Consider the following 111,798-nt stretch of genomic DNA (forward strand, 5'->3'; position numbering starts at 1 on the left):
ATCGGCGTGGTCCAGTCCTTTCCCGAACTCGATCCGCCCGGTGCCCGTCTCACCTATTCAACCCGCTTGGATGCGGAACCGCAGAATGTGACTGACGAGATCGAATGCCAGTTCGAAAGGGGTGCAGAGCCGCTTCAGGTGACCCGCTTCTGCATGGACTCAACCTGTTATGCCGCCAGCAGCGAAGAGCCGGAAGACCGCCGTCGCTTCGAGGAGATCCGGGCCCTGATGCAGCGGCTGGACTGAGGGCACTGCATTTTTTCACACGCCTCGGAGTTTCCCCTTGCGCAGAAATAGCTGACTGGCTAAAGGGAACGTGCTGTCGAACAGGTCGATTGTGTCAGGCATTTTCTGCAGAACATCAGTTCTCTGGGAATTTCTGGGCAGACGGTCTGATCGATTTGCCGGTGACGGAATGTAGCGCAGCCCGGTAGCGCACTTGACTGGGGGTCAAGGGGTCGTGGGTTCGAATCCCGCCATTCCGACCATTTGAAATAGCCAGCCCCCAAAGGCTGGCTATTTTTTTGCTTGCACCACGGCAACGGGTTCAGCCGATTTGACGGCGCTCGGCGCTATTCCGCGGTGCGCAAAGAACTGAAGAAACGGATGAGAAGCATCCGATCGACTTCGTCTTCTACATTGTAGTCGAATATCATGGCCTGCCCTCCCTGGTTGAAGAGCCATTTTTCGAACCGATGATGAAAGCGTCAATCTGGCTTTTCGGCGTATCTCAGAACGGCGTCTTCTCCGACGGCGTGTCGAATCTGCTCGACGACGGGGCGGAGTCCAGAAATATTCACGCATGATCCGAGCAGCTTAGGTTGCTCTCTCCGGGTTTCATCGCTTTTCTTTTGGCCGGGTCCTACGCTTGCTGCAATGCAGCATTATATTGGGTCAAGGTTCGAAGGGAGCCGCGATCCCCCATGCGCTTCAAGTTTTCCATGTCTCCGCTCTCTGCGATCCTGCGCAGCCAGAAGCGTCTCCGCCGCAGAATCGAAAAGGCCATGCCGCAATTCCGTCTGCCCGAAGCACCGAAGGTGCCCAAGCCCCGGGCTCCGCGGTCCGTCCTGGTGCATGTTCCTGCCTTTGGCAGCAATCCGGGGAGGCTGCGCATGTTGGAATATGTGCCGCCAGTCCGGCGCGAACCACAGACACTTGTGGTGGTGCTGCATGGCTGCCTTCAGACAGCGGAGAACTACCATCGCGGTAGCGGCTGGAGCCGCATGGCAAGGGACAAGGGCTTCGTGCTTCTCTATCCGGAGCAGGTTCAGGCGAACAACCACAACCTCTGTTTCAACTGGTTCCGGCCAAGCATGGTTGCGCGGGATCGGGGCGAGCTGATGTCGATCCGCCAGATGATCGAGCACAGCGTCGAACGCCACGGCATCGCCCGTGACAGGATCTTCATCCAGGGACTGTCGGCCGGCGGCGCCATGGCCAATGCCCTGCTGGTCACCTATCCAGACCTCTTCGCCGCCGGACAGGTCGTCGGCGGTCTTCCCTACGGCGCGGCGCGTGATGCGATGTCGGCGATGTCGGTGATGAAGTCCGGCAGCCGTCGCAGTCGCGAGGAATGGGGAGATCTGGCAAGGGCAGTCGGTGGCGAAGGAAAAGGTACGCGGCCTGCCGTCTCGATCTGGCAGGGCAGGGCGGACCGTGTGGTCTCGCCGCTCAATGCAGAAGCGCTGCTGAGCCAATGGCTGCAACTTCATGGTCTGGACGAAAAGTCTGCGGCGCGCGAGACGGGCGTTGAGGGGGATGTACTGATCTGGCGGGATGGGAATGGCAAGACACTGATTGAGTACCGGCTTCTGGAGGGGCTGGATCACGGTCTGCCGGTGATCGTCCGCCACGCCAATCACAAGCGCCAGCCCTACATGATCGAGGGCGCCATCGGCGCCCCCCAGCAATTCTACGAGACCTTCATCCGGCAGCGCGTCCAGGCTGCCGGCCGACAATCGATCAGTTCTCCTCGATCGAAACGCCGTTCTGGCCAATCTTGAGCTCGACGCCACTGGGCTCCTGCTCTTCCTGGTAGACATAGATGCCGAGGCCGATGACGGCGACCACGAGTGCGCCGATGATGAGGTAGAGGCCATTGTTTCGGCTCATGAAAATTCTCCTGTCTGTTTGTATCGGACAGGGAAAGCAGAAAGCCGGCTTATTGTTCCATCGCCATATCGGAAAAACTCAATCGTCGTTGGCGGCGGTCAGTTCCTCGGGGCGCATTCCGTCATCGCCGGCTTGCGCAGCCAGGCGCAGACCTTCCCCTCCAGGACCGGCATCGCCCGGCTGCAGGAAGACCACGCCCATACGCTCGAGCGCAGTCTTCAGCGCCGCGTGATGCTGCGGGGTTGCGTCATATCCGTTCGAAGCCTCGATTTGCAGGATCAACAGAACGGGAACGCCGCTCTCCTGGCCGAGCCTGTCGATGGTGATGTCGAGCATCGCGCGCGCTGCGCGTATCTGAGCAGGTGTGATCATATGATAAGTATGGGGTGCTGCGGCTAAAATTCAATGCGCCGGACGCGCATGCCGTTGCGGTCAAGCGCGTTTTGCGCGCTGAAAACGCCATTCGGCGGCCCCACAGCCCCAGACGATACCGAGAACAAGATAGAAATGGCGCCAGTGATCCGTATCGATGACGGCGCCGACCAGCATATGTCCGATGAGAACGATCCAGGCGATCATCAGATAGGGTTGCCAGGGTCTATCGCGCAGCATGTAGCGAAAGCCCATGGACACGGTCCAGAGGATCATTGCGAGGTAGGAAAGAAAGCCGATCCAGCCATAGGCCATCAGCGATTTCAGGTAGATGTTGTGCTCGTCTTCGGGAAAGATCTTGCCGAACATCATCGGGCCGATCCCGAGTGGTCTTTCCATCGCCATCTCGAACCCGAGCTTGTGGCGGGCGAAGCGACCGAGATGGCCGCCGTCATAGTCCTGCACAAGCTGGGTGCGGGTCTCGAAAAGCCCGTGCACCTTCTCGAATTGCAAGGCCACGAGCAGCGCCATTACCATGGCGATGACGGCGGTGAGCGACAGGACGAGGATCTTCAGGCGGAAGGCATTGGTGCGCTCCTTGAGCAGCATCACGAAGACCAGGGCGACGGCGCAGAAAAGGAAGAGTCCCCAGGCGGCACGCGAGAAGGAGAGGAACACCGCAAAGGAGAGGATCAGGATGCCGAGGATCCGCAGCGGCGATTCCGTCAGCCGACCCTTCAGCAGCCCATGCAGCAGGTAGAGCATCGGCGCGACCAGGAAGGGCCCGAAGACGTTGGGGTCCTGAAAGGCGCCCATGGCGCGATCGTAGCGGGTAAAGACCTCCGAGCCGGGAAAGGCATGGAAATAGCCGAGAATACCGAGCATGCCGGTAATCATCGCCGCGGCGACCCAGGCCTGGAATATGAGCTTCAGCCTCTGCGGCCGATCCTCGATGACGGCGGCATAGAAGACGGCCGTCAGTGCCAGGAAGATCGATACGGCGACATAGAGCACCTGATCTGTGAGGATGGTCGGCAAGACGGTGAGCGCCAGCAATCCGCCGACATTGAAGATGAGCAGCAGCGCGAGGAGAGGGGCGACGGCACGGGAAATCTTGAGGCCGAACAGGAACCACAGGGCAACCTGGCCGACCATCAGCACTTCATAAGGCGCCGGCTCCGAGATCACGAAACCTGACAGGAAGACGCCGAAAGCCATGATCCAGGAGATCATCAGCTGGACGGCGGCGGCCTGCGGGTTGAACGGCCGGATCTGGGCGGCGATGGCGCTCAATAGGCGTTTTCCGTGTTCAGCAGCTTGATCGGCGTCAGGAACAGGATCTTGAGGTCGAACCAGAGCGACCAGTTCTCGATGTAGTAAAGGTCATAGGCCGTGCGGAACTTGATCTTGTCGTCGGTGTCGATCTCCCCGCGCCAGCCATTGATCTGCGCCCAGCCGGTAACCCCGGGCTTGACGCGGTGGCGGGCGAAATAGCCCTCGACGATTTCACCGAAGGACTTGTCGCGCGTCTGGCCGAGCACGGCATGGGGACGCGGGCCGACAAGCGAGAGATCACCGCGCAGCACGTTGAAGATCTGCGGCAGTTCGTCGATCGAGGTCTTGCGGATGAACCGGCCGACGCGCGTGACGCGCGGATCGTTCTTCGTCACCGCATTCTTGGCCGTCGGGTCGCTCATCTCCGTGTACATCGAGCGGAATTTCAGGACGTTGATCACCTCGTTGTTGAACCCGTGGCGCTTCTGCACGAAGAAGACCGGGCCCTTGGAGGTCGTCTTCACGGCAATGGCGGTTGCGATGAACACCGGCCAGAGTAGGATGAGGGCCAGCACGCTGAAGAAAATGTCGAAGGCGCGCTTGGCAACGGAATCCCAGTCCCGGATCGGCTTGTCGAGAATGTCGAGCAGGGGCACGGCGCCAACATGCGAATAGGCGCGCGGGCGGAAGCGCAGATTGTTGGAATGAGCCGCGAGGCGGATGTCGACCGGCAGGACCCAGAGCAACTTGAGCAATTGCATGATCCGCGCTTCGGCACTCAGCGGCAAAGAGATGATCAACATGTCGATATGGGCAAGCCGGGCGAACTCGACGAGTTCCGCCACAGTCCCGAGCTTCGGATAGCCCGCGACGACATCGGGAGAGCGCACGGAATTGCGGTCGTCGAAGATGCCACAGATGCGGATGTCGTTTTCCGGCTGCTGTTCGAGCGCTCTGGCGAGGTCCTTGGCGGGCTTGCCGCCACCGACGATCACGGCACGGCGCTCCATGACGCCATTGCGTCCCCAGCGGCGGATCGCAAGGCCGATCAGGTTGCGCTCCACGAGCAGGAACAGCGCGCCGGCTCCAAAGAGCACGGCGAGCATGGTTCGGTAGTTCGTGTCATGAGCGACGAAGAGGAGGTTGGTCAGTGCGACGAAGCCGACCGAAGCCGTCCAGCTTCCCAGAACGCGAGCCATGGACCGCATCGGCGATCGCAGGATCGAGACATGGTAGCAGTCGCTGGCCTGCATGAAGAGAAGCGCCAGCAGGGCGCCGACGATGCCGCTGATGCCGCTGTCGAGAAAATGCCCACCAGGGTTTTGGGCGAAGAAGAAATTGCTCGCGAGCGCGATGCCGAGCAGGCTGAAAAACTCCAGAAAGCGGAGCTGGCCGATCACGATGCTCGGCGAGTAATTGACCGCCGCATACTGGCCGGCGATCTGGCGGGCAAGTGCACTGATTTCGGCCTTGCGCTCGCCATCGACCTTCTGGGAGGCATCGGCGGTCGCCTGACCGCGACGCAAAGCGTCAAGATCGAATGCCTCGGGTTTGTCGATCTTGTTCATGGGCTTCTCTCGCACGTGTGTGCGGGGAGACTAGGCGGAAGGTCCTAAGAAACGCTTTAGGGGCCCCTCAGAAACAGGGTGGCACGTGCCGCTTTGGCGCAGACTGGATCAAATTCGTGCGAGTTGCGCCCGGTAGAGCGCCTCGAGCTCCTGTGCCATGACAACCGCGGAAAAGCGGGAATGGAAGACTTCTGCTGTCGGCATGGTGCGCTTCGACCAGTCCGGATCGGTGAGGGCCCGGGCCATGGTGGCGCCAAAGAGATCGGCGCGACCGGGCTCGATCAGGGCTTCGCTGTCGCTGCCGAGGATCTCTGGAATGCCGCCGACCCGTGAGGCGATGATCGTCTTCTCGGCGGCAAGGGCTTCGAGCACGATATAGGGCATCGCCTCGGCCCGCGATGGCACCACGACGATGTCGGAATAGGCAAAGGCCTGGGCGATCGGCATGGCGGGACGGAAGTCGATCCGCCGACCGAGGCCCTTCTCCTCCACCATCCGGCGATAGTTTTCGAGATCAGGCCCGTCACCGATGATCAGGCCGCTTAAGGGGCGTCCCACGAGGCGCTCGGCTTCGGCGAAGGCGTTGATGAAGACATCCGGACCTTTTAGGTCGCGCAGCATGCCGATATAGGCGAAATCCACGCCATCGGGTCTGACCGGAACAGGCGAAAAGTCGCGTTCGCTGATGCCGTTATAGACCCGGGTCGCCTGGCACCTGGGCTTGCCGATCTTGGCTTCGTATGTCTGTCTTTCGTAGTCGCAGACAAAGGAGATCGATTCCGTCATGCGCTCGAAAAGGCGCTCAATCGCAAAAACCCCCTGGCCGGACAGCGATTTGCTGGCAAAATGCAGGCTTCCGCCATGGGGGGAGTAGAGGCGGGCGACGCGATACCTTCGAACCCGCAGCAGTGAGCCGATCAATCTTGCGATCACGCCGCCCTTGGCGCCATGACCATGCAGGATATCCGGCTGCAATTCCTTGATGAGTTTATAAGCTTCAGCGAGCGCCGCCATGTCCTTTGTACCGACGGAGCGGCCAATGGGGAAACGTGTGACCCCCAGCGACAGGTAAGGCGTGATCTGATCGAACAGTCTGTCCTCATGCGCACCGCCGGTGGAGCTGTCGCACAGGATTCCGACCTGATGGCCGGCGGCACTGTGCAGCTCGGCCAGATCGCGCACATGGCGGAATATCCCGCCGATGGGCGACCGGAAACAATGCACGATGCGCAAAGGCTGGAATTCTGCCATTGATCAGAACAGCCGCTCGCGAACGTAGACGGTGTCCCCCGCGAGGATGGGATCCGTGATCGGCACGCGACCTGTGATGATCTGCCCGTTGATCTTGCGTGTCACGTCGACATCGCGCTGGTTGGCCCGGCTGTTGAATCCGCCGGAGACCGCGATGGCGTTGAGGATGGTCATGCCGGGGACATAGGCATACTGCCCCGGTTGTCCAACCTGACCCATGACGAAGATCGAACGGTAACGATCCACTTCGATGGAGACGTCGGGATCACGCAGGAAACCTTGTTTGAGCTTCTGCGCCAGCGCGCCTTCGAGTTGCGGAAGGGTCGCGCCACGCGCTGCAACCTGGCCCACGAGCGGGAAGGCGATATAGCCGGCCTGATCGACCGTATAGGTGTTGGAGAGGCTGGGTTGTTCAAAGACCGTGACGCGCAGCCGGTCGCCGCTGTCGAGGCGATAGGGCTGAACGGTTGCCTCGTGAAAGACCTTGGGCGCAGGTTTGTAGCTCGCGCATCCCGTCAGGACGACGGACAGGAAAGCGCTTGCGACGAGAACCATCGCCTGTTTGCCGACCATAGCCATGCGCTGTTGCGCTCCCAGTGAATTCGCATATTCGTTGGCCTGTTATCGAATGATTAGGGTTAATGCCGGGTAAACGGCCGGCGGCCAGGACTGTGAACATCACGACAAATCCGGGCGGATCCGGGTTAACCCTTGAGTTACCATGATCCTTTACTTTCGCGGACAAGAAGTTCCGGGAGTTTGTAATGCCCAGTTTGGACCGCGATCAACATGATGTCGATATCGACCTCGCCCAGCTCTTTCGCGCCGTATGGCAGCGGAAGGGGAGGATCCTTGCGGCCACGGCGCTCGTCGGCGTTCTCGCCTTTGTCGGCGCGAACGCGATTTCCCCGAGCTACAAGAGCGACGCCAAGCTGCTGATCGAGTCGCGCCAGCCGAATTTCTCCGCGTCGGGCACAGCGTCTTCCACGGCGGAACCCATGCCGGACGAATTGAACATCGCAAGCCAGGTTCAACTGCTGCAGTCCGTCGACCTGATCAAGCAGGTGGCACGTGATCTGAAGTTGAACGAGCGAACCGAATTCGATCCGGATTCCAGCCCTTCGGCCATGACCGATTTTCTGGTTCTCTTCGGCCTCACGAGCAATCCGCTGGAACTGCCGCCAGAGGAGCGGGTGATCAATGCCTTCAAGGAAGAGCTCAACGTCTACCAGGTCGACAAGTCGCGTGTGATCGGCATCGAGTTCACCTCGAAGGATCCGAAGCTCGCGGCCGCCGTGCCGAACGCGATGATGGACGTCTATCGGTTGTTGCAGAGCGGTGCCAAGCTCGACAACAATTCCGACGCCGTTCGCTGGCTGGAGACCGAGATTGCCAATCTGCGTGAGAAAGTCCGCGAGGCTGAGCAGAAGGTCGCCGAATATCGTTCGTCGGCCGGTCTGATGTCCCTTGGCTCCGACCAGAGCTCCTTCAACGGCAAGCAGCTCTCCGATATCTCGACCGAACTTGCCAGGGTTCGTGGTGAACGTGCGAGTGCGGAGGCGACGGCCCAGAACCTGCGCGCCAGCATCAAGGCGGGCAAGTCGACTGATACGCTGGACGCCATAGCACGCTCCGAATCGATCCAGCGCCTCAAGGCGGCGGAATCGCAGCTCCGCGCCCAGATTTCCGACCTCTCCACCCGCCTGCTCGAAGGTCACCCGCAGATGAAGGCGCTGCGCGCCCAGCTCTCCGGTATCCGCGAACAGGTTCAGGCCGAATCGCTGCGGGTGGCTGCCAGCCTCGACAACGAGGCAGCCGTCGCCCGCGAGCGCGAGACACAACTCCTCGCGCAATTGAACACGCTGAAGGCCGATACCGCGCGGTCCGGTGAAGACGAAGTCGGATTGAAGGCGCTGGAACGCGAGGCAACCGCCCAGCGCCAGCTGCTCGAAACCTATCTGGCCCGCTACCGGGAGGCCTCAACAAGGCTCGACAAGGATGCGAGCCCGGCTGATGCGCGGGTGATCTCCACCGCGATCGAGCCCCAGGAGCCGAGCTTCCCGAAGGTCCTGCCGATCACCATCGTCGCCACGCTCTCGACGCTGATCCTCTCGGCTGTGGTGGTCATGCTGGCCGAACTCTTCAGCGGCCGCGCCCTGCGTCCGACCGGAGCCACGGCGCCCGTCTTCGTGCGGCGCGATGAGGAAGAAGTTGAAGAACAGACGAGCGTCGAGATGCCTCGTCAGCGCCCGCAGGACGCCCCCCCGGCAAGCCTTATGCAAGCAAGACTTTTGAATGTCGCGCCGGATGCCGAACTCGTGGGCGAGATGGAACAGGCGATCGCTGCGGAACACGGGGCAGATGCGCTTCAGGATGCGTCCGGCGAGGAGGCAGATGAATTCTCGGTTGCGTCTGTCGCTGACTATCTGGTCGAGCAGCAAGCACGGATCGCCTTCGCTATATCGCCTTCAGGAGATGACGGCTCGATCGGAACCGTGGCGCTCGCCCGCGAGCTTGCCGATCGCGGCCACCGCACGGTCCTCGTCGACATGACCGGTTCGGCCTGCCCGAGCCGTTTGATGGCCAGCTGGAGAGACCTGCCGGGTGTCACCGATCTTCTGACGGGAGACGCGGCCTTTGCCGATTGCATCCATTCAGACCATTCATCGTCTGCCGATATCGTCCCGCAGGGCAATGCGGATATCCGCCAGGCCATGCGCGGCGCAGACCGGCTCTCCATGATCGTCGATGCACTGGCGGACGTCTATGACGTCGTCCTGGTGGAATGCGGCCCGGCAAATGCAGACGGTGTCGCGCGCCTGAGCCGGAACGGCCATCACGAGATCATCCTCTCGGCGCCCGAGCCGCAGGCGCAGGAACTGGCCGAAATCATGATTGCTTTCGAGGATGTCGGCTACACGGACCTGGTGCTCCTGTCGGTCAAGAACCCGCCGGTCCGCCGCGCGCGCGACGCGGCCTGATCGCCAGATCGAAGGCTGATCAGTCGTCGGTTTTCGCCGGCGGTTGTCCGCTCGTGCCCATCGCGCGCCATCTTTGGATGAGTGCGTAGAGATGCGGATTGCCCTTGATCAGGGTCTTCGTACGCGCCATGCCCCGATGGGTCATCGCCGCGAGCCGGCCAGCCGGCCTGAGCGGCAGCAGGATGTCATGGTGCTCCGTTTGGATATTGCACCAGCGCCGCTTGTAATCCTGATCTCCAATGCCGAAATCGAACACGGCCGCACCGCTCACCGCGCTGCGTTCAATTACCAGCCAGAAGAGCAATTCGCCCGGGCTTGCATCGGGCAGCAGGCTGTCGTCGATTGATCCGAACTGGCAGATCACATGGTCGCCCTTGCGGGACAGGCCGGTGATCGCCGCGATCCTGCCCTCGTATTCGCCCTTGAGCCGGATTGCGTGAAGTTCGAGCGGCACGTCGCTGCCGCCCCTGTCGCTTTCGAGCAGCATGCGGAAGAAAGCCTGTGTATCCGCCGGCTGGAAGACGTTCGGCAAGCCGACGGCAGCAAAGCGGGCGGCCTTTTGCTGGAAGAAGCACTCGAGCAGGCTCTGTTGTTCGCCGGGTTGCGTCGGTCGGATATGCTCGTATCCTCCGGCCGCATCCAGCTTTCGCATCTGGGCGCGGTATTTCTTGCGGCGGCTCTTGGCATTGAGCGGTGCGATGCTTTCTTCCATGGTTGCGGCAAGCGGCAGCTGAAAGGAAGCGTTCTGGTTCCGGACATGGGGAAGTGCGGCCAGCGGATGGCGTTCGCCGCGCCAGTCGAGCGGCACATGGGTCAGGCTGAGCAGGTCCGCATGATCGTGCAACGCCTCGATCAACAAGGCCTCCAGGTCATGCGGCGCGATGGCGGCGGCGGCCTGCCTGAAGGGGGCGCTGAACAGACCGCTGTTGAAATTCGTAAAGGGTGATCCGACCAACTGCGCTCTGCGCACAAGGAATTGTCGGTCTATCTCAAGTGGCAGCAGGAAGGCGATCTGACCGTCCAGGCGACCTTCGACGATGGCCAGCGGATGATCGTGCGTCTGAACCCAGGCCCGGCACCAGTCATACCCCTGGTGCAGCGAGTTCCAAGGATCGGCTTCGAGCTCTCGCCAGCTGGCCTCCACCGGTTCCATCTGGTGATGGATCGTAAGCGCAAGTTCGCCCACCGGGGTGTCGAGCACGGCTTTGCCGTTCAAGACGGCATGGCCGACATCGGGCAGTTCTTCGGCAAATGCCGTTGCATCATGGTGCATCTGGGCTCGCATGTCCCCACCCCGTCCGGTTTCAAAGATGAGCGGCAGCTTAGGCAGACACTGCGAACAAACGGTTATTGCACCGGCACTAAGCGCTATCGCGACGTGCGAGGGTTAAGGCGGGGTTAATCCGCGTCCTTCTTCTTGAACGGGCCGGCCATCCATTTGATGATGAGCATTGCGGGGATCACCCAGAGCAGGCCGGTCAGAAGGAAATAGAGGAGGTGCCCCCACCAGGGAGCCGTGGCGAGCGTCGCCGTGGCGATGGTCGTCGCGAGAAGGGCATAGATCGATACGATCAGGATGATCAGGATCGTGCCGATGAAGGATCTCAGTTTCGGGCGCCTTGTCATACCTCATTCCTATTCGACATCGCGCCTGTCTGCGACGCGACCGCTTGCCGCAAACCGGCGGGCTTGTTTTGCACGGCCGACTGATGCAAATCAACGGGTGAAAAGAGGATTGACGAATGAGCGCTGTTTTGACCGGACCCGAGCTGCAAGTGCGCAGGGAAATCGCCCGCGTGGAGTCTGACCGCAAGGCGATCCGCATCTGGCTCGGTGTTGTGATATTAGCGCTTTTCTGTCTCGTTCTGGTAGGGGGCGCAACGCGCCTTACCGATTCCGGCCTGTCGATCACGCAGTGGAAACCGATCCATGGCGTCATTCCGCCATTGACGGTTGCGGAATGGGAAGAAGAGCTGGAACTCTATCGCCAGATCCCCGAATACCAGCAGATCAACAAGGGCATGAGCCTCGACGAATTCAAGTTCATCTTCTGGTGGGAATGGGCGCACAGGCTGCTCGCCCGTTTGATCGGCCTGATCTTTGCCCTGCCGCTCGCCTATTTCTGGATCCGCGGCAAGGTCGAGCCGGGTATTCGCGCGCCCCTGGTGGGCCTGCTCGCGCTGGGCGGCCTGCAGGGCTTCATCGGCTGGTGGATGGTTTCCTCGGGCCTCAGCGAGCGCGTCGATGTCAGCCAGTATCGCCTGGCAGTCCATCTGATGATGGCTTGCTTCATCTTTGCGAGCTGTGTCTGGATTTTCCGTAGCCTCAGCGTGCACAGCAACGACGCGGTGCCAACCGGGAACAGCCGTCTTCTCGCGGGTGTCCTGCTCGTCATGACCTTCGTGCAGATCTATCTCGGCGCGCTCGTCGCTGGCCTCGACGCGGGTTACAGCTACAACACCTGGCCACTGATGGATGGCGCCTGGGTGCCGCAGGGCCTCTTCGTCCAGTCACCCGCCTGGATCAACATTTTCGAGAACCCGAAAAGTGTCCAGTATATCCACCGCATCGGCGCCTATCTGCTCTTTGCCGCAGCATTTGCGCACATGGTCCAGTGTCTGCGGGCCGCGCCGCAAACGACCCATGCCCGCCGCAGCGTGGTCTTCTTTGCCCTGATCAGTCTCCAGGCCGTGATTGGGATTGTCACGCTCGTGACGCAGGTTCCGCTGCATGCAGGTGTCACTCATCAGGGCATGGCGCTGGTCGTGCTCGCCTTTGCGGTTGCGCATCTGCGCGGCTTCTCTGGCGAGCGCCCGAAGCCGGTGCTTGTCGAAGTTCGCAATTAAGGTCCGTCAGCCGAAGCGATAGGCGGAATAGGGCTTTCCAAGGAATTTGCCCCGGAAGACCTGCCTCCCGCCATCCGAGCCCGCTGCACCGGACGCCACGAAGATCGGGACGAGGTGATCGTGGTCCGGCACGTGGCAGGCGAGCGCATCCGGGTTCTGATCCCAGGTGGCGAGAACCTTCGCACGCGCGCCAGCATCGGACGAGGCGACAGCCTCCGTCAGCCAGTTGTCGAAACGGACCGCCTGCTGCACATGGGCGGGATCGGCCTGCCGGAACATTCGCATGTTGTGATAGCTCATGCCGGACGCGATGATCAGCACTTCCTCGTCGCGCAGCGGCGCGAGCGCCTTACCGATCGCCACATGGCTTTCGACATCCAGCGTGTTCTTCAGCGAAATCATCGTGATCGGCACATCCGCATCCGGATAGACCAGCATGAGGGGAACGAAGACGCCGTGGTCGAAGCCGCGCTTGTCGTCCTCCGCGCTGTCGATGCCAGCTTTGGCCAGCAGCGCTCTTGCGCGTGCAGCAAGGTCTGGCGAGCCCGGGGCAGGGTAGGAGAGCTCGTAGGTGTGTGGGGGGAAGTTGTAGTAGTCGAAAAGCATGCCGGGCTTCACGGCTGTGCTCACCGTCGGCACCGGTTCCTTTTCCCAATGGCCGGAAACCACGAGCACGGCTTTCGGCCGCCGCCCGATCTCGGCATCCAGACCCTGCAGGAAGCCGCGCAGGTCATCCCAGGGTGCCTTGCCCTCGGCATCCCGCGGAAACTCCATGAACGGCCATGGGCCGCCGCCATGCGGGATGAAATAGACGGGCAAACGATTGGTCATGGCGCGGTCTCACTTTCGAAGCGAGACTAGCACCCACAATCATTCTCCATAACCGCACTGATGGACGACATTTCGTTCGACAATAGTGAACGCGCCGCCGGAGAGGTTGAGAAGATCAGACCTGACAGGTCGTCACGATCAGCCCCTTCAAGCCGACAGCATCAGATCCATGTTCTGCACGGCCGCACCGGAGGCGCCCTTGCCGAGATTGTCGAGCAGCGCGACGAGATTGACATGCGCCGCACCGGGAGTGCCGAAGACGAAGAGTTTCATCGTGTCCTGGCCGACCAGTTCTTCGGCATCCACGCGTGGCAGCTTGGCGCTGTCGGCAAGCGGAACGACGCTGACGATATCCTGACCGGCATAGTGGGCAACGAGTGCCGCGTGAATGCTTTCCACTGTCGTGCCAACGGCGAGGTCTTCGAGGAAGAGCGGCACCTGCACGATCATGCCCTGCGCGAAGCGGCCGACGGAAGGGGCAAAGAGTGGCGCCCGGTCAAGAAGGCCGTGCGCCTGCATCTCCGGCACATGCTTGTGCTTGAGCGTAAGTCCATAGAGGAAATTGTTGGCCGCGAGGTGCTCGGGATGACCAACATCTTCCATCTGCGCGATCATCTGCTTGCCGCCGCCGGTATAGCCCGAGACCGCGTTGACCGAAACCGGATAGCCGTCCGGCAGGATGCCCGCGGCGCGCAGCGGGCGAATGAGGCCGATGGCACCCGTCGGATAGCAGCCGGGATTGGAGACATGGCGCGCCGCCTGGATCTTCGCCTTCTGTGCCTTGTCCATTTCGGCAAAGCCATAAGCCCAGTCCGGATGCACGCGAAACGCCGTGGAGGCGTCGAGGAGGCGGACATTGTTGTTCGCGGCCGTCATCTCGTAAGCCTGCTTCGAGGCATCGTCGGGCAGGCAGAGAATGGCGATGTCTGCGCTGTTGAGCATGTCCTCGCGCATCTTCTCGTTCCGCCGCTCGGCTTCGGGGATGGACAAGAGTTCCAGATCGCGGCGGTCAGCCAGGCGCGTGCGGATCTGCAGACCCGTTGTGCCGTGTTCGCCATCGATGAAGATCTTCGCTGCCATTTGTCTAGTCCCGTCAGAGATTTAGGTGAGAATGCGGAATCTGGTTGTGAGTGTGTTGAATCAATGTGTCAGCGGCGTGTCGCAAGCTTCTCCGCGCGCAAGCCCAGCATATACATTGCAACCGTCGCACCGGCAATTGCGGTGATGTCGGCATGATCATATGCGGGCGCCACTTCGACGATATCGGAACCTCTGATGTCGAGGGCGCCGAGCTTGCGCAGGACCGACAGCATCTTGGCCGAGGATGGGCCGCCCGCGACCGGCGTGCCTGTGCCAGGAGCATAGGCCGGGTCCAGGCAGTCGATATCGAAGGTCATATAGACCGGCGTCGAGCCGACATGCGAAAGAATGGTGTCGGCAATGGCCTGTGCGCCCATGTCCTCGACCTCGTAACCCGGAATGATCCGGATGCCGAAATCCTCAGGCGCATCGGTGCGGATGCCGATCTGGATCGAGCGTGCAGGATCGATCACGCCCTCGCGCACGGCACGGCAGACGAAGGAGCCGTGATCGATCCGCTGGCCGTCGTCATCCCAGGTGTCCTGATGCGCATCGAAATGCACCAGCGCCAGTGGCCCATGTGTCGCCGCATGCGCCTTGAGCAGCGGCCAGGTCACGAAGTGGTCACCGCCGAGTCCGAGCAGATAGGCGCCGGATGCGATGACGCGGGCCGCTTCCTGTTCGATCAGGGCAGGGGTCTGCTGGTGATTGCCGTAATCGAGCAGCACGTCGCCGTAGTCGATGACGGCCATCTGCTCGAAGAGGTCGCGCGAGAACGGATATTGCGGGTCGTTGTCGAAGATCGCCGAGGCGCGCCGGATCGCTTGCGGTCCGAAACGGGCGCCGGGCCTGTTGGAGACGGCCGCGTCGAAGGGAATGCCAAGCACGACGGCATCGACGTCGGTGAGGTCCTTCGAATACTTCCGCCGCATGAAGGAGAGCACGCCCGCATAGGTCGGGTCCGTGGCAGCCCCGCGGATCGCCTTGGCGGTAAAGGCGTTGTCGATCGATTTGCTGGCCATGTGCGCTTCTCCCGGATTGAATTTGATCAAATTAAACAGTCGACTCGCTCGGTCAAGCCTCGGGCGGGCGCTCTGAAGCGTGAAGCCGTGTGGGGAGAACGAAAAAAGGCGGAGCCGAAGCCCCGCCTTGATTTCCGTTTCCGGTTGTCCAGCGATTAACGCTTGGAGAACTGGAACGAACGACGGGCCTTCGCCTTGCCGTACTTCTTACGCTCGACGACGCGGCTGTCGCGGGTCAGGAAGCCACCCTTCTTCAGGACCGGACGCAGGCCCGGTTCGAAGTAGGTGAGGGCCTTCGAGAGACCGTGACGAACTGCACCGGCCTGGCCGGAGAGGCCGCCGCCGTGAACGGTCGCGATGATGTCGAACTGGCCGTCACGGGCCACTGCGACGATCGGCTGCTGCAGGATCATCTGCAGGACCGGACGGGCGAAGTAGGCGCGGAATTCCTTGCCGTTGACGGTGATCTTGCCGGAGCCCGGCTTGACCCAGACGCGGGCAACGGCGTTCTTACGCTTGCCGGTGGCGTAGGAGCGACCCAGGGAGTCGACCTTGCGGACGTGAGCCGGAGCTGCGTCCTGTGCCGGGGCAAGGTCCTTCAGGGAAGAAAGATCGGCCATACTTAGGCGCTCCTTGTGTTCTTGCTGTTCAGCGAAGCGACGTCGAGAGCGACGGGCTGCTGAGCTTCATGCGGGTGGTTCGTGCCAGCGTAGACGCGCAGGTTCTTCATCTGGCGACGGCCGAGCGGGCCACGCGGAATCATGCGCTCGACGGCCTTCTCAAGAACGCGCTCCGGGAAGCGGCCTTCGATGATCTGGCGAGCCGTACGCTCCTTGATGCCGCCCGGATAGCCGGTGTGCCAGTAGTACTTCTTGTCGGCATACTTGTTGCCGGTGAGTACGACCTTTTCGGCATTGATGACGATGACGTTGTCGCCGTCATCAACATGGGGGGTGTAGGTGGCCTTGTGCTTGCCACGCAGGTGCATGGCGATGATGGTGGCGAGGCGGCCGACAACGAGCCCTTCGGCGTCGATGAGGATCCACTTCTTCTCCACCTCTGCAGGCTTCTGAACGAAGGTAGACATTGGGGTCTCTTTCAGTGTGATCCCGCGGTTCCGTCTGTCGAAACTGCAGGCGTTTCTTGTTGCTTGTTTCGCGCGTGTTGGGCGCAAAAAAGAAAGCGGTCCCGAAGGGCCGCAGTCTTGGGAGCGGTATAGAGATCCAGCAGAAAGACGTCAAGATAGATCAACTTGGCACCTGGTCTGAAAAATTGTGTGAAAACAAGTAGATGGAGATGGGGTATTATTTTACCCCAATCAGGGGCTCGCTCAGGCATTCGTCATGCACTCTCGGATGGACAGCGACGGGATGCAGAGAGGGGTGTTCCACTTTCTTTGCAGATGGAACAGGTGTGTCGGGAGGCGCCTTCGCAACCTATGATTTCGCTAATATGCACATGAACATAATGAAAACATAAACCGAACGTATCGGCAGGGCCCTGAATGGAGACAAGCATGTCGCTGGAACGCCGAATCTCGCTCATTACCCTTGGCGTCACGGACGTCGCCCGCAGCACGGACTTTTATGCGAGACTGGGCTGGACGAAATCGTCCGCTTCCAACGATGATATCACCTTCATCCAGTTGAAGGGCACGGTCCTCGGTCTCTTTTCCCGAGCGAGCCTTGCCGAAGATGCGCATGTGGAGAACACGGCTGCGGGTTTCCGGGGCGTCGCGCTCGCCTACAATGTATCGAGCGAAATCGGTGTCGATGCCGTCGTGAAATTTGTTGTCTCCTGTGGCGGCACCCTGGTCAAGGCACCCCGGAAGGTGACTTGGGGCGGGTATTCCGGCTATGTCGCGGACCCCGACGGTCATCTCTGGGAGATTGCGTTCAATCCCTTCTTTCCGCAGGACGAACACGGCCATGTCGTGCTGCCCGTCTGATGGATGGCATTTGAGTGATCCTCCGATGGGGTCGTTAACTCGCCAGCGCTACAGTCGGTTCGGGACATGAAAGGACGGGTGAACCAGAGGCCCTCGCGGGCCGGGAGGAACGCCATGAACCACGATTTCTATGCGAACAGCGACCTCGCCGATATCCTTGCGACGGCCAAGAACGTGGCCGTCCTTGGCGCTTCGACGGATGACAAGCGCCCCAGTCACTGGATCTCCGGCTTCTTGCTGGGCAAGGGATACCGCGTCTTTCCGGTCAATCCCCTGCACGCTGGCGAACTCATCCTGGGGCAACGCGTCTACGGCTCGCTGGCCGAGATCCCCGAACCCATACATCTCGTCGACGTCTTTCGCCGCCCTGAGCATCTTGCCGGCATCGTTGAGGATGTTTTGGCACTGAGCCCGCGACCGGCGGCGATCTGGTGCCAGCTCGGCATTCGTGACGACGCCGCGGCTGCAAGGGCAGAGGCGGGCGGCATCAGGGTCGTCATGAACCGGGCGCTGGTTTCCGAATATCCGCTGGTCTACGAGCGCATGCATCCGGGCTCGGCGCAGGGCCACGCGGCCTGAACGCCACGATAGCGTCAGAACCGGATGACGGGCTTGCCGAGGCCGAAACGACGCGACTCGGGATCGTAGTCCTGGCAATTCAGGACCGGGCAGCGGTCGGTGTCGCGCGTCGGCACATAGGCCCGTTCCGCATATTCGTGCGGATCGCACATGGCACTGCGGGTAACGTAGCGATCATAAAGGGTCATGCCCTTCACCCGTGTCGACGGATAGCGCAGGATCACCGCCCGTTCGTTGATCACGCGCTGGCGCACCTGATCACAGGTGAGGGTCGTCGAATTGTAGCGTGAGATTGCAAGCGCAGGCTCGGCCAGCGTCATGGTCGCGATCGTCATGATGGCAAGGTGAGACAGTCGCATCACGTTCCTCCTTCTCGGCGCTCGATCAACGTGTTGTGCGTCGTGGCGGTTCCATGCCTTGTTGCAGGTCATTGCCACCCCATCTAATCCTCTGAATACGGTGAAAGAGGAGATGCAGATGGCCGATCACGATCATTATAGCGCTGATTATCTGAGGGGCATCCTCGGCGAGGTGAAAACCATCGCGCTTCTCGGCGCATCGCCAAAGCCGGACCGTCCGAGCTTCGGCGTGATGCGGTTCCTGCTGTCGAAGGGCTACAAGGTCTATCCGGTCAATCCCGGTCAGGCCGGCAAGGAGATCCTTGGCCAGACCGTGTTCGCCACGATGGCCGATATTCCAGAGGCGATCGACATGGTCGACGTTTTCCGCGCACCGGAACATCTTGGTGAGGTGGTGACTGAAGCGCTCGCCCTGCCAAACCGTCCAAAGGTGATCTGGGGACAGCTCTCCGTGCGCGACGATAACGCGATCAAGCCGGCCGAAGAGGCCGGCATCCGCGTGGTCATGGATCGCTGCCCGGCGATCGAGATACCCAGGCTCGGGCTCTGAAGGTCTAGGCGCCGATCAGTAGGTCGGGATTGGCGCGGAGCGCGTTCAGCGTATCGGCATTTCCGCAATAGTCGATAAAGGTTTGCTCGGCCTGGCCCTGCTGCAGATGCTGACGGCAGGTGTCCTTGGACGAACATTGCGCACAGGTAACCTGCATGTCGAGGAACAGCCGGCGCATGTGGTATTCGACTTCGGCCGGATCGATGTTGAGCGCCCGCATCATCGCCGGCATTTCGTCGGCCGCATGCGGCCCGGCCTTCACGAGCGCCTGCAATTGGTGGGCGCTGATGCCGCAATCGTCAGCCAGTGCCTGAACTTCGGCATCGGACAGGCCTGCGAGCATTTCGCTCTGCGCGGGCTGTTCGAAGCCCCGGGCGAACCAGGAGACTATTTGCTGCACGGTGTGGCGGACGGGATCGGCGATCGTGGGTGTCATGGGGCTCTCCTTCGACTGGGAAGAGCATGCCAGCACTTCGCGCGGCGACATTGACCTCGATCAAGTATGAATTTCCTGATCACTGCCGCACTTTGGAATAATCCGGGCTGACATCGGGCGGCGACCGATTATGATCCGCCCCGAAGTCACACAGGGAGGACCAAACAATGTCGGAGAACAATCCGGGTTTCGCCACGCTAGCCATCCATGCCGGCGCCCAGCCGGATCCCACCACGGGCGCGCGCATCACGCCGATCTACCAGACCACGGCCTATGTCTTCAACGACAGCGATCATGCGGCAAATCTCTTTGCGCTCAAGGAGTTCGGCAATATCTACACCCGCATCATGAACCCCACCCAGGGCGTTCTGGAAGAGCGGATTGCCGCGCTGGAAGGCGGCACGGCAGCACTCGCGGTTGCCTCGGGTCATGCAGCCCAGCTCCTGATCTTCCATTCGCTGATGCAGCCCGGTGACAATTTCGTCGCGGCAAGGAAACTCTATGGCGGCTCGATCAACCAGTTCGGCCATGCCTTCAAGAATTTCGGATGGCAGGTGCGCTGGGCCGATCCGGCGGATCCGGAAAGCTTCGCAGCCCAGATCGATGACAAGACCAAGGCCGTCTTCATCGAAAGTCTCGCCAATCCCGGCGGCACCTTCGTCGACATCGAAGCCATCGCCGAGGTCGCCCATCGCCATGGCCTGCCGCTGATCGTCGACAATACCATGGCAAGCCCCTACCTGATCCGCCCGCTGGAGCATGGCGCCGACATCATCGTGCATTCGGTCACGAAGTTCCTCGGCGGCCATGGCAATTCCATGGGCGGTGTCATCGTCGATGGCGGCACGTTCGACTGGTCGGCCAAACCAGGCCAATATCCGATGCTGTCCGAGCCGCGCCCGGAATATAATGGCGTCGTTCTGCACCAGACCTTCGGCAACTTCGCCTTCGCCATCGCCTGCCGCGTCCTTGGCCTGCGTGACCTCGGGCCGGCGATTGCCCCGATGAACGCCTTTCTGCTTCTGACCGGCATCGAGACACTGCCGCTGCGCATGCAGCGCCACTGCGACAATGCGCTGAAGGCCGCGACCTGGCTGAAGAGCCATCCGAAGGTCGCCTGGGTCAACTATTCAGGCCTTCCCGACGATCCGAACAATGCCTTGCAGAAGCGCTATTCGCCGAAGGGCGCCGGCTCCGTCTTCACCTTCGGCATCAAGGGCGGGCTTGAAGCCGGCAAGGCGCTGGTCGGTGGCTTGAAGCTCTTCTCGCATCTCGCCAATATCGGCGACACCCGCTCGCTTGTCATCCATCCTGCCTCGACGACCCATGCGCAGCTTTCCGAATCCCAACAGATCGCCGCCGGTGCCGGACCTGACGTCGTGCGCCTGTCTATCGGTATCGAGGATGCCGAAGACATCATCGCCGATCTCGAACAGGCTCTTTTCAACGCCTGATCTGCCTCTCAGCGGCGGTGCGAAAAAAAACACCGCCGCTTGTCTATCTGGAGACCATGATGAGCTTGTTCCTGCCTTTTGACCCCTCGACCGTCACCCCGGAGGAGGGGGCTCCCGCCGCCGACCGCCTGATCTCGGGCGATCCGCACTTCACCACCTGGAACATCGAGGAAGCGGAGGGCGGCATCTATGCCGGCATCTGGCAGTCGACGCCGGGCAAATGGCGGATTTCCTATGACGAATGGGAATATTTCCACATTCTCGAAGGCCACTCGGTGGTGACCGAGGATGGCGGCGCAGCGGTCGACCTGAGAGCGGGCGACCGCCTGGTGCTCAGACCCGGCTTCAAGGGAACCTGGGAAGTCCTTGAAACGACTCGCAAGGACTATGTGATCCGCCTGTGAGGTAAGGTTGCTTCAGTTGGAGTTGAAGGCCTTCGCGAAATCCGGGGATGCGATGAACGCCAGAGTGCGCCGCAGTTCCTCCGATCTCTCCTTGCCAAAGGCCTTGTCGAAGCGGTCTTGTGCCTCACGCCAGGCTTTGAGCATCTCGTCGCGCTGGCGTAGCCCTTGCTCGGTCAGTTGAACGCGGCGGGCCCGTCCATCCTTTTCGTCCGGCACGAGGATCACGAAGCCGTCGCGGATCAGCGGCTTCAGCGTATGGCCGAGAGCAGACAGGTCCATGACCATCGACTCGGCCAGGGCCTTCTGTGTGGGATTGCCGAGCACCGCAATCTGGGACATCAGCGAGAATTGCGTGCCCTTCAGGCCGCTATCTCCTATGGCATCGTCATAGAGCTGGCCGAGTTGGCGCGTTGCGCGCCGGATCGCGCTATTGTTGCAGTGAAACCAGACATCCTTCTCGTTTTGCATCCCGCAATGTCCTTTCCTTGAGCGGCCCGATCGTCTGGGGCCTCCGATAGCTAAACGAAATTTCAACAAAATTCGCGCGGGCCTTGAAGTCTTCCCCTGCTTGCTGCATATATAGTGGCATATGCCAGTAAATTAAAGCCCGGAGATTGATCATGTCCTCGACCCTTGGAACTGCCCTTGTCACCGGCGCCTCGTCGGGCATCGGCGCAACCTATGCCCGAAAGCTTGCAGAACGTGGTCATGACCTGCTGCTTGTTGCCCGCGACGAAGAGCGCCTGGCGGCTTTGGCCGCCGAACTTAAGGACGCGCATGGTATTGCCGCCGACATTCTCAAGGCCGACTTGACGCTTCCCGCCGACGTCAAGCGTGTCGAGGAGAGGCTGCGGGCCGATCAGGCGATCTCGGTCCTGGTCAACAATGCCGGCATCGGTCCGAACGGCGTTCTGCTGGACGGCGACATCGACTATCTCGATCGCATGATCGCCATCAACGTCACCGCCGCCAATCGGCTGGCCGTCGCGGCAGCCCAGGCGTTTGCCCAGAGAGGGCGGGGCACGATCATCAATATCGCCTCTGTCGTGGCCCTCGCGCCGGAGATCTTTAACGGGACTTACAGCGCCTCGAAAGCCTTCATCCTGGCGCTGACCCAGTCGCTGGCGCATGAATTGCGCGAGACCCCGGTACGGATCCAGGCTGTCCTGCCAGGTTTGACCCGCACGGAAATCTTCGATCGCGTCGGCTCGAGCTTTGACCACATCGATCCGGAAAGTGTCATGGATGTAGAGGATCTCGTCAGGTCCGCACTCGTGGGCCTCGATCAGGGAGAACTGGTGACTGTCCCGTCTCTGGAAGACGCCTCCCTGCTGGCTCAGTTTGGTGCGGCTCGACAAAACCTTGGCCCGCATCTGTCGAAGCGGGTCCCGGCATCGCGCTACACGACCAAAGCCTGAACATCATTGCGAACCTGAGGACCGGTCGATCTGCGGGCGACCGGTCCTCACACTTCGATCAGCCTACAAGCTCTCTCGCCTTTACGGCCGCTTCGTGCATGGCGACCATCGCGGCATCCTCGGCCCAGACCTTCTGGATACTCGCGCGACCGTCGATACGCGCCATATAGGCCTGAAAGGCAGGGCGGGTTTCGACGAGGCCGAACATCGTCGTCCAGCGGAGCGCAATACCCCAGAGCAGATCGGCCGCAGTGAACCGCTCGCCGAGCAGATAGGGTCCCTGCTTCAGTGTCTCCTCCACCAGGTCGATGAGGGAATCGTAGCTGGCATAGGGTGTTTCATTCATCGAGGCCGGATCGCGCTTCATGTGGCGATCGACGACCGCCGGCTCGAAGCAGTTGCCATAGATGAACAGCCAGCGAACATAGGCTCCACGCTCCGGATCGTCGATGGCAGGGGCAAGGCCTGCCTCGGGGTATAGATCCGCCAGATAGAGGTAGATCGCGCCCTGCTCGGTGACCAGCGTATCGCCGACTCGCACCGCCGGCACCTTGCCAAGCGGGTTGATCGCGAGATAGGCCGGCTGGCGCTGCTCATCCGCCTTCATATTGAGAACATGCAGCTCGTAAGGCGCCTTCAACTCCTCCAGCAGCACACGCGCGCCGGTGGCGCGGGTCTGGGGCGAGTAGAAGAGGGTGATCGGCCGGTTGTTGGTCATCTTGTGTCTCCCTTTGAAATGCGTTTCGCCATGCGGCGATGAGGGGAGAATGCGCCACCATACCTGTCAGAACCTGTCAGGTTGGTTTAGCATATTCATCGAGACGAGGTTTTTTTCGATGCGCGCGAGCCGGCTGATCAATATTCTGACGACGCTTCAGGCAAAGGGGCTGGTAACGGCCGAGGCGCTGGCCGCGGAAAACGATGTGTCGGTGCGCACCATCTATCGCGACATCGACGCCCTTTCGCTGTCGGGCATCCCGGTTTACAGCGAGCGCGGTTCCGACGGTGGCTACAGGTTGCTGGATGGATACCGGGTCCGGCTCAATGGCCTCACCCCCGCCGAAGCGCAGGCCATGTTTCTCTCCGGCATCCCTGGAGCTGCAGCCGATCTCGGCCTTGGTTCCCTGATGGCTGGCGCGCAGAAGAAGCTCACTGCCGCATTGCCCGAGGATCTGCGCGAAAGTGCCCGGCGCATGCAGTCGAAATTTCATCTCGATGCGCCCGCCTGGTTGGCTGAGGGCGAGCAGCCCGCCCACCTCCAGGCGATTGCGGATGCGGTCTGGAACTCCAAACGCATCCGAATGCGCTATCGCTCCTGGAAGGCGGAAAAGAACCGGGTCGCCGAACCGCTCGGCATCGTGATGAAGGGCGGCGCCTGGTATCTCGTCGCCCGCGTCGATGGCGCGGCGCGCACCTATCGCATCTCCCGCGTCCTCGATCTCCTCGTCACAGACGAACGTTTCGACTGGCCGATAGAGTTCGACCTTGCGGCCTATTGGCGCGAAAGCACGCGTCGGCTCGAACGCGAGCTTTACCCCGATTGGGCCACCATCAGGCTCTCCCCCTGGGGCTTGAAGGAAATCGGGCACATGGCGCCGCCTTATGTCCGAACCAATCTGGAATTCATCGGAGAACCTGACGAGCGCGGCTGGCGCACTCTCCGGCTACCCGTGGCGCATGAACGCATGGCCGTGTCTGAAATGCTCAAGCTTGGAACGGAGGTTGAGGTGCTCGACCCGCCAGACTTGCGTCTCGCCATGCGTCAGGCCGTCGAAACCCTGACGGCCCGCTACACGGACGCGTCCGACCTCACCAGCGAAGGTCGAGCCGCTCCAGTCCGTGGAAATGATAGACGTCCTTGACCGCCGGCGTCTCCGCGATCTTCAGTCCCGGCAGCCGCTTGAAGAGCAGCGGCAACACGATATTGAGCTCGAGACGGGCGAGCGGCGCGCCGATGCAGAAATGGATGCCGGCTCCGAAGGAGAGATTGGCCCCTTCGTCGCGATCAGGTTTGAAGGTCAGCGGATCAGGAAATTTCTGCGGATCGAGATTGGCGGCAGCCAGGATCAGGCTCACTTTGTCCCCACGCTTGAAGGACACGCCGTCGATTTCGCAGGGCTCCAGGCACCAGCGCTGGAAGATGTGCACCGGCGCACCGATCCGGAGCGTCTCTTCCACGGTCCGTTCCGTCGACTTCTCGTCGGTGAACAGCACAGCCGGATCGATACCGCTTTCGAGGATAACCCGCACCGAATTGCCGATCTGGTGCACAGTGGCCTCGTGGCCGGCATTCAACAGCACGATGGTCGTCGAGATCAGCTCGTCCTCGGTGAGAAACTGCCCCTTGTGCTCGGTATGGATCATGTGGCTCAGGAGATCGTCGCGAGGCTCGTTCCGTCTCTCGGCGATGACTTCACGCACATAGTCCGCAAATTCCTTGGCGGAGCGATCTGCGGCTTCCTCGTCCGCACGGGTCCGCTTGAACATGTACATGCCGACATAGTCGTGGCTCCATTTGAGGAGCTGAGGTCCCATGGTCTCGGGAATGCCGATCATCCGCGCAATCATCGTCACTGGAATGATATCGGCAAAGCTCGAAAGAAGCTCTGTCTGGCCATCCTTCTCGAAGGCGTCGATCAAGCGGTTGGCCAGCGCCTCGATCTCGGGCGTCATCTTCTCCACGTGACGGGAGACGAAGGCACGGTTGACCAGTGTCCTCAGCCGCGTGTGCTCTGGCGGTTCGATTTCCAGGAGCGAGTGTTCCTCGGCCTTGTCGAAATGTCGGGTATGTGCGGCGGGCTCGGCCATGCCAAGCTCCTCGCGCGTCGCAATATGCAGGATTTGCCGGCCGAAGCGGCGATCGCGGAGAAGCGCGTTCACATGGTCATATCCGGTGAAGAACCACTGCTTCTGCTCCTCCCAGTAAAAGGTCGGACAGCTTGCATGGAGCGCCGCATATGTCCGGTTCGGATTGCCGTAGAAGCCGGGATCGCGGGCGTTGAGCGAGACCCGGCGCATGGCCGGATCGATGGAGAGGAACGAGGTCTGTGTCATGCCGTCCTGTTTATCCCTTGCATTGCCCAGCGCAAGGGGAGGCGATGCCACTCAGTCGTTCAGCTTGTGGGCAACGGCGGAGATGCGATTGAGGATGGCCACATGCCGATCAGCCTGGCGGTCGACCTCTTCCAGCGGGCTCTCTTCCCGGGAAGGCGGGACGGTGACGGTCCTGTTGCCGGCGCGAACCGAGGTCCGGTTTCGCCCCTGCGCCTTGGCCGTGTAGAGCGCAAGATCGGCCTCCGACAGGAGATGATCCAGATTGGCCGTATGGAGCGGGCTGACCGAGATGCCCACGCTCGTGGTGACCGAGATGGGTGCCTCACTGGTTGGAAAGCTGCGGTCTGCGAATGCCAGCCGTACGGTTTCGGCAAAGAGCGCCGCATCCCTCGGCTCAGAGATGGCCAGGATGGCGGCGAACTCCTCGCCGCCGGTGCGCGCGAAGACGGCGCGCTGCGGCAGAAGCGAGCGGCAGACCTTTGCAAATTCCTGCAGCACCCTGTCGCCGGTCGTGTGGCCGTAGCGATCATTGATCTGCTTGAAGTGATCGAGGTCGAAAACCAGAACCCCGAGCATGTCGAGGGGGGAGGTCTCCGCCAGCCTCTGATAGGCCTCGGAAAAGCCGCGCCGGTTGAGCGCCCCGGTGAGCGGATCTGTCCGGACCAGAGCCTGCAGCTGTTCCTCCGAGCGGTCCATCGTGATCTTGGCGAGAATGACGGCCGATGTGATGAAGCAGATCACAACGAACGTGCCCATCCACATCCCGAAGAAATCATCCGCGAAACTCGTCGGGCGTAGATGCAGGACAACGACGATGTGGCCGATGCCGGCAATGACCTGCATCCCCCAGAGAAGGGTGAGAAGCGTCCGGTCGCGACTCGTGCTGAAGCGCGCGCGCGATGCAATCACCGCCAGGATCGCAAAGCCGAGCGAGGCGCCTGCATTGTAGAGCGAGACCCGGAAGGCGAAGTCTTCCCGTATGGATGGAACGAAGTTGCCGACGATCCAGAGGAGCGGCGGCAGCAGGAAAAAAAGCGAGCCCGGCCGGCGATCGAGGGCGGCTAGCCCCTTTGCCCAGAAGCTGAAGCCGACCAACGAAAGGGTGTTGGCCACCTGGATCGAGATGAAATCGGGGATCTGCCCGCGCATCCCCACCATGCCGAGACCGTTGGCATGGAATAGGAAGCCGATGCCGAACCAGAGGAAATGCTTCTGATCGCGTGCATGCAGCCAGATGGCAATCAGCAGAATCGCAAGCGTGTTGGCCTGGATCACCCAGAGAAAAAACGCGGTCTTCACGTCAATCACGATCAAATTCCTGAAATGAATGCGGCAGATTATCGCCCAAGAATGGCTCAAGCAGGTTAAGCAGTCACTATGAATACCCCCAGCATCGTGTTGGTTCCCGGACGTGGGTGAAAGCCAGGCTTACCGAAATTTCACCATGTTAGCCGTTTCTTGTGTATCGATCCGAGGTGAGGGCTCCAAGCGCGCTGTCGACCGACGGGAAAGTCAGGTTCTGCAGCGCTCGACGCATTTTGACCATTAAGGATATCCGGTCCTCATGTCTTGAATGTCGGGGTGCGGACACTCTATGTAGGGATTGACAAAGATTACGTGATTCCCGCCACCGAACGTGCCGGGGAGAGGCTGAAAAGGACCGACATGAGAAATCCCGTTGATACCGCTCTCGCTCTGGTGCCGATGGTCGTCGAGCAGACCAATCGTGGCGAGCGCTCCTACGACATTTTTTCTCGACTGCTGAAGGAGCGGATCATCTTTCTGACGGGGCCGGTCGAAGACACCATGGCCTCGCTCGTCTGCGCCCAGCTTCTGTTCCTCGAGGCCGAGAACCCGAAGAAGGAAATCGCCATCTACATCAATTCGCCGGGCGGTGTCGTCACGTCGGGTATGGCGATCTACGACACGATGCAGTTCATTCGTCCGGCCGTTTCGACGCTTTGCATCGGCCAGGCCGCATCGATGGGGTCGCTGCTGCTGGCTGCCGGCGAAAAGGGTATGCGCTTCGCAACCCCGAACGCGCGCATCATGGTTCACCAGCCCTCCGGCGGTTTCCAGGGTCAGGCGTCCGACATTGAACGTCATGCTCGTGACATTATTAAGATGAAGCGTCGCCTGAACGAGGTCTATGTCAAGCACACGGGCCGAACCTATGACGAAGTTGAGAACACGCTTGATCGTGACCACTTCATGGAATCGAGCGAAGCCAAGGACTGGGGTCTGATCGACCGTATCCTGACCTCGCGCGTCGAAATGGAAGGCGCTGCACCGTCTGCTTGATCCGCGCTTCTGCCGCCGGCATCGGCTAGATGCCGGCAGACGTGATGGCAGGCGGGGTTTAAAGTCGGCGTAAAAGCGCTATTAGTAGGATTAAGGCTATGTTGAATCTTTGTGACATAGTCTGCCGAGACTGGGAGTTTTCGTTGCCGCCGCTCCGACATGGTCGGATCGGCTAGTAGCTCCGGATCGGAAGAGGTTCCCCCCAACGGCGGCGGTGGGAGCCGGACAGTGTGAGTGACCGCCCTGCCGTGACTGCGGTGGCGCGGCGTGCTGGAAGGATAAAGACATGAGCAAAGTCAGCGGAAGCAACGGCGGTGACTCCAAGAATACCCTTTATTGTTCCTTCTGCGGCAAGAGCCAGCACGAGGTCCGCAAGCTGATTGCCGGACCGACTGTGTTCATCTGCGATGAATGCGTCGAACTCTGCATGGATATCATCCGCGAAGAGAACAAGTCTTCGATGGTCAAGTCTCGCGACGGCGTTCCCACGCCGCAGGACATCATCAAGATTCTCGATGAATACGTGATCGGTCAGAAGCAGGCGAAGAAGATCCTGTCCGTGGCCGTTCACAACCACTACAAGCGCCTGTCGCACGCCTCCAAGGGCGGCGAAGTCGAGCTGGCGAAGTCGAACATCATGCTGGTCGGCCCGACCGGCTGCGGCAAGACTTATCTGGCCCAGACATTGGCGCGCATCATCGACGTTCCCTTCACTATGGCCGATGCCACGACCCTGACCGAAGCCGGTTATGTCGGTGAAGACGTCGAAAACATCATCCTCAAGCTCCTGCAGTCTGCGGATTACAATGTCGAGCGCGCTCAGCGCGGCATCGTCTACATCGACGAAGTCGACAAGATTTCCCGCAAGTCGGACAATCCCTCGATCACCCGCGACGTATCGGGCGAGGGCGTCCAGCAGGCGCTGCTGAAGATCATGGAAGGCACGGTCGCATCCGTTCCTCCGCAGGGTGGTCGCAAGCATCCGCAGCAGGAATTCCTGCAGGTGGATACGACCAACATCCTGTTCATCTGCGGCGGGGCCTTTGCCGGCCTCGACAAGATCATCTCTGCCCGCGGCGAAAAGACCTCGATCGGTTTTGGCGCAACGGTGAAGGCGGAAGACGATCGTCGTGTTGGCGAAGTGCTGCGTGAACTGGAGCCGGAAGATCTCGTCAAGTTCGGTCTCATCCCGGAATTCATCGGCCGTCTGCCCGTTCTGGCAACGCTCGAGGACCTGGACGAGGACGCGCTGATCCAGATCCTCTCCGAGCCGAAGAACGCGCTCGTCAAGCAGTACCAGCGCCTGTTCGAGATGGAGGATGTCGAACTGTCCTTCCACGAGGACGCGCTTCGCGAAATCGCCCGCAAGGCGATCACCCGCAAGACCGGCGCGCGTGGCCTTCGTTCGATCATGGAGAAGATCCTGCTCGATACGATGTTCGAACTGCCGGAGCTGGAAGGTGTCCGCGAGGTTGTCATCTCCGACGACGTCGTCAACGGCAGCTCCCGTCCGCTCTACATCTATGCCGACCGTCAGGAAGAGAAGGCCAACGCTTCCGCCTGATCGATCCGGATCAAGACAGACGAAGAGCCCGCCCTTGTGGCGGGCTTTTCCGTTTCAAGATGACCTTTTTTGCCGTTGCCTGTGGTTTTCGCGGCCCGCCTGCGCATATACGGCATTCCGCAGTTGTCAGGCGCGCTGGTTGGGCTAGAACAAGGGCGAGAGTGAACGCCTGTGTGCTTGATGCCATCGCCGCGTATCCCTGTCTCCGACCACCCATATGACTGTGAGGAGCCAACCGGGCGACGAAGTGACGCGAATGCCTCGCATCAGGTTTGATTTGTAGTGTGAAAGCCGACGAGGTTTGTCATTCTGGCGTCACAGATTCGGCGCCGGCCTTGGCGGCAGACTTGAATTGGCGGAGGCGCCACTCCACTTGTTGGAGGATCGAAAGTATGCCTGACGCCTCTTTTGGGTCGGCATGGAGTCCCGGTTTCCCCGGGACGTTTGAAAGGAAGTGAAATGACGAATACGTCAGCTGCAAACGAGGTGAACACCTATCCGGTGCTTCCTCTGCGCGACATCGTGGTGTTTCCTCACATGATCGTCCCGCTGTTCGTCGGCCGTGAAAAATCCATCCGCGCTCTGGAAGAGGTGATGGGTTCCGACAAGCAGATCATGCTGGCCACGCAAATCAATGCGAGTGATGACGATCCCACGCCCGACGCGATCTACGAAGTCGGCACCGTCGCCAATGTGCTCCAGCTCCTGAAGCTGCCCGACGGCACCGTGAAGGTGCTGATCGAGGGACGCGCACGTGCTAAGGTCGAGGCGTACACGGCCCGCGAGGACTATTACGAGGCCAAGGCCATCATTCTTGCCGAACCGGCAGAAGACGCCGTGGAAATCGAGGCGCTGTCCCGCTCGGTGGTTTCGGAATTCGAAAACTACGTCAAGCTGAACAAGAAGATCTCCCCCGAGGTCGTCGGTGCCGCGAGCCAGATCGAGGACTACTCGAAGCTGGCCGACACGGTCGCTTCGCATCTCTCCATCAAGATCACCGAAAAGCAGGAAATGCTGGAAACGGTGAGCGTGAAGACGCGCCTGGAAAAGGCGCTCGGCTTCATGGAAGGCGAGATCTCCGTCTTGCAGGTCGAGAAGCGCATCCGCTCGCGCGTCAAGCGCCAGATGGAAAAGACCCAGCGCGAATACTACCTCAACGAACAGATGAAGGCGATCCAGAAGGAACTCGGCGACGGCGAAGACGGCCGTGACGAGATGGCCGAACTGGAAGAGCGCATCGCCAAGACCAAGCTTTCCAAGGAAGCCAAGGAAAAGGCCGATGCGGAGCTGAAGAAGCTGCGCCACATGAGCCCGATGTCGGCGGAAGCCACCGTCGTGCGCAACTACCTCGACTGGCTGCTCGGTCTGCCCTGGAGCAAGAAGTCAAAGGTCAAGATCGACCTCAACGCGGCCGAGAAGACCCTCGACGAGGACCATTTCGGTCTCGACAAGGTCAAGGAACGCATCGTTGAATATCTCGCCGTTCAGGCGCGTGCGACGAAGCTTAAGGGCCCCATCCTCTGCCTCGTCGGTCCTCCGGGCGTCGGCAAGACCTCGCTCGCCAAGTCGATCGCCAAGGCGACCGGCCGCGAATACGTGCGCATGGCCCTCGGTGGCGTCCGTGACGAAGCCGAGATCCGTGGTCACCGCCGCACCTATATTGGTTCGATGCCCGGCAAGATCGTGCAGTCGATGAAGAAGGCCAAGAAGTCCAACCCGCTCTTCCTGCTCGATGAAATCGACAAGATGGGCATGGACTTCCGTGGCGACCCGTCGTCGGCCCTGCTCGAGGTGCTGGATCCGGAACAGAACTCGACATTCATGGACCACTATCTTGAAGTGGAATACGACCTGTCGAATGTCATGTTCGTCACGACTGCCAATACGCTGAATATCCCGGGTCCCCTCATGGACCGCATGGAGATCATCCGCATTGCCGGTTACACCGAGGATGAAAAGCTCGAAATCGCCAAGCGGCACCTGTTGCCCAAGGCGATCAAGGAACACGCCCTGCGCCCGGAAGAATTCTCCGTGGCGGATTCGGCGATCATGGCGATCATCCAGCAGTACACCCGCGAAGCCGGTGTCCGCTCCTTCGAACGCGAACTGATGAAGCTCGCCCGCAAGGCCGTGACCGAAATCATCAAGGGCAAGGTGACCTCGGTTGCCGTGACCGGTGCGAACATCAACGAATATCTGGGCGTTCCGCGCTTCCGCCACGGCGAAGCCGAGGGCGAAGACCAGGTCGGCGTTGTCACGGGTCTGGCCTGGACGGAAGTGGGTGGAGAATTGCTGACCATCGAAGGCGTCATGATGCCCGGCAAGGGCCGCATGACGGTCACCGGCAACCTGAAGGAAGTGATGAAGGAATCGATTTCGGCAGCGGCATCCTATGTCCGTTCGCGCGCCGTCGATTTTGGTGTCGAGCCGCCGCGCTTCGACAAGTCCGACATCCACGTTCACGTTCCGGAAGGGGCGACCCCGAAGGATGGTCCGTCCGCAGGTGTTGCCATGGCAACGGCGATCGTCTCGATCATGACCGGCATCCCGGTCAACAAGGATGTCGCCATGACGGGTGAAATCACCCTGCGCGGTCGTGTCCTGCCGATCGGTGGCCTGAAGGAAAAGCTGCTCGCAGCCCTTCGCGGTGGCATCAAGAAGGTTCTCATTCCGGAAGAGAACGCCAAGGATCTGGCGGACATTCCGGACAATGTGAAGAACAACATGGAGATCGTTCCGGTGTCGCGCATGGGCGAGGTTATCAGGCACGCCCTGGTCCGTGTCCCCGAGCCGATCGAGTGGGATGGAACCGTTGAAACGCCGGCGATCGGCGTGGTCGACGGCACCGATGAAACCGGTGCAACCATCGCTCACTGAGGCAAATCTGCCATAAGTGAGCCACAAAGCTCCAAAACCGACAAAAAGGCTGGCATTTATGCCAGCCTTTTTTGTGAAATGCCGCGTGAAAGGCTTGTTTTCCGGGGCTTTCAGGTGCTTTTGAGTTGCGAAGGGCAGAAGCTTTCGTATTCTCCGCCCGACTTAATCATTTGAGTCGTTTCATACCAATCAGAAAGGGTGGAAACATGAACAAGAACGAACTCGTATCCGCGGTCGCCGAGAAGGCTGGCCTCACCAAGGCTGACGCTGCCTCTGCCGTTGATGCCGTTTTTGAAACGGTCCAGGCTGAACTGAAGAACGGCGGCGACATTCGTCTCGCTGGCTTCGGCGCCTTCACCGTTGGCCGTCGCGAAGCCTCCAAGGGCCGCAACCCGTCCACCGGCGCTGAAGTCGACATCCCGGCTCGCAACGTTCCGAAGTTCACGGCCGGCAAGGGCCTGAAGGACGCTGTCAACAGCTGATCCGTCGTGACCGTCGCACCCTTCGGTGCCGATGGTCAGCTGACATACTGGTGAGCCCGGCTTTGTGCCGGGCTTTCTTTTTGCCCTTCTTGCGCTGCAGCGAGACCTGTCTTATCTGTGAGGCGCCGGTTGTACCGGCATTCGTTCTCAGGGCGGGGTGAAACTCCCCACCGGCGGTAACGGGGAGACCCGAAGCCCGCGAGCGCCTGCCTTTCATTCGCGAAAGGCAGGGTCAGCAGATCCGGTGCAAAGCCGGAGCCGACGGTTAAAGTCCGGATGAAAGAGAATGAGGTCAGGCCACGCCCTTGTTCCGCTCGTTGCGGATCGCGGAGGCGTTGCTGCGCAGATCCGTGCCCGTCCGGGTGCGCTTTTCGTCGTCCTCATCTGTCCTGGTTTGTGTTGGTCCTTTGGAAAAGGAAAAATGACATGAATCAGAGCTCCGTTTCGCTCTTGCGCTCCCGGGCCGTCCTCGGCGCCGGTTTCATGGTTCTGGCGGGCGTCGCCTTCGCCGCTCTCAACGTCGTCACGCAATGGCTTGCCATGACGCTCGGTTTCCCGCCGGCCTCAACAGCCTTCTGGCAATATGGCTTTGCCCTCGTCCTCTCTCTCCCCTTGCTCTTCCGGCTCGGTCTGCGTGCCATGAAGACCGACTATCCGGTGCGCCACATCCTGCGGGTCCTGCTGGCCGCCTTCGGCGTGCAGGCCTGGGTCACGGGCCTCGCCACCGTCCCGATCTGGCAGGCCATCGCTCTCGTCATGACCTCGCCCTTCTTCATCATCATCGGCGCACGCCTCTTTCTCGGCGAGACCGTCGGCCGCGACCGCTGGCTTGCGACGCTGACGGGCTTCGTCGGCGCGATGATCATCCTCCAGCCCTGGTCGGACAGCTTCACCCTGGCCGCCCTCCTGCCGGTCTTTTCGGCCCTGCTCTGGGGCGGTTCCTCATTGATCATGAAGAACCTCACGCATTACGAGGCACCGGAAACGGTCACGGTCTGGCTGCTGGTGCTGCTGACGCCGATCAATGCCGGGCTCGCAGTTGCCGGTGGCTTCGCCGTGCCGGAAGGCCTCACCCTCTGGCTGTTGCTCGCCGCCGGTCTGCTGACGGCCTTTGGGCAATATCTGCTGACACTCGCCTACAATGCCGCTGACGCGGCCTATGTTCAGCCGTTTGACGACCTGAAGCTCCCGCTCAACGTCTTTGCCGGCTGGCTGGTCTTCGGCTATGCGCCGAGCGGCTATCTGTGGTTGGGCGCATTGCTGATCCTCGGGGCTTCACTCTTCCTGATGTTGCGCGAGGCCGGCAAGGAAGCATCGCCGGCGTCCCAATGACAGGTCTCGAGAACAGCAACCTATAGGAACAGCTTATCGGGATATCCGGCAGGAATTCGTCGGACGACCGCCAATCTGTCATCCGACTGTCACCCGACTGCCCCAGAAACCTCTTGTTCCATTTCTGGATACTGGAGGTTTCCCGATGACCCATGGTCTCTCCCGCGTCGCCCTGACGGCGGCGCTTTTTGCATCCGTGGCCCTGCCGGCCGCTGCCGAACAGGTTTTCAACCGCATTGCCGCCTTCCCGGTCGCCGCCAATTTGCCGGCCGACAAGGACAAGTTGACCACCACCTCTGCCGAGATCATCACCGCCTCGGAAGACGGCAACACACTGATCTACTCCGACAGCCCGCTCGGTGGCATCGGCTTCATCGACATCACGGACGCCAGGGCACCGAAGGCTGCGGGCGCTGTGATGATGGACGGCGAGCCGACTTCCGTGGCTGTCGCTGGCGGCAAGGTACTCGTCGGGGTCAACACCTCCGAGAACTTTACCAGCCCGTCGGGCAAGCTCGCGATCGTGGACATTGCCTCGAAGGCTGTCGATGCCACCTGCGATATCGGCGGTCAGCCGGATTCGGTCGCCGTGGCCAAGGACGGCTCATTCATCGCCATCGCCATCGAAAACGAGCGTGACGAAGACTTGAACGATGGCGCCCTGCCGCAGATGCCGGCCGGTGACCTCGTCATCCTGTCGCTCAATGATGGCGTTGCTGATTGCGGCTCGATGAAGCGCGTCGCGTTGACCGATCTTGCCGAGATTGCACCTGAGGATCCGGAACCGGAATTCGTCGCGATCAACAGCCTCGGCGAAATCGCAGTGACGCTGCAGGAAAACAACCACATTGCCATCGTCGACGGCAAGACCGGTGACGTGAAGGCCCACTTTTCTGCCGGTACGGTCGACCTTGAAGGTATCGACACCAAGTCGGATGGAGCACTCAAGTTCACCGGTACAAGGGAAGGCGTTCCGCGCGAGCCTGATGCCGTGAAGTGGCTCGACGACAACCGTCTGGTTATTGCCAATGAAGGCGACTGGAACGGTGGCTCGCGCAGTTTCACCATCTTCGACAAGACCGGCAAGGTTGCCTATGAGTCCGGTCCGTCGCTGGAAATGGCCATCGCCCAGATCGGTCATTTTCCCGACAAGCGTGCCAAGTCCAAGGGCGTCGAGCCGGAAGGCCTGGAAGTCGCAACCTTCGGCGATCAGAACTACTTCTTCGTTCTGTCCGAGCGTTCCTCGATCGCCGCAGTCTACAAGGACACCGGCGCCGAGCCGGAACTGACACAGCTTCTGCCGTCCGGTGTGTCGCCGGAAGGCGCCGTTGCCATTCCGTCGCGCAACCTGCTGGTCACCGCCAACGAGGTGGACCTCGGCGAAGATGGCGGCCCGCGCTCGCATGTCATGCTCTATGAGCTGGCTGAAGGCACGCCTGCCTATCCAATGCTGAAGTCGGCCATGGTCGATGGTGCACCGATCGGCTGGGGCGCTCTGTCTGGCCTCGTCGGCGATGCCGAAAAGGCAGGCACGCTCTATGCGGTCAATGACAGTTTCTATGCGATGCAGCCGACCATCTACACGATCGACGCAACGCAGAAGCCGGCCGTCATCACCTCGGCTCTGCCGGTCACCCGCGGCGGCGCTGCTGCCCAGAAGCTCGATCTCGAAGGTATCGCGCTGGATGGCAAGGGCGGCTTCTGGCTGGCCTCGGAAGGCGATTCTGCCAAGCTCGTCGGCCATGGCCTCTACAATGTCGATGCCAAGGGTGAGATCAAGGCCGAGATCGGCCTCCCAGTTGAACTGCTCGCAGGCCAGACCCGCTTCGGCCTCGAAGGTGTCACCAGTGTCGGCACCGGTGACGACATGACCCTCTGGATGGCAGTTCAGCGTGAATGGGGTGACGACGAGAAGGGCTCGGTGAAGCTCCTCTCCTACAACCCCAAGTCCAAGGAATGGGGCGCCGTTCGCTATCCGCTGGAAAAGGCCGCTGAAGGCTGGGTCGGCCTGTCGGAAATCACCGCCCACGGCGACTATGTCTATATCGTCGAGCGCGACAACCAGATCGGCGACAACGCCAAGCTCAAGAAGCTTTTCCGAGTTGCCGTCGCCGATTTGAAGCCCGCCAAGCTCGGCGAGCAGCTTCCGACCGTCACCAAGGAAGAAGTCCACGACTTCATTCCGGATCTGAAGGCCGCCACCAATGGCTACGTGGTCGACAAGCTCGAAGGCTTTGCCTTCGACGCCTCGGGCAAGGCCTTTGCGGTCACCGACAACGACGGTGTGGACGATTCGTCCGGCGAAACGCTGTTCTGGGAAGTGAACCTGCGGGGCACGAACTGATCGACGGATCGACGTCTTGATAAAAGAGAGGCCGGGTGATCGCTCACCCGGCCTCGTCCTTTTGAGAGCGTCCGCCTCTTACCAGCGGTGGTGCACATGCGGCGCGATCAGGCGTTCATAAACGTCGCGCGATGCAGCCATGACATCGGCAGACAGGGCTGCCAGATCGGACGCTGCCGCATTCGCTTTGGCCTGCTCGCCATTGCGGGCGCCGGGGATGACGACCGTGACGGCCTCATGCATCAGGATCCAGCGCAGAGCAAACTGCGCCATCGAGGCACCTGATGGTACCAGCTTGCGGACTTCCTCGACCGCCGCGAGACCTGTCTCGAAAGGCACGCCCGCAAAGGTCTCACCAACGTCAAAGGCCTCGCCATTGCGATTGAAATTGCGGTGGTCTTCAGCAGCAAACTGTGTGCTCGCGGTGATCTTGCCCGAAAGCAGCCCGCTTGCCAGCGGCACGCGCGCGATGACGGCGACGTTGCGGCGCTTGGCTTCCTGGAAGAACAGGCTGGCGGCACGCTGGCGGAACATGTTGAAGATGATCTGCACCGAAGCCACACCCGGATATTCGATCGCCTTGAGCGCTTCCTCGACCTTTTCCACCGAGACACCGTAGTGCTTGATCTTGCCGGCCTTGCGGATCTCTTCGAGCCCCTCGAACATGTCCTGTCGATAATAGACTTCGGTCGGTGGGCAGTGCAGCTGCACGAGATCGAGACTGTCGATTTCCAGGTTCTTCAGCGAGCGGTCGATGAACGCCTCGATATTGGCCTTGGTGTAACCGTCAGCCACATGCGGGTTCAGCCGGCGACCGGCCTTGGTCGCCACCATCGGCCGCTCGCCGCCGCGTGCCTTCAGCACCTCGGCGATGATCTTTTCCGACCGGCCGTCGCCATAGACGTCAGCCGTATCGATGAAGGTCATGCCGGCATCGAGGGCCGCATTGAGCGCTGCCCGGCCGTCGGCCTCGGAAACCTCGCCCCAGGACCCACCGATCTGCCATGCGCCGAAGCCGATATCGCTGACGGTGAATTCCGTCCGGCCAAATTTATGTTCTCGCATCGTGATGTCTCTCCCGTGATTGTGGCTTCGAGCTAGCAAGTGGGGCAGGGGGTGGCAAGCTTCAACAGCTTGATTGTCCTGAAGTGATCCGCTCAGCCCTCAGATGCGAATTGCAGCGCAGGAAGCGAGGGAGCGAAATGCCGAAGATGATCCGCAAGGGCGATCTGCCCGACAAGACCTGCCCCGCCTGCCGCAGACCCTTCGCCTGGCGCAAGAAGTGGGAGCGCAACTGGGAAAGCGTCATCTACTGTTCCGAACGCTGCCGTCGTTCCGGTAAAACCGCAAGCGCGGCAAAGTCGTAGACGTCTGAGACAGCCAATTGATCGGGATATCATGACACACCAGGCTCCGGCGCCCTCTCGCCTCGTGCTTTACGCCCTGCCGGCGATCCCCATGGCCGCCATAGCGCTGCCCTTTTACATCGTTCTGCCGACCTTTTACGCAGATCACTTCGCCATGTCGCTGGCAACGATCGGTATCGTGCTGCTCGGCATCCGTCTGATCGACGCGGTCACCGATCCCCTGTTCGGCTGGCTTTCCGACCGCGTACGATCCCGCTTCGGCCGCCGCCGTTTCTTTTTCCTGATCTCCACGCCGCTGACGGCGCTCGCGGCCTTCATGTTGTTTTGGCCGCCGGAGGATGCCAGCATCGGCTATCTCGCGTTCTGGGGCGTGGCGCTCTCCATCGGCTCCACCTGGTCGCTGTTGCCCTACACGGCCTGGGGGGCTGAACTCGCGACCGGCTACCAGGCGCGTGTGAAGCTTTCGGCGTATCGGGAGGGGGCGACGCTCATTGGATCGCTGATCGCCATCACACTCCCGTTCGTCGGGGGGCTCGACACGGCGATCGGTTTTCACGGCCTCGCCTGGATCGCCGTCTTCATTGCCGTGATGCTGCCGCTGACGGGTCTGCTCGCCGCAACCACCGTGCCCGAGCCGGTGGACTTCTCCCGGCGCAAGCTATCCTTGCGGGAGGGGTTTCGCCATCTGCGCGCCAATGGCCCGTTCCTGCGGTTGGCCTCCGCCTTTCTGCTGAACAGCTTTGCCAATGCCATTCCAGCCTCGCTGTTTATCTATTTCGTAGGGCAGCGCCTCGGTGCGCCGGCCCTGCAGGGGCCTCTGCTCTTCACGTATTTTCTCTGCGCCATCGCCGGCGTTCCCTTGGCGGTTGCAACCGCCCGGCGCCTCGGTAAGCATCGCGCCTGGTGCTTCGCCATGATGCTGGCCTGCGCGGTCTTCTCGGTTGCCGGCTTCCTTGGTGAGGGAGATGTCTTCGCCTTCACGATCGTCTGCGTCGTCACTGGCCTGCTGCTCGGATTCGACCTGACACTGCCGCCGGCGATCCAGGCCGACGTCATCGACAATGACACGGTCGCCTCCGGCGAACAGCGCTCCGGCCTCTATTTCGCGGCCTGGAGCTTCATCACCAAGCTAGCGGTCGCACTCTCCGCCGGCATCGTCTTCCCACTGCTCGACCTCGCCGGATTCATCGGAAGCCAGTCGGCGGCCCAGACGCCGGAGGCACTGACGATGCTGGCCGCCCTCTACGCCTTCCTGCCCATCCTTCCCAAGCTCGCCGCGATCACCCTGATGTGGAATTTCTCGCTCGATGAAGCCGCACACCAAAGGCTGCGGGCAAACCTCACGCCGCTCGGTTAACCGTCCCGTCAATGGGTTTTGACAGATTTGCTATCGATGGCTAGACCGAGACGGGGGGCAGGATTTCCTCGCATCGTCGCGGATCAATTCGGATGCGATGACGAATTCTGCGCGACTTAACAGGTTTGTCATCTCAGCGTCGTGTTCTACGCGCCATAGCGGAACGGACGGCAGCCGGATGCAATCATGGTCAGGATAGGTGTTCAATGCGCATTGTGATGATTGGCTCGGGTTATGTCGGCCTGGTGTCGGGAGCCTGTTTGGCGGATTTCGGTCACGAGGTGATCTGTGTCGACAAGTCGACCGAAAAGGTCGAGGCGCTGGAGCGCGGCGAAGTGCCGATCTTCGAGCCGGGGCTCGAAGCGATCATTGCCCATAACCGTGCTTCCGGCCGCCTGAGCTTCTCGCTTGATCTGGCTGGCCCCGTCGCAAACGCCGATGTCGTCTTCATTGCTGTCGGCACGCCGTCTCGCCGCGGCGATGGTCATGCCGACCTGACTTACGTCTACGCCGCCGCGCGCGAAATCGCAGCCGCCGTCACCGGCTTTACGGTGGTGGTCACCAAGTCCACGGTCCCTGTCGGCACCGGCGACGAGATCGAGCGCATCTTCCGCGAGGAATTTCCGGACAAGGACATTGCCGTCGTCTCCAATCCGGAATTCCTGCGGGAAGGGGCCGCCATCTCCGACTTCAAACGTCCCGACCGCATCGTCATCGGCACGGGCGACGAACGCGCCACCGAACTGATGCGAGAAGTCTACCGTCCGCTCTATCTCAACGAGGCGCCGCTCTATTTCTGCGAACGCCGCACCTCCGAACTGATCAAATATGCCGCCAACGCCTTCCTGGCGATGAAGATCACCTTCATCAACGAGATCGCCGATCTCTGCGAGAATATCGGTGCCGATGTTCAGAAAGTGGCCAAGGGCATCGGCATGGACAAGCGCATCGGCGACAAGTTCCTGCATGCCGGGCCCGGCTATGGCGGCTCCTGCTTCCCGAAAGACACGCTGGCGCTGGTCAAGACGGCGCAGGACTTCGACAGCCCGCTGCGCCTGATCGAGACGACGGTGATGGTCAACGACAACCGCAAGCGCGCCATGGGCCGCAAGGTGATCGCCGCCTGTGACGGCACTGTGCGCGGCAAGAAGATCGCCGTGCTCGGCCTGACCTTCAAGCCGAACACCGACGACATGCGCGATGCGCCCGCCATCACCATTGTCCAGGCGCTGCTCGATGGTGGCGCCGACGTGCATGTCTTCGATCCCGAAGGCATGGAGGCGGCCAAGGCCGTACTTGGCCCTGTCACTTATGGCACGAACCCTTACGAGATTGCGACCGATGCCGAGGCCATCGTCGTGGTCACCGAGTGGGACGAGTTCCGCGCGCTGGATTTTCGCCGCCTGAAGCAGGAGATGAAGGCACCCGTCATCGTCGACCTGCGCAACATCTACAAGCCGGAGGAGATGGCGAAATACGGCTTCAAGCACCTCCCGATCGGCAAGCGGACCGCAAAGGCCTGAGCATGCATTACTTCATCACCGGCACAGCCGGCTTCATCGGTTTCCATCTCGCCCGCCGGCTTTTGGCGGACGGACATGAGGTCACCGGCTTCGATGGCATGACGCCCTACTACAACGTCAAGCTCAAGCACATGCGCCACGCGGCCCTGGCGCAGTATCCGGCCTTCAAGCCGGTCATTGCCATGCTCGAGGATCGTTCGGCGGTCGAAGACGCCATGGCCACGGCCAAGCCCCATGTGGTGATCCACCTCGCGGCCCAGGCGGGTGTACGCTACAGCCTGGAAAACCCGCAATCCTATCTGACGTCCAACGTCACCGGCTCCTACAACATCATCGAGCTTGCCGAGCGCCACAAGGTCAAGCACCTGATGCTCGCGTCCACCTCCTCGATCTATGGTGCCAATCCGACGGTGCCATTCCGCGAGACGGACCGCGCCGACGAGCCGCTGACCATCTATGCCGCCACCAAGAAGTCGATGGAGCTGATGGCGCATGCCCATGCCCATCTCTACAAGACGCCGACCACGGCCTTCCGTTTCTTCACCGTCTATGGCCCATGGGGCCGGCCGGACATGGCGCTGTTCAAGTTCGTCGATCTGATGTTGAACGACCAGCCGATCGAGATCTATGGCGAAGGCAAGATGAGCCGCGACTTCACCTATATCGACGATCTCGTCGAGGCGATCGTCAGGATCTCGAATGTCATCCCGGACGAATCGAATCGCGTCGCCGATGAGGGGATCGAGACGCTCTCCCGCCAGGCGCCTTACCGCCTGGTCAATATCGGCGGCGGCCAGCCGGAAAACCTGATGGACTTCGTCGAAATGGTGGAGCGGGCGCTTGGCCAGCCGGCAATCCGCAACATGCTGCCGATGCAGAAGGGCGATGTGCCGCGCACCTATGCGGCACCCGATCTCCTGCAGGCGCTGACCGGCTATACGCCAACCACAAAACTCGAAGACGGCGTGAAAGCCTTCGTCGAATGGTATCTCGAGGCCCGCCCGGAATTGCAGGGGTAAGAGACTCACTCCGCCGCTTGAATGCCAGCCTTGACTTTCGCGGCCATTAACCGCTGTTCTGACGCCGAATGACAGGCTGCGGCGGTTGCCGGGAGAGCGAGACGACGGGCATGGACGAGACAGGCAGCGCACACACCGAGAACGGCAAGGCTGAGGGGCCACGCACACGCGGCTCCGGCACCGAATCGGTCTACAAGGCGCTGCGGCACGAAATCCTGACCATGGAGCGCGCACCGGGCAGTCCGCTCGATGAAACGCGTCTCTCCGAACATTTCGGCATGTCGCGCACACCGATTCGCGAGGCGCTGCTGCGGCTCACCTCCGAGGGGCTGGTCACCAGTCTGCCCAACCGCAACACGATCGTTGCCGTCATCGATTTTTCCAGCCTGCCGACCTATTTCGAGGCGCTCTGCCTGATGTACCGTGTGACCACGCGTGGTGCTGCCCAGCGTTCGGGCGATGCTTGGATGGCCGAAATTGTCCGTCATCAGGCGAGCTTCGCAAAAGCCGTGGAAGCACAGGACGCCTTTGCCATGATCGAGGCAAACCGCGAATTCCACGTCGCCATCGCCGAGCGCGCCGGCAATCCCTATTACACATCCTTCTTCGCTCGCCTGCTGGACGAGGGGCGCCGGATCCTGCGCCTCTATTATCAGACCTTCGACGATCGCTTGCCACGCCGCTATGTCGAGGAACACGAGAAGATCATCGAGGCGATCCGATCAGGCGATGTGGAGGGGGCCGACAGGCTGTCGGTCGCCCATGCCGACCAGATCGTGCGCCAGATCCAGGATTATGTGGCGCGCAATATTGCCGCCGCCGCACAACTCCCCAACCTCTGAACTCGCCAAACACCGCTCCCGCAGCCCCTAACAGGCGCCCCTTGATTTTGTCGACAAACTGTATACGGTGGATACACCTCATCAACAGGAGTTTCCCATGACCACCGGCTGGCACGGCGTATTCCCCGCCGCAACGACTCAATTCCACGAAGACTATTCGGTCGACATTGACGCCACCCAGCGCGTGCTCGACGCCCTCGTCAACGATGGCGTCAACGGCCTGATCGTCATGGGCACCTGCGGCGAGAACAACTCACTCGATCCGGAAGAAAAGCGCACCATCCTGAAGGCCGCCGTCGAGGTGGTGAACGGCCGCGTGCCGATCGTCACCGGCGTATCGGAATTCGACACGCGCCGCGCGTCAGCCTATGCCCGCGATGCGGAAAAGATCGGCGCCGATGGCCTGATGCTTCTGCCGGCCATGGTCTATGTGCCAAAGCCGCACGAACTCGTCGCTCATTTCAAGACGGTGGCCGAAGCGACCGGCCTGCCGATCATGCTCTACAACAACCCGCCGGCCTACCGCGTCAACATCGGCGCGGAAGTGCTGGAAGCGCTCGACGGCGTGAAGAACATCAAGGCCGTCAAGGAAAGCGCGCCTGACCCGCGTCGCTTCACCGACCTGATCAACGCCTTCGGCGACCGCTACGACATCTTCGCCGGCCTCGACGACGTGGCGCTCGAAGGCCTGATGCTGGGCGCCAAGGGCTGGGTCTCCGGCCTCACCAGCGCCTTCCCGGCCGAATCGGTCGCGCTCGTCGCTGCCGCCGACCGTGGCGGCTGGGTGGAAGCGCGCCGCATCTACCGCTGGTTCATGCCGCTCCTGCATCTCGACGCCGAACACGACCTCGTCCAGTCGATCAAGCTCGCTGAGCAGATCATGGGCCGCGGGTCAGAGCGCGTCCGCATGCCGCGCATGCCGCTTGAGGGTGCACGCCGTGCCGAAGTGACTGATATGGTCGAGAAGGCGGCAGCGACTAGGCCAATCGGCGGGAAGTAAGCTGCAGAGAGAGCAATGCAAAGAAGGCCCGTCGGAGCGATCCGGCGGGCTTTTTTTTGCATTAGTGTCCCGCCGAGTTAGGCAGTGGGGACATGAGCAACCGGCTGCGCGTTAACTGTAGCTGCCATGGCGAGGGAGTGGATGGAATCTAGAATCGGTTGAAACAGTTGACCTCATTGCAGCCTTGGGTAACTTTGGGACAACCAGAGGGGGGGCACATGAGCACACTAGAAGAAAGCCTTCGCGCGATATCGGAGCGCGTAAAATCACACTCGAGCACCATGGCCACCGAAGAAGCCGTCAAAACGGCGGTCGTTCTCCCATTTCTGAGGTCACTCGGCTACGACGTATTCGATCCTTCAGAGGTGGTCCCTGAGTTCACTGCAGACGCTGTCGGTAAGAAGGGTGAGAAGGTCGATTATGCGATTAAGATCGACGGTGAGATCCGTATTCTGATTGAGTGCAAACCAATCTCCGTCAGCTTGGAGAAAAAACACCTCGATCAGCTTTACCGCTACTTCAGCGTGACCAATGCGAAGTTTGCGATCCTTACTAACGGTAGGACCTTCAATTTCTACACAGACCTTGATGCGCCTAACAAACTGGATAGCCGTCCGTTCTTCGTCTTTGATATTGCAGACTTTAACAGCGGCATTCTCTCTGAGCTGAGGAAGTTCGAGAAGGCGGCGTTTGACGTCAACGCGATTTTGGCCACGGCAGAGCGGCTCAAGTACACCTCCGGCGTGAAACAAGTCATATCTAAGCTCGTGGAAGAGCCCACCGAGGAGTTCGTCAGACTGGTGTCGGCGAGCGTTTATGAGGGCAGAATGACCGCGCAAGTCAGGGAGATGTTTACGGGTGTCGTAAGGGCAGCTTTCCGCGAAGTGATCATGGACACTGTCAAAAGCCGACTTTCGAGTGCTCTCGCAGATACAGAGGAAGTTATCGAAAAGATCGATATACCCGTTGAAGAAGAGCCGGATGTTGTAACCACTGATGAGGAGCGAGAGGGCTATATGATCGTCAAAGCCATAGTGCGTGATACGATTGCCCCCAAGCGCGTGGTGATGCGCGACCAGAAATCATATTGCGGCATCCTGGTGGACAACAACAACCGCAAGCCACTCGCTCGACTTTGGTTCAATCGTTCAGTGAAATACATTGGCCTTTTCGATGGTGAGAACGAAGAACGAGTCATCGTAGACACTCTCGATCAGATCTATGATTTCGCCGATCGTTTGCGCGCTACAGCCAGAAGATACGCTGAATAAGTCGTCGCGGTCCGCCACCTCTCTGCATGGCCACGTACTGTTCCGAAATGCGAGAGCGTTCTGGCAGCGATTCGCGGTGCTGCCTGAGTTAATCGGAACTGTTTAAAAGTGTGGTGCTGCACCGACCGCATCGGGCTCGGTAGATCGCGGCAATCAGACCGTGGACGGAACGCAAAGCCTCAAATTGTTCGTAAATCGAGACAAAAGCACGCAGCCCCAAAAGCGGAGAGGCCGAAAACCCGTACTGGAGAAAATCGGGAAAAATGGTGGGCGATGACGGACTCGAACCGCCGACATCCTCGGTGTAAACGAGGCGCTCTACCAACTGAGCTAATCGCCCGTGCGCTGACCGGATCATCTCCGCCGCGTCGGTGGCCGTGATCTATGCGGATCGGGCAAAATCCGCAAGAGCGATTATGCAGATTTTTTGTTTTTTTGTCATGCAGCGTGAGCGCGCCATGTGGATAAGCGACGAGAATCCCTGTTTTCCGCCTGCGGCGCGTTGTCGCGAACACGATGCCCGCAGGAGGTGTGGGGGAGGGCTATTGGCAAAAAATCGAGTGGTCGCGGATTTGTTTTGAATGCTGCTTGACACCTCCAAATGAACCCCGTAGAGAGCCGGTCATCGAACGGCAAGCCGCTCGACGGGGATCGCCTTGAACCCCGATTTGGAAATGCGCGGGTGTAGCTCAGTTGGTTAGAGTGCCGGCCTGTCACGCCGGAGGTCGCGGGTTCGAGCCCCGTCACTCGCGCCATTCCAAAGCCTTCAGGGCATGCTGCTCAGGCAGCGAAGACATGGGACCAACCCCATGAAATGCGCGGGTGTAGCTCAGTTGGTTAGAGTGCCGGCCTGTCACGCCGGAGGTCGCGGGTTCGAGCCCCGTCACTCGCGCCACTTCTAAAACTCCCAAAAAGTCTCCACCACAACTTTTTGCATCGCACGCGCGATTGCGCGAGACACACATTTTACCCGCTGGTAAGGTGCCCTCGGGTATCGGGTGAAAAGGCTTTGGTTGGACTTGCGCTGGGTGGCTGCCTGCGCTAACCACGGCGCGTTGCAACTCTATTTACGGCTTGTCGACTCCGCCCTAGATGCCATCAGGCATGCGAGACAAGCAGGGTGATATGATGACTGAACTGCTCGGTTCTTACCTTCCGATCGCCATCTTCATCGGCATATCCTTGATTATCGGTATCGCGCTCTTGGTGGCGCCGTTTGCCGTGGCCTACAAGGCGCCTGATTCGGAGAAGCTGTCGGCCTACGAGTGCGGCTTCAATGCGTTCGACGATGCCCGCATGAAGTTCGACATCCGCTTCTACCTGGTGTCGATCCTCTTCATCATCTTCGACCTCGAAGTCGCCTTCCTGTTTCCCTGGGCAGTCTCTTTCGGTGAAATCGGCTGGTTCGGCTTCTGGTCGATGATGGTTTTCCTCGGTGTTCTCACCGTCGGCTTTATCTATGAATGGAAGAAGGGGGCGCTCGAATGGGAGTGATCCAGTCCGATACGATGATCGCGCCGCAGGCGAAGGGTATTATCGATCCCAACACCGGCAAGCCTCTTGGCGCCGATGACCGCTTCTTCGGCGAGATCAACAATGAGCTCGCCGACAAGGGTTTTCTGGTCACCTCGACCGACGAGTTGATCAACTGGGCTCGTACCGGCTCTTTGATGTGGATGACCTTTGGTCTGGCCTGCTGCGCCGTCGAGATGATGCAGCTTTCCATGCCGCGTTACGACGCCGAGCGCTTCGGTTTCGCGCCGCGCGCCAGCCCGCGTCAGTCCGATGTCATGATCGTCGCCGGCACGCTGACCAACAAGATGGCGCCCGCACTCCGCAAGGTCTATGACCAGATGCCGGAGCCGCGCTATGTCATCTCGATGGGCTCTTGTGCCAATGGCGGCGGCTACTATCATTACTCCTATTCCGTCGTGCGCGGCTGCGACCGCGTCGTGCCGGTCGATATCTACGTGCCGGGCTGTCCCCCCACGGCAGAAGCTCTGCTTTACGGCGTGATGCTCCTGCAGAAAAAGATCCGGCGCACGGGCACGATCGAGCGGTAAGGCGAAGGGACTGAGAACATGAGTGAAGCCCTGAACGAGCTCGCTTCCTACCTCGCCGAAATGCGCGGTGCGCTGATCGCGTCGAGCGAAATCAACTTTGGCGAGCTGACGCTGACGGCGAAGTCGGAGAATCTGATCTCGCTTCTGACCTTCCTGCGTGACGACGTCCAGTGCGGCTTCGTCAACCTGATCGACATCTGCGGCGTCGACTATCCCAAGCGCGAAGACCGTTTCGACGTGGTCTACCACTTGCTGTCGCCGCGCCAGAACCTGCGCATCCGCATCAAGGTCGCGACCGGCGAATTCAAGCCCGTGCCTTCGGCCTGTCCGGTCTTTCCGGGCGCCGACTGGTTCGAGCGTGAAGCCTGGGACATGTACGGCATCCTCTTTACGGATCACCCGGACCTGCGCCGCATCCTGACCGATTACGGTTTTGAAGGACATCCGCTCCGCAAGGACTTCCCCACGACCGGCTTCGTCGAGGTTCGCTACGACGACAGCGCAAAACGCGTTGTCTACGAACCGGTCGAGCTCAAGCAGGAATTCCGCAATTTCGACTTCCTCTCGCCCTGGGAAGGCACGGACTACGTGCTGCCTGGCGATGAAAAAGCGGCCAAGTGAGCGGAAGGGCAGGGACCATGAACGAACACAACGTCCGCAACTTCAACATCAACTTCGGCCCGCAGCACCCGGCAGCGCACGGCGTTCTGCGCCTGGTGCTCGAACTCGACGGTGAAATCGTCGAGCGCGTGGATCCCCATATCGGGCTCCTGCATCGTGGCACCGAGAAGCTGATCGAGACCAAGACCTATCTGCAGGCACTGCCCTATTTCGATCGTCTCGATTATGTCGCGCCGATGAACCAGGAACATGCCTATTCGCTGGCCGTCGAAAAGCTGCTCGGCATCGAAATCCCGATTCGTGGCCAGCTGATCCGCGTTCTCTACTCGGAAATCGGCCGCATCCTGTCGCATCTGCTCAACGTCACCACTCAGGCCATGGACGTTGGCGCGCTCACGCCGCCGCTCTGGGGCTTCGAGGAGCGTGAAAAGCTCATGGTGTTCTATGAGCGTGCCTCGGGTTCGCGCATGCATGCCGCCTATATCCGTCCCGGTGGCGTGCACCAGGATCTGCCCCACCAGCTCGTCGAGGACATCGGCAAATGGTGTGACCAGTTCCCGGAAAAGCTCGATGATATCGACGATCTCCTCACCGGAAACCGCATCTTCAAGCAGCGTAACGTCGATATCGGCGTTGTCAGCCTTGACGACTGCTGGGCCTGGGGCTTCTCGGGCGTCATGGTCCGTGGTTCCGGCGCTGCCTGGGATCTGCGCAAGTCGCAGCCCTACGAGTGCTACGCCGATCTGGATTTCGACATCATGGTCGGCAAGAATGGTGACTGCTACGATCGCTATCTGATCCGCATGTTCGAAATGCGCGAGTCGGTGAAGATCATGAAGCAGTGCGTCAACCGTCTGCTGGGCGATGCCAAGACCGGTCCGGTTTCCTCGCTGGACGGCAAGGTCGTGCCGCCCAAGCGTGGCGAGATGAAGCGCTCGATGGAAGGCCTGATTCACCACTTCAAGCTCTACACCGAAGGCTATCACGTGCCGGCCGGTGAGGTTTATGCCGCTGTCGAAGCCCCCAAGGGCGAGTTTGGCGTCTTCCTCGTCTCCGACGGCACCAACAAGCCCTATCGCTGCAAGATCCGCGCCCCGGGTTATGCACATCTGCAGGCCATGGATTTCCTGTGCCGCGGTCATCAGCTGGCCGACGTCTCCGCGATCCTCGGCTCGCTCGACATCGTGTTCGGGGAAGTTGACCGCTGATGCTGAAGTCCCTCGTCGCAGCACTGATCTGTCTCGGCGCCACCCAGGCGGTGGCCCAGGAGAACAGCGCGATCTCGTCGAGGGGTTCCGTATCGATGGCCAAGCTGCTCGAGGATGGATATGAGATCAAAAGCTCGAGCTGGACTGGCTCCAAGCTTTTCGTATTCCTCCAGAAAGACAATTCGGCCTATGCCTGCGAATTCGCCAATGTGACGAATACGCGGTGTGGTTCCATAAACTGAGACAAGGCGTGAGGAAGTATGTCCGTTCGTCGACTAGCCGAAGAGCAATTCCAGCCGGCAGGCTTTTCCTTCAATCCGGAAAATGCCACCTGGGCTGAAGCCACCATCCGCAAGTACCCGGCGGGCCGCCAGCAATCGGCTGTCATCCCGCTTTTGATGCGTGCACAGGAACAGGAAGGCTGGGTCACCAAGGCTGCGATCGAGTATGTCGCTGAAAAGCTCGACATGCCCTATATCCGCGTCCTGGAAGTCGCGACCTTCTACACCCAGTTCCAGCTGCGGCCGGTCGGCACGCGGGCCCATATCCAGGTCTGTGGCACGACGCCCTGCATGCTGCGCGGTGCCGAAGATCTCATTCACGTCTGCAAGTCGCGCATCCATCCGGAGCCCTTCGAGCGCAATGCCGAAGGCACGCTGTCCTGGGAAGAGGTCGAGTGTCAGGGCGCCTGCGTCAATGCGCCAATGGTGATGATCTTCAAGGATGCCTATGAAGATCTGACGGTCACGCAGTTCGAGCACATCATTGATCGTTTCGCTGCAGGCAAGGGTTCTGACATCAAGCCCGGTCCGCAGGTCGATCGCATCTATTCGGCACCCGTCGGTGGCCCGACCACGCTGACCGACGAGATCCAGCCGATCCGTTTCAACGACGCCCTGGCGCCGGCAAAGACGGAAGACGCCTCCGTGCCGCCGGCCAACGCGGCCAAGCCGGTCACCGATGCGCCGGAAACCGACAAGAAGCTGAAGACGCCGGCAACCGCCAAGAAGGCGGCTGCCGAGAACGTCAAGCAGAAGGGCGACAATGCCGATACGGCACGCCCGGTCGAGAAGGAAGCTGCAGCGGCGCCTGTCGTGGACGAGAAGAACCGTCCCGCCGGTATCGACCGTCCGGCAATGCCTGATGATCTGAAGATGATCTCGGGCGTCGGCCCGAAGATCGAGGCCACGCTGAACGGTCTCGGTGTCTACACCTTCGAGCAGATCGCCAAGTGGAAGAAGGCAGAACGCGAGTGGGTCGACACCTATCTCAAGTTCTCCGGCCGCATCGAGCGGGACGACTGGGTCAAGCAGGCCAAGGCGCTCGCAAAGGGCGGCGAAGCGGAATACATCAAGGTCTTCGGCAAGAAGCCGCGCTGAGAGGTTAGGATATGTTGAGAGATCAGGATCGCATCTTTACGAATATCTACGGCCTCAAGGACAAGTCCCTGAAGGGCGCCATGGCGCGCGGCCACTGGGACGGCACCAAGCAAATCCTCGAAAAGGGCCGGGATTGGATCATCAACGAGATGAAGGCGTCCGGCCTTCGCGGTCGTGGCGGCGCAGGCTTCCCCACCGGTCTCAAGTGGTCCTTCATGCCGAAGGAATCGGACGGCCGTCCGCATTACCTCGTCGTCAATGCCGACGAGTCGGAGCCCGGCACCTGCAAGGACCGCGAGATCATGCGTCATGATCCGCACACCCTGATCGAAGGCTGCGTCATCGCCTCCTTCGCCATGAATGCGCATCATGCCTTCATCTATGTTCGCGGCGAATTCATGCGCGAGCGCGAAGCCCTTCAGGCCGCGATCGACGAGTGCTACGACCACGGTCTGCTTGGGAAGAACAACAAGCTCGGCTACGACATCGACATCATCGTGCATCACGGCGCCGGCGCTTATATCTGCGGCGAAGAAACCGCACTTCTGGAAAGCCTTGAAGGCAAGAAGGGCCAGCCGCGTCTGAAGCCGCCGTTCCCGGCGAACATGGGTCTGTACGGCTGCCCGACTACGGTCAACAATGTCGAATCGATCGCCGTTGCCCCGACGATCCTTCGTCGTGGTGCGTCCTGGTATTCGAGCTTCGGCCGGCCGAACAATGCCGGCACCAAGCTTTTCTCGATCTCCGGCCACGTCAACAAGCCATGCACGGTCGAGGATGCCATGTCGATCACCTTCCAGGAGCTGATCGAGAAGCATTGTGGCGGTATCCGCGGCGGCTGGGACAACCTGCTCGCCGTCATTCCGGGCGGCTCTTCGGTGCCTTGCGTGCCGGGCGCCCAGATGAAGGACGCCATCATGGATTATGACGGCCTGCGCGAACTGGGCTCCGGCCTCGGCACTGCCGCTGTCATCGTCATGGACAAGTCGACCGACATCGTGAAGGCGATCTGGCGCCTTTCGGCTTTCTACAAGCACGAGAGCTGCGGCCAGTGCACGCCGTGCCGCGAAGGCACGGGCTGGATGATGCGGGTGATGGAGCGCATGGTGAAGGGCAATGCCCAGAAGCGTGAAATCGACATGCTCTTCCAGGTGACGAAGCAGGTGGAAGGCCACACGATCTGTGCGCTCGGTGATGCCGCCGCATGGCCGATCCAGGGCCTGATCAAGCATTTCCGTCCAGAGATGGAAAAGCGCATCGACCAATACACCCGCAACGCGATCGCCCACGGGGTGGTCATGGAAGCGGCAGAGTAAGGGGACAAGAGGATGACGAGCTCTTCGGACAAGGGCGGGAAGAAGGGGCCGGACGACAAGGCTTCGGATGCTCGTGCTCCCGAGGGTCTCGACGACTTCATCTCCAACCCGGCGGCCGCCATGGCCGCCGCCACGGCCTTTGGTATGGGCATGGCGGCTCAGATGGGCAGGCTCTTCCTCGGCACCCTCCAGGGCGCGATGGATGTGACCGGCCAGCTCGCGCGGCAGCTGGAAGAGGAACGCAAGGTAGCGGAAGCCGATAAGGCAGCGGCACCTGAAGGGAAGACGGAAGCGCCGGCCGGAGTTGCTCGAACAGAGCCGCCCGCAGCAAAGGCAAATGCAAAGGCGCAGGCCGCAAAGCCGATCGCGCCGAAAGCAAAGGCCAAGGCGCCAGTGAAGGCAGTGGTTGCGAAGGCTGAAAAGCCGAAGCCTGCGCAAAAGGAAAAGGCCGCAGCAAAGCCGAAGGCCAGGGCTGTGCCCGAGGCCACGGTTGCGCCGAAGGGCAAGGCAGCGCCGAAAGCGAAGGCCCTGCAGAAGGCTGACGTGAAGCCGAAGGTCGAGGCCAGGGTTGAATCAACCGCTGCGGCGCCGAAGCCGAAGAAGGCGACGAAGACGATCGCTGGCAAGGCCGATGATCTGAAGAAGATCGACGGCATCGGCCCGAAGGTCGAACAGGTCCTGAAGGGCAGGGGGATTTCCCGCTTCCAGGATCTGGCGTCCATGGACGAAGCAGGGCTGTCGGCGCTCGACAAGGATTTGGGTCTCGACGGCCGCGTGCTGCGAGACGACTGGGCAGGTCAGGCACGCCGGTTGGCGGGCGGCAAGGCTCGGTCAGGCAAGTGAGATTAGGGTTCGGCCGCGCGGGGGCGCTGCGCCGGGCTTGAGGGATAATCGGGTGGCCTTTGATCCTGTGCGGAGAAGGCTGCCAGTCGCGGCAGAGATGCCACGGCAGGATGCGCGGAAGCGTGAGGCAGGAAGGCGAATATGACTAAGCTGAAGATCGACGGAAAAGAGATCGAGGTTCCGGATCATTTCACGCTGTTGCAGGCGTGCGAGGAAGCTGGCGCCGAGGTTCCGCGCTTTTGTTTCCATGAACGGCTGTCGGTCGCCGGCAATTGCCGCATGTGCCTCGTCGAGGTGAAGGGTGGCCCGCCGAAGCCGGCAGCCTCCTGCGCCATGGGCGTGCGCGACATTCGTGGCGGCCCGAATGGCGAGCTTCCGGAAGTCTTCACCAACACGCCGATGGTCAAGAAGGCCCGCGAAGGCGTGATGGAATTCCTGCTGATCAACCACCCGCTGGATTGCCCGATCTGCGACCAGGGCGGCGAATGCGACCTGCAGGACCAGGCCATGGCGTTCGGCATCGACAGCTCACGCTACACCGAGAACAAGCGCGCCGTCGAAGACAAGTATATCGGACCGCTGGTCAAGACCGTGATGAACCGCTGCATTCACTGCACGCGCTGCGTCCGCTTCACCACCGAAGTTGCCGGGATTGCCGAACTCGGCCTGATCGGTCGCGGCGAAGATGCCGAGATCACGACCTATCTCGAGCAGGCAATGACGTCTGAGCTCCAGGGCAATGTCGTCGATCTCTGCCCGGTCGGAGCACTGACGTCCAAGCCCTTCGCCTTCACGGCCCGTCCGTGGGAATTGAACAAGACCGAATCGGTCGACGTCATGGATGCGCTGGGTTCGGCGATCCGCGTCGATACGCGTGGCCGTGAAGTCATGCGCATCATGCCGCGCGTCAACGAGCAGATCAATGAAGAGTGGATCTCCGACAAGACCCGCTTCATCTGGGATGGTTTGAAGACCCAGCGTCTCGACCGCCCCTACGTCAAGAAGGATGGCCGTCTGCAGCCCGCAAGCTGGGCGGAAGCCTTTGCCGCGATCAAGTCGGCGGTCGCCTCGACCTCTGCCGACAAGATCGGTGCCGTCGCCGGTGACCTCGCTTCGGTCGAAGAGATCTTCGCACTGAAATCACTCGTCAACGCACTGGGCTCGTCGAACACCGACTGTCGCCAGGACGGGACGGCAATCGATCCGTCGCTCGGTCGCTCGACCTATGTCTTCAATGCCGGCATCGAAGGCATCGAGGCAGCCGATGCCATCCTCATCGTTGGCGCCAACCCGCGTTACGAGGCGGCCGTTCTCAACGCCCGCATCCGCAAGCGCTGGCGCCGTGGCGGCCTGCCGATCGGCGTGATCGGCGAGGGCGGCGACCTCCGCTACCCATACGAATACCTCGGTGCCGGCACCGAGACCCTGGCCGAGCTCGTCTCGGGCAAGAACAATTTCGCTGAAGCGCTGAAGGCCGCCAAGAACCCGCTGATCATCATCGGCCAGGGCGCGCTGTCTGGTGCCAATGGCAAGGCCGTTCTCGCCAATGCAGCCAAGCTCGCAGCCGATGTCGGCGCGCTGACGGACGAGTGGAACGGCTTTGCCGTCCTGCACACCGCAGCCTCCCGTGTCGGCGCCCTCGACCTCGGCTTCGTGCCGAGTGAAGGTGCGGTCGCCGCCGGTGACATGCTGACCTCGCTCGACGTTGTGTTCCTGCTGGGCGCTGACGAACTGGACTACTCCGCCAAGACTGCCAAATGCGTCGTCTATATCGGCAGCCACGGCGACAACGGCGCCCATTATGCCGACGTTATCCTGCCGGGCGCGACCTATACCGAGAAGTCGGGCACCTGGGTCAACACCGAAGGCCGCGTCCAGATCGGCAACCGCGCCGGCTTCGCGCCGGGCGAGGCCCGCGAAGACTGGGCGATCCTGCGCGCACTTTCCGACGTGCTCGGCAAGAAGCTGCCCTTTGATTCGCTGTCGCAGCTGCGCTCCGCCCTCTATGCGGCCTACCCGCATTTCGCCGAGATCGACGAGATTGCAGCCGGCTCTTCGGCCGATATTGCTGCGCTGGCGAAAAAACCCGGGAAGATGGGCAAGTCTCTGTTTGCGTCGCCGGTCAAAGACTTCTATTTGACGAACCCGATCGCACGCGCTTCGGCCGTCATGGCAGAGTGCTCGGCATTGGCCCGCAACAATTTCAAGGCCGCGGCAGAGTAAGGGCAGGGGACCATGGATAATTTTGTTTCCACCTACGTGTGGCCGGCGGCCATCATGATCGGGCAGTCCCTTCTGCTGCTCGTCAGCCTGCTCGTCTTCATCGCCTATATTCTGCTTGCAGACCGCAAGATCTGGGCGGCCGTTCAGCTGCGCCGCGGCCCGAACGTCGTCGGCCCCTGGGGTCTCTTCCAGTCTTTCGCCGACCTGTTGAAATTCGTCTTCAAGGAGCCGGTCATTCCGGCCGGCGCCAACAAGGGCGTCTTCCTGCTGGCACCGCTCGTTGCCGTGACACTGGCGCTTGCGACCTGGGCCGTCATTCCGGTCAATGCCGGATGGGTGATCGCCAACATCAATGTCGGCATCCTCTTCGTCTTTGCGGTCTCTTCGCTCGAAGTCTACGGCATCATCATGGGTGGCTGGGCATCGAATTCGAAATACCCCTTCCTCGGAGCGCTCCGCTCGGCAGCGCAGATGGTCTCCTACGAAGTCTCCATGGGCTTCGTCATCGTCACCGTGCTCCTCTGCGTCGGGTCACTGAACCTGACCGACATCGTTCTTTCCCAGAACGACGGCCTTGGTACGATGATGGGTCTCCCGGCCTCCTTCCTCGATTGGCACTGGCTGGCGCTCTTCCCGATGTTCGTGGTGTTTTTCATCTCGGCACTGGCAGAAACCAATCGTCCGCCCTTCGACCTTCCGGAAGCCGAATCCGAACTCGTGGCCGGCTTCATGGTCGAATATGGTTCGACCCCCTACATGATGTTCATGCTCGGCGAATATGCCGCCATCGTGCTGATGTGCTCGCTGACTACGATCCTCTTCCTCGGGGGCTGGTTGCCGCCGGTCGACGTCTGGTTCCTGAACTGGGTACCTGGCATCATCTGGTTCGTGCTGAAGGCCAGCTTTGTCTTCTTCATGTTCGCCATGGTGAAGGCCTTCGTTCCGCGCTACCGCTATGACCAGCTGATGCGTCTCGGCTGGAAGGTCTTCCTTCCGATCTCGCTCGCCATGGTCATCATCACTGCATTCGTGCTGAAGCTGATGGGTTGGGCGTGATGACGCCCGCCCGGACACTCAGCTGATTAGGAGAACAAGATGGCTGCACTGACCCAGGCTATCAATTCGATCTTCCTGAAGGAATTCGTCGGCGCATTCTTCCTGTCGATGCGCTACTTCTTCAAGCAGAAGGCGACGATCAACTACCCGTTCGAGAAGGGCCCGGTTTCGCCGCGTTTCCGCGGCGAGCATGCGCTGCGCCGCTACCCGAACGGCGAAGAGCGCTGCATCGCCTGCAAGCTCTGCGAGGCGATCTGTCCGGCCCAGGCCATCACCATCGAGGCCGGCCCGCGCCGCAATGACGGCACCCGCCGCACGGTGCGTTACGACATCGACATGGTGAAGTGCATCTATTGCGGTTTCTGTCAGGAAGCTTGCCCGGTCGACGCGATCGTCGAGGGACCGAACTTCGAGTTCGCCACCGAGACCCGCGAAGAACTTTATTTCGACAAGGCTCGCCTCCTCGACAATGGCGACCGCTGGGAACGTGAAATCGCGCGCAATATCGCGATGGACTCTCCCTACCGCTGATCCCTCGGGGTCGATCGTCTTGGGCGGAGCGCGGGGCTTCGCCGGGGCAAACATGAATTTTGTAACGGGCGTGCCGATGGGGATATCGGTCACGCCTTATCGGGCGGCGGGGCAGGGCCCTCGTCCGGGGGAAGATGAAAAGGCACCAACATGGGTCTTCAGGCTCTCTTTTTCTATCTCTTCGCCTTTGTCGCGGTGGCTTCGGCCTTCATGGTGATATCGGCTCGGAATCCGGTCCATTCGGTCCTGTTCCTCATTCTGACCTTCATCAACGCATCGGGCCTTCTGCTCCTGACCGGAGCTGAATTCCTGGCGATGATCCTGCTCGTCGTCTATGTCGGCGCGGTCGCGGTTCTCTTCCTCTTCGTCGTGATGATGCTCGACATCGACTTCACGGAGTTGAGGGCAGGGGCGGCGAAATATGCCCCCATCGGCGCGCTGATCGGTCTCATCGTTGCGGTCGAGCTCGTCGTTGTCATCGGCGGAACCACGATCAGCCCGGAGGCCAAGCTGGCCATCACCCAGCCCATCCCGGCTGTGGCGGAACGGCAGAACACCCAGGCGCTCGGCGACGTGCTCTACACGGATTACGTCTTCTTTTTCCAGATCGCTGGTCTCGTCCTGTTCGTCGCCATGATCGGCGCGATCGTGCTGACGCTGCGCCACCGCACCAACATCAAGCGCCAGGACATCTCCGCCCAGGTCGCCCGCACGCCGGAAACCTCCGTCAAGGTGGTCAAGGTCAAGTCGGGCCAGGGCGTCTGAGCCGAGCAAGAGGTCAAGGAACAGTATTATGGAAATCGGTCTTTCCCACTACCTCACGGTCAGTGCCATCCTCTTCACTCTCGGGGTCTTCGGCATCTTCCTGAACCGCAAGAACGTCATCGTCATCCTGATGTCGATCGAATTGATCCTGCTCGCGGTCAACATCAACATGGTGGCTTTCTCGAGCTTCCTCGGCGATTTGGTCGGCCAGGTCTTCGCTCTGTTTATCCTGACGGTCGCGGCCGCCGAAGCGGCGATCGGTCTTGCGATCCTGGTGGTCTTCTACCGTAATCGCGGCTCCATCGCCGTCGAAGACGTCAACATGATGAAGGGCTGATCGGGTCATGATCTACAAGGCTATCGTCTTTCTCCCCCTGATCGGCTTTCTGATCGCCGGCTTGCTTGGCCGCCAGATCGGCGCCAAGGCGTCGGAATACGTCACGACCGGTCTGATGATCATCGTGGCGCTTCTCTCCTGGGCCGTCTTCTTCAACGTCGCCATGGGTCATGAGGCTCACGAGGTCATCAAGGTGCCCGTTTTGCGCTGGATCCAGTCCGGTGGCATCGACGTCGAATGGGCCTTCCGCGTCGATACGCTGACGGCCGTCATGTTCGTGGTCGTGAATTCGGTGTCGTGCCTCGTGCACCTCTACTCGATCGGCTACATGCACCACGATCCGCATCGGCCGCGCTTCTTCGCCTATCTGTCGCTGTTTACCTTCGCGATGCTCATGCTCATCACGTCGGACAACCTGCTGCAGATGTTCTTCGGCTGGGAAGGCGTAGGTCTGGCGTCCTACCTGCTGATCGGTTTCTGGTTCAAGAAGCCGTCGGCTTCGGCTGCCGCCATGAAGGCCTTCATCGTCAACCGCGTCGGTGACTTCGGCTTCATCCTCGGCATTTCCGCGCTCTTCGTGATGTTCGGCTCGATCAACCTCGAGACGATCTTTGCCTCGGCCCAGTCCTATCTGCCGGCCGATCCCGCAGCGGCGCCAGAAGTGGTGCTCAATCTCTTCGGCATGCAGCTCGATCGCAGCCATGCGCTCACCGGTGCCTGCCTCCTGCTCTTCATGGGCGCGATGGGCAAGTCGGCGCAGTTCCTGCTGCACACCTGGCTGCCGGACGCCATGGAAGGCCCGACCCCTGTCTCGGCGCTCATTCACGCCGCTACCATGGTCACCGCCGGCGTCTTCCTCGTCGCTCGCATGTCTCCGATCTTCGAACTGTCGCCGGATGCCCTCGTCGTCGTCACCATCGTCGGCGCAATCACGGCCTTCTTTGCCGCGACCGTCGGTCTGGTGCAGAACGACATCAAGCGCGTCATCGCTTATTCGACCTGCTCGCAGCTCGGTTACATGTTCGTGGCGCTCGGCGTCGGTGCCTATGGTGCGGCCGTCTTCCACCTCTTCACGCACGCCTTCTTCAAGGCGCTGCTGTTCTTGGGCGCCGGCTCCGTCATCCACGCTGTCGATGGCGAGCAGGACATGCGTTACATGGGCGGTCTGCGCAAGCACATCCCCTACACCTTCTGGGCGATGACCATCGGCACGCTGGCGCTGACCGGCGTCGGCATCCCCGGGACGATCATCGGCTTTGCCGGCTTCTTCTCGAAGGACGCGATCATCGAATCCGCCTTCGCCTCGCATAGCTCGGTCGGCATTTTCGCCTTTACCCTGCTCGTGATCGCGGCTCTCTTCACCAGCTTCTATTCGTGGCGTCTGGCCTTCATGACCTTCTTCGGCAAGCCGCGCGCTTCTGCCGACGTCATGCACCATGTGCATGAATCGCCGATGGTCATGCTGCTGCCGCTGCTCCTGCTTGGTATCGGTGCGGTCTTCGCCGGTGTCGTATTCCACGACTCCTTCTTCGGACACCACTATGTCGAATTCTGGAAGGGCGCGCTCTTCACGCTTCCCGACAACCAGATCCTCGATGAGTACCACCACGTTCCCCTATGGGTGAAGTGGAGCCCGTTCTTCGCCATGGCGCTCGGCTTCGTCACGGCCTGGTACATGTATATCAAGAACCCGGCGGCCCCGAAGAAGCTCGCCGAACAGCAGTGGATGCTCTACCAGTTCCTGCTCAACAAATGGTACTTCGACGAGCTCTATGACTTCCTCTTTGTCCGTTCCGCCAAGGCGCTCGGCCGCTTCCTGTGGAAGAAGGGTGACGTCGCCACCATCGACGCTTATGGCCCGAACGGTATCGCTTCGGCCGTCGGCGGCCTGACCCAGAAGGTCGTCCGCCTGCAGTCGGGCTATCTCTACCACTATGCCTTCGCGATGCTTATCGGCATTGCGGCCCTCGTTACCTGGATGATGCTCGGGAGCTCCCTCTGATGACCGATTGGCCCATTCTCTCGACGGTCACCTTTCTTCCTCTGGTCGGCGTGGCGCTGCTGCTGCTGACCCGTGGTGACACCTCTCTCGGCCGCCGCAACATCCTGAACGTCTCGCTGCTGACGACGGTCTTCACCTTCGTCGTGTCGCTCTTCATCTGGATCAACTTCGACAATTCGAATGTCGGTTTCCAGATGGTGGAGAAGCATGCCTGGCTCGGTACGGGGATCTCCTATCATCTGGGCGTCGACGGCATTTCCATGCTCTTCGTCATCCTGACGACGCTTCTCATGCCCTTCTGCGTTCTCGCCAGCTGGACATCAGTGGAGAAGCGCCTGAAGGAATACATGATCGCCTTCCTGGTCCTCGAGACCCTGATGATCGGCGTCTTCGTGTCGCTGGACATCGTGCTCTTCTACGTCTTCTTCGAAGCCGGCCTGATCCCGATGTTCATCATCATCGGCGTCTGGGGCGGCAAGGACCGCGTCTATGCGTCCTACAAGTTCTTCCTCTATACGCTGCTCGGCTCCGTGTTGATGCTGCTGGCCATCATGGCGATGTACTGGGATGCCGGCACGACGGATATCGCAGCCCTGCTGCAGCATGATTTCCCGCCGCAGATGCAGACCTGGCTCTGGCTTGCCTTCTTCGCCTCGTTTGCAGTGAAGATGCCGATGTGGCCCGTTCACACTTGGCTGCCGGATGCGCACGTACAGGCGCCGACGGCGGGTTCGGTCATCCTGGCGGGTATCCTGTTGAAGCTCGGCGGCTACGGCTTCCTGCGCTTCTCGCTGCCGATGTTCCCGTTGGCCTCGGACTTCTTCGCGCCTTTCGTCTTCACGCTGTCGGTCATCGCCATCGTCTACACCTCGCTGGTTGCCCTGATGCAGGAAGACATGAAGAAGCTGATCGCCTATTCGTCCGTTGCCCACATGGGTTACGTGACCATGGGTATCTTCGCCGCCAACCAGCAGGGCGTGCAGGGTGCGATCTTCCAGATGATCAGCCACGGCTTCGTCTCCGGCGCGCTCTTCCTCTGCGTCGGCGTGATCTATGACCGTCTTCATACCCGCGAGATTGCGGCCTATGGCGGTCTGGTCAACAACATGCCGAAATATGCCCTCGCCTTCATGGTCTTCACCATGGCCAATGTCGGCCTGCCGGGCACGTCTGGCTTCGTCGGTGAATTCCTGACCCTGATCGGCGTCTTCCGCGTCAATACCTGGGTTGCGCTCTTTGCGGCCACCGGCGTTATCCTTTCGGCCGCCTATGCGCTCTGGCTCTATCGCCGTGTCGTCTTCGGTGCGCTCGAAAAGGAGAGCCTGAAGAGCATGCTCGATCTCAATGCCCGCGAAAAGCTGGTGCTCTACCCGTTGATCGCACTCACCATCTTCTTCGGCGTCTATCCGGCCCCCATCCTCGATGCGACCGCAGCTTCCGTTGACAATCTGGTGAACAACTACTCCGCAGCCTTGCAAGCAGCCCAGTCCCTGGCGCTGATTGCGAACTGACGACAGGATCCTTTGGACATGACCGTTGAAACTCTCATTGCTAGCCTGCATCTGGTCACGCCGGAACTGATCCTGGCCGTGGGCGCCATGGTGCTGCTCATGATCGGCGTGTTTTCGGGCGATCGGTCGAACAGTGTCGTCACGGGGCTGGCGATCGCGCTGTTGATCTTCTCCGGCGCCTGGCTCGTCTTCTCGGGCGCCGAAGGCCAGGCCTTCAACGGTGCCTACATCGCCGACGGCTATGCCAAGTTCATGAAGATCCTCGCGCTCATCGGTTCGGTGACCGCTATGATCATGGCTGTCGGTCACGCCCGTTTCGACCACCTCGACAAGTTCGAGTTCCCGGTCCTGCTCGTGCTCGCGACCCTCGGCGTCATGCTGATGATCTCGGCCAACAACCTGATCACGCTCTACATGGCGCTCGAACTGCAGTCGCTCGCGCTCTATGTCGTGGCCGCGATCAACCGCGACAGCCTGCGCTCGACGGAAGCCGGCCTCAAGTACTTCGTGCTCGGCGCGCTCTCTTCGGGCATGCTGCTCTATGGCATGTCGCTGGTTTACGGCTTCACCGGCAATATCGGCTTCGAACAGATCTCTGCCGTTCTGTCGCAGGGCGAACCTTCTCTCGGCCTGATCTTCGGTCTCGTCTTCGTGCTCGCCGGTCTGGCGTTCAAGATCTCGGCCGTGCCGTTCCACATGTGGACGCCTGACGTCTATGAAGGCGCTCCGACCCCGGTCACCGCCTTCCTGGCCGCCGCCCCGAAGGTCGGCGCCATGGCAATCTTCGTCCGCATCGTCATCGATGCCTTCCTGCCGATTTTCGCAGAATGGCAGCAGATCGTCGTCTTCATCGCCATCGGTTCGATGGTGCTGGGATCGGTTGCGGCGATCGGTCAGAAGAACATCAAGCGACTGATGGCCTATTCCTCCATCGGTCACATGGGCTATGCGCTGGTTGGCCTGGCCGCCGGCAATGACACCGGCGTCGCCGGCGTCCTGCTCTACATGATGATCTACCTGGTAATGACGCTCGGTACCTTCGCCTGCATCATGGCCATGCGCCAGAAGGAAGGCGGCAATGTCGAGAGCATCGACGATCTCGCCGGCCTGTCGACGACGCGGCCCTTCATGGCCTTCGTGCTGACCGCGCTGATGTTCTCGCTGGCGGGCATTCCGCCGCTTGCAGGCTTCTTCGCCAAGTACTTCGTCTTCGTGGCCGCCATCGAAGCCAAGCTCTACGCACTCGCCATCATCGGTGTTCTCGCCTCGGTTATCGGTGCCTACTACTACCTGCGCATCATCAAGGTCATGTGGTTCGACGAAGCAAAGGGTGAATTCGCCCGCACCTCGGTCGAGCTGCGCCTTGTCTTCGGTGCCTCCGGGCTCTTCGTGGTCGGTTACGTCCTCTTCGGCGGCCCGCTCGGCACGGCCGCGGAGGCAGCTGCAAAGACGTTGTTTAATTGACCAGCCTTGGTAGACCGCGCCGGATATCGCTCGATGATTTCCGGCACGAAGCCCTCGACGAAGTCTCGTCCACCAATTCGGAAGCATTCGCCCGCGCTCGCGCGGGCGATTCCGGTTTTCTGTGGCTGACAGCCGAGCTTCAGACCGGAGGACGCGGCCGTCGCGGCCGCCCGTGGGTGTCGGAACGCGGAAACCTTTACTCCACATTGCTGCTGATCGATCCGGCGCCAACCGAGCAGCTTGGTTCCCTGCCGCTCGCCGTGGCACTCGCGGTCCATGCGGCAGTTCAATCGGTCATGCCGCCTGATGGTGAACCAGTCGAAATCAAGTGGCCGAACGACGTACTGATCGGCCGCAAGAAGACCTCTGGGATCCTGCTGGAAGCAGAGCGTGTCGCTGATGGTCGCATGGCACTCGCGATCGGCATCGGCATCAACCTTGCGCACCGGCCCGATTTGACGCTCTACCCGGTGACCTCGCTCGCGGACCAGGGCGTGTCGATTTCTCCGCCGGAATTTTTTGCGCATCTCTTTGCAGAGATGACCGAGGTGCTCGGCGTCTGGGACGAGGGCAGGGGTATTGCAGAAATCATGCGCCGGTGGCGCCGTGTCGCCTGCGGCATCGGCGAGAAAATCACGGTGAACCTACCGGATCGCTCGATTTCCGGTATCTTTTCCGGAATCGATGATAAGGGAATTTTGTTGCTCGACCGGGGTGCCGACGGAATGATGTCGGTTGCGGCCGGAGATGTGTTTTTCGGGTAGACTGGATCGGAAAGAAGAATGGCCAAGAACGACGAACTGGTTTTCCTGCCGCTGGGCGGCGTGGGTGAAATCGGCATGAACCTCGCATTGTACGGCTATGGCCCGCCGTCCAATCGTCAGTGGATCATGGTCGACTGCGGTGTGACCTTCGCCGGTCCGGACCTTCCCGGCGTCGATCTGGTGCTGCCTGATATCCGCTTCATCAAGAAGCAGAGGAAAAACCTCAAGGGCATCATCATCACGCATGCCCATGAGGACCACTACGGCGCCCTGAACGACCTTTGGCCCGGCCTCAATGTGCCGGTCTACGCCTCGCGTTTCACCGCCGGCATGCTGGAAGCAAAGCGCGACTATGAAGGTTCGCGCGCCCAAATCCCGATCACGCCTTTCAAACAGGGCGACCGGATCAATGTCGGTCCCTTCGAAATCGAGGCGATCGGCGTCAACCACTCGATCCCCGAACCCATGTCGCTGGTCATCCGGACCCCGCTCGGTAATGTGGTGCACACAGGCGACTGGAAGATCGATCACAATCCGTCGCTTGGACCTCTGACTGATGAGGCCCGCTTCCGCGCCGTGGGAGACGAGGGTGTGCTGGCGCTCCTGTGCGACAGCACCAATGCCGTGCGGGACGGCGTGTCGCCTTCAGAAGAAGAAGTCTCCGCTGGCCTGCAGAAGATCATCGAGGCTGCGGAAGGCCGCGTCGCGATTACCACATTCTCTTCCAACGTCGGCCGTATCCGGTCGATCGCCCAGGCCGCCGAAGCGGCTGGCCGCGAAGTCCTGCTGCTCGGGAGCTCGCTGAAGCGAGTGACGAATGTTGCCCAGGACATCGGCATCATGGAGGGCATTCGTCCGTTCATTGCCGAGGACGAATACGGCTTCATCCCGCGCAACAAGGTTGTCGTCATTCTGACCGGCAGCCAGGGCGAGGCACGTGCGGCACTCGCCAAGCTTTCGCGAGACGAGATGCGCAATGTGGCATTGACCGCAGGCGACACAGTCGTCTTCTCCTCGCGCGCCATCCCGGGCAATGAAAAGGCCATCCTCGAGATCAAGAATGGCCTGATCGAACAGGGTGTGCACATCATCACCGACAGTGAAGCCCTCGTTCACGTCTCAGGTCACCCGCGCCGCAACGAACTTCTGCAGATGTACGAATGGACCCGTCCACAGATGCTGGTCCCCGTACATGGCGAGGCCGCCCATCTGGTCGCTCAGAAGGAGCTGGGATTGCAGGCCGGCATTCCAACGGTGCCGCGTGTCCGCAATGGCGACATGCTGCGCATCGCGCCGGGTCCGGCCGAGGTCATCGACCAGGCGCCCTTCGGCCGCGTCTACAAGGATGGAAAGCTCGTCGGCGATATCGAGGAGATGGGCATTGCCGACCGCAAGAAGCTGTCCTATGTCGGCCATGTCGCCATCAGCGTGCTTCTCGACAGCCGTTTCGACTTCCTCGGTGATCCTGATGTCGTGGCTTTCGGTCTGCCGGAGGTCGATCACGAAGGCGAGTTGATGGAGGATACGCTTTATGACGCCGTCCTCGGTGCCGTCGAAAGCATTCCGCGCAGCCGCCGCAAGGATCTTGAAACTGTCCGGGAAGCCATCCGCCGGTCGGTGCGCTCGACTGCCAACGAAGTTTGGGGCAAAAAGCCGATCGTCACAGTTTTCCTGACCAAAGTCTGAGGGACGACGCGGGCAGGGATGACCTAATCTTTGCCCGCAACGTCAGGAGGAAACAATGCTCGGCCGCGTCAACCACATCGCCATTGCCGTTCCCGATCTCGCTCTCGCAACCGCTGGCTATCGCGACACGCTGGGTGCCAAGGTTTCCCAGGCGCAAGCCCTGCCCGAACACGGTGTGACCGTGGTCTTCGTCGAACTTGAAAATACCAAGGTCGAACTCCTGGAGCCGCTCGGTGAAGCCTCGCCGATCGCGGCCTTCCTGGACAAGAACCCCTCCGGCGGCATGCATCATATCTGTTACGAGGTCGCAGACATCCTGGCCGCGCGGGACCAGCTTTCGGCCACCGGCGCCCGCGTTCTCGGCAGCGGCGAGCCCAAGATCGGTGCCCATGGCAAGCCGGTACTCTTTCTGCATCCGAAAGATTTCTTCGGCACCCTGATCGAGCTCGAGCAGGTCTGAAGCCGCAATTTCAACCTGGTGACGTCTTGTTGATCGACGGGAATCACCGCCTGCGACGCTTTTGCCTTTGAACCGGCCGGCGTCCGCGATTATAGGGGGACGAACGGCAAGGGCATGCATGCCTCTGTCGGATCTGGTCTGGAGCGAGACATCATGGCGATCCTGTCGGGACTGGCAGTTTATTTTGTAATCTGGTGGCTGGTCCTGTTCACCGTCCTGCCGATCGGCCTGCGCACACAGGACGAGGACCGGAATGTCGTGCCGGGAACGGTAGCAAGTGCACCCACCCGCTTTCGTGCGGCACGGATCTTCCTGTTGACCACGCTGATATCAGGGCTGATCTACGGGGCCTGGTACGTCGCAGGCACCTATTTCGATATTGGTTTCAAGGATCTGCCGGTAATCATGCCGGGCGTCGATCCGTAAGCTCGGCACTCGCGCCCGATACGGGCATCCCGGCATGAAGGCAAAAAAAAACAAGGTCCAAAGACCTTGTTCCAAATAATCGCGTGATCCTTCACCATTTAAGGGGCTGCGAACTGGCGCGCCTAGATCTGATCCTCCCAAGACTTGACCGCGAGTGTGGCAAAGATTTGAACTCCCTGCCTCTTTTATGGGCTGAACCTAGCCCAAACAGTGATCGTTGTCACCCCTGAATCTTGCAGAATTGTAACACTCATCGAAAAAAATGCTTGATGGCGATTTTGTCGTATGAGGGTCATGCAATGACCGGATTTGCAGTATTTCTCGGGCCGGATGCAACGCGCCTGTGCCCGTCGCCATTCCCTTGCGGCATCCCCCTGTGGGTGAGGAGATCGAGCAGCGCTTGCGGGTTTTCTTCTCATGCCCAACCGGCTATGAACGCTTCCTGACAACCCGTTTCAATCGCTGATTCCGCCTGTTTTGGCGGCATCGACAACCATCTGGAATTCGTTATGCGTCTGTCGCGCTACTTCTTGCCGATCCTGAAGGAAAACCCCAAGGAAGCTGAGATCGTCTCCCACCGCCTGATGTTGCGGACAGGCATGATCCGCCAGCAGAGTCAGGGGATCTATTCCTGGCTGCCGCTTGGCAAGCGCGTGCTCGACAAGGTGAACGCCATCATCCGCGAGGAGCAGAACCGCGCCGGCGCCATCGAGCTCTCCATGCCGACCTTGCAGTCGGCCGAGCTCTGGCAGGAAAGCGGGCGCTACGAGGACTATGGCAAGGAAATGCTGCGCATCCGCGACCGTCAGGATCGCCCGATGCTTTACGGCCCGACCAATGAGGAGATGATCACCGACATCTTCCGTTCGTCGGTGAAGTCCTACAAGAGCCTGCCGCTCAACCTCTATCATATCCAGCTCAAGTTCCGCGACGAGATCCGCCCGCGGTTCGGCACGATGCGCTCGCGCGAATTCCTGATGAAGGATGCCTATTCCTTCGATCTGACCCAGGCCGATGCCATCCATTCCTACAACAAGATGTTCGTGGCCTATCTCCGCACATTCGATCGTCTCGGCTTGCGCGCCATCCCGATGCGTGCCGATACCGGCCCGATCGGCGGAAACCACAGCCATGAATTCATCATCCTGGCCGATACCGGCGAGTCTGAGGTCTTCTGCCACAAGAGCTTCGTGGATTTCGACATTCCCTCGGTCGACACCGACTTTGACGACGTGAACGGCCTGCAGTCGATCTTCGACAAGTGGACCTCTGTCTATGCCGCGACCTCGGAAATGCATGACGAGGCAGCCTTCGACACGATTTCAGACGCCGATCGCCTGTCAGCCCGCGGCATCGAGGTTGGCCACATCTTCTATTTCGGGACCAAATACTCCGAACCGATGGGCGCCAAGGTTCAAGGTCCCGACGGCAAGGAACACCTTGTCCACATGGGCTCATACGGCATCGGCCCGACGCGCCTTGTTCCCGCCATCATCGAGGCCTCGCATGACGAGAACGGAATCATCTGGCCGGCCTCGGTCGCGCCCTTTGATGCCGTTGTCATCAACATGAAGGCCGGCGACGAGGCCTGCGATTCGACCTGCGAACGTCTTTATGCCGCTTTGCAGAACGCCGGCAAGGATGTGCTCTATGACGATACCGACGATCGCGCCGGCACGAAATTCGCGACCGCCGATCTGATCGGCGTTCCGGTCCAGGTGATCGCGGGCCCACGGGCTGTCGCAGCTGGCGAGGTCGAGCTCAAGGATCGCAAGACCGGCGCTCGCGAGACCCTGACCATCGAGGCGGCGATCAACAAGCTGACGGCCTGAGGCATCAGCCTCAGCCGACACGAGGTGGGTGACCGAGATCGCGATCCCGATGCAAGGAGAGACCATGGCGACCACGGCCGCTGGCAACGAAACGGCAGCACCCGGCAAGGCGGCATCCGCCAAGGCCTTTTCCGGCTTCGAGCGCATGGTGGCGTGGCGTTACCTGCGCGCCCGGCGCAAGGAAGCTTTCATTTCCGTGATCGCCGGCTTCTCCTTCATCGGCATCATGCTCGGCGTTGCAACGCTGATCATCGTCATGGCGGTGATGAACGGTTTCCGCACCGAACTTGTTTCGCGCATTCTCGGCATCAACGGCCACATGATCGTCCAGGCGGTCGACCAGCCGCTGAGCGACTATGCCGGTCTTGCAGAACGCTTTGCCGCCGTGCCCGGCGTTACCATGGCGCTGCCGCTGGTCGAGGGCCAGACGCTGGCCTCGGGCCGCGAAGGCGCCGGCACCGGTGCGCTGGTACGCGGCATCCGCCCGGATGACCTCACCAAGCTCTCGGTCGTCTCGTCCAATATCCGATCCGGCGATATGGTCGGTTTCGCCACGGGGCAGGGCGTGCTGATCGGCTCGCGCATGGCGGCCCAGTTGGGTCTGGCCGCAGGTGATACGATCACGCTGGTTTCCCCGGAAGGTGACGTGACGCCGCTCGGCGTCAATCCGCGCGTCAAATCCTATCCCGTCTCGGGCATCTTTGAGATCGGCATGTCGGAATATGACGCCTCGATCATCTACATGCCGCTCGAGGAATCGCAGCTCTATTTCAACGTCGAAGGCATCGTTCAGTCCATCGAACTCTTCATCGCTGACCCCGATGCCGTGGACGAACTGCGCCCGCTGATCGAGGAGGCTGCCGGCCGCCAGATCTTCCTGACCGACTGGCGCCAGCGCAACCAGACCTTCTTCTCGGCCCTTCAGGTCGAGCGCAACGTCATGTTCATGATCCTGACGCTGATCGTTCTCGTGGCCGCCCTCAACATCATTTCCGGCCTGATCATGCTGGTGAAGGACAAGGCAAGCGACATCGCCATCCTGCGTACCATGGGCGCGACATCAGGGGCCATCATGCGGATCTTCTTCATGACGGGGGCCGCGATCGGCACCGTCGGGACGATGGCCGGCGTCGCCCTCGGTGTTGTCGTCTGTCTCAACATCGAGAGCATTCGCCAGTTCTTCTCCTGGGTCTCCGGCACAGTGCTGTTTGATCCGGAACTCTATTTCCTGAGCCAGTTGCCGGCCGACATGAACATGAGCGAGACGATCTCAGTGGTCGTCATGGCGCTCAGCCTGTCTTTCATGGCGACAATCTTCCCGGCCTGGCGGGCCTCGCGTCTGGATCCCGTCCAGGCCCTGCGTTACGAATGAGGATGCCGAAACCCATGGCAAAAGACGTGGTTCTCTCGCTTGCCGGCATCGACCGCCACTATGGTCAGGGCGAGACTGTACTCTCGATCCTGAAAGGCGCCGACTTCACCCTGCGCACCGGCGAGACTGTCGCACTGGTCGCGCCTTCGGGCACGGGCAAGTCGACGCTGCTGCATGTTGCCGGCCTGCTGGAACATCCAGATGGCGGCGAAGTGACGGTGGGCGGCGTTGCCTGCCAGGAGCTCGGCGACGAGGAACGCACCGCGATCCGCCGCAAGTCGGTCGGCTTCGTCTACCAGTTCCATCACCTTCTGCCGGAATTTTCCGCCCTTGAAAACGTGATGATGCCCCAGCTGATTGCCGGTCTTGCCAAGCCGGAAGCGGCAGAGCGCGCCAAGCAACTGCTCGACTACATGCGCGTCGGCCATCGCGCTGACCATCGCCCGGCCGAACTCTCCGGCGGTGAACAGCAGCGCGTGGCGATCGCCCGTGCCGTCGCCAATGCACCGCTTGTTCTGCTTGCCGATGAGCCGACAGGCAATCTCGACCCCGAGACTGCAAGCTATGTCTTCTCTGCCCTCGAGGCACTGGTCCGCCAGTCGGGCCTCTCGGCGATGATTGCGACCCACAATCATGACATCGCCCGGCGTATGGACCGCTGTGTGACGCTGGTGGACGGCAAGGTCGTCCCACTCGAGGTCTGACCTCACCCTTCACGTCTGAACCTTGTTGAACCCCGGTGGATTTGTTCCGCCGGGGCTGCGGTCATTTTGGGTTGACATGGGAACAAGAGTAGAACAAAATACAAACATAAAGGGACAAGGAGACAGAAATGACCGAAATTCTTCGTGACGTTGCTGCATTTGCCTCGATGGCTGTGTTTGTATCCAGCATGACCTTGCTGATGATGGCGCTCTGACATTCTTCGGGCGGCAAAGCTGGTGAGGAAAGCCTTGCCGCCCGACTTCGTTCTGGACTTCGCAACCGCAAAAGCCGAAAATCCCGTCCGATTCAGATTGTCAGGGATGAAGCGGTATGGGCGAGGACAGCCTCGGAACGGAAGCGTCCGGTGAAGCGGGCAATGGCCCGGGTTTTGTGCACTTGCGGGTGCATTCGGCCTATTCGCTTCTCGAAGGCGCGCTGCCGCTGAAGAAGATCCTGGGCAAGGCCGTCGCCGACGACCAGCCGGCAATCGCGGTGACCGACACCAACAATCTTTTCGTCGCGCTCGAATTTTCGCAAAAGGCGCTCGGAGATGGCATCCAGCCGATCATCGGCTGTCAGCTGTCGATCGACATGGAAGATTCCACCGGCGAGAAGCGCGGCGGTAACGGCCACATGCCGGATCTGCCAGCCGTTGTCGTCCTGGCATCGGATGCCGACGGTTACGAGCGGCTCGTGGACCTGGTCAGCCGTGCCTATCTTGGCGGCGATGCCGGTCAGCCGACACATGTCAAACTCTCCTGGTTCGAGGAGACCGGCACCGAAGGCCTGATCGTGCTGACGGGCGCAGGCGGCGGGCCGGTGGACCGTATGCTCAAGGATGGCCACAAGGCGCAAGGCGAAAGCCGCCTCCTGTCCCTGAAGCGCCTCTTCGGCGATCGCCTCTATGTCGAGCTGCAGCGGCATGGCGAATATGATCGCACCCACGAGCGCCGCATGGTCCAGCTCGCCTATGAGCATGACATTCCGCTGGTCGCGACGAATGAGGCCTTCTTCCCGGCGCGCGACGACTACGACGCGCATGACGCATTGATGGCTGTGGCACACAACGCCATTGTCTCCAACGACGACCGCTTCCGCCTGACCCCGGACCACTATCTGAAGAGCCGGGCAGACATGATGAAGCTCTTCGCCGATCTGCCGGAGGCGCTCGAAAACTCGGTGGAGATCGCGCGCCGCTGCTCCTTCGTGCTCGACACCCGCAAGCCCATCCTGCCGCGCTTTACCGGCGGCAGCGACGATCCGGAAGAGGCCGAGCGCGAGGAAGCGCTGGAACTGCGTCGGCAGGCGGAGGAGGGGCTCGATCATCGTCTCGCCGCCCTCGGCATGGCGCCTGGCTATGAAGAGCAGGAATATCGAGATCGGCTCGAATTCGAGCTCTCCGTCATCGAGCGGATGAAATTCCCCGGCTACTTCCTGATCGTTGCCGACTTCATCAAATGGGCAAAGCAGCATGACATCCCCGTTGGCCCGGGCCGTGGTTCCGGTGCAGGCTCGCTGGTCGCCTACGCGCTGACCATCACCGACGTCGACCCCTTGCGTTTCTCGCTCCTTTTCGAACGCTTCCTCAATCCGGAACGCGTCTCGATGCCCGACTTCGATATCGACTTCTGCCAGGAGCGCCGCGAAGAGGTCATTCGCTACGTGCAGAAGAAATACGGCCGCGAACAGGTGGGGCAGATCATCACCTTCGGATCGCTGCAGGCTCGTGCGGCCCTGCGCGACGTCGGTCGGGTGCTCGAAATGTCCTATGGCCAGGTCGACAAGATCTGCAAGCTGGTGCCGAACAATCCGGCCAATCCAACGCCACTCTCCAAGGCGATCGAGGAGGAACCCAAGCTGCAGGAGGCGGCTGCCGAAGAGCCTGTCGTCGCCCGTCTGCTCGAAATCGCCCAGAAGATCGAAGGCCTCTATCGCCACGCCTCTACCCATGCCGCCGGTATCGTCATCGGGGACCGCCCGTTGTCGAAGCTGGTGCCGATGTATCGCGATCCCCGCTCCGACATGCCGGTCACCCAGTTCAACATGAAGTGGGTCGAGCAGGCGGGCCTGGTGAAGTTCGACTTCCTCGGCTTGAAGACGCTCACGGTTTTGAAGACGGCGGTCGATTTCGTCCAGGAACAGCGCGGCCACAAGGTCGATTTGGCGGCCATTCCGCTCGATGACGTCAAGACCTATGACATGCTCTCGCGCGGCGAAACGGTCGGCGTCTTCCAGGTGGAAAGTGCCGGCATGCGCAAGGCCCTGATCGGCATGCGCCCCGACTGTATCGAGGACATCATCGCCCTCGTGGCGCTCTATCGGCCGGGACCGATGGAAAATATCCCCGTCTACAATGCCCGCAAGCATGGCGAGGAGGAAGTCGCCTCGATCCATCCGAAGATCGACTATCTGCTGAAGGAAACCCAGGGCGTCATCGTCTATCAGGAACAGGTCATGCAGATCGCGCAGGTCCTGTCGGGTTATTCGCTCGGCGAAGCCGACCTTCTGCGTCGCGCCATGGGCAAGAAGATCAAGGCGGAGATGGACCAGCAGTCCGCCCGCTTCGTCGACGGCGCAATGAAGAATGGCGTCTCCAAGCCGCAGGCCAACAACATCTTCGAACTGCTGGCAAAGTTTGCCAACTACGGCTTCAACAAGTCGCACGCCGCGGCCTACGCCATCGTCTCCTACCAGACGGCCTATATGAAGGCGCATTATCCGGTCGAGTTCCTCGCCGCATCGATGACGCTCGATATGTCGAACACCGAAAAGCTGGTCGATTTCCGCCAGGATGCCGGCCGCCTCGGCATCGAGGTCGTGCCGCCCTCGGTGCAGACCTCCTTCCGTCACTTCCAGACCGGCCCGAACCGCATCTACTACGCGCTCGCCGCCCTCAAGGGTGTCGGCGAAGGTGCCGTCGACCACATTGTCGAGGTCAGGGGCGATACGCCCTTCGAGAGCATCGAGGATTTCTGCCTGCGGATCGATCCCAAGCAGATCAATCGCCGCGTTTTCGAAAGCCTGATCGCCGCTGGTGCCTTCGACTGCTTCGGCCGCGACCGTGCCGAACTGGTCGGCAGCATCGACCGGATCATGGGCTATGCCCAGCGCGCCCAGGAAAATGCCGTCAGTGGCCAGTCCGACATGTTCGGTTCGGGTGGTGCGAGCGGTCCCGAACGGATCGCTTTCGCACCCTATACGCCCTGGCTCTCGTCCGAAAAGCTCATGCGTGAATTCCAGGTGCTCGGCTTCTATCTCTCGGCCCATCCGCTTGATGCTTACCGGGACCTGCTCGACAAATTGCGCGTCCAGAATTTTGCCGATTTCTCGGTCGCGGTGAAGCAGGGTGCTTCGGCCGGTCGTCTCGCCGGCACGGTCATTTCGCGTCAGGAGCGCAAGACCCGCACCGGCAACAAGATGGGCATCATCACCTTCTCGGATGCATCCGGACAGTATGAAGCGGTGCTCTTCTCGGAAGGACTGAACCAGTACCGCGATCTGCTCGAACCCGGAAAGTCGCTGGTGCTGACCGTCCAGGCCGAGGAGCGGCCCGAGGGCATCGGCCTGCGCGTCCAGACAGCCCAGTCACTGGAGGAACAGTCGATCCGCATGCAAAAGGCCATGCGCGTCTATGTCAGGGACTCCGGTCCCTTGCGCGCGGTGGCAGCCCGCCTCAATGCCCGGGGTGACGGTCTCGTATCCTTCATCGTGATCAAGGATGAGGGACAACGCGAGATCGAGGTCGAACTCACAGAACGTTTCCGTATCTCGCCGGAGATCGCAGCTGCCATGCGCTCGACCCCGGGCGTCCTGGATGTCGAACTCGTATGAGGCTTATGCGCGCGGCTTCGGCCGCGTCACTGTGATGAAATCCGTGCCGTTTCCGGTTTCCGGGCCAAGCCCCGTGTCCTGGATCGTGAGCGACGATCCCTCGCTGAGCATGGTTTCGATCCGGGCCCGCAAGTCATCCGGCAGGACGATGCGTGCCAGCGCGGCTTCGGCGGTGAAAACGGCTGGATCGTCAGCTGGTATGGTGATGCCGAGCCGCTTCTGTGTGGAGGCCGCCAGATGGTCGTCGAGTGTTACACCGCGCCATTCGGCCTTGCGCTTGAAGCGGTCAACCGCTGTCGCTTCGAGGAAATGTGTGCCGAGCGCCTTTTCCGGCTCCTTGATGTCGATGGCAGCGGAAAAGAGTGGCTGGAACTTCTGCCGGATCATCAACTGTCCCATGGGGGGATGATCTTCCCCAGCCTGGGTGTAGAGCGCCGCGAGGAAAGGTTTCGACAAGATTTCGCCGTCCTTCTCGATGGCGTGTTTCTCCTTGAAGGCCTTGACCGCCGCAATCGTGCGCGTGCCGAGCAGGCCGTCGGGAACTCCGGCATCGAAACCGACCTTGTTCAGCAGGCGCTGGACGTCGGTTGCCACGTCACGCTGCGTGCGTCGGGTGATCAGTATCCTGAGCGGTGGCGGTTCCTCTATGCTGAGTTTCGCTTCCGCCCCGCTGCGCGGCAGCACCGCATTCATCGCCACTTCCACCGGCTTCAGGTTTGCTTCGACGCGGCCGGGGCGCAGTTCCACATCCGAGAGAAGCCCGCCATCGTCGATCGGCAATCTCGGCGTGAAGAGATTGGCATGGGTGACCTGCCGCGGCGTCACCGGTTCGTCGGTGATGATCACATGCGCCCCGCGCTCGGTCATCGAGAACAGCGACTTGGCAAAGCCGTTCGGCAGCCGGACGCAGCCATGCGAGGCCGGGTGGTTCGGAACCTTGCCCTCGTGCAGCGCGATACCGGACCATGTCAGGCGCTGCATGAAGGGCATGGGCGCGTTCGAATAGAGATTGGACTCGTGATACTTTCGCTTCTCGAGGATCGAGAAGATGCCGGATGGTGTCGTGTGCCCCGGCTTGCCGGTCGAGACTTTTGTCGTCGCGACCACCGTATCACCATCATAGACGGTGAGGGTCTGATCCGCCTTGGAGACGAAGATTTGCAAGGGGCCATCTGCGGCAAGCGCGGTACTGGCCAGGAGGGAAAGACTGAAGGCGACGGCGAAACGCTGGAACATGGTCGACCACTTGGAACGCGAGACAAAGCTGCCGAAGTGTATGGGACGATGTTTAAGAAAAGTTTCGCAGCGGATCGCTGATCGCAAGCCGTCACGCGGCTGTGATCATGTATCCCCAGTTGTTCACACTCATTGCGGCGACAGCGGACGTGGGCGCAACTGCGGGGACGCGACGGCGAGGAGCAGCGCCGCAATCGGCAGCGAGAAGGCATGGCCGAGATGTTTGAAGCCGAGCGCCCCGATCAATCCACCCAGAAAGAACATGCCGATGATCGGCAGGAGAATGCCCAGCTTGCGGACATCGGTCGCAATGGGCGGATGGTGAAGAACGCGTGCAACCACCCCATAGGCGAGCTTGCCCAGTTCGATCCCGATATCGGTTGTCATACCGGTCAGGTGGGTGGTGCGGATGCGTGCGCCGGAAATCTTGGTGATCGTCGCATTCTGCAGTCCCATGACGAAGCAGAGCAGTACCGCTGTCACAGATGCGGCGGCAGCGGTCGGCACCACGGCCCCGATCCCGGCAAAGGCAATGAGCAGGCCGGATTCAAGCGCCAGCGGATAGGCATATTGCTGGCGACGGGCGTGTCGCCTTGCCCAGTTGATCAGGACCGCCGAGCAGGCGGCCCCCAACGTGAAGCTGATCAGGAGCGCGATGCCCGACCCGACCAGTCCGAAGACACCGAGCGCCAGATTGTCGGCGATCGCAGAGACGATGCCGGTCATATGCGACGTATAGTGGCCGATTGCGAGAAATCCGCCGGCATTGATGGCGCCGGCCACGAAGGCGAGAATCGCGCCGAGCATCAGATCATTGCGCCCTGTGCGGCGATGCGAGGCCGCGATCCGCAACAGCCGCAGCCGTGCCGGCGGGCTGGTGTCCCGGCGGCTAGGATCCCTGCTCTTGCTTGCGGGCGCATCTGTCACGGTGCAGTCTATCTCCTGGGGGGAAAGGTGTAGCCTGTCTGAACGGTACCCTTGCCGAACTTGTCGCGCAATTTGTCCATTGCGGCTTCCGCTGCTGCGCGCCGTCCAGCCTGCACGTCGACGAGATCGGGCGGATCGGCAAGCGCTGGATCCTGGAGGTCGCTCACCCCGATCCCGATCAGCCGAAACCTCGTCCCGTCCGTCTCTTTCTCCAGCAGCGACATGCCGGTCCGGAAAATCCGGTCGGCGAGCTGCGTCGGATCGTCGAGCCGCCGGTTGCGGGTACGCAGCTTGAAGTCGGACGTCTTCAGCTTCAGGACAACAGTCTGGCCCGCAATCTCGTGCCGCTTCAGCCGCCATGCGACTTTCTCGGAAAGCGCGCGCAGATGCACGACGAGGTCGTCGATTCGGTGGATGTCATCGAAGAACGTCGTTTCGGCCGAGACGCTCTTGGCCGGGTCGTTCGGATGCACGGTGCGATCATCGATACCGCGCGAAAGTCGTGCCAGCCTTTGCCCCATAATCCCGTAGCGGCGCATCAGCTCGGTTTCGTCCATGCTCTGCAACTGGCCGATCATGCGAATGCCGTCGGCCTGCAGCGTCGCGGCCAGGGCCTTGCCGACACCCCAGATCATCGTCACCGGCTTGTCTGCAAGGAAGGAGAGCGCCTCGGCAGCGCCGATGACGGAAAAGCCGCGTGGCTTCTGCAGGTCGGAAGCGACCTTGGCCAGGAATTTGCAATAGGATAGCCCGACGGAGACCGTGATGCCGATTTCCTTCTCGATCCGTCCCGCAAGGCGAGCAAGCACCCGTGCCGGCGGCTCGTGATGCAGGAGTTCGGTGCCCTTGAGATCGAGAAAGGCCTCGTCGATCGAGATCGGCTGCACGAGCGGCGTCAGTTCCTCCATCATGGCCCGGATCTGCTGGCCAACGTGTGCATATTTCTCCATGTCCGGCCGGATAACCACCGCCTGCGGGCAGGCCTCCAGCGCCTTGAACATCGGCATGGCCGACCGGACGCCGTGAATGCGAGCGACATAGCAGGCGGTGGAGACGACCCCGCGCTTGCCGCCACCGATGATCACGGGCTTGTCGATGAGCTCAGGATTGTCACGCTTCTCCACCGAGGCATAAAAAGCGTCGCAATCGATATGCGCGATCGTAAGGTCGAACAGTTCCGCGTGATAGACGAGGCGGGGACTGCCGCAGGAACGACACCGGCGCAGACCCTCTGCCTGCCCGGTCAGGCAGTCGCGACAAAAGCCGGTGTGATCATGGGCGGAGCGCATCATGGCAGGAACAAAGGTTGAACATTGCCACCATAGGCCCCGTTCGCGGTGTAGACAAGTGCTGCGACGGTGTCAGCCGTGACTTGCCACGTCCTGTGCGGTGAAATGCGACCGGATGAGCTTGGATGCCTGCGGCCAGTTCTCGACCCGTCGGACGGTCTCGTGCGGATCGGGTGCAAACTGGAAGATCTCGAGTGGTGGTGGAAGATAGACCAGCAGACAGCTGGGTACATGATCGCCGACCGAGTGAAGATTGTGGACCATGTCGTCGACGAAGGCGACGGGCAGGGGCCTTTCGCCGTGCAGCTTCGCGACCATCGGCCCCTTCGCCGCTTCTGTCGCGATCATCGGGAAGGTCAGTGCCATCTGGTCGAGCAGCCGCCGCCGGATCTCGGCATGGCGTGGCGGCATGGCCGTCAGGAAGACGAGATCGGCCTCAGCGCCGAGCGCGTGCAGGCTGTCAACCGCATCGGCAAACGGCGTCTGCCAGCGTTCCTGCTCGACGAAGAAGTCGTCGATCAGGGCCTTCACAAAAGGCGCCTCCAGAACCCTGTCGTCCGTGCCGCTCACGATATTGCCGGTGAGCTTGAACGAGCGGGGCAGGAGCCGGTGACCGCGGGTCGCGAGGAACGCCTCGAATGGGGTCGCGAACTGCAAGACCACGTCGTCCACGTCACAGACGATCAAGGGGCGATCTTTGACTGTGATGTGGTCGATGTCCGTCAGCATCAGTATTCACCCGAATCGAGGCCTGGTCGAACATAGTGGTGATAGGCCGATACTACGGTTTCGGGTTTCGTCTCGGTGGCAGCACAGAAGGCCATCAGGGTCGGTTCGTGCTGCATGAGGAATTCGAGCATTCCCGCAAGAAAGCCGGGATCATTCACTGCCTCGCGCAATTGACCTGGCTGTACCCCGGAGAGCGCAAGAAACCGCGACAGCATCTCGGGTTCATTTGCCAGCCAGCCGAGCACCGCAACCGCCGTCTCTTCGGCGCCAGACGGTATATCTCTGTTTTTCATCAAGTCTTTTCCTCCGACACCGCCAAATTACCGATTTCGAAACCAAATAGCACTAGCATGCTCGGTGACGGAAGATGCAACTCGCGCCGCGCCCGCCGTTCTGGGCTGCCTGAATGCGTGGGACAAAGGACCGGGTGAATGCCGAAAAAGGTTATGATTGTCGAAGACAACGAGCTCAACATGAAGCTCTTCCGCGATCTGATCGAGGCGTCCGGCTATGAAACGGTGCAGACGCGCAACGGCATGGAAGCGATGGATCTCGCACGCCGCCACAAGCCGGATCTGATTCTCATGGACATCCAGCTTCCCGAGGTGTCCGGGCTCGAAGTCACCAGATGGCTGAAGGACGATCCGGAACTGCATGTCATTCCCGTCATCGCTGTCACGGCCTTTGCGATGAAGGGCGACGAGGAGCGCATCCGCCAGGGCGGCTGCGAAGCCTATGTCTCCAAGCCGATTTCGGTGCCGAAATTCATCGAGACGATCAAGACCTATCTCGGGGATGCGTGAGGAACAAGTGACATGACTGCGCGCATTCTGGTCGTCGATGATGTTCCCGCCAATGTGAAGCTGCTCGAAGCGCGGCTCATGGCGGAATATTTCGACGTTCTCACCGCGAGCAATGGCCGCGACGCACTCGACATCTGCGACCGGACCCAGGTCGATGTGATCCTGCTCGACATCATGATGCCGGAAATGGACGGCTTCGAGGTTTGCGAGAGGCTGAAGTCCAGTCCGCGCACGGCTCATATCCCTGTTGTCATGGTCACCGCACTCGATCAGCCATCGGACCGCGTACGCGGCCTGAAGGCCGGTGCCGACGATTTCCTCACCAAGCCGGTCAACGATCTGCAGCTGATCTCCCGCGTGAAGAGCCTGGTGCGCCTGAAGACGCTGTCCGACGAACTGCGCATCCGTCACGACACGACCCGCCAGGCGGGTATGGACGACATTCTGCGGCTTCAGGACGGCCGGCTGGAAGAGCAGGCTCATGTCTTGCTCGTTGATAGCCGTGCAGCCTCCCAGGAGCGCATCATCAAGTCGCTGAAGCCGATTGCCGAAGTCTTTGCCATGTCCGACCCGCAGGCTGCGGTGTTCGAGGCAGCGGAGAACACCTTCGACCTCATCATCGTCAACTGCAATCTTGAGGATTACGACCCCTTGCGCCTGTGCTCGCAGATCAGATCGCTGGAGCGCACCCGCTTCATTCCGATCCTGCTGATCACGGAACAGGGTGACGAGCAGATGATCATCCGCGCGCTTGATCTCGGCGTGAACGACTACATCGTGCGCCCGCTCGATCCAAACGAACTCATGGCACGCGCCCTGACACAGGTTCGTCGCAAGCGATACAATGATCTCCTGCGCAACAGCGTGCGCCAGACGGTCGAGCTTGCTGTCACAGACGGCCTGACCGGGCTGCACAATCGCCGCTATCTCGACACCCAACTGCGCACGCTCTTTGCCCGCGCCAAGGTCCGCGGCCGGCCGCTGACGATCTGCATAACCGATATCGACCGCTTCAAGCTGGTGAATGACGGTTACGGACACGATGCCGGAGATGAAGTGCTGAAGGAATTCGCCGGGCGCATCCGTGCGACCGTGCGCGGCGCCGATCTCGCCTGCCGCTTCGGCGGCGAAGAGTTCGTACTTGTCATGCCCGACACACCGGCAGAAGTGGCAGCAACCGTGGCCGAGCGCTTGCGGGGGATGATCGAGGCGCGGCCCTTCCAGCTCCGCTCCGGCGAGACACCGCTGATGCTCACGGCCTCCATGGGCATCGCCACGGTCGGGCCGGGCATCGATACGCCCGAGCAGCTGCTGAAACAGGCAGACCGTGCACTCTACGAGGCGAAGAATTCCGGCCGGAACCGTGTCGTCGCTGCTGCTGCCTGACCATCCCTTCGAAATAGATCAGTAGTTTCAGCGATGCGCGCCGCTGTCAGCAAAGATTTGCACAGCTTTTTGCGGTCCCAGTTCGGCTATGGATTTGATCAATTCCTGCTGTCATTTTGAACAGTTACAAATCGACTTATCAACCGATGTCAGAATAGTCTTGCACCAAATGGGGCAGATGCCGGTGCCAGCCACCGGCAACATGCTTGCCCCGGTTTGTATTTATCTGAATATTAGCGTTCTCTTTGAGGGGGTGACCTAGGTTTGTGTGCTCCATGCTCTATGGAGCTCGTAAAATAGACTTCAGAAGAACTTGAATGGACTGGAAGTCATTTCAAGTTTCAATGTGTGTAGTACTGACGATTGTTGCGTAGCGCCAAGTTCAACCTCTCGAGATTTAACCATATTCGTAGGCTGATCGGTCCAGCGGTTAATAAAATGTTGATTTTTGTCTCTATTTGGGAGAACTTACACCCAACAGACAAGGCCTCTTCGGAGGTTCAAGATACCCCATGATGCTCAGGTCCGCCGCATCTCCTGGGTCGTGGGGTCGGTCGGTTGGTATGCAACTACAAAACGGTTCCTCGTGCCGTGTTGCATGCCGGCCGACCCCCTATTCTAGAAGACACCGGTTTCCGCAAGGAGGCCGGTGTCTTTCGTTTTGGGCTTGTGACGACAATCTTGAGACGACAATCAAGGGGCGGGGACGAGGCAAAAGAAAAAGGCGCGCCGCAGAAAGCGGCACGCCTTTTTGGATAATCCGTCGATCAAGTCTTACTTGATCTTGGTTTCCTTGAACTCGACATGCTTCTTAGCAACCGGGTCGTACTTGGTCTTCGTCATCTTGTCCGTCATGGTGCGGCTGTTCTTCGTGGTAACGTAGAAGAAACCCGTGTCAGCCGTCGACAGAAGCTTGATCTTGATGGTTGTAGCCTTGGCCATGGTCGTCCTGCCTCTAATAAACGAAGCCGTGGACGACCGAACGAGGCCCACGGCAAATCTGGCGCGAAACTACAAATCGCGCCCGAAAAGTCAAGTGCGTTTCGGCTTAAAAAGCAGGCGTCCCAGGGAAAGCACCACATAGAGGGCGAAGAAGCCCGCGATTGCCCATGCAAAACCGTCATTGCCGGTGATGTCGATGGCAGCCCCGATCGCCTGCGGACCAGCAACCGTACCCACCGCATAACAGAAAATGAATGCGGCATTGGCCGCTGCCAGATCCGCGCCAGTGAGTCGCGAGCCGAGATGGCTCAAGCCCACGGTGTAGAGGCCCGAGACGCAGCCACCCCAGAACAGCAGCACCACAGCCATCAGTTGCCAGTGGCCGGAGAGCCACGGAAGCGTCAGCGAGCCGGCAAGGCCCACGGCAGCGAGGATGGACAGGAGCATGCGCCGGTCGCGCATCCGGTCTGAGAGCAGCCCCAGCGGGATCTGGAAGACCATGTTGCCAATGCCCATCACGGTCAGCAGAAGCGCCGCCTGGGTCTCGGTGAAGCCGCTGCGGGTCGCATAGATCGGGAAGAGCGACAGGCCGCCCGCCTCGACCGCACCGAAGACGAAAACGGCCACCGTCGCGGTCGGCACCAGGAAGATGTAGCGCAGGAAGTGCATCTCGGGCTTGTCACCCAGGACGGGGCTTTCGTAGCGCGCGATGTAGATTGGGATCGCAGCCGCCAGGATGGCGATGGCGCCCACCGCAAAGGGCAGGATGCCTTCACTGCCGAGTACCGAAAAGAGCAGGGGGCCGCAGGCGAAACCGACGGCCAGCATGGTGGCATAAATCCCCATGACCAGCCCGCGCTTGCGCGAGGGGGCCGCCGCATTGATCCAGAATTCGGAGAGGATGAAGAGCGTGGTCGTTGCGCCATGAAAGACGATGCGCAGCGGAAACCACATCCAGAATTCGGTGGCAAAGTAGAAGCCGACCGCGCTGACGGCCGAGAGCACGACAGCCCACAGCATGGTCGGTACGACGCCGAGTTTGTGGGCAAGCTTGGTCGTGACCGGTGCTGCCGCCATCGCAGCAATGCCGGCCATGGCGGAATTGAGCCCGATCAGCGTCGAGGAAATGCCCCGCTTCTCCAGGATGATGCTGAGCAGCGGCAGGCCGAGGCCAATCGCAATGCCGACGGCTGAGATCGCGGAAATGGCCGCAACCAGCGAAGGCCAGTGGATCTCCTCGCGGTGGCCGTGAAGGCCATTGGTTTCAGACATCCGCAACCTCGCGAACCGACCGGACCATGGGCAAGAGAGCAGCCGGGGGCAGGGTAAAAATCTGCATGTTCAATGGCATATGGGTTTACGAGCTCCCCCGGGCATCCTTGATCGGCGCGGCATGTTCAGACTGGAAATCGTCCGGCTGTCAAGCTGCTTGGCATGCGGCACCGCGAATCACGGTTTACCGTAAAACTCAGTCCTATCGGTAAACGACCAAAGTCAGGTGACTGCTTTTCTCGGCACTCGCGCCTGTCACGAAGGCTCCGCTTCGTCCCTCTCTCCACTGAAGCCGTGCATCCGCAGCGCCCATTGCAGGCCGACGACCCCGCCCTTGATCGGCTGCAGGCAGAGGAGGGAAGTCACGACCCCGATCGGCGCCCAGATGGCGAAATGCACCCATGCGGGCAGGACGAAGACGAGGTCGGTCGCCATGAATCCCCCGACAAGGACATGGCCGAGGATCAGGATGACGAGATAGGCCGGCAGGTCGTCCGCCCTGTGGTGATGATAGTCCTCACCGCAGGCGGCGCAATTGTCGACGACCTTCAGATAGTTGCGGAAGAGCTTTCCGGACCCGCAGGCCGGGCACTGGTTCAGCATTCCGCGCTTGATGGACCGGCCGAGCGGGCGCTCGGTCTTCCCTGCTGCACCATATTGCATCGTCACATGGATCTGGTTGGCGGTCATGTCCTGCCTCCGGGGCAAAAGTGTCAACGTCGCGAGCGCGGCGGACGTGTGCCTGGTTGTTTTTGGCCACGCCGTCCCGCCTTGTGGAAGGAGCGCGTGCCGGCCGGCATCTTGCGTCCCTCACTCAGCATTTCGAAGCGGAGCGCACCGGCAAGCGGCACGGCCTCGGCCAGTCGAACCTCGACGGTATCGCCGAGCTGGTAACCGAGCCCGGATTTTTCACCCGTCAAAGCCTGATGCGCTTCATCGTAGATATAGTAGTCGCGACCGAGTGTGGAAACCGGGACAAAGCCATCTGCGCCAAATTGCGGCAGGGCGACGAACAGGCCGGATTTCGTCACGCCTCTGATCTGTCCGTCGAATTGCTCGCCGATGCGCCCGGCAAGGTGATGCGCGATCAGCCGGTTGACGGTGTCACGTTCGGCAGCCATCGCGCGGCGCTCGAAGGTCGAGATCTCGGCTGCGATATCCTCGAGGCTCGCCTCTTCCTCGGGCGTGATCCCGCCTTCGCCAAGGCCGACAGATCTCACCAGAGCGCGATGCACAATAAGGTCGGCATAACGGCGGATCGGTGAGGTGAAGTGGGCATACTTCATCAGGTTGAGGCCGAAATGGCCGATATTGTCAGGGCTGTAGATGGCCTGGCTCTGGCTTCGCAGCACCATCTCGTTGACAATGGTCTGATGCGGCGTGTCTTGCGCCTTGGCGAGGATTCCGTTGAAGGAATTGGACCGCATGTTGCCGCCCTTGACCAAGGACATGCCGAGCGTTGCGAGAAATTCGCGCAGCACTTCCTGCTTGGCAAGTGTCGGCGCATCATGAATGCGGTAGATCAGCGCCTGACGCTTCTTCTCCAGGGTCTCGGCGGCCGAGACATTCGCCTGGATCATCATTTCCTCGATCAGTTTGTGCGCATCGAGTCTCTCCGGCACATGCACGCGATCGACGGTGCCATCTTCCTTGAGAATGATCTTGCGTTCGGGCATGTCGAGTTCAAGTGGCTGGCGCCTGTCGCGCCCGCGCTTCATCACCTCATAGGCGTGCCAGAGCGGCTTCAGGATAGGCTCCAGCAGCGGGCCGGTCTTCTCATCCGGCTTTCCGTCGATCGCCGCCTGCGCCTGCTGGTAGGACAGCTTGGCCGCACTCTTCATCATGATCCGGTGGAAAGTGTGGCTCGCCTTGCGACCCTCATGCGAAAAGACCATGCGCACGGCAAGTGCCGGCCGATCGACGCCTTCGCGCAGCGAGCAGAGATCGTTCGAGATCCGCTCTGGCAGCATGGGCACGACCCGGTCCGGGAAATAGACGGAGTTGCCGCGCTTCAGCGCCTCGCGGTCGAGCGCGGATTTCGGTCGGATATAGTAGGAGACGTCGGCGATCGCGACCGTCACGATCACGCCGTCAGGATTGTCCGGCGACGGGTCGAGCTCGGCATAGACGGCGTCGTCATGGTCCTTGGCGTCATGCGGATCGATGGTGATCAGCGGCAGGTCGCACCAGTCCTCGCGATGCGACATCGAGGCAGGCTCGGCTGCTTCGGCCTCTGAAATCACCGATTGCGGGAAGATGTGCGGAATGCCATGTGCATGGATCGCGATCATCGAGATCGCCTTTTCCGAGGCGACCGATCCGACGACGCTGAGCACCTTGGCCCGCGTCAGGCCGAAACGGGAGGCCCGCGCGACCTCCACTTCGACCAGGTCGCCATCCTTGGCGTCGCTGATATCGGTAGCGTCGATCTGCATTTCCTCGCCGCGCCGCTCGATTGGCATGAGCCGTGCGCCACCCTCCGGCATCATGCGCACCACACCCATGACCGCGCCGATATGCCGGTCGAGGATCTTGATGACCCGGGCCGTATAGGCCGGACCCGAGCGGTCCTTGTTGGCAAAGATCTTGGCGAGTACCCGGTCGCCGAGGCCGCCGACAGGCGCCTTTCCCTTGGAACGGTCGGAACTCGACTGGCGGATCAGCACCGCCGGTGCAGCTCCGGCCTCTTCCGGCCATTCCGCCGGGCGCCCGATCAGTTCGCCGTCCTTGTCGCGGGTGGTGATGTCGAGAACGGTGACCGGCGGCAGGGCGCCCGGCCTCGTCAGCGACTTGCGGCTCTTCTGCACCAGCCCGTCGTTTTCCAGATCCTTCAGCGCCTGCTTCAGCTCGACCCGCTGCTCACCCTTCAACCCGAAGGCCTTGGCGATCTCGCGCTTGGAGGCCCGGTCGGGATTATCGGTAATAAACTGCATCAGGACGTCGCGCGGCGGAACCTCCCCGTGGATCAAGGCCGTGGGGTTTTCGCTCCGGGCCTTGGCCGCGCCCTCCGCACGCCGGCTCTTGCGGTTGCCGGAGCCAGGGGAGCGGGAGGTGTCGCGGGTCATTTTGCTCAAGTCGCACTCTTCTTCGTTGTTTTTGCCTTCGCCGTAGCTTTTGCCTTCGGCTTGGCGGCTGCCTTCTTCGGCTTCGCTGCAGCACCGTCTTCCGACTTTGCCTTGGCTGCCTTGGCCGGAGCCTTCTTCGCCTTCGTCTTGCCGCCATCCTTGGCCGCGCGTTCGGCGATCAGCACCAGCGCTTCCTCGACGGTGACCGCCTGCGGATCCTTGCCCTTCGGCAGGGTAGCATTCACCTTGCCCCAATTGACATAGGGGCCGAAGCGACCGTCACGGACGGTCATTGCACCACCATCGGGATGCTCTCCGAGTTCCTTGAGGGCGACGGCTGCCGTACGGCCACGGCCACCCGGATTGGCCTTCTTTTCGGCAAGCACGGTAACGGCGCGGTTGAGGCCGATCGACAGAACGTCCTCGATGCCTTCGAGATTGGCATAGGTACCGTCATGCAGCACGAAGGGTCCGTAGCGTCCGAGGCCCGCCGAGATCATCTTGCCGGTTTCCGGGTGTGCCCCGACGTCGCGCGGGAGCGACAGCAGCGACAAGGCTTTCTCAAGGTCAATATCGGCTGGCGCCCAGCCCTTCGGCAGCGAGGAGCGCTTTGCCTCCTTGCCGTCGCCGCGCTGGACGTAAGGCCCGAAACGGCCGGAGCGCAGCGTGATTTCTTCCTCGGTCACCGGATCCTTGCCCAGCGCCCGCGGTTCATTGTTGCCGTTCGCTTCCGCTTCCGCGCCACCTTCCGAGCTGAGCTGTCGGGTGAAATTGCATTCCGGATAGTTCGAGCAGCCGACAAAGGCGCCGTACTTGCCGAGCTTCAGCGACAGATTGCCGGTGCCGCAGACCTGGCAGATGCGCGGATCTGACCCGTCCTCGCGCTTTGGAAACACCAGCGGGGCCAGCGCCTCGTTCAGTGCATCCAGAACATTGGTGACGCGCAGTTCCTTCGTGTCTTCGATCTGGGCGAAGAAGTCCTGCCAGAAGGCGCGCAGCACATCCTTCCAGTTCAACTCTCCGGCAGAGATCTTGTCGAGCTTCTCTTCGAGATCGGCCGTGAAGTCGTATTCGACGTATTTGGTGAAGAAGTTCTCGAGGAAAGCCGTGACCAGCCGACCCTTGGAATGCGGGATCAGCTTGCGCTTGTCCATGATGACATATTCGCGATCGCTGAGCGTCTTTAGCGTCGCAGCATAGGTGGAGGGGCGGCCGATGCCGAGCTCTTCCATCTTCTTGATCAACGAGGCTTCCGAATAGCGCGGTGGCGGCTCGGTGAAATGCTGGCTCGAATTGACCTTTTGCTTGGCCAATGCCTCCCGGGCATTGATCTCCGGCAGGCGGCCATCCTCGTCGTCACCGTCCTCTGCCGGCTCGCCCTCTTCGCGCTGGTCGGTATAGGCGGCGATGAAGCCGTCGAAGCGGATGACGGAGCCAACGGCGCGAAGCCCGGCCTTGTCACCCTTGTTGTCGGCCAGGATCTCGACCGTCGTGCGCTCGATTTCGGCAGATGCCATCTGGCTTGCAATGCCGCGCTTCCAGATCAGGTCGTAGAGACGCAACTGGTCGGCATCGAGGAAGCGGCGCACCTTGTCCGGCGAGCGATTGAAATCGGTCGGGCGGATCGCTTCGTGCGCTTCCTGGGCATTCTTCGCCTTGGTCGAGTAGATGCGCGCCTTTTCCGGCACGTAGCGCGGGCCGAACTGGTCGGCGACAGCGGACCGGGCAGCCTCGATCGCCTCGGGTGCCATCTGGACGCCGTCGGTACGCATATAGGTGATCAGGCCGACGGTTTCGCCGCCGATGTCGATGCCTTCATAGAGCTTCTGCGCCACCTGCATGGTGCGCGAGGCCGAGAAGCCGAGCTTCGACGATGCCGCCTGCTGCAATGTCGATGTCGTGAAAGGCGGGCCCGGATTGCGCTTGACCGGCTTTGCCTCGACACTGTCGACGGCAAAGGCTGCGCCCTCGAGCAAGGCCTGGATGCCCGCTGCCTGGTCACCATTGGTCACCGAGTTGCGCTGCATGCGCTTGCCCTGGTGCGAAACGAGCTTCGCCACGAATTCTTCGCCGCGCGGCGTCTTCAGGAGGGCCGAAATATTCCAGTATTCCTCGGCGACGAAGCGTTCGATCTCGGTTTCGCGATCGCAGACGAGGCGCAACGCCACTGACTGGACGCGGCCGGCGGAGCGGGCACCGGGCAGCTTGCGCCAGAGCACCGGCGAGAGATTGAAGCCGACGAGATAGTCCAGCGCACGGCGGGCGAGATAGGCATCGACGAGCGGTGTGTCGATGTCGCGCGGATTGGCCATTGCGTCGAGCACGGCCTTCTTGGTGATCGCGTTGAAGACGACGCGCTTCACCGGCTTGTCGCCAATCACCTTCTTCTTCTTCAGAAGATCGAGCACATGCCAGGAAATGGCTTCACCTTCGCGATCAGGGTCGGTCGCGAGAAACAGGCCGTCTGAGGATTTCACCGCATCGGCAATATCCTTCATCCGCTTTTGCGAGGCTGTATCGACCTCCCAGAACATCTCGAAGTCCTGGTCCGGTAGAACGGAGCCATCCTTGGCCGGCAGATCGCGCACATGGCCGAATGAGGCGAGCACCGTGTATCCGGGACCCAGATACTTGTTGATCGTCTTGGCCTTGGCCGGGGATTCTACGACTACGACGTTCATTGGACAGATGTACCTTCAACGCATCCGATCAGCGGCACCGCACCACAGTCTTCGGAACACGGTTTTCCGACATGGAGGGCGAAACGGCTGCGGTCAAGAGGCGAGGCTTATTTTCCGGCCTTTCGGCCGATGCAACCTGTGGGGGATCATAGGTAGATTGCAATCTAGGATAAATGCTCTATTGTGGTGTGGAGAGCAGCGAGGCCGTGGTTGCAGCGACCTCCGGGGACGACGGGCGAGAGCGATGACACGAGACACAGTCGATTCGAATGATCGCGGTAACCGCACGATGGAAAAAATCGCATACATCAGACAGATGCTCGCCGAATTGCGGCTGGTCGCCGAAAACGAAGGCGCCGATATGCTGTGTTATCTGATCGAGATGGCCTATGTGGAGGCGGGCGACGTCCAGTCCGGCCGCCGTTCGCTGTCAATCAATCATGCTCAGCGAAACAAATCCACCCGCATGCCGCTCTAGGCGCCCGGCAATGTCCAGTTCCAGCAGAACCAGGTAGACGGACGAGGCTGGCAGGCCCGTATGACGGATGATGTCATCGATCTCGACCGGCGTCGGCCCAAGTGCCTGGATGATGATCAGGCGCTCGTCGTCGTTCGGGGGCGGGGCCAGCGGACGCTCGCCGGGATCACCATCGCCGGGTTCATCCGCCTCGGTCTGCGAGAAGAGATCGACATCCGATATCGGTGCGAGCGCCTGCAGCACGTCCTGCGAACGCGTCGTGACCGTCGCGCCATCCTTCAGCAGGCCATTGGTCCCCTCGCAGCGCGGATCCAGCGGTGATCCAGGAACGGCAAAGACCAGCCGTCCGAATTCGCCGGCCAGTCGCGCCGTGATAAGCGACCCGGAGCGAGCGGCCGCCTCGATCACCACGACGCCGAGAGCCACGCCGGCGATCAGTCGGTTGCGCCTCGGAAAGTCCCGCGCCCGAGGCTCCCAACCGAACGGCATCTCCGAGATGGCAAGCCCCCGGCCTTCGCAAATCTGGGCGAGGAGGTCGATGTTTTCAGGGGGATAGGGCTGGTCCAGCCCGCCGGCCATTGCAGCGATCGTTCCCGTCTCGAGGCTTGCTCGATGGGCGGCCGCATCGATCCCCCGTGCAAGCCCGGAAACGATGCCGTAGCCCGAAAGACCGATCTCCCTTGCCACCATCGCTGCGAATTTCGCACCGCTGATCGAGGCATTGCGCGAGCCGACAATCCCGACGGTGGGAAGCGTGGCGACGCTGAGGTCGCCCTTGGCCGCGATCAGGGGAGGGGCGGCGTCTATCTGTCTGAGAGCGGGCGGATAGTCCGGTTCGCCGATGCCGATGAAGCAGGCGCCGAAGCGATGGGCGGTTTCGATCTCCCGCTCGGCATCCGCTGTCGTCGCAATGCGGATGGCGCGTGTCGAACCACCCCGGCGCGACAGTTCGGGAAGCGCGTCGAGTGCGGCTTCCGCCGAGCCGAAATGATTGATCAGGTCGCGGAATGTGGAGGGGCCGACATTGTCGCTGCGGATCAGCCGCAACCACGCGATCCTTTGTCGATCCGTCAGCGCAATTCCCTTCCGTCCTGCGCCGACTGACCCCATGGCCTTCCTCTAGCCTTTTTGACCGATCTTGCCCTCGGTGCCCGCGACGAGACGCTGGATATTTGCCTTGTGACGCCAGAAGGTGATGGCCGTCATGGCCGCGGTGACGAGGGCCGTCTCCTCAACCCCGAGTATCCACAATACAACCGGAATGACAAGTGTGGCGACGAGCGCCGACAACGAAGAGTAGCGTGTCAGGAAAGCGACCGAAAGCCAGACGACGGCAAAGACCAGCACCATCAGCGGGGCAACACCGAGCAGCGTGCCGATATAGGTCGCAACGCCTTTTCCGCCCTTGAAACCGAGCCAGACGGGGAAGAGATGGCCGATGAACGCGGCAAAGCCGGCGAACAGTCCGGCATTGTGGCCGAAGACCGCCTGGGCAATGAGCGCTGCAGCGGTTGCCTTCAGTGCATCGAGCAGCAGCGTGGCGGCAGCCAGCTTCTTGTTGCCGGTGCGCAGCACATTGGTCGCGCCGATATTGCCAGACCCGATCGACCGCAGGTCGCCGAGCCCGGCCATCTTGGTCAACAGCAGACCGAAGGGGATGGAACCAAGCAGGTAGCCGAGCACGAGCACGATGGCGAGGTTTGGAAAGCCGAGAGCGGAATAGTCGACGATAGGCATTTCTGTCCCCTCTATCTTAAAGCGAGTGCACGCATCGGCCGGCGACATAGGTCGCAACGGCCCGGCCCGAAAAGCGGGCATCTTCGAATGGCGTGTTCTTCGAGCGCGCAAGCAGGCTGTCGCGCGACACGAGCCACGGCTCATCGAGGTCAACAAGGGTGATGTCGCCAGGCGCACCCTGTTTCAGCGTGCCGCCGGGCAGGCCGAAGATCTCTGCCGGCCGCGTCGACATGGCATCGATCAGCCGCATCAGCGGCACCTGGCCGGCATGGTGCAGGCGAAGCGCGGCCGCCAGCATCGTCTCGAGCCCGATCGCACCGTCCGCCGCCTCGCCGAAGGGCAAACGCTTGGTATCGACATCCTGCGGATCATGCGAGGACACGATGATGTCGATCTGCCCCTTCGCGAGCGCATCGACCATGGCCATGCGGTCGTCTTCCGAGCGCAGCGGCGGATAGAGCTTGAAGAAGCTCCGGTACTCGCCGATGTCGTTTTCGTTGAGGCTCAGATGGTTGATCGAGATGCCGCAGGTGACCTTGGCGCCGCGCTTGCGGGCAACTTCGATCGCCTCGACCGATTCCGGCACCGAGATCTGCGAGGCGTGGTATTTCGCGCGGGTCAGGGCTGCGATGCGCAGGTCCCGTTCCAGCGGAATGATCTCGGTTTCGCGCGGGATGCCGCCGAGCCCGAGCCAGCTTGCGAGCAGTCCTTCGTTCATCACGCCGTTCGCGGCCAGATACTTCTCGCGGGTTTCAAGCGCGATAACGGCGCCGAATTCGCGGGCGTAAGTCATGGCCCGCCGCAGGACCTGCGTGTCATTGAGCCCGTAGCGACCATTGGTGAAGGCGACAGCTCCGGCTTGCTGCAGCAGTCCCATCTCCGTCATCTCGGCACTTTTCAGCCCCTTGGTCAGGGCCGCCGCCGGATAGACGTTGACGTCGGCCGTGTCGCGGGCGGTCTTCTTGACGAATTCGACGAGCGCGATGTCGTCGATGACCGGATCCGTTTCCGGCATCATGATGAAGGAGGTGATGCCGCCGGCCGCTGCCGCACGGCTCGCGGACGCGATCGTCTCGCGGTGCTCGGCACCCGGTTCCCCGACGAAGACGCGCGCATCGACCAGACCCGGAATGGCGGTCAGGCCCCGGGCATCGCGGATTTCGGCACCTTCCGGCGCGCCTTGGTTCTGCGCATCGGCGCCGGAGGCGACGATCAGCCCGTCATGGCCGACGATGATGGTGCCGACTTCGTCGAGCCCGCGCGAGGGATCGAGGATCCGTGCATTCTTGAGGACAAGCGGCTTTTTCATGCGCCCATTCCCTCCGAACGCGGACCCTGGTTCTGCGAGACCAGCAGCGTCTCCATGACGGCCATGCGCACGGCCACCCCCATCTCGACCTGGCTCTCGATCACGCTCTGCGGTCCATCGGCCACTTCCGAGGCAATCTCGACGCCGCGGTTCATCGGACCCGGATGCATCACGAGCGCATCTTCTTTCGCAGCCTTCAGCTTTTCGGCATCCAGGCCATAAAAATGGAAGTATTCGCGCACCGAAGGCACGAAGGAACCGGACATGCGCTCGCGCTGCAGGCGGAGCATCATGACGACGTCGGCATCCTTGAGACCTTCCTTCATGTCGTGGAAGACCTCGCAGCCCATGTCGGCGATCCCGGCCGGCAGCAGTGTCGCGGGCGCCACCACCCGGACACGGGCACCCATGGCATTGAGCAACAGGATGTTGGAGCGCGCGACGCGCGAATGCAGCACGTCGCCGCAGATCGCGACGATGATGCGGGACAGCTTGCCTCTGGCGCGGCGGATGGTGAGCGCGTCGAGCAGCGCCTGCGTCGGATGCTCGTGCTGGCCGTCACCGGCATTGACCACCGAGCAGGCGACCTTCTGCGAAAGAAGGGCAGCGGCACCCGCCGAGGAATGCCGCACGACGAGCACATCCGGTCGCATGGCATTCAGCGTCATGGCCGTGTCGATCAGCGTTTCGCCCTTTTTGACGGATGAATTGCCGACCGACATGTTCATCACGTCGGCGCCAAGGCGTTTGCCCGCAAGCTCGAAGGAGGCTTGCGTTCGCGTCGAGGCTTCGAAGAACAGGTTGATCTGGGTGAGGCCACGCAGCGTGGAAGTCTTCTTCTCCCGCTGGCGGCTGATTTTGACGGCTTCGTCTGCCTTGTCGAGGAGGAACGTTATGTCCTGCTCGGTAAGGCCTTTGATGCCGATAAGATGGCGATGGGGAAAGAAGACCAATGGACGTCCTCCTGAGATGTCACGCGGTCTATAAAGTGTGGGATCGGGCCGGGCAAGCACATGCTAGGTGGATTGACGCGCGGTCCCCATGTAATAGGAGCGGAGGGACGGTAGGGGACACCGGCGCAGCAGGCGCCCTGGAGGCTTCTGCCGCATTGGAAATTATGAAGGCAAGGCGTTGGCGGGACGACGTGCGTCTTCTCACAAGATCGGCAGGATTGATGAACCGGACTGAAGAAAAACTCGCAGCGCTGAACCAGCCCAAGCCTTGGTCCGGCGTCAACGCCTATCGCTCCGATCCGCTGCTCGTCGATCTGACCTCGTCTCTCTCGCGTCCGCTGCGCGAGGAATACGACGTCATTGGCAAATATGTGACCTCGCCTGAAGCCCAGGAACTGGCCCGCATGGCCAATGCCAGCCCGCCTCAGCTCAGAACCCACGGCGTGCGCGGCGAACGTCTTGACGTTGTCGAGTTTCACCCGGCCTGGCATGCCCTCATGCGTCGCTCGATGGCCTCAGGCCTGCATTCCTCCGTCTGGGAAAATGCGCCGGAAGCCCGCGGCCACGAACACAAGGCCCGCGCCGTCCGCTTCTTCCTGACGGCCCAGCTCGAATCGGGGCATCTCTGCCCGCTGACCATGACCAGCGCTTCGGTCGCAGCCCTTGTTGCCTCCCCGGCCGTGCAGAAGGAATGGACGCCGCGCATCCTGTCGCGCAAATACGACAGCAGCAACAAGCCGCCGATGCAGAAGACTGCCGTGACAATCGGCATGGGAATGACGGAAAAGCAGGGCGGCACGGATGTGCGCACCAATACCACCACCGGAGAACGGGTGGGCGAGGGGATCTACCGTCTCTCCGGCCACAAATGGTTCATGTCGGCCCCGATGAGCGATGCCTTCGTCATGCTCGCGCAGACCAAGGACGGCATGGGCTGCTTCCTGGTGCCACGCCTTCTGGAGGATGGCTCGGCCAACGGGCTCGAATTCCAGCGCCTGAAGGACAAGCTCGGCAACCGTTCCAACGCCTCCTCCGAGGTCGAATTCGCCGAAACCTTCGGCTTCCTCCTCGGTTCGCCCGGCGACGGCGTGCGCACCATCCTCGATATGGTTACGCTGACCCGCCTCGATTGCGCGCTCTCCTCTGCCGGCATGATGCGCGCCTCCATGGCCGAGGCCATTCACCACGTCCGCGGCCGCGTCGTTTTTGGCAAGGCGCTGATCGATCAGCCGATGATGACGCGTGTTCTGGCCGACATGGCGCTCGACGTTGCGGCCGCGACGGCGCTTGCCTTCCGTCTCGCCGACAGCTTCGACAAGGCGCGGGAAAACCCGGTCGATGCGGCTTACGCCCGCGTCATGACGCCGGTTGCCAAATACTGGATCTGCAAGATCGCGCCAGGATTGATCTACGAAGCCATGGAATGCATCGGCGGCAGCGGCTATGTCGAGGAGCGGCCGATTGCGCGCCACTACCGCGAAGCCCCGGTGAACGCGATCTGGGAAGGCTCCGGCAATGTCATGGCGCTGGATGTCTTGCGGGTCTTGAGCCGTGGCAAGGATCTCTTCGAAACACTCTTCGCCGGCCTTGAGCGGGATCTCGGTCCGTCCGGCAAGAAGACCGTCGAAGTCCTGCGCGCAGCGACGGCTCTTGCCGAACGCGACGAGGCCGCCGGCCGACTGCTTATCGAGCAGCTGGCACTCGCGGCCGGTGCCGCCGAGCTTTACCGACTGGGCGCCGGCAAGATCGCCGATGCCTTCCTCGAATCACGCCTCGCCGGCGGCTGGCGCCATACCTATGGCGTGCTCGATGCGCGCTTCGATTCTCGCTATGTGCTCGACCTGCTCTATCCGCCCGCCACCTGAGCGGCGAGATAGAGCATGACAGGGATGGTGAAGAAAGCCGCGACTGTCTGCACGGTGGCCGCTGCCGCATAGAGGTCGGCATCGCCGCCCATCTGCTTGGCCAGCACATAGCCGTTCATCGCCGTAGGAACGGCTGCCCCCAGCGCAACCATCACCACGATTTCACCGGAAAGACCGAAGGTGAGGGCGAGGCTGACGGCAACGACCGGGAACACGATCAGCTTCAGCATGACCGTGAGCAGGACGCTCGGCTGTGGCTTCAGCGCGTCCGCGATCCGCAGCCCTGCACCAACAGTGACCAGCCCCAGCCCGAGGGAAGCGCTCGCGATGAGATCGACCGCCGTCATGAATGGTGCGTAGACCGTCCAGCCGGAGAGGTTCACCACGACGCCGGCGGCGGCACCGATGATGATGGGATTGGTGATGATCTTGAAGGCGAATGTCTTGAAATTGCGGCTTTCCCCTGAGAACCACACCATGATCCCGACATTGATCAGGTTCAGCGGCACGATAATGGACGCCATGATGACCGCGATGACCGTCAGCCCCATGGTCCCGGTCAGTTTCTCCGCAATGGCGAGCGCCATGAAGCCGTTCCAGCGCGTCGAGGTCTGAAAGACGGAGGTATAGGCCGGGCCTCCCATGCCGCTCCTCTTCAGGAGCGGCCAGCAAGCCAGTACGATCCCCGTCATCACGCCGACGGCAAGCAGGGAGACGATGCCGACGCTGCCGCTGTCCGTCGCGGAGAAATCTGCGGTCGAAAGCGTCTGGAAGAGCAGGGCAGGGAAAAGCACGAAATAGCCGAACTGCTCGAGCCCTCCCCAGAAGCTCGCGTTGATCAAGGGTGTACGCTTGAGCACGACCCCGAGAATCACAAGCAGGAAGATGGGCAGGATGCTTTCGAAGATGATGAGCATGACAGGTCCAAAATGGCAGGCAGGGAGCCGTAGCCCCGGAGATCCGCGCAAACAATCGAAAAACGTGTCTCGGCGACATTTTTGACCAAGTCACTGAAACTGCTCATCCACAGGCGCCGTTAACCTTAACAAAGGGTTTACGTTGCGCCTTGGCGCCGAACCGGCCACCTTTTGCATGGGACAGACGTTAAAGGGTAGAGTGGTGACGGACGCGCTTTTGGCACGACCGATGGCGACCATCATGATGATGGTGTTTTTCTCGGGGCTGGCGCTCGACATCGCCGTCCCGGCGGCCGTGCTCAGCGTGATGGCGTCACTGAAATGGCTGGTGGAAAACTGGCCGGCGGCAAATGATTTGCCGTTCGATCAAAAGGCGGAAACGGCATGAAGACACTTCTGCTCTTGTGGGCATTGCCCATCACGATCCTCGGCGCCTGGTACGGTCTGTCCTATTACAACATGAGCTTCGGCATCTTCATGCTGACGCGCGACGCGCATGACCTCGTCTTCCAGATCTACGGAAACGTGCTGGGCATTGCGCCCGAAACGATACCGCCGCTGGTCGCGCGCGCCATCATCGTCGACAGCCTGATTCTCTTCGCGATCATCGGCTTTCGCCGCCGCAGGCAGATCAAGGCCTGGTGGTTGGCACGTCAGGCAAAATCGTCTGACGTGTCGGACATGCGGGCGAGCCCCGAAAGCCTGTCCAGCGCACCCTGAAGAATGAAGCTCGCAGCAGCGGAATCGATCCGTTCGCTGCGCTTGGCCCGCGACACATCCATCTCGAGCAGCGCCCGTTCCGCAGCCACCGTCGACAGCCGCTCGTCCCAGTAGACGAAGGGAATGTCGGTCTTCTCCGACATCGAGCGCACGAAAGCACGGGTTGCCTGCACGCGCGGCCCCGACGAGCCGTCCATGTTGACCGGCAGGCCGATCACGAAGGCAACGATCTTTTCCTTCGCCGCGAAGGCCAGAAGCACTTCGGCATCCTGAGTGAATTTCACCCGCTTAATAACAGGGCGAGGGGTGGCGAAGCGGCGACCGAGATCGGAGGCCGATAGCCCGATCGTCTTCGTGCCGAGGTCGAGCCCGGCAATCGCCTCGCCGGGTTGCAACCGTTCCGCCAGTTCCTCGATCGTCAGTGTCGCCATGATCTCGCCTGTCCGGTGGTCAGCGCTTGCGCACGAATTCGGTGCGAAGCACGAGGCCCTTGATCGCATCGTGCCGGCAATCGATGTGCTCCGGATCGTCGGTGAGGCGGATGGAGCGGATGACCGTGCCCTGCTTCAGCGTCTGGCCCGCACCCTTGACCTTGAGGTCCTTGATCAGGACCACCGAATCGCCATCGGCAAGCTCGGTTCCGGATGCGTCGCGGGCCACGGGTTTGGCCGCGGCCGCCGCGGCAACTTCGGACGCCGGACGCCATTCGCCGGTTGCCTCGTCATACACGTAGTCGTCATCGGCCATGGTCGGTCCTTCCTTGCGCTGAGCGCTACGGCTGTCATGCTCGTCGCTTAGACCAGCATAGGCAGAGAAGCAACTCGGCCGCCCGTTGCCGAAGGGGCCGCTTGCCATATATTGCAGACGACAGTCAAAGACCGGAGACGCACCTATGAAAATCACCTGGCTCGGCCACGCCGCCTTCCGCCTCGATTCGGCCAAGGCATCGATCCTCATCGATCCCTTTCTGACCGATAACCCGGGCTTCGCCGGTCTCGACCTCAAGGACATGACCAAGGGTGTCACGCACATCCTCCTGACCCATGGACATGGCGATCATGTCGGCGACACGGTTCAGCTCGCCGGGGAGACCGGTGCCACGGTCCTCGCCAATGCCGATCTTGCTGCATGGCTTGGCACCAAGGGCGTCGACAAGCTTGAAATGGGCAATACCGGCGGCACGGTAAATTTCGAAGGTTTCAGCGTCACCTTCACCAATGCCCTTCACTCCTCGGCCCAGATTACCGAAGACGGCGTCTCCCACGCGCTTGGCAATGCCAACGGCCTGATGATGCATTTCGAGGACGAGGCCTCCGTCCTGCACATGGGAGACACCGACATCTTCTCCGACATGAAGCTGATCAACGAATTGCACCAGCCGGATGTCGGCATCGTGCCGATCGGTGACCGCTTCACCATGGGCGGCGCGGTCGCGGCACTGGCCTGCCAGCGGTTTTTCGACTTCAAGACGGCGATCCCGTGCCATTACGGGTCCTTCCCGATCATCGACCAGACGCCGGAAAAATTCGTCGCCGGCATGGACGGCACGCGCACCCGTGTAGCCACCCCGCAGGCCGGTTCGGCCATCGAGGTCTGACAATCCCCGTTGCTTCGGCGCCTGACGGCCATTATAGCGAAGAAAACAGCTTATCCGGAGAATGCCATGTCTGTTGACCTCGCCACCGTCAAGCGCGTCGCGCGCCTTGCCCGCATCGCTGTCAGCGAGGAGGATGCCGCGCGCATGACCGGGGAGCTGAACGGCATTCTCGGTTTTGTCGAGCAGCTCGACGAGGTCGACGTGACAGGCGTGGAGCCGATGACGTCGGTCATGCCCATGGCGATGAAGAAGCGCGCCGACATTGTGACCGACGGCGACAAGGCGGACGCCATCGTCGCCAACGCGCCGGCCACCGACCGCAATTTCTTCCAGGTGCCGAAGGTCGTCGAATAAGATCCGGCATCAGCCCCCTGAGCCAGCCTCCCGAATTTCCCGCCCTGATCGGCGAAGACAGTCTGAAGTGAACCTGCCATGAGCGAACTGACAAGCCTCACCATTGCCGAAGCCCGCGACAAACTCGCCGCCAAGGAGATCAAGGCCGTCGAACTGACGGATGCTTATCTCTCCGCGATCGAGGGAGCGAATGGCGCGCTGAACGCCTATGTTGCGGTCACGCCTGAGATCGCCCGCGACATGGCAAAGACATCCGACGCGCGCATTGCCGAGGGCAAGGCCGGCGTACTCGAAGGCATTCCGCTTGGCGTCAAGGATCTCTTCGCCACCCGTGACGTCCACACCCAGGCCTGCAGCCACATCCTTGACGGCTTCAAGCCGAAATATGAATCGACCGTCACCCAGAACCTGTGGGATGCCGGCGCCGTGATGCTCGGCAAGCTCAACATGGACGAATTCGCCATGGGCTCGTCAAACGAGAGCTCGTATTACGGTCCCGCCGTCAACCCGTGGAAGGCTGAAGGCTCGGACGAGAAGCGCGTGCCCGGCGGTTCTTCCGGTGGTTCCGCTGTCGCCGTGGCGGCCAAGCTCTGCGCCGGCGCGACGGCAACCGATACAGGCGGCTCCATCCGCCAGCCGGCCGCGTTCACCGGCACCGTCGGCATCAAGCCGACCTATGGCCGGTGCTCGCGCTTCGGGATTGTCGCGTTTGCCTCGTCGCTCGATCAGGCAGGCCCGATCGCCCGCGACGTCCGCGATGCTGCCATCCTGTTGAAGTCCATGGCCAGCATCGATCCGAAGGATACGACCTCGGTCGACCTGCCGGTGCCAGATTACGAGAAGGCCATCGGCGGCTCGGTAAAGGGCATGAAGATCGGCATTCCCAGGGAATACCGCATCGAGGGCATGTCCGAGGAAATCGAGGCCCTCTGGCAACAGGGCATCGCCTGGCTCAAGGAGGCCGGTGCCGAGATCGTCGACATATCCCTGCCGCACACGAAATATGCGCTGCCGGCCTACTACATCGTGGCACCCGCCGAAGCCTCGTCGAACCTCGCTCGCTATGACGGCGTCCGCTATGGTCTGCGTGTCGACGGCAAGGACATTGCCGACATGTATGAGAAGACGCGCGCCGCCGGTTTCGGCAAGGAAGTCCAGCGCCGCATCATGATCGGCACCTATGTGCTCTCGGCCGGCTACTACGACGCCTATTACCTCAAGGCACAGAAGGTCCGCACGCTGATCAAGCGCGACTTCGAGCTTGCCTTCGAAGCCGGCGTGGATGCGATCCTCGCGCCCATTACTCCGTCCTCGGCCTTCGCCATCGGCGACAAGGAACTGGCGGCTGACCCGGTCAAGATGTACCAGCAGGACGTGTTCACCATCACGCTGAACATGGCGGGTCTGCCCGGGATCTCTGTTCCCGCCGGTCTCGACAGCAAGGGACTGCCGCTTGGCCTCCAGGTCATCGGCAAGCCCTTCGAGGAGGAAACCCTCTTCAAGACCGCCCACGTCATCGAACAGGCTGCCGGCAAGTTCACGCCGGCCAAGTGGTGGTAAAGGACTTCGTCATCCGTGACATGGTCGCGGCCGATGCTGATAGTGTCGGCCGCGTCGGTTTTGATGCCTGGGCTGCCAATCCGGTGCTGAACGCCTTCGGCGTCGATATGATGGTCCGCATTCGCCTGAGCTTTCGTCGCTTTGCCCAGGAGCATTTCAGCCTGATCACCATTGGTGAACTCGGTGGCGAAATCGCCGGTTGGACCGCTCGCGAAGGTGCGCGAGACTACATATCCGATCTCTGGGTGAGCCCCGTCCATCAGGGTCTCGGTATTGGCTCTGCCCTGGTCTCGGCGACGCTGCGCGAGATGCGCTCGGAGGGCCTGAAGAGGGCACGGATCGATACCCACGCCGCGAATGAAAGCGCCGTCCGGCTCTACCAGGATCTGGGGTTCTCCATCGTCTGGCGCGGCATGCAGCATTCACCGTCCATGGGTCTGATGGTCGAGAAGGTGAAGATGCAGCAGGTGTTTTAGCGGGAGCGACGGCGCTCGCTCTCCATGTAAGCCTTTAGGACGGCGTTCATTCGTGTCTGATAACCCTTGCCCTGCCCGCGGAACCACTCAAGCACGTCCCGGTCGAGCCGGACGGTGATTTGCGTTTTGGCCGATGGCGTAACGAGTGCCGCGGTTTCGAAGAACGTGTCATCGAGCTCCGGGATATCGCTATAATCAATGTCCGCGTCCGACCGCGACTGAAGCTCCTTAAGGCGAGCGGCGGAGATGGTCATGATACTTCTGCCTTTCTTTGCGGTTCGCGAGACGAGCTGAGATGATCCGGGTCACGTCGCCTCGGAGTGTATGGACGACGACAACGACGATCAATTTCTCGATGGTGCCGATGCTGGTATAGCGGGTCTCGCCATAATCACGACGGTTGTCGACGCCGGTCAGAACGTCGCCTTCGAAGATCAAACGGGCTTCTCGAACGAGATCCCGTACTTGATCTGGTTAGCGATATTCTTCGCGGCGTCCCACTCATAGCCCATGACGCATTGTAACTACACTTGTAGTGTCGTTCAAGCGCCAGCCTTCGGCGTCACCGGTTGTCCAGTTCCGACCTCACCAGCCGCAGGCCCCGTTCGGTAATGCGATACGGTTTGCCCTGTTTCGAACTGATCGCCTTCAGGCGTTTCAGCCTTCGAAAAAGCTCGATATCGAAGCCGGGATAGAGCCAGCCGTCGCGGGAGAAGCACAAGACCTTCTCGATCTTGCGTCGGTCGTCGCGGTGGAGTTCGATCCAGCCGCCCTGTGCCATGAGATGAAGGATACGCTGGTCGATGCGTGAAATGTCCATGGAATGATGTCCGGAAAGCGCTTTGAAAAGCGCGCATGAAAACGGGTCCGGCGCCACAAGGCGTCGGGGCTTCGTTTTCTGGCCCTGGCCGATGGATCCCAAAGAGGGGATCGCGGGCAGGGCCTTTACCGGGTCTCGGACGAACCGAACATCAAAACTCCTATCGACTTGCCCCCTTAGCATGACGTTTCCGAGCCGTCCATTCCGGCCGAACGGGTGTCTGGCCAAGAATCGCAGTCGATGATTTACTGCCGGCAACAATGAGGTGATGATGGCCACGATCCGCAAGGCTCGACAGGACGACGCGCAATACCTGACGGCGATCGGCTTGCGTGCCTGGCGCAAGGCAATGTCGTCGGTGGGGGAGGCGGCGGAAATGGCTGCCAATGCCCGCGACGCCTTTGCCCGCTTCACGCAGGATGGCTGGATCACGATTACGATCGTCGAGAAATCGGGGATGATCGCCGGCTGGGCGGCCCGCGAGGACATGGACGAAGTTATCTCCGATTTCTGGATCGATCCGGATCACGAAGGCCAGGGTCTCGGTACCGCGCTTCTGGCCGCCTTGGAAGACGAGATGCGGGCGCAGGGTTTCTCGCTCGCCCGCCTGCAGACGCATGCGATGAACGGCGATGCGCTGAACTTCTTCGAGAAGAGGGGCTATGCCGTGAACTGGCTGACCGTCAGCTACAATCCGAAACTTGACCGCGACGTGCAATCCGTCGGTCTGTCGAAAATGCTGTCGGAAGAACCTGCCACCGGCTACGGGCAGGAATTCTAGGCGATGCCGACAACTCTCAGCACGTGGCCCAACGCGTCCAGGACTGTGCTGGGGAACAGGGCCGTGAACAGAGCCAGCAGCCCTTGCAGCATTGCCATGACCGAGAGCAGGACGGGGAAGACACCCTTTTTCGTCTTGTGCCGCAGCCATTTCTGGCAGGCAAAGGCGCCGATACCGCCGAAAGCGATGGCCAGCAGGATCAGCGTATCCTCTCGCACGCGCCACGCACCCTCGCGTGCCGCCTGCTTGTCATAGGCGTAGACGCAGAACACGACGACGTTCCACAGAGCATAGATCGCAACGAAGGTGAGACGTGTCTCGAGGGTCATGGCAGGCAAGGTAGCCGGTATTGCTTAAGCTTTTCCCTTTGGGAAGCGTCGGCCGGTGCGCGCCCTGGAGCCTTGCACCTTCGGGCCAATTGCTCTACCTCACGAGACAACACGTCCACGCATGACACGAGCATCCGATGACCCTGGTAGACACCCGCACGCCTGATCCGAAACGCTTCATTCCCGGTGCCACCGGTGACTGGGAAGTCATTATCGGCATGGAAGTCCATGCCCAGGTCCTGTCCAATTCCAAGCTGTTCTCGGGCGCGTCCACCATCTTTGGCAATGCGCCGAATTCCAACGTCTCGCTTGTCGATGCCGCCATGCCCGGCATGCTGCCCGTCATCAACGAGGAATGCGTGGCCCAGGCCGTGCGCACGGGGCTCGGTCTGAAGGCGCAGATCAACAAGCGCTCGATCTTCGACCGCAAGAACTACTTCTATCCGGACCTGCCGCAGGGCTACCAGATCTCACAGTTCAAGGACCCGATCGTCGGCGAGGGCAAGATCGTGATTTCGCTCGGCCCGGACCGTCAGGGCAATTTCGAGGACATCGAGATCGGCATCGAGCGTCTGCATCTGGAGCAGGATGCCGGCAAGTCGATGCATGACCAGCACCCGACCATGTCCTATGTGGATCTCAACCGCTCCGGCGTTGCGCTCATGGAAATCGTCTCGAAGCCCGACATGCGCTCGTCCGACGAAGCCAAGGCCTACATGACGAAGCTGCGCTCGATCGTGCGTTATCTCGGCACCTGTGACGGTAACATGGACGAAGGCTCGATGCGCGCCGACGTGAATGTCTCCGTGCGCAAGCCCGGCGGCGAATTCGGCACGCGCTGCGAAATCAAGAACGTCAACTCGATCCGCTTCATCGGCCAGGCGATCGAATACGAAGCCCGTCGCCAGATCGCGATCATCGAGGACGGCGGCACGATCGATCAGGAAACCCGCCTCTTTGATCCGGGCAAGGGCGAGACGCGCTCCATGCGCTCCAAGGAAGATGCGCATGACTATCGCTACTTCCCCGATCCGGACCTGCTGCCGCTCGAGTTTGACGATGCCTTCATCGAGGCGATGAAGAAGGACCTGCCGGAACTGCCCGACGACAAGAAGGCCCGTTTCGTTGCCGAGCTTGGCCTCTCCGTCTACGACGCCTCCGTGCTCGTTTCAGAAAAGGCGATCGCCGACTATTTCGAGGCCGTGGCCGAAGGCCGCGACGGCAAGACGGCTGCCAACTGGGTCATCAACGACTTGCTGGGCGCCTTGAACAAGTCGGGCAAAACCATTGAAGAGACTCCGGTTTCGCCTACCCAGCTTGGCGGCATCATCGACCTCATCAAGTCGGAAACCATCTCCGGAAAGATCGCCAAGGACCTGTTCGAGATCGTCTTCACCGAAGGCGGTGATCCGGCGGAAATCGTCGACATCAGAGGCATGAAGCAGGTCACGGATACGGGCGCCATCGAAAAGGCGGTCGACGAGATCATCGCTGCCAACCCGGATCAGGTCGCCAAGGTGCTGGCCAAGCCGACACTCGCCGGCTGGTTCGTCGGCCAGGTGATGAAGGCGACCGGCGGCAAGGCCAACCCGCAGGCCGTCCAGGCGCTGGTCAAGGCCAAGCTTGGAATCGTCGAGGAGTAAGCCCCTTGTTCTTCGTCCGCACCGCCACTGATCGCGATGTCGAACCTCTGCGCAGCCTGCTGACGCAGAGTTTCCACGCGACCTATGACCGGTTCTACGGGCCGGCCAAGGTGGCCGAGCTGGTCGCCGCCTGGCACAGTTCAGCCGAGATCAAGCGGCGCATCCAGGTGAAGGGCGGCGAATATCTCGTCGCCGACGACGGCAAGCGGATCGGCGGCATGGCCTTTGCGGCCATGTCGGAAAAGCTCGCCAAGACCGCGATCCTGCACCAGCTCTATGTCCACCCGGATCACCAGCGTCAGGGCGTCGGCCGCGATCTCTTCGCCGAAATCGAGACCTGTTTTCCGGATGCCGAAATCCTGCGGCTGGAAGTCGAGCCACAGAATGCCGGTGCCATCGCCTTCTACGAGGCGCATGGCTTTGCCGAGGTCGACCGCACGACGAATTGCGGTGGTCCCGATAGCGGCATCGAAGCGCTGATTCTGGAAAAGCCGCTCCGCTGAGTGGCTTTTTCGTTCTCGGCCTCCTGCCTCAGTCGAAGGCGGCTGCGTGACCCTTGCCATATTGGACGGACACGTGCGGCGCAGGGGCGGGCGGTTTACGCACAGAATTGTCACCAGCCGTCGCATGCCTGTCATCAGCAAGTGCCCCGGGATCGTTATGGAAGGCCGGACTGACGCAAGGGCGGGGTAGACATGCAAGGCCAAACAGTGACCATCCGGGAAGCCAACGAGAATGATCTGGAGGCGATCATCGCCCTCTTCGCCGATGACCCGCTGGGCGGCCATGGCGACACGAGCGATCCCCAGGCGCTGCCCGACTACCGCGCCGCTTTCCACAAGATCGCTGCCTCGCTGAACGAGACCCTCTATCTCGCGGAACTGGACGGTGAAGTCGTCGGCACTTTCCAGACCATGGTGACGAGGACGCTCACGGCGCGGGGTTCCTCCTCGATGATCATCGAGGCGGTGCAGACACGGGCCGACATGCGGGGCAGGGGCATTGGCGCTGCAATGATCGGCTTTGCCATCGACAAGGCCCGCCGCGACGGCATGCGCCTCGTCCAGCTCACCTCAAACGCCGTGCGCAAGGATGCCCACCGCTTTTACGAGCGGCTTGGCTTCATTCCCTCCCATATCGGCTTCAAGATGAAGCTGAAATGACGAGGGTGCGACGGGGAATCACTGGACAAGCCGAAGGCGAGGCGGCATAAGCGAACGGGATCGACAAGGCCGTCCCACGGCCTGCGGCTAGAGCCAAGGATACACGATGAAGCAGCTCCTCTTGCAGATCTTCACCTGGTGGAACGGTCAGACCATGGGCACCCGTTTCTTCACCTGGCGTCACGGCAAGCGCGTCGGCGAAGACGAATTCGGCAATGTCTACTATGAAGGCCCGATGACGAGCTGGGGCCAGCCGAAGCGCTGGGTGATCTATAACGGTTACGCCGAAGCCTCGAAGATCGCCTCGGGCTGGCATGGCTGGATGCATTACCGCACCGACACACCGCCGTCGAAGGAAGACTACAAGCCGCGCGAATGGGAAAAGGCGCATCGCCCGAACCAGACCGGCACGGCCGCCGCCTATCGTCCGCAGGGTTCGATTGCTGCCACCGGCGAGCGTCCGCGCGTCACCGGCGACTATGATGCCTGGACGCCGGGCAGCTGATACCCGATTTGGCCATATTCCGGCATTAGGGCCTCTTGAGTGGGGCCCTTCTTGTATCTGGCCTCCGGTCGATTAGGGCCAGTGGATCTTTGAAAGCGAGCGGGACGATGAAATTGAGTGCATGGGCATTTGCCATTCCGGTTGTCGGGCTTGCCGCTGCGGCATCGCTTGGCCTTGCCGGCAAGGCTGACGCCGCCCGCCTCGAAAATCCCGTCGCCGAATTCGCCGGCATCGACAAGATCACGGGCCGCATCACCACTTTCGACGTCTATGTCAACGAAACCGTCCAGTTCGGCGCGCTCCAGGTGACGCCGAAGATCTGCTATTCGCGCGACGAGACCGAGGCCCAGAAGATCGACGCCTTCATCGAGGTTGACGAGATCACGCTGGACCGCAAGATCCGCCGCATCTTCTCCGGCTGGATGTTTGCCGACAGCCCGGCGCTGAATGCCGTCGAACACCCGATCTATGACGTCTGGCTGACCGGCTGCAAGGCGAATTCCGAAGTTCCGGCCCCGCCCGGTGTCGAGACCGTGGCCAAGCCCGCGCCAGAGCCTGAAAAGCCCGCCGAGGCGGCGGCTCCGGCCGCAGCCCCGCAAGACCCGACCCAGGCTGGCACGGATCCGTCTCTGGCCACCGTGCCGGGTGACGATCCCAATCAGGCCGCCCTGCCGCCGCTCGATGCCCCGGTGGAGGTGCCCGACGACGTCTATGGCGGCACCGAGCCGCCCGCCGAATTCCCGCTGGACGGCAATCCAGTGCCGCAGGATCAGGTGCTCGTGCCCCCGGCGCCCGTCGCCCCACCCGGCGGCGTCGGCCTCTACTGAGGCCAGGGGCGCCGCCACCGGATAGTCTCGCGGCCCAGGCGGTGGTGATCGAACCGGCGGCAGTCCGCTCTTCCTTGTGGAGTGTTTGCCCCGGCAAGGACGTGGGTGTGAACCGACGCGCGACGCTTGCCGATTGACATGCCCCTCAATAGGGAACAAGAAGAGAACGAACAGGAGTTCTCCCATGTCCCTCTCCGAAAAATTTATCGTCCTTCCCTTCAAGAAGAACCGTGGCAACATCGTGCCCGGCGAAATGCGCCAGGCCTCCAGCGCCGCCTCCGCCGAAAAGATCGCCACCGCCATGTCGACCCGCCACCTCGGCGTGGCCGCCTATGCGATACAGGTCGACGAAGAAAGCGGCGACATGACCAGCCCCAAACTGATCATTTCCTTCGGCGAGACTGCGGATCTAACGGTGAACTGAAACCTGAGGCAAAAGCCCCTCCCAGACCTTCCCCGTGGCGGGGTCGAGTTGATCCGGTTGCGCCCCTGTGCCCCAGTGATGCATGCCCGGCGGCTCCCGTGGTTGAGCGCAACAATCGAATGTTCTACCAAGGGGCCGAGACACCGCCCCCAAGGTCCTTTCTTCCTAGTGGGGAAGAGATGCCCTCTCATCGAAAGACTGCGAGGGCCAGGGGACATTCCCGAAATCGCTTCAAACCGTTTCCCCTTGACGCAACCGTCCCGCAGGCGTGCAATGCAGGGATGTCGAAGCCTCTGGGAGGAAGAGCAATGGCAACGCCGAAGAACATCATCTGCATCTGGTACGACCGCGACGCCGAAGAAGCCGCGCACTTCTACGCAAGCGTCTTCCCCGACTCGGAGGTGAAGGCCGTCCACCATGCCCCTTCCGATTATCCCTCCGGCAAGGCCGGAGACGTGCTGACCGTCGACTTCATCGTCGCCGGCATCCCCTGCATGGGTCTCAACGGCGGCCCGGCTTTCAAGCACTCCGAAGCCTTCTCCTTCCAGATTGCGACCGAGGACCAGGAGGAAACCGACCGCTACTGGAGCGCCATCGTCGGCAATGGCGGTCAGGAAAGTGCCTGTGGCTGGTGCAAGGACAAATGGGGCGTCAACTGGCAGATCACGCCCCGCGCCCTGACGGAGGCGTTGGCGGCCGGCGGCGCGGAGGCGAAGCGCGCATTTGAGGCAATGATGGACATGGGCAAGATCGACGTGGCAAAGATCGAGGCGGCGCGCCGGGGTTGAGCGCGTGCGCACTTCGTTCGTCGATGCCGGATGTCGGGAACAACCGATCTCGTAAACAATAAAAATTCACGCAGCTTTGGACTTTTCTTGTGCCTTAAGGGGCTCCTGCGCGTTGTAGGCCGGAGCGAAGCCGTTATCGTGAAGACTGGACGCGAAGCAATGGTTGCGCTCGCCGAATTTGGCGGTCCGGTGTCTGGAGTATTTGATGGCGCTACCCACTCTCTTTTCGCCTTCCGGGAACTGCTGGCGGACCGAAACGGCGGATGAGTTCTCGATCCTCATCGATGCCAATGACTATTTCACCTCGATCCGTGCCTCCATGATGGCGGCGAAACACGCCATCTTCTTTGTCGGATGGGACTTCGACGCCTCCATCACGCTCGGCCACCCGCAGGTCGATGATGGAGCGCCTCGCGGTGTCGGTGACTTTCTTCTCTGGCTGGCGCGCCGCACCCCGGGTCTCGAGATCCGGATCTTGCTGTGGAGCCCTGCACCGCTCGCGAGCTGGGCCAGACTGTCGAACCTTCCCTATCTGCTGCGATGGAAATGGAACCGCCAGATATCCGTCCGTCTGGACGGCAAGCATCCTCTCGGCAGCTCCCACCACCAGAAGATGCTGGTGATCGATGATGCCGTCGCCTATTGCGGCGGGATCGACGTGACGCTCGACCGCTGGGACACGCGCGAGCATCTCGATGATAACCCCGACAGGCGCCGGCCGAACGGCAAACCCTATGGGCCCTGGCACGACATATCCAGCCGGTTCACCGGGCCCGCAGCCCGCGCACTTGGCGAATTGTGCCGTTACCGCTGGACGCGTGCAGGCGGAAAGGACGTTGCCCCGGTGGCCGCAACGCCACCGCCTGCAGAGCGCGCGCCGAACTTCTCTTTCGGCAGCGTCGACCTTGCGATCGCGCGCACGAGCCCGGCCTATCAGGAGGAGCACGCCGTTACGGAGATCGAGCAGCTCTATCTCGACATGATCAACGCTGCGCGCCACACCCTCTACGCCGAGAGCCAGTACTTCGCATCCCGCGCCGTCGCCCAGGCGATCGCAAGACGGCTTGCCGAACCGGATGGTCCGGAATTCGTTCTGATCAATCCGACGACATCCGACAACTGGCTCGGAACCGTCGCCATGGACACGGCGAGGGCACGGCTCTTCGAATCCCTGCGCCGTCACGACCGCCACGGACGGTTCAGGATCTACCATCCGGTGACGGCCAGGGGCCAGCCGATCTATGTGCATGCAAAGCTGCTGATCGTCGATGACCAGTATCTTCGCGTCGGCTCGTCCAACATGAACAACCGTTCGATGCGCTTCGACCAGGAATGCGACGTGGCGCTCGAGGCGGGCGGCTCGGAGAGGCTTTCCTCAAGGATCTTTAGTTTCAGGAATGATCTCGTGGCGGAACATCTGGATGCGACGCCCGAGGCCGTCGAACAGGCGATCCGCCAGTCCGGTTCGCTGATTGGTGCGGTCGAGATGTTGCGCGCCAGAAGCGCAGAGCTGCGCCTTTGCACACTCAGACCCTATGAGACCCCGGAAATCTCGGACCTCGAAGAATGGCTCGCCGATCACGAGATCCTCGATCCGGAGGGATCCGAAGCTGTGTTCGAGCCGATCGAGAATCGCGGCCTGTTTCGAGGGAGGCTGAAGCGGCCGAGGCGGGGGAAGATACAGGGGTAGGTGAATGGCCGTCTGGCCACCGCCTTAATGTAAGCGGCTGGTGCAGGGACAAATCGGGCATCAACTGGCAGATCGCGCCGCGCGCGCGCACAGAGGTACTGGCGGCGATGATCGTCAGATCCTAGGCAAGGAGATGTGGCGGTTCGTTGGAAGGCACGACGACGGCAAGCGTGCTCGCCGCTTCGAAATGCACGATCCGTGCCTTTAACACGGAATGTCCCTCAGGGCCCGAAGACTCACGAAGCAAGTCATGACTCGGTGATCACCAAAATGCCGAAGGGCATCAGGATTGTGGGAGTGTGGCACAGGTGCGGGAAGCGTGCAGGGTTGTTTGGGGGGCAACTGGGCCGTGTTGGGGTGCTCGGTGGGCATGGCCGGAGCGATAGCGCCTGCTGCTAGTCCAAGTAGAGATGTTGCATCAATTGGCAGATCACGTCGCGCTTGCGGATGGTCGCGCTGAAGGTGGACGGCGAGGAGCGCAAGCGCGCGTTTGCGGCAATTTTGATGGTGCAGTAGATTGGTTTGGCTCGGGTTGAGGGCCGTAAACAGTAAACCGTAGACAGTGTGGCAAAGAAATTTCTTTTGTGGCTTCATGATAGAGCGGTGCCGCTCCAAAGAGGGGCGTGGGTCACGCAAAATCCTCTCAGTGTTTTCCAAATGATAGAAAATTCCTTAGCAGTTGAGTTTAAAACAAAAAACAAATATACAACGTTGGGTGGGTTGGCTCTGAGTTTGCAACACCAAGGGGAGGTGCAATGCCTAGGAAGTGTTTCTACAGTTTTCACTACGCCGAGGATAACTGGCGAGTTGCGAAGGTAAAAAACATCGGTGCAGTGGAGGGGCAGCCGATCGTCTCTGGAAACGAATTCGAGGCGATTAAAGCAAAAGGGGATAATGCAGTCAAAAGTTGGATTAACGAAAACATGGTTGGGAGGAGCACCGTTATTGTGCTCATCGGCGCAAATACGGCCGGTCGTAAGTGGGTAGACTATGAAATCGAGTACGCGTGGAGTCAGAAGAAGGCATTGCTGGGAATCCACATCCACAAGTTACTCGACAGCGACGAAAACCCAACAGCTAAAGGGAAAGACCCGTTTGCTAAATGGACAATTGGGCAGCAAAAGACGCCAATGTCGAACTTCGCAAAAGTGTACGATCCAGTTGGGGCTGACAGCAAATCTGTTTATGCTTCAATCTCAGACAACATTGAAAACTGGATAGAGGAGGCTATTCGCTTAAGGGGTTAGGAAGCAGTTCACGGCGAAAAAGGCTTGCAAAAGATATTTCGTTCTCCCATGCAGGGGGGTAGTTTCCCTCGAAATATTCCATGCGCGCTGCGGCACCAGTCGTTGGCAATGGCAGTATTTTTGCGTGTGGATAGAGCTGCTTGAACATCGTAGCCTCGTCTTTAATGCCTTCCATGCCTCCGACGAGCACTGCAGCGTCAAAATTTCTACTTTGTAGCATTCGTTCTCGCATCAAGGCCAAGTTCTCAGCGACCCCACCCGGTATTCTCTCAATGTAACGAATGTCAGCAAAGTCGTTGTTCTCACGTGGCATCTCCCCTCTAAAAAAGTCGCTTTGATAGATAGTGATACGATCTCGGTCGAGCTTCGCACTTCGTGCGTAAAGGGACATCAGTGGCGTTATTGCTGGATGGCCGCCAAAGGTGACGCGCCCCCTCGGGAGAACAGCTTCTACGAGCGCTCTGATGGCTTCTCGTATTAAAAATACATCTGCCGTCTCGAAGTAGAGACGATTGCGCTCGGGAAGTGGAACGCTAGCCGAGAGGAAGACCTCAATCATCTCACAAACTCCTTCAGGGCCTGAGGGATATCAGCAACTGATATTGTGCGTATCGGCAGGTGCCCATCCAGCCATTTCAGATGCGTAAGCCAGTCTTTGTGAAGTCCGCGGCTGTCGTACACTGCCCATATGGGAACATCAGGAGAATTAATGGATGAGATCGATTCAAAAATTGTGTTGATGCGATCAGAAGTAGGTCGCCCGATAGTCGGTACAGCCGCAAGTGTTTTTTTGTTGGCAAGCTCCACTGAAATCCAACGCTCAGGCTGAACAGACGGATTGAAGCGAAGATCCCGAGCCGCGTCACAAAAATTGTCCACCAGGTGCGCGTGCCTCAGCGCCATGGCTTTCGCTCGTAGTTCCTCAGCTAGATTACAGATTTGATCTACGGCTTTCTTAGTAATTGTTCCCCCTCGGCCAGGAGACGGGCCGCTAAAATCTGTCACTTGGAGCTTTACGAAATGGCTAAACGCGTATTTAGCGTCTTCAGTCTGACCTGGCCATAGAAGATGAAGGGTCTGAATCCCTAGCAAATTTGCTTGCGCTAATTCGGCGCTAGTCCATCGACCTTCCCGAAAGCCTGGCGTATCGATGAGAACAATTACATCTACATCAGACATTCTATGCCAAAGTTCTGCCTGGAAATCGACAGCCGGCGGGACTGAACGCACGTCGATGAATACATCGAAACCACGTTTATCTAAGTCTTCATAGAGTTTGTCGGCGAGAGGTTGAGATCCCTTCCGCCGATAACTTATAAACACGCCTCGCTCCTTGCGCAAAAGGCGAAATGTTTCAAATATCAATGAGGTAAGCCGTGCAATCCCAGCGCCGCTGGCGGAGCATTCAATCACGTTGATATGGGTTAGCTCACTCGGTATCTCGTCGGTTACCTTTGTTTTGTCGCTTACAACTGGAGCAACAATAATCGAATCCTCTAGAATTTTGTCCAATATATGTGGCACGCCTCTCAAGGTGTTGCCAAAGTAGATCCCAATTGCAGGTAGCTTACGATCATAGTCGGTGATGCAATCGACAAAAGCGATTGTTCTCGGATTGATGCCCAAGTCGGTCGCTCGCTTCTCTACACTTACCTTTAGGGCAGTCAGCCGATCATCGTGAGCGCCCATTGTGATCACTTGATACGAATACACTGACATTTAGTGCGTCCCCCGCATGCTCCTTTGGCGATCTGCTACGCCGAGATAGCTCGGCCACAGTACCATGTTTTGAGATGTGACGGCATTTTCTATGTCTGGTTCCGCGCCTGTCCCTCCTACCCACTAAAACCTGACCGTCTCGCTCTCCATCGCCTTGTCCAGCAACAGCCCATACGCATCTTTCGGAATATCCACCGCCCCGAACGTTTTCAGATGTTCGGTGGTGAACTGCGTATCCAGCAGCGTGAACCCGCGTTCCCTCAACCGCTCCACCAGATGGACGAGGCAGATCTTCGACGCATTGGTGCGCCTGGAAAACATGCTCTCGCCGAAGAAGGCCGAGCCGAGCGAC

General features: G+C 60.9%; 111 protein-coding genes, 4 tRNA genes, 1 pseudogene and 1 riboswitch (2 of these 117 cut by a window edge). Of the genes and pseudogenes, 71 read left to right on the forward strand and 45 right to left on the reverse strand.

Features of this window, described 5'->3' with window-relative positions:
• The 3 genes from QTL56_RS02270 to QTL56_RS02280 form a co-directional block, all read left to right on the forward strand.
• Positions 1–246: the 3' portion of a hypothetical protein gene (locus QTL56_RS02270; RefSeq protein ID WP_245137141.1), read on the forward strand. 183 nt of this gene lie to the left of the window's left edge; the window shows 246 of its 429 coding nt (coding positions 184–429); its start codon lies beyond the left edge, outside the window; it ends in the stop codon at positions 244–246.
• 165 nt (positions 247–411) lie between these two features.
• Positions 412–488, forward strand: a tRNA-Pro gene (locus QTL56_RS02275).
• 435 nt (positions 489–923) lie between these two features.
• On the forward strand, positions 924–2,003 hold the full coding sequence (locus QTL56_RS02280) for an extracellular catalytic domain type 1 short-chain-length polyhydroxyalkanoate depolymerase (RefSeq protein ID WP_245137140.1): 1,080 nt from the start codon (positions 924–926) through the stop codon (positions 2,001–2,003).
• Here QTL56_RS02280 and QTL56_RS02285 read toward each other — a convergent pair.
• From QTL56_RS02285 to QTL56_RS02310, 6 genes are all read right to left on the reverse strand, one after another.
• A complete protein-coding gene (locus tag QTL56_RS02285) occupies positions 1,963–2,112 on the reverse strand; it encodes a hypothetical protein (protein WP_168801209.1) in 150 nt (49 codons plus the stop codon). The genes QTL56_RS02280 and QTL56_RS02285 overlap by 41 nt on opposite strands.
• Positions 2,113–2,190: 78 nt before the next feature.
• A complete protein-coding gene (locus tag QTL56_RS02290; RefSeq protein WP_245137139.1) occupies positions 2,191–2,448 on the reverse strand; it encodes a hypothetical protein in 258 nt (85 codons plus the stop codon).
• Between the two features lie 96 nt (positions 2,449–2,544).
• Entirely contained in the window at positions 2,545–3,777 is a 1,233-nt protein-coding gene (locus tag QTL56_RS02295; RefSeq protein WP_245137138.1) for an O-antigen ligase family protein, read from the reverse strand.
• Entirely contained in the window at positions 3,774–5,327 is a 1,554-nt protein-coding gene (locus QTL56_RS02300; RefSeq protein ID WP_229575905.1) for an undecaprenyl-phosphate glucose phosphotransferase, read from the reverse strand. Before QTL56_RS02300 ends, QTL56_RS02295 begins: the two co-directional genes overlap by 4 nt.
• Before the next feature lie 108 nt (positions 5,328–5,435).
• Entirely contained in the window at positions 5,436–6,578 is a 1,143-nt protein-coding gene (locus QTL56_RS02305) for a glycosyltransferase family 4 protein (protein ID WP_245137137.1), read from the reverse strand.
• 3 nt (positions 6,579–6,581) lie between these two features.
• Positions 6,582–7,151 carry a polysaccharide biosynthesis/export family protein gene (locus QTL56_RS02310; protein WP_370660380.1) on the reverse strand — a complete coding sequence of 190 codons (570 nt, stop codon included), beginning with the start codon at positions 7,149–7,151 and terminating at the stop codon, positions 6,582–6,584.
• Positions 7,152–7,342: 191 nt separating this feature from the next.
• Here QTL56_RS02310 and QTL56_RS02315 point away from each other — a divergent pair, with 191 nt between their 5' ends.
• Positions 7,343–9,559, forward strand: a complete 2,217-nt coding sequence (locus QTL56_RS02315) for an exopolysaccharide transport family protein (protein ID WP_245137136.1) — start codon at positions 7,343–7,345, stop codon at positions 9,557–9,559.
• 19 nt (positions 9,560–9,578) lie between these two features.
• On the opposite strand, the gene QTL56_RS02320 is transcribed toward QTL56_RS02315, so the two are convergent.
• Both QTL56_RS02320 and QTL56_RS02325 read right to left on the reverse strand, forming a co-directional pair.
• Positions 9,579–10,844 (reverse strand): GNAT family N-acetyltransferase, encoded by a 1,266-nt coding sequence (locus tag QTL56_RS02320; protein ID WP_245137135.1) that lies wholly within the window; start codon positions 10,842–10,844, stop codon positions 9,579–9,581.
• Between the two features lie 113 nt (positions 10,845–10,957).
• A complete protein-coding gene (locus QTL56_RS02325) occupies positions 10,958–11,185 on the reverse strand; it encodes a DUF2842 domain-containing protein (RefSeq protein WP_245137134.1) in 228 nt (75 codons plus the stop codon).
• A gap of 116 nt (positions 11,186–11,301) precedes the next feature.
• Here QTL56_RS02325 and QTL56_RS02330 point away from each other — a divergent pair, with 116 nt between their 5' ends.
• The gene (locus tag QTL56_RS02330) at positions 11,302–12,405 is read left to right on the forward strand and encodes a COX15/CtaA family protein (protein WP_245137133.1); all 1,104 of its coding nucleotides are present in this window, start codon (positions 11,302–11,304) and stop codon (positions 12,403–12,405) included.
• Between the two features lie 6 nt (positions 12,406–12,411).
• On the opposite strand, the gene QTL56_RS02335 is transcribed toward QTL56_RS02330, so the two are convergent.
• The 5 genes from QTL56_RS02335 to rplM all read right to left on the reverse strand — a co-directional run bounded on the left by QTL56_RS02335 (position 12,412) and on the right by rplM (position 16,425).
• Positions 12,412–13,236 (reverse strand): DODA-type extradiol aromatic ring-opening family dioxygenase, encoded by an 825-nt coding sequence (locus QTL56_RS02335; RefSeq protein ID WP_245137132.1) that lies wholly within the window; start codon positions 13,234–13,236, stop codon positions 12,412–12,414.
• Between the two features lie 147 nt (positions 13,237–13,383).
• Positions 13,384–14,316: an N-acetyl-gamma-glutamyl-phosphate reductase gene (argC, locus tag QTL56_RS02340; RefSeq protein ID WP_229575913.1), complete on the reverse strand. Its 933-nt coding sequence runs from the start codon at positions 14,314–14,316 to the stop codon at positions 13,384–13,386.
• 68 nt (positions 14,317–14,384) lie between these two features.
• Positions 14,385–15,338 (reverse strand): agmatinase, encoded by a 954-nt coding sequence (gene speB / locus QTL56_RS02345; RefSeq protein ID WP_245137131.1) that lies wholly within the window; start codon positions 15,336–15,338, stop codon positions 14,385–14,387.
• Between the two features lie 155 nt (positions 15,339–15,493).
• On the reverse strand, positions 15,494–15,958 hold the full coding sequence (rpsI, locus tag QTL56_RS02350) for a 30S ribosomal protein S9 (protein ID WP_229575915.1): 465 nt from the start codon (positions 15,956–15,958) through the stop codon (positions 15,494–15,496).
• Positions 15,959–15,960: 2 nt separating this feature from the next.
• On the reverse strand, positions 15,961–16,425 hold the full coding sequence (rplM, locus tag QTL56_RS02355) for a 50S ribosomal protein L13 (RefSeq protein WP_229575916.1): 465 nt from the start codon (positions 16,423–16,425) through the stop codon (positions 15,961–15,963).
• A gap of 429 nt (positions 16,426–16,854) precedes the next feature.
• On the opposite strand from rplM, the gene QTL56_RS02360 reads away from it, so the two are divergent.
• Both QTL56_RS02360 and QTL56_RS02365 read left to right on the forward strand, forming a co-directional pair.
• Positions 16,855–17,286 (forward strand): VOC family protein, encoded by a 432-nt coding sequence (locus QTL56_RS02360; RefSeq protein ID WP_229575917.1) that lies wholly within the window; start codon positions 16,855–16,857, stop codon positions 17,284–17,286.
• Between the two features lie 114 nt (positions 17,287–17,400).
• Positions 17,401–17,865, forward strand: a complete 465-nt coding sequence (locus tag QTL56_RS02365) for a CoA-binding protein (protein ID WP_245137130.1) — start codon at positions 17,401–17,403, stop codon at positions 17,863–17,865.
• Positions 17,866–17,879: 14 nt separating this feature from the next.
• Here QTL56_RS02365 and QTL56_RS02370 read toward each other — a convergent pair whose 3' ends face one another.
• Positions 17,880–18,224, reverse strand: coding sequence for a hypothetical protein (locus QTL56_RS02370; protein ID WP_229575919.1), 345 nt, complete (start codon positions 18,222–18,224; stop codon positions 17,880–17,882).
• Between the two features lie 118 nt (positions 18,225–18,342).
• On the opposite strand from QTL56_RS02370, the gene QTL56_RS02375 reads away from it, so the two are divergent.
• Positions 18,343–18,774 (forward strand): CoA-binding protein, encoded by a 432-nt coding sequence (locus QTL56_RS02375; protein ID WP_245137129.1) that lies wholly within the window; start codon positions 18,343–18,345, stop codon positions 18,772–18,774.
• 4 nt (positions 18,775–18,778) lie between these two features.
• Here the strand turns inward: QTL56_RS02375 and QTL56_RS02380 are convergent, their stop codons facing one another.
• A complete protein-coding gene (locus tag QTL56_RS02380) occupies positions 18,779–19,210 on the reverse strand; it encodes a DUF6455 family protein (protein ID WP_245137128.1) in 432 nt (143 codons plus the stop codon).
• 167 nt (positions 19,211–19,377) lie between these two features.
• Here QTL56_RS02380 and QTL56_RS02385 point away from each other — a divergent pair, with 167 nt between their 5' ends.
• Both QTL56_RS02385 and QTL56_RS02390 read left to right on the forward strand, forming a co-directional pair.
• Positions 19,378–20,664 (forward strand): O-acetylhomoserine aminocarboxypropyltransferase, encoded by a 1,287-nt coding sequence (locus QTL56_RS02385; protein ID WP_245137127.1) that lies wholly within the window; start codon positions 19,378–19,380, stop codon positions 20,662–20,664.
• Positions 20,665–20,723: 59 nt separating this feature from the next.
• Complete coding sequence (locus tag QTL56_RS02390) at positions 20,724–21,068, forward strand: cupin domain-containing protein (protein WP_245137126.1); 345 nt, start codon at positions 20,724–20,726, stop codon at positions 21,066–21,068.
• A gap of 12 nt (positions 21,069–21,080) precedes the next feature.
• On the opposite strand, the gene QTL56_RS02395 is transcribed toward QTL56_RS02390, so the two are convergent.
• Entirely contained in the window at positions 21,081–21,536 is a 456-nt protein-coding gene (locus QTL56_RS02395; protein ID WP_245137125.1) for a MarR family winged helix-turn-helix transcriptional regulator, read from the reverse strand.
• Positions 21,537–21,688: 152 nt separating this feature from the next.
• On the opposite strand from QTL56_RS02395, the gene QTL56_RS02400 reads away from it, so the two are divergent.
• Positions 21,689–22,486 (forward strand): SDR family NAD(P)-dependent oxidoreductase, encoded by a 798-nt coding sequence (locus tag QTL56_RS02400; protein WP_245137124.1) that lies wholly within the window; start codon positions 21,689–21,691, stop codon positions 22,484–22,486.
• A 58-nt stretch (positions 22,487–22,544) separates the two neighbouring features.
• Here QTL56_RS02400 and QTL56_RS02405 read toward each other — a convergent pair whose 3' ends face one another.
• Positions 22,545–23,204, reverse strand: a complete 660-nt coding sequence (locus tag QTL56_RS02405; protein ID WP_245137123.1) for a glutathione S-transferase family protein — start codon at positions 23,202–23,204, stop codon at positions 22,545–22,547.
• Between the two features lie 118 nt (positions 23,205–23,322).
• Here QTL56_RS02405 and QTL56_RS02410 point away from each other — a divergent pair, with 118 nt between their 5' ends.
• On the forward strand, positions 23,323–24,348 hold the full coding sequence (locus QTL56_RS02410) for a helix-turn-helix transcriptional regulator (protein ID WP_245137122.1): 1,026 nt from the start codon (positions 23,323–23,325) through the stop codon (positions 24,346–24,348).
• Here QTL56_RS02410 and QTL56_RS02415 read toward each other — a convergent pair.
• Together QTL56_RS02415 and QTL56_RS02420 are read right to left on the reverse strand one after the other, a co-directional pair.
• Positions 24,296–25,540, reverse strand: coding sequence for a cytochrome P450 (locus QTL56_RS02415; protein ID WP_245137121.1), 1,245 nt, complete (start codon positions 25,538–25,540; stop codon positions 24,296–24,298). The two genes, QTL56_RS02410 and QTL56_RS02415, sit on opposite strands and share 53 nt — an antisense overlap.
• 51 nt (positions 25,541–25,591) lie before the next feature.
• Positions 25,592–26,848 carry a GGDEF domain-containing protein gene (locus QTL56_RS02420; RefSeq protein WP_245137120.1) on the reverse strand — a complete coding sequence of 419 codons (1,257 nt, stop codon included), beginning with the start codon at positions 26,846–26,848 and terminating at the stop codon, positions 25,592–25,594.
• A 357-nt stretch (positions 26,849–27,205) separates the two neighbouring features.
• Between QTL56_RS02420 and QTL56_RS02425 the strand changes: the two genes are divergently transcribed.
• The 6 genes from QTL56_RS02425 (at position 27,206) to QTL56_RS02450 (ending at position 36,440) form a co-directional block, all read left to right on the forward strand.
• On the forward strand, positions 27,206–27,841 hold the full coding sequence (locus QTL56_RS02425) for an ATP-dependent Clp protease proteolytic subunit (protein ID WP_229575929.1): 636 nt from the start codon (positions 27,206–27,208) through the stop codon (positions 27,839–27,841).
• Between the two features lie 286 nt (positions 27,842–28,127).
• The gene (gene clpX, locus QTL56_RS02430; RefSeq protein ID WP_229575930.1) at positions 28,128–29,405 is read left to right on the forward strand and encodes an ATP-dependent Clp protease ATP-binding subunit ClpX; all 1,278 of its coding nucleotides are present in this window, start codon (positions 28,128–28,130) and stop codon (positions 29,403–29,405) included.
• A gap of 459 nt (positions 29,406–29,864) precedes the next feature.
• Positions 29,865–32,282: an endopeptidase La gene (gene lon / locus QTL56_RS02435; protein WP_245137119.1), complete on the forward strand. Its 2,418-nt coding sequence runs from the start codon at positions 29,865–29,867 to the stop codon at positions 32,280–32,282.
• A gap of 206 nt (positions 32,283–32,488) precedes the next feature.
• Positions 32,489–32,764: a DNA-binding protein HupB gene (gene hupB, locus QTL56_RS02440; protein ID WP_147182257.1), complete on the forward strand. Its 276-nt coding sequence runs from the start codon at positions 32,489–32,491 to the stop codon at positions 32,762–32,764.
• A 139-nt stretch (positions 32,765–32,903) separates the two neighbouring features.
• Positions 32,904–33,056: riboswitch (FMN riboswitch) on the forward strand.
• A 134-nt stretch (positions 33,057–33,190) separates the two neighbouring features.
• On the forward strand, positions 33,191–34,096 hold the full coding sequence (locus QTL56_RS02445; protein WP_229575932.1) for a DMT family transporter: 906 nt from the start codon (positions 33,191–33,193) through the stop codon (positions 34,094–34,096).
• 145 nt (positions 34,097–34,241) lie between these two features.
• Entirely contained in the window at positions 34,242–36,440 is a 2,199-nt protein-coding gene (locus tag QTL56_RS02450) for an esterase-like activity of phytase family protein (protein WP_245137118.1), read from the forward strand.
• Between the two features lie 78 nt (positions 36,441–36,518).
• Here QTL56_RS02450 and QTL56_RS02455 read toward each other — a convergent pair whose 3' ends face one another.
• On the reverse strand, positions 36,519–37,505 hold the full coding sequence (locus QTL56_RS02455; RefSeq protein ID WP_245137117.1) for an aldo/keto reductase: 987 nt from the start codon (positions 37,503–37,505) through the stop codon (positions 36,519–36,521).
• Positions 37,506–37,642: 137 nt separating this feature from the next.
• Here QTL56_RS02455 and QTL56_RS02460 point away from each other — a divergent pair, with 137 nt between their 5' ends.
• From QTL56_RS02460 to QTL56_RS02490, 7 genes are all read left to right on the forward strand, one after another.
• A complete protein-coding gene (locus QTL56_RS02460; protein WP_229575935.1) occupies positions 37,643–37,807 on the forward strand; it encodes a DUF2256 domain-containing protein in 165 nt (54 codons plus the stop codon).
• Between the two features lie 31 nt (positions 37,808–37,838).
• Positions 37,839–39,164 carry an MFS transporter gene (locus QTL56_RS02465; protein ID WP_245137116.1) on the forward strand — a complete coding sequence of 442 codons (1,326 nt, stop codon included), beginning with the start codon at positions 37,839–37,841 and terminating at the stop codon, positions 39,162–39,164.
• A 206-nt stretch (positions 39,165–39,370) separates the two neighbouring features.
• Positions 39,371–40,687, forward strand: coding sequence for a UDP-glucose dehydrogenase family protein (locus tag QTL56_RS02470; RefSeq protein ID WP_245137115.1), 1,317 nt, complete (start codon positions 39,371–39,373; stop codon positions 40,685–40,687).
• A 2-nt stretch (positions 40,688–40,689) separates the two neighbouring features.
• Positions 40,690–41,706: an NAD-dependent epimerase/dehydratase family protein gene (locus QTL56_RS02475; protein WP_245137114.1), complete on the forward strand. Its 1,017-nt coding sequence runs from the start codon at positions 40,690–40,692 to the stop codon at positions 41,704–41,706.
• 110 nt (positions 41,707–41,816) lie between these two features.
• Positions 41,817–42,548 carry a GntR family transcriptional regulator gene (locus QTL56_RS02480; RefSeq protein WP_245137113.1) on the forward strand — a complete coding sequence of 244 codons (732 nt, stop codon included), beginning with the start codon at positions 41,817–41,819 and terminating at the stop codon, positions 42,546–42,548.
• A 97-nt stretch (positions 42,549–42,645) separates the two neighbouring features.
• Complete coding sequence (locus QTL56_RS02485) at positions 42,646–43,548, forward strand: dihydrodipicolinate synthase family protein (RefSeq protein ID WP_245137112.1); 903 nt, start codon at positions 42,646–42,648, stop codon at positions 43,546–43,548.
• Positions 43,549–43,766: 218 nt separating this feature from the next.
• Entirely contained in the window at positions 43,767–44,819 is a 1,053-nt protein-coding gene (locus QTL56_RS02490; protein ID WP_245137111.1) for a type I restriction endonuclease, read from the forward strand.
• 264 nt (positions 44,820–45,083) lie between these two features.
• On the opposite strand, the gene QTL56_RS02495 is transcribed toward QTL56_RS02490, so the two are convergent.
• Positions 45,084–45,159: transfer RNA gene (locus QTL56_RS02495), tRNA-Val, on the reverse strand.
• A gap of 338 nt (positions 45,160–45,497) precedes the next feature.
• Between QTL56_RS02495 and QTL56_RS02500 the strand changes: the two genes are divergently transcribed.
• The 26 genes from QTL56_RS02500 (at position 45,498) to dnaE (ending at position 73,214) form a co-directional block, all read left to right on the forward strand.
• Positions 45,498–45,574: transfer RNA gene (locus tag QTL56_RS02500), tRNA-Asp, on the forward strand.
• 63 nt (positions 45,575–45,637) lie between these two features.
• Positions 45,638–45,714 (forward strand) — tRNA-Asp (locus tag QTL56_RS02505).
• A gap of 233 nt (positions 45,715–45,947) precedes the next feature.
• Positions 45,948–46,313: an NADH-quinone oxidoreductase subunit A gene (locus tag QTL56_RS02510; RefSeq protein WP_006727567.1), complete on the forward strand. Its 366-nt coding sequence runs from the start codon at positions 45,948–45,950 to the stop codon at positions 46,311–46,313.
• Entirely contained in the window at positions 46,304–46,882 is a 579-nt protein-coding gene (locus QTL56_RS02515) for a NuoB/complex I 20 kDa subunit family protein (protein ID WP_229575942.1), read from the forward strand. The genes QTL56_RS02510 and QTL56_RS02515 overlap by 10 nt, the downstream gene beginning before the upstream one ends.
• 18 nt (positions 46,883–46,900) lie before the next feature.
• Entirely contained in the window at positions 46,901–47,503 is a 603-nt protein-coding gene (locus QTL56_RS02520; protein ID WP_112242697.1) for an NADH-quinone oxidoreductase subunit C, read from the forward strand.
• A 17-nt stretch (positions 47,504–47,520) separates the two neighbouring features.
• On the forward strand, positions 47,521–48,711 hold the full coding sequence (locus tag QTL56_RS02525; protein WP_136558630.1) for an NADH-quinone oxidoreductase subunit D: 1,191 nt from the start codon (positions 47,521–47,523) through the stop codon (positions 48,709–48,711).
• A complete protein-coding gene (locus QTL56_RS02530; protein WP_245137110.1) occupies positions 48,711–48,953 on the forward strand; it encodes a hypothetical protein in 243 nt (80 codons plus the stop codon). Before QTL56_RS02525 ends, QTL56_RS02530 begins: the two co-directional genes overlap by 1 nt.
• An 18-nt stretch (positions 48,954–48,971) precedes the next feature.
• Entirely contained in the window at positions 48,972–50,090 is a 1,119-nt protein-coding gene (locus QTL56_RS02535; RefSeq protein ID WP_245137109.1) for an NADH-quinone oxidoreductase subunit E, read from the forward strand.
• A gap of 11 nt (positions 50,091–50,101) precedes the next feature.
• Positions 50,102–51,406, forward strand: coding sequence for an NADH-quinone oxidoreductase subunit NuoF (nuoF, locus tag QTL56_RS02540; protein ID WP_245137108.1), 1,305 nt, complete (start codon positions 50,102–50,104; stop codon positions 51,404–51,406).
• Positions 51,407–51,418: 12 nt separating this feature from the next.
• A complete protein-coding gene (locus QTL56_RS02545) occupies positions 51,419–52,249 on the forward strand; it encodes a helix-hairpin-helix domain-containing protein (RefSeq protein ID WP_245137107.1) in 831 nt (276 codons plus the stop codon).
• Positions 52,250–52,390: 141 nt separating this feature from the next.
• Entirely contained in the window at positions 52,391–54,472 is a 2,082-nt protein-coding gene (gene nuoG / locus QTL56_RS02550) for an NADH-quinone oxidoreductase subunit NuoG (RefSeq protein ID WP_245137106.1), read from the forward strand.
• Between the two features lie 12 nt (positions 54,473–54,484).
• Positions 54,485–55,528: an NADH-quinone oxidoreductase subunit NuoH gene (nuoH, locus tag QTL56_RS02555; protein WP_229575949.1), complete on the forward strand. Its 1,044-nt coding sequence runs from the start codon at positions 54,485–54,487 to the stop codon at positions 55,526–55,528.
• A gap of 39 nt (positions 55,529–55,567) precedes the next feature.
• On the forward strand, positions 55,568–56,059 hold the full coding sequence (nuoI, locus tag QTL56_RS02560) for an NADH-quinone oxidoreductase subunit NuoI (protein WP_147888484.1): 492 nt from the start codon (positions 55,568–55,570) through the stop codon (positions 56,057–56,059).
• Positions 56,060–56,209: 150 nt separating this feature from the next.
• Positions 56,210–56,824, forward strand: a complete 615-nt coding sequence (locus QTL56_RS02565) for an NADH-quinone oxidoreductase subunit J (protein WP_245137105.1) — start codon at positions 56,210–56,212, stop codon at positions 56,822–56,824.
• A gap of 28 nt (positions 56,825–56,852) precedes the next feature.
• Complete coding sequence (gene nuoK, locus QTL56_RS02570; RefSeq protein WP_229575951.1) at positions 56,853–57,161, forward strand: NADH-quinone oxidoreductase subunit NuoK; 309 nt, start codon at positions 56,853–56,855, stop codon at positions 57,159–57,161.
• A gap of 7 nt (positions 57,162–57,168) precedes the next feature.
• The gene (gene nuoL / locus QTL56_RS02575) at positions 57,169–59,163 is read left to right on the forward strand and encodes an NADH-quinone oxidoreductase subunit L (protein ID WP_245137104.1); all 1,995 of its coding nucleotides are present in this window, start codon (positions 57,169–57,171) and stop codon (positions 59,161–59,163) included.
• Complete coding sequence (locus tag QTL56_RS02580) at positions 59,163–60,674, forward strand: NADH-quinone oxidoreductase subunit M (RefSeq protein ID WP_229575953.1); 1,512 nt, start codon at positions 59,163–59,165, stop codon at positions 60,672–60,674. Before nuoL ends, QTL56_RS02580 begins: the two co-directional genes overlap by 1 nt.
• An 18-nt stretch (positions 60,675–60,692) precedes the next feature.
• The gene (gene nuoN, locus QTL56_RS02585) at positions 60,693–62,138 is read left to right on the forward strand and encodes an NADH-quinone oxidoreductase subunit NuoN (protein WP_229575954.1); all 1,446 of its coding nucleotides are present in this window, start codon (positions 60,693–60,695) and stop codon (positions 62,136–62,138) included.
• The gene (locus QTL56_RS02590; RefSeq protein ID WP_245137103.1) at positions 62,135–62,902 is read left to right on the forward strand and encodes a biotin--[acetyl-CoA-carboxylase] ligase; all 768 of its coding nucleotides are present in this window, start codon (positions 62,135–62,137) and stop codon (positions 62,900–62,902) included. The genes nuoN and QTL56_RS02590 overlap by 4 nt, the downstream gene beginning before the upstream one ends.
• Positions 62,903–62,920: 18 nt before the next feature.
• Positions 62,921–64,588: a ribonuclease J gene (locus tag QTL56_RS02595; RefSeq protein WP_245137102.1), complete on the forward strand. Its 1,668-nt coding sequence runs from the start codon at positions 62,921–62,923 to the stop codon at positions 64,586–64,588.
• 55 nt (positions 64,589–64,643) lie between these two features.
• Positions 64,644–65,048, forward strand: a complete 405-nt coding sequence (gene mce, locus QTL56_RS02600; protein WP_229575957.1) for a methylmalonyl-CoA epimerase — start codon at positions 64,644–64,646, stop codon at positions 65,046–65,048.
• 153 nt (positions 65,049–65,201) lie between these two features.
• Positions 65,202–65,474 carry a DUF1467 family protein gene (locus QTL56_RS02605; RefSeq protein ID WP_229575958.1) on the forward strand — a complete coding sequence of 91 codons (273 nt, stop codon included), beginning with the start codon at positions 65,202–65,204 and terminating at the stop codon, positions 65,472–65,474.
• A 509-nt stretch (positions 65,475–65,983) separates the two neighbouring features.
• A complete protein-coding gene (gene proS, locus QTL56_RS02610) occupies positions 65,984–67,306 on the forward strand; it encodes a proline--tRNA ligase (protein WP_245137101.1) in 1,323 nt (440 codons plus the stop codon).
• 64 nt (positions 67,307–67,370) lie between these two features.
• A complete protein-coding gene (locus QTL56_RS02615) occupies positions 67,371–68,678 on the forward strand; it encodes a lipoprotein-releasing ABC transporter permease subunit (RefSeq protein WP_245137100.1) in 1,308 nt (435 codons plus the stop codon).
• Positions 68,679–68,692: 14 nt separating this feature from the next.
• Positions 68,693–69,382 (forward strand): ABC transporter ATP-binding protein, encoded by a 690-nt coding sequence (locus QTL56_RS02620; protein ID WP_229575961.1) that lies wholly within the window; start codon positions 68,693–68,695, stop codon positions 69,380–69,382.
• Positions 69,383–69,713: 331 nt separating this feature from the next.
• Positions 69,714–73,214: a DNA polymerase III subunit alpha gene (dnaE, locus tag QTL56_RS02625; RefSeq protein WP_245137099.1), complete on the forward strand. Its 3,501-nt coding sequence runs from the start codon at positions 69,714–69,716 to the stop codon at positions 73,212–73,214.
• A 3-nt stretch (positions 73,215–73,217) separates the two neighbouring features.
• Here dnaE and QTL56_RS02630 read toward each other — a convergent pair whose 3' ends face one another.
• The 5 genes from QTL56_RS02630 to QTL56_RS02650 form a co-directional block, all read right to left on the reverse strand.
• Positions 73,218–74,450 (reverse strand): L,D-transpeptidase family protein, encoded by a 1,233-nt coding sequence (locus tag QTL56_RS02630; RefSeq protein WP_245137098.1) that lies wholly within the window; start codon positions 74,448–74,450, stop codon positions 73,218–73,220.
• A 129-nt stretch (positions 74,451–74,579) separates the two neighbouring features.
• Complete coding sequence (locus QTL56_RS02635) at positions 74,580–75,377, reverse strand: YoaK family protein (protein WP_245137097.1); 798 nt, start codon at positions 75,375–75,377, stop codon at positions 74,580–74,582.
• Between the two features lie 8 nt (positions 75,378–75,385).
• Positions 75,386–76,666, reverse strand: a complete 1,281-nt coding sequence (locus QTL56_RS02640; protein WP_245137199.1) for a DNA polymerase IV — start codon at positions 76,664–76,666, stop codon at positions 75,386–75,388.
• 72 nt (positions 76,667–76,738) lie between these two features.
• Entirely contained in the window at positions 76,739–77,395 is a 657-nt protein-coding gene (locus QTL56_RS02645; RefSeq protein ID WP_245137096.1) for a hypothetical protein, read from the reverse strand.
• A complete protein-coding gene (locus QTL56_RS02650) occupies positions 77,395–77,688 on the reverse strand; it encodes a DUF3572 domain-containing protein (protein ID WP_245137095.1) in 294 nt (97 codons plus the stop codon). Before QTL56_RS02650 ends, QTL56_RS02645 begins: the two co-directional genes overlap by 1 nt.
• Positions 77,689–77,826: 138 nt before the next feature.
• On the opposite strand from QTL56_RS02650, the gene QTL56_RS02655 reads away from it, so the two are divergent.
• Both QTL56_RS02655 and QTL56_RS02660 read left to right on the forward strand, forming a co-directional pair.
• Positions 77,827–78,198 carry a response regulator gene (locus tag QTL56_RS02655; RefSeq protein WP_229575968.1) on the forward strand — a complete coding sequence of 124 codons (372 nt, stop codon included), beginning with the start codon at positions 77,827–77,829 and terminating at the stop codon, positions 78,196–78,198.
• A 12-nt stretch (positions 78,199–78,210) separates the two neighbouring features.
• Positions 78,211–79,584, forward strand: coding sequence for a PleD family two-component system response regulator (locus QTL56_RS02660; protein ID WP_229575969.1), 1,374 nt, complete (start codon positions 78,211–78,213; stop codon positions 79,582–79,584).
• Between the two features lie 774 nt (positions 79,585–80,358).
• Here the strand turns inward: QTL56_RS02660 and rpmG are convergent.
• The 5 genes from rpmG to topA form a co-directional block, all read right to left on the reverse strand.
• The gene (rpmG, locus tag QTL56_RS02665) at positions 80,359–80,526 is read right to left on the reverse strand and encodes a 50S ribosomal protein L33 (RefSeq protein WP_003547442.1); all 168 of its coding nucleotides are present in this window, start codon (positions 80,524–80,526) and stop codon (positions 80,359–80,361) included.
• A 90-nt stretch (positions 80,527–80,616) separates the two neighbouring features.
• Positions 80,617–81,798 (reverse strand): MFS transporter, encoded by a 1,182-nt coding sequence (locus tag QTL56_RS02670; protein ID WP_229575970.1) that lies wholly within the window; start codon positions 81,796–81,798, stop codon positions 80,617–80,619.
• Between the two features lie 255 nt (positions 81,799–82,053).
• Positions 82,054–82,488, reverse strand: a complete 435-nt coding sequence (locus tag QTL56_RS02675) for a DUF983 domain-containing protein (protein ID WP_245137094.1) — start codon at positions 82,486–82,488, stop codon at positions 82,054–82,056.
• Between the two features lie 23 nt (positions 82,489–82,511).
• Positions 82,512–84,863 (reverse strand): ribonuclease R, encoded by a 2,352-nt coding sequence (rnr, locus tag QTL56_RS02680; protein ID WP_370660340.1) that lies wholly within the window; start codon positions 84,861–84,863, stop codon positions 82,512–82,514.
• Positions 84,864–84,868: 5 nt separating this feature from the next.
• The gene (gene topA / locus QTL56_RS02685; protein WP_245137092.1) at positions 84,869–87,544 is read right to left on the reverse strand and encodes a type I DNA topoisomerase; all 2,676 of its coding nucleotides are present in this window, start codon (positions 87,542–87,544) and stop codon (positions 84,869–84,871) included.
• Between the two features lie 244 nt (positions 87,545–87,788).
• On the opposite strand from topA, the gene QTL56_RS02690 reads away from it, so the two are divergent.
• Positions 87,789–88,022, forward strand: a complete 234-nt coding sequence (locus tag QTL56_RS02690; RefSeq protein ID WP_229575974.1) for a hypothetical protein — start codon at positions 87,789–87,791, stop codon at positions 88,020–88,022.
• Here QTL56_RS02690 and dprA read toward each other — a convergent pair.
• Genes dprA through QTL56_RS02710 form a run of 4 tightly spaced genes read right to left on the reverse strand, consistent with a single transcriptional unit; the run spans position 87,975 to position 92,021 of the window.
• On the reverse strand, positions 87,975–89,132 hold the full coding sequence (gene dprA / locus QTL56_RS02695) for a DNA-processing protein DprA (RefSeq protein ID WP_245137091.1): 1,158 nt from the start codon (positions 89,130–89,132) through the stop codon (positions 87,975–87,977). The two genes, QTL56_RS02690 and dprA, sit on opposite strands and share 48 nt — an antisense overlap.
• Positions 89,133–89,141: 9 nt before the next feature.
• The gene (plsY, locus tag QTL56_RS02700) at positions 89,142–89,759 is read right to left on the reverse strand and encodes a glycerol-3-phosphate 1-O-acyltransferase PlsY (protein ID WP_245137090.1); all 618 of its coding nucleotides are present in this window, start codon (positions 89,757–89,759) and stop codon (positions 89,142–89,144) included.
• A gap of 16 nt (positions 89,760–89,775) precedes the next feature.
• On the reverse strand, positions 89,776–91,068 hold the full coding sequence (locus QTL56_RS02705; RefSeq protein WP_245137089.1) for a dihydroorotase: 1,293 nt from the start codon (positions 91,066–91,068) through the stop codon (positions 89,776–89,778).
• Positions 91,065–92,021, reverse strand: coding sequence for an aspartate carbamoyltransferase catalytic subunit (locus QTL56_RS02710; protein ID WP_229575978.1), 957 nt, complete (start codon positions 92,019–92,021; stop codon positions 91,065–91,067). The genes QTL56_RS02705 and QTL56_RS02710 overlap by 4 nt, the downstream gene beginning before the upstream one ends.
• A gap of 221 nt (positions 92,022–92,242) precedes the next feature.
• Between QTL56_RS02710 and QTL56_RS02715 the strand changes: the two genes are divergently transcribed.
• Positions 92,243–93,886 carry an acyl-CoA dehydrogenase family protein gene (locus QTL56_RS02715; protein WP_229575979.1) on the forward strand — a complete coding sequence of 548 codons (1,644 nt, stop codon included), beginning with the start codon at positions 92,243–92,245 and terminating at the stop codon, positions 93,884–93,886.
• Here QTL56_RS02715 and QTL56_RS02720 read toward each other — a convergent pair.
• Positions 93,868–94,803, reverse strand: coding sequence for an AEC family transporter (locus QTL56_RS02720; RefSeq protein WP_245137088.1), 936 nt, complete (start codon positions 94,801–94,803; stop codon positions 93,868–93,870). The two genes, QTL56_RS02715 and QTL56_RS02720, sit on opposite strands and share 19 nt — an antisense overlap.
• Positions 94,804–95,005: 202 nt before the next feature.
• Between QTL56_RS02720 and QTL56_RS02725 the strand changes: the two genes are divergently transcribed.
• Together QTL56_RS02725 and QTL56_RS02730 are read left to right on the forward strand one after the other, a co-directional pair.
• The gene (locus QTL56_RS02725) at positions 95,006–95,191 is read left to right on the forward strand and encodes a hypothetical protein (protein ID WP_229575981.1); all 186 of its coding nucleotides are present in this window, start codon (positions 95,006–95,008) and stop codon (positions 95,189–95,191) included.
• Positions 95,188–95,523, forward strand: a complete 336-nt coding sequence (locus tag QTL56_RS02730; RefSeq protein ID WP_229575982.1) for a DUF6105 family protein — start codon at positions 95,188–95,190, stop codon at positions 95,521–95,523. Before QTL56_RS02725 ends, QTL56_RS02730 begins: the two co-directional genes overlap by 4 nt.
• On the opposite strand, the gene ruvX is transcribed toward QTL56_RS02730, so the two are convergent.
• The gene (gene ruvX / locus QTL56_RS02735) at positions 95,457–95,954 is read right to left on the reverse strand and encodes a Holliday junction resolvase RuvX (protein ID WP_229575983.1); all 498 of its coding nucleotides are present in this window, start codon (positions 95,952–95,954) and stop codon (positions 95,457–95,459) included. The two genes, QTL56_RS02730 and ruvX, sit on opposite strands and share 67 nt — an antisense overlap.
• 19 nt (positions 95,955–95,973) lie before the next feature.
• The gene (locus tag QTL56_RS02740; protein ID WP_229575984.1) at positions 95,974–96,270 is read right to left on the reverse strand and encodes an alkylphosphonate utilization protein; all 297 of its coding nucleotides are present in this window, start codon (positions 96,268–96,270) and stop codon (positions 95,974–95,976) included.
• A gap of 145 nt (positions 96,271–96,415) precedes the next feature.
• Between QTL56_RS02740 and QTL56_RS02745 the strand changes: the two genes are divergently transcribed.
• The 4 genes from QTL56_RS02745 to QTL56_RS02760 all read left to right on the forward strand — a co-directional run bounded on the left by QTL56_RS02745 (position 96,416) and on the right by QTL56_RS02760 (position 99,510).
• Positions 96,416–97,120 carry a metal-dependent hydrolase gene (locus QTL56_RS02745; protein WP_245137087.1) on the forward strand — a complete coding sequence of 235 codons (705 nt, stop codon included), beginning with the start codon at positions 96,416–96,418 and terminating at the stop codon, positions 97,118–97,120.
• A gap of 66 nt (positions 97,121–97,186) precedes the next feature.
• On the forward strand, positions 97,187–97,474 hold the full coding sequence (gatC, locus tag QTL56_RS02750) for an Asp-tRNA(Asn)/Glu-tRNA(Gln) amidotransferase subunit GatC (RefSeq protein WP_229575986.1): 288 nt from the start codon (positions 97,187–97,189) through the stop codon (positions 97,472–97,474).
• A gap of 78 nt (positions 97,475–97,552) precedes the next feature.
• Positions 97,553–99,034 (forward strand): Asp-tRNA(Asn)/Glu-tRNA(Gln) amidotransferase subunit GatA, encoded by a 1,482-nt coding sequence (gene gatA, locus QTL56_RS02755; RefSeq protein WP_245137086.1) that lies wholly within the window; start codon positions 97,553–97,555, stop codon positions 99,032–99,034.
• Entirely contained in the window at positions 99,028–99,510 is a 483-nt protein-coding gene (locus QTL56_RS02760; RefSeq protein WP_229575988.1) for a GNAT family N-acetyltransferase, read from the forward strand. The genes gatA and QTL56_RS02760 overlap by 7 nt, the downstream gene beginning before the upstream one ends.
• Here QTL56_RS02760 and QTL56_RS02765 read toward each other — a convergent pair.
• The 3 genes from QTL56_RS02765 to QTL56_RS02775 form a co-directional block, all read right to left on the reverse strand.
• The gene (locus QTL56_RS02765) at positions 99,507–99,764 is read right to left on the reverse strand and encodes a BrnA antitoxin family protein (protein WP_245137085.1); all 258 of its coding nucleotides are present in this window, start codon (positions 99,762–99,764) and stop codon (positions 99,507–99,509) included. The two genes, QTL56_RS02760 and QTL56_RS02765, sit on opposite strands and share 4 nt — an antisense overlap.
• Entirely contained in the window at positions 99,739–99,948 is a 210-nt protein-coding gene (locus QTL56_RS02770; RefSeq protein ID WP_245137084.1) for a BrnT family toxin, read from the reverse strand. The genes QTL56_RS02765 and QTL56_RS02770 overlap by 26 nt, the downstream gene beginning before the upstream one ends.
• A gap of 124 nt (positions 99,949–100,072) precedes the next feature.
• Positions 100,073–100,330 carry a YjhX family toxin gene (locus QTL56_RS02775; RefSeq protein ID WP_245137083.1) on the reverse strand — a complete coding sequence of 86 codons (258 nt, stop codon included), beginning with the start codon at positions 100,328–100,330 and terminating at the stop codon, positions 100,073–100,075.
• Between the two features lie 271 nt (positions 100,331–100,601).
• Here QTL56_RS02775 and QTL56_RS02780 point away from each other — a divergent pair, with 271 nt between their 5' ends.
• A complete protein-coding gene (locus QTL56_RS02780) occupies positions 100,602–101,111 on the forward strand; it encodes a GNAT family N-acetyltransferase (protein ID WP_229575992.1) in 510 nt (169 codons plus the stop codon).
• Here the strand turns inward: QTL56_RS02780 and QTL56_RS02785 are convergent.
• Positions 101,108–101,440 (reverse strand): DUF1294 domain-containing protein, encoded by a 333-nt coding sequence (locus tag QTL56_RS02785; RefSeq protein WP_245137082.1) that lies wholly within the window; start codon positions 101,438–101,440, stop codon positions 101,108–101,110. The genes QTL56_RS02780 and QTL56_RS02785 overlap by 4 nt on opposite strands.
• 137 nt (positions 101,441–101,577) lie before the next feature.
• On the opposite strand from QTL56_RS02785, the gene gatB reads away from it, so the two are divergent.
• The 9 genes and pseudogenes from gatB to QTL56_RS02830 all read left to right on the forward strand — a co-directional run bounded on the left by gatB (position 101,578) and on the right by QTL56_RS02830 (position 109,727).
• Positions 101,578–103,083, forward strand: a complete 1,506-nt coding sequence (gene gatB, locus QTL56_RS02790; protein ID WP_245137081.1) for an Asp-tRNA(Asn)/Glu-tRNA(Gln) amidotransferase subunit GatB — start codon at positions 101,578–101,580, stop codon at positions 103,081–103,083.
• Positions 103,084–103,088: 5 nt separating this feature from the next.
• The gene (locus tag QTL56_RS02795; RefSeq protein ID WP_245137080.1) at positions 103,089–103,586 is read left to right on the forward strand and encodes a GNAT family N-acetyltransferase; all 498 of its coding nucleotides are present in this window, start codon (positions 103,089–103,091) and stop codon (positions 103,584–103,586) included.
• 192 nt (positions 103,587–103,778) lie between these two features.
• Positions 103,779–104,246, forward strand: coding sequence for a GNAT family N-acetyltransferase (locus QTL56_RS02800; protein WP_245137079.1), 468 nt, complete (start codon positions 103,779–103,781; stop codon positions 104,244–104,246).
• Positions 104,247–104,352: 106 nt separating this feature from the next.
• Positions 104,353–104,751: an NADH:ubiquinone oxidoreductase subunit NDUFA12 gene (locus tag QTL56_RS02805; RefSeq protein WP_229575997.1), complete on the forward strand. Its 399-nt coding sequence runs from the start codon at positions 104,353–104,355 to the stop codon at positions 104,749–104,751.
• A 107-nt stretch (positions 104,752–104,858) separates the two neighbouring features.
• Positions 104,859–105,281: pseudogene (locus QTL56_RS02810) on the forward strand (DUF2155 domain-containing protein); the annotation flags it as partial.
• A gap of 481 nt (positions 105,282–105,762) precedes the next feature.
• A complete protein-coding gene (locus tag QTL56_RS02815; RefSeq protein ID WP_229575998.1) occupies positions 105,763–106,002 on the forward strand; it encodes a hypothetical protein in 240 nt (79 codons plus the stop codon).
• A gap of 308 nt (positions 106,003–106,310) precedes the next feature.
• Positions 106,311–106,790 (forward strand): VOC family protein, encoded by a 480-nt coding sequence (locus tag QTL56_RS02820; protein ID WP_245137078.1) that lies wholly within the window; start codon positions 106,311–106,313, stop codon positions 106,788–106,790.
• 205 nt (positions 106,791–106,995) lie between these two features.
• Positions 106,996–108,480, forward strand: a complete 1,485-nt coding sequence (locus tag QTL56_RS02825) for a phospholipase D-like domain-containing protein (protein ID WP_245137077.1) — start codon at positions 106,996–106,998, stop codon at positions 108,478–108,480.
• 755 nt (positions 108,481–109,235) lie between these two features.
• The gene (locus QTL56_RS02830; protein WP_245137076.1) at positions 109,236–109,727 is read left to right on the forward strand and encodes a TIR domain-containing protein; all 492 of its coding nucleotides are present in this window, start codon (positions 109,236–109,238) and stop codon (positions 109,725–109,727) included.
• Here QTL56_RS02830 and thcA read toward each other — a convergent pair.
• The 3 genes from thcA to aat all read right to left on the reverse strand — a co-directional run.
• Positions 109,708–110,286 (reverse strand): Thoeris type III anti-phage system protein ThcA, encoded by a 579-nt coding sequence (gene thcA / locus QTL56_RS02835; protein WP_245137075.1) that lies wholly within the window; start codon positions 110,284–110,286, stop codon positions 109,708–109,710. The two genes, QTL56_RS02830 and thcA, sit on opposite strands and share 20 nt — an antisense overlap.
• A complete protein-coding gene (thcB4, locus tag QTL56_RS02840) occupies positions 110,283–111,446 on the reverse strand; it encodes a Thoeris type III anti-phage system protein ThcB4 (RefSeq protein ID WP_245137074.1) in 1,164 nt (387 codons plus the stop codon). The genes thcA and thcB4 overlap by 4 nt, the downstream gene beginning before the upstream one ends.
• Before the next feature lie 123 nt (positions 111,447–111,569).
• Positions 111,570–111,798, reverse strand: the final stretch of a protein-coding gene (gene aat / locus QTL56_RS02845; RefSeq protein ID WP_245137073.1) for a leucyl/phenylalanyl-tRNA--protein transferase. 386 nt of this gene lie beyond the right edge of the window; the window shows 229 of its 615 coding nt (coding positions 387–615); its start codon lies beyond the right edge, outside the window; its stop codon occupies positions 111,570–111,572.

Origin of the sequence: Peteryoungia algae (genome assembly GCF_030369675.1) — a bacterium.
Taxonomy (GTDB): Bacteria; Pseudomonadota; Alphaproteobacteria; order Rhizobiales; family Rhizobiaceae; genus Allorhizobium; species Allorhizobium algae.

What these genes read in the sequence shown, in the direction of transcription:
- QTL56_RS02280 (WP_245137140.1), top strand. Translation starts at nt 924, where the DNA reads ATGCGCTTCAAGTTTTCCATGTCTCCGCTCTCTGCGATCCTGCGCAGC.
- QTL56_RS02285 (WP_168801209.1), bottom strand. Translation starts at nt 2,112, where the DNA reads ATGAGCCGAAACAATGGCCTCTACCTCATCATCGGCGCACTCGTGGTC.
- QTL56_RS02290 (WP_245137139.1), bottom strand. Translation starts at nt 2,448, where the DNA reads ATGCTCGACATCACCATCGACAGGCTCGGCCAGGAGAGCGGCGTTCCC.
- QTL56_RS02300 (WP_229575905.1), bottom strand. Translation starts at nt 5,327, where the DNA reads ATGAACAAGATCGACAAACCCGAGGCATTCGATCTTGACGCTTTGCGT.
- QTL56_RS02305 (WP_245137137.1), bottom strand. Translation starts at nt 6,578, where the DNA reads ATGGCAGAATTCCAGCCTTTGCGCATCGTGCATTGTTTCCGGTCGCCC.
- QTL56_RS02310 (WP_370660380.1), bottom strand. Translation starts at nt 7,151, where the DNA reads ATGGTCGGCAAACAGGCGATGGTTCTCGTCGCAAGCGCTTTCCTGTCC.
- QTL56_RS02315 (WP_245137136.1), top strand. Translation starts at nt 7,343, where the DNA reads ATGCCCAGTTTGGACCGCGATCAACATGATGTCGATATCGACCTCGCC.
- QTL56_RS02320 (WP_245137135.1), bottom strand. Translation starts at nt 10,844, where the DNA reads ATGCGAGCCCAGATGCACCATGATGCAACGGCATTTGCCGAAGAACTG.
- QTL56_RS02325 (WP_245137134.1), bottom strand. Translation starts at nt 11,185, where the DNA reads ATGACAAGGCGCCCGAAACTGAGATCCTTCATCGGCACGATCCTGATC.
- QTL56_RS02330 (WP_245137133.1), top strand. Translation starts at nt 11,302, where the DNA reads ATGAGCGCTGTTTTGACCGGACCCGAGCTGCAAGTGCGCAGGGAAATC.
- QTL56_RS02335 (WP_245137132.1), bottom strand. Translation starts at nt 13,236, where the DNA reads ATGACCAATCGTTTGCCCGTCTATTTCATCCCGCATGGCGGCGGCCCA.
- argC (WP_229575913.1), bottom strand. Translation starts at nt 14,316, where the DNA reads ATGGCAGCGAAGATCTTCATCGATGGCGAACACGGCACAACGGGTCTG.
- speB (WP_245137131.1), bottom strand. Translation starts at nt 15,338, where the DNA reads ATGGCCAGCAAATCGATCGACAACGCCTTTACCGCCAAGGCGATCCGC.
- rpsI (WP_229575915.1), bottom strand. Translation starts at nt 15,958, where the DNA reads ATGGCCGATCTTTCTTCCCTGAAGGACCTTGCCCCGGCACAGGACGCA.
- rplM (WP_229575916.1), bottom strand. Translation starts at nt 16,425, where the DNA reads ATGTCTACCTTCGTTCAGAAGCCTGCAGAGGTGGAGAAGAAGTGGATC.
- QTL56_RS02360 (WP_229575917.1), top strand. Translation starts at nt 16,855, where the DNA reads ATGTCGCTGGAACGCCGAATCTCGCTCATTACCCTTGGCGTCACGGAC.
- QTL56_RS02365 (WP_245137130.1), top strand. Translation starts at nt 17,401, where the DNA reads ATGAACCACGATTTCTATGCGAACAGCGACCTCGCCGATATCCTTGCG.
- QTL56_RS02370 (WP_229575919.1), bottom strand. Translation starts at nt 18,224, where the DNA reads ATGCGACTGTCTCACCTTGCCATCATGACGATCGCGACCATGACGCTG.
- QTL56_RS02375 (WP_245137129.1), top strand. Translation starts at nt 18,343, where the DNA reads ATGGCCGATCACGATCATTATAGCGCTGATTATCTGAGGGGCATCCTC.
- QTL56_RS02380 (WP_245137128.1), bottom strand. Translation starts at nt 19,210, where the DNA reads ATGACACCCACGATCGCCGATCCCGTCCGCCACACCGTGCAGCAAATA.
- QTL56_RS02385 (WP_245137127.1), top strand. Translation starts at nt 19,378, where the DNA reads ATGTCGGAGAACAATCCGGGTTTCGCCACGCTAGCCATCCATGCCGGC.
- QTL56_RS02390 (WP_245137126.1), top strand. Translation starts at nt 20,724, where the DNA reads ATGAGCTTGTTCCTGCCTTTTGACCCCTCGACCGTCACCCCGGAGGAG.
- QTL56_RS02395 (WP_245137125.1), bottom strand. Translation starts at nt 21,536, where the DNA reads ATGCAAAACGAGAAGGATGTCTGGTTTCACTGCAACAATAGCGCGATC.
- QTL56_RS02400 (WP_245137124.1), top strand. Translation starts at nt 21,689, where the DNA reads ATGTCCTCGACCCTTGGAACTGCCCTTGTCACCGGCGCCTCGTCGGGC.
- QTL56_RS02405 (WP_245137123.1), bottom strand. Translation starts at nt 23,204, where the DNA reads ATGACCAACAACCGGCCGATCACCCTCTTCTACTCGCCCCAGACCCGC.
- QTL56_RS02410 (WP_245137122.1), top strand. Translation starts at nt 23,323, where the DNA reads ATGCGCGCGAGCCGGCTGATCAATATTCTGACGACGCTTCAGGCAAAG.
- QTL56_RS02415 (WP_245137121.1), bottom strand. Translation starts at nt 25,540, where the DNA reads ATGACACAGACCTCGTTCCTCTCCATCGATCCGGCCATGCGCCGGGTC.
- QTL56_RS02425 (WP_229575929.1), top strand. Translation starts at nt 27,206, where the DNA reads ATGAGAAATCCCGTTGATACCGCTCTCGCTCTGGTGCCGATGGTCGTC.
- clpX (WP_229575930.1), top strand. Translation starts at nt 28,128, where the DNA reads ATGAGCAAAGTCAGCGGAAGCAACGGCGGTGACTCCAAGAATACCCTT.
- lon (WP_245137119.1), top strand. Translation starts at nt 29,865, where the DNA reads ATGACGAATACGTCAGCTGCAAACGAGGTGAACACCTATCCGGTGCTT.
- hupB (WP_147182257.1), top strand. Translation starts at nt 32,489, where the DNA reads ATGAACAAGAACGAACTCGTATCCGCGGTCGCCGAGAAGGCTGGCCTC.
- QTL56_RS02445 (WP_229575932.1), top strand. Translation starts at nt 33,191, where the DNA reads ATGAATCAGAGCTCCGTTTCGCTCTTGCGCTCCCGGGCCGTCCTCGGC.
- QTL56_RS02450 (WP_245137118.1), top strand. Translation starts at nt 34,242, where the DNA reads ATGACCCATGGTCTCTCCCGCGTCGCCCTGACGGCGGCGCTTTTTGCA.
- QTL56_RS02455 (WP_245137117.1), bottom strand. Translation starts at nt 37,505, where the DNA reads ATGCGAGAACATAAATTTGGCCGGACGGAATTCACCGTCAGCGATATC.
- QTL56_RS02460 (WP_229575935.1), top strand. Translation starts at nt 37,643, where the DNA reads ATGCCGAAGATGATCCGCAAGGGCGATCTGCCCGACAAGACCTGCCCC.
- QTL56_RS02465 (WP_245137116.1), top strand. Translation starts at nt 37,839, where the DNA reads ATGACACACCAGGCTCCGGCGCCCTCTCGCCTCGTGCTTTACGCCCTG.
- QTL56_RS02470 (WP_245137115.1), top strand. Translation starts at nt 39,371, where the DNA reads ATGCGCATTGTGATGATTGGCTCGGGTTATGTCGGCCTGGTGTCGGGA.
- QTL56_RS02475 (WP_245137114.1), top strand. Translation starts at nt 40,690, where the DNA reads ATGCATTACTTCATCACCGGCACAGCCGGCTTCATCGGTTTCCATCTC.
- QTL56_RS02480 (WP_245137113.1), top strand. Translation starts at nt 41,817, where the DNA reads ATGGACGAGACAGGCAGCGCACACACCGAGAACGGCAAGGCTGAGGGG.
- QTL56_RS02485 (WP_245137112.1), top strand. Translation starts at nt 42,646, where the DNA reads ATGACCACCGGCTGGCACGGCGTATTCCCCGCCGCAACGACTCAATTC.
- QTL56_RS02490 (WP_245137111.1), top strand. Translation starts at nt 43,767, where the DNA reads ATGAGCACACTAGAAGAAAGCCTTCGCGCGATATCGGAGCGCGTAAAA.
- QTL56_RS02510 (WP_006727567.1), top strand. Translation starts at nt 45,948, where the DNA reads ATGACTGAACTGCTCGGTTCTTACCTTCCGATCGCCATCTTCATCGGC.
- QTL56_RS02515 (WP_229575942.1), top strand. Translation starts at nt 46,304, where the DNA reads ATGGGAGTGATCCAGTCCGATACGATGATCGCGCCGCAGGCGAAGGGT.
- QTL56_RS02520 (WP_112242697.1), top strand. Translation starts at nt 46,901, where the DNA reads ATGAGTGAAGCCCTGAACGAGCTCGCTTCCTACCTCGCCGAAATGCGC.
- QTL56_RS02525 (WP_136558630.1), top strand. Translation starts at nt 47,521, where the DNA reads ATGAACGAACACAACGTCCGCAACTTCAACATCAACTTCGGCCCGCAG.
- QTL56_RS02530 (WP_245137110.1), top strand. Translation starts at nt 48,711, where the DNA reads ATGCTGAAGTCCCTCGTCGCAGCACTGATCTGTCTCGGCGCCACCCAG.
- QTL56_RS02535 (WP_245137109.1), top strand. Translation starts at nt 48,972, where the DNA reads ATGTCCGTTCGTCGACTAGCCGAAGAGCAATTCCAGCCGGCAGGCTTT.
- nuoF (WP_245137108.1), top strand. Translation starts at nt 50,102, where the DNA reads ATGTTGAGAGATCAGGATCGCATCTTTACGAATATCTACGGCCTCAAG.
- QTL56_RS02545 (WP_245137107.1), top strand. Translation starts at nt 51,419, where the DNA reads ATGACGAGCTCTTCGGACAAGGGCGGGAAGAAGGGGCCGGACGACAAG.
- nuoG (WP_245137106.1), top strand. Translation starts at nt 52,391, where the DNA reads ATGACTAAGCTGAAGATCGACGGAAAAGAGATCGAGGTTCCGGATCAT.
- nuoH (WP_229575949.1), top strand. Translation starts at nt 54,485, where the DNA reads ATGGATAATTTTGTTTCCACCTACGTGTGGCCGGCGGCCATCATGATC.
- nuoI (WP_147888484.1), top strand. Translation starts at nt 55,568, where the DNA reads ATGGCTGCACTGACCCAGGCTATCAATTCGATCTTCCTGAAGGAATTC.
- QTL56_RS02565 (WP_245137105.1), top strand. Translation starts at nt 56,210, where the DNA reads ATGGGTCTTCAGGCTCTCTTTTTCTATCTCTTCGCCTTTGTCGCGGTG.
- nuoK (WP_229575951.1), top strand. Translation starts at nt 56,853, where the DNA reads ATGGAAATCGGTCTTTCCCACTACCTCACGGTCAGTGCCATCCTCTTC.
- nuoL (WP_245137104.1), top strand. Translation starts at nt 57,169, where the DNA reads ATGATCTACAAGGCTATCGTCTTTCTCCCCCTGATCGGCTTTCTGATC.
- QTL56_RS02580 (WP_229575953.1), top strand. Translation starts at nt 59,163, where the DNA reads ATGACCGATTGGCCCATTCTCTCGACGGTCACCTTTCTTCCTCTGGTC.
- nuoN (WP_229575954.1), top strand. Translation starts at nt 60,693, where the DNA reads ATGACCGTTGAAACTCTCATTGCTAGCCTGCATCTGGTCACGCCGGAA.
- QTL56_RS02595 (WP_245137102.1), top strand. Translation starts at nt 62,921, where the DNA reads ATGGCCAAGAACGACGAACTGGTTTTCCTGCCGCTGGGCGGCGTGGGT.
- mce (WP_229575957.1), top strand. Translation starts at nt 64,644, where the DNA reads ATGCTCGGCCGCGTCAACCACATCGCCATTGCCGTTCCCGATCTCGCT.
- QTL56_RS02605 (WP_229575958.1), top strand. Translation starts at nt 65,202, where the DNA reads ATGGCGATCCTGTCGGGACTGGCAGTTTATTTTGTAATCTGGTGGCTG.
- proS (WP_245137101.1), top strand. Translation starts at nt 65,984, where the DNA reads ATGCGTCTGTCGCGCTACTTCTTGCCGATCCTGAAGGAAAACCCCAAG.
- QTL56_RS02615 (WP_245137100.1), top strand. Translation starts at nt 67,371, where the DNA reads ATGGCGACCACGGCCGCTGGCAACGAAACGGCAGCACCCGGCAAGGCG.
- QTL56_RS02620 (WP_229575961.1), top strand. Translation starts at nt 68,693, where the DNA reads ATGGCAAAAGACGTGGTTCTCTCGCTTGCCGGCATCGACCGCCACTAT.
- dnaE (WP_245137099.1), top strand. Translation starts at nt 69,714, where the DNA reads ATGGGCGAGGACAGCCTCGGAACGGAAGCGTCCGGTGAAGCGGGCAAT.
- QTL56_RS02630 (WP_245137098.1), bottom strand. Translation starts at nt 74,450, where the DNA reads ATGTTCCAGCGTTTCGCCGTCGCCTTCAGTCTTTCCCTCCTGGCCAGT.
- QTL56_RS02640 (WP_245137199.1), bottom strand. Translation starts at nt 76,666, where the DNA reads ATGCGCTCCGCCCATGATCACACCGGCTTTTGTCGCGACTGCCTGACC.
- QTL56_RS02645 (WP_245137096.1), bottom strand. Translation starts at nt 77,395, where the DNA reads ATGCTGACGGACATCGACCACATCACAGTCAAAGATCGCCCCTTGATC.
- QTL56_RS02650 (WP_245137095.1), bottom strand. Translation starts at nt 77,688, where the DNA reads ATGAAAAACAGAGATATACCGTCTGGCGCCGAAGAGACGGCGGTTGCG.
- QTL56_RS02655 (WP_229575968.1), top strand. Translation starts at nt 77,827, where the DNA reads ATGCCGAAAAAGGTTATGATTGTCGAAGACAACGAGCTCAACATGAAG.
- QTL56_RS02660 (WP_229575969.1), top strand. Translation starts at nt 78,211, where the DNA reads ATGACTGCGCGCATTCTGGTCGTCGATGATGTTCCCGCCAATGTGAAG.
- rpmG (WP_003547442.1), bottom strand. Translation starts at nt 80,526, where the DNA reads ATGGCCAAGGCTACAACCATCAAGATCAAGCTTCTGTCGACGGCTGAC.
- QTL56_RS02670 (WP_229575970.1), bottom strand. Translation starts at nt 81,798, where the DNA reads ATGTCTGAAACCAATGGCCTTCACGGCCACCGCGAGGAGATCCACTGG.
- QTL56_RS02675 (WP_245137094.1), bottom strand. Translation starts at nt 82,488, where the DNA reads ATGACCGCCAACCAGATCCATGTGACGATGCAATATGGTGCAGCAGGG.
- rnr (WP_370660340.1), bottom strand. Translation starts at nt 84,863, where the DNA reads ATGACCCGCGACACCTCCCGCTCCCCTGGCTCCGGCAACCGCAAGAGC.
- topA (WP_245137092.1), bottom strand. Translation starts at nt 87,544, where the DNA reads ATGAACGTCGTAGTCGTAGAATCCCCGGCCAAGGCCAAGACGATCAAC.
- QTL56_RS02690 (WP_229575974.1), top strand. Translation starts at nt 87,789, where the DNA reads ATGACACGAGACACAGTCGATTCGAATGATCGCGGTAACCGCACGATG.
- dprA (WP_245137091.1), bottom strand. Translation starts at nt 89,132, where the DNA reads ATGGGGTCAGTCGGCGCAGGACGGAAGGGAATTGCGCTGACGGATCGA.
- plsY (WP_245137090.1), bottom strand. Translation starts at nt 89,759, where the DNA reads ATGCCTATCGTCGACTATTCCGCTCTCGGCTTTCCAAACCTCGCCATC.
- QTL56_RS02705 (WP_245137089.1), bottom strand. Translation starts at nt 91,068, where the DNA reads ATGAAAAAGCCGCTTGTCCTCAAGAATGCACGGATCCTCGATCCCTCG.
- QTL56_RS02715 (WP_229575979.1), top strand. Translation starts at nt 92,243, where the DNA reads ATGAACCGGACTGAAGAAAAACTCGCAGCGCTGAACCAGCCCAAGCCT.
- QTL56_RS02720 (WP_245137088.1), bottom strand. Translation starts at nt 94,803, where the DNA reads ATGCTCATCATCTTCGAAAGCATCCTGCCCATCTTCCTGCTTGTGATT.
- QTL56_RS02730 (WP_229575982.1), top strand. Translation starts at nt 95,188, where the DNA reads ATGAAGACACTTCTGCTCTTGTGGGCATTGCCCATCACGATCCTCGGC.
- ruvX (WP_229575983.1), bottom strand. Translation starts at nt 95,954, where the DNA reads ATGGCGACACTGACGATCGAGGAACTGGCGGAACGGTTGCAACCCGGC.
- QTL56_RS02740 (WP_229575984.1), bottom strand. Translation starts at nt 96,270, where the DNA reads ATGGCCGATGACGACTACGTGTATGACGAGGCAACCGGCGAATGGCGT.
- QTL56_RS02745 (WP_245137087.1), top strand. Translation starts at nt 96,416, where the DNA reads ATGAAAATCACCTGGCTCGGCCACGCCGCCTTCCGCCTCGATTCGGCC.
- gatC (WP_229575986.1), top strand. Translation starts at nt 97,187, where the DNA reads ATGTCTGTTGACCTCGCCACCGTCAAGCGCGTCGCGCGCCTTGCCCGC.
- gatA (WP_245137086.1), top strand. Translation starts at nt 97,553, where the DNA reads ATGAGCGAACTGACAAGCCTCACCATTGCCGAAGCCCGCGACAAACTC.
- QTL56_RS02765 (WP_245137085.1), bottom strand. Translation starts at nt 99,764, where the DNA reads ATGACCATCTCCGCCGCTCGCCTTAAGGAGCTTCAGTCGCGGTCGGAC.
- QTL56_RS02775 (WP_245137083.1), bottom strand. Translation starts at nt 100,330, where the DNA reads ATGGACATTTCACGCATCGACCAGCGTATCCTTCATCTCATGGCACAG.
- QTL56_RS02780 (WP_229575992.1), top strand. Translation starts at nt 100,602, where the DNA reads ATGGCCACGATCCGCAAGGCTCGACAGGACGACGCGCAATACCTGACG.
- QTL56_RS02785 (WP_245137082.1), bottom strand. Translation starts at nt 101,440, where the DNA reads ATGACCCTCGAGACACGTCTCACCTTCGTTGCGATCTATGCTCTGTGG.
- gatB (WP_245137081.1), top strand. Translation starts at nt 101,578, where the DNA reads ATGACCCTGGTAGACACCCGCACGCCTGATCCGAAACGCTTCATTCCC.
- QTL56_RS02800 (WP_245137079.1), top strand. Translation starts at nt 103,779, where the DNA reads ATGCAAGGCCAAACAGTGACCATCCGGGAAGCCAACGAGAATGATCTG.
- QTL56_RS02805 (WP_229575997.1), top strand. Translation starts at nt 104,353, where the DNA reads ATGAAGCAGCTCCTCTTGCAGATCTTCACCTGGTGGAACGGTCAGACC.
- QTL56_RS02815 (WP_229575998.1), top strand. Translation starts at nt 105,763, where the DNA reads ATGTCCCTCTCCGAAAAATTTATCGTCCTTCCCTTCAAGAAGAACCGT.
- QTL56_RS02820 (WP_245137078.1), top strand. Translation starts at nt 106,311, where the DNA reads ATGGCAACGCCGAAGAACATCATCTGCATCTGGTACGACCGCGACGCC.
- QTL56_RS02825 (WP_245137077.1), top strand. Translation starts at nt 106,996, where the DNA reads ATGGCGCTACCCACTCTCTTTTCGCCTTCCGGGAACTGCTGGCGGACC.
- QTL56_RS02830 (WP_245137076.1), top strand. Translation starts at nt 109,236, where the DNA reads ATGCCTAGGAAGTGTTTCTACAGTTTTCACTACGCCGAGGATAACTGG.
- thcA (WP_245137075.1), bottom strand. Translation starts at nt 110,286, where the DNA reads ATGATTGAGGTCTTCCTCTCGGCTAGCGTTCCACTTCCCGAGCGCAAT.
- thcB4 (WP_245137074.1), bottom strand. Translation starts at nt 111,446, where the DNA reads ATGTCAGTGTATTCGTATCAAGTGATCACAATGGGCGCTCACGATGAT.